The organism is Blautia sp. HCN-1074, assembly GCF_037890165.1.
GTDB lineage: Bacteria > Bacillota > Clostridia > Lachnospirales > Lachnospiraceae > Blautia_A.
Map to the genome: position 1 here is coordinate 1 of NZ_JBBKBP010000009.1, position 115343 is coordinate 115343.

105 protein-coding genes, 8 pseudogenes and 2 riboswitches (1 of these 115 running past the window's edge) are annotated in these 115343 nt (G+C 41.2%); of the genes and pseudogenes, 99 read left to right on the plus strand and 14 right to left on the minus strand.

Translation table 11 applies throughout. The annotated features are described in order from the left end of the window. The 5 genes from WKT11_RS09400 to WKT11_RS09420 form a co-directional block, all read right to left on the minus strand. Positions 1-478: DUF6040 family protein (locus WKT11_RS09400; protein ID WP_445291936.1), on the minus strand; the 478-nt coding region annotated here is incomplete at its 3' end. Further along, the gene (locus WKT11_RS09405) at positions 417-2138 is read right to left on the minus strand and encodes a MobA/MobL family protein (protein WP_118774965.1); all 1722 of its coding nucleotides are present in this window, start codon (positions 2136-2138) and stop codon (positions 417-419) included. The genes WKT11_RS09405 and WKT11_RS09400, both read right to left, overlap by 62 nt. After that, the gene (locus tag WKT11_RS09410) at positions 2095-2466 is read right to left on the minus strand and encodes a hypothetical protein (protein ID WP_044998624.1); all 372 of its coding nucleotides are present in this window, start codon (positions 2464-2466) and stop codon (positions 2095-2097) included. Before WKT11_RS09410 ends, WKT11_RS09405 begins: the two co-directional genes overlap by 44 nt. Beyond that, entirely contained in the window at positions 2466-2780 is a 315-nt protein-coding gene (locus WKT11_RS09415) for a relaxasome subunit MobC (protein ID WP_072522126.1), read from the minus strand. Before WKT11_RS09415 ends, WKT11_RS09410 begins: the two co-directional genes overlap by 1 nt. Positions 2781-2920: 140 nt before the next feature. Then, positions 2921-3151, minus strand: coding sequence for a helix-turn-helix domain-containing protein (locus tag WKT11_RS09420; RefSeq protein ID WP_004843519.1), 231 nt, complete (start codon positions 3149-3151; stop codon positions 2921-2923). Between the two features lie 171 nt (positions 3152-3322). Between WKT11_RS09420 and WKT11_RS09425 the strand changes: the two genes are divergently transcribed. From WKT11_RS09425 to WKT11_RS09445, 5 genes are all read left to right on the plus strand, one after another. Then, positions 3323-3952 carry a helix-turn-helix domain-containing protein gene (locus WKT11_RS09425; protein ID WP_008369918.1) on the plus strand — a complete coding sequence of 210 codons (630 nt, stop codon included), beginning with the start codon at positions 3323-3325 and terminating at the stop codon, positions 3950-3952. A gap of 86 nt (positions 3953-4038) precedes the next feature. Further along, on the plus strand, positions 4039-5334 hold the full coding sequence (locus WKT11_RS09430; protein ID WP_008369919.1) for a tyrosine-type recombinase/integrase: 1296 nt from the start codon (positions 4039-4041) through the stop codon (positions 5332-5334). 242 nt (positions 5335-5576) lie between these two features. Beyond that, positions 5577-6014, plus strand: a complete 438-nt coding sequence (locus WKT11_RS09435; protein WP_117676378.1) for a radical SAM mobile pair system MarR family transcriptional regulator — start codon at positions 5577-5579, stop codon at positions 6012-6014. Next, complete coding sequence (locus tag WKT11_RS09440) at positions 6011-6700, plus strand: radical SAM mobile pair protein A (RefSeq protein WP_117676379.1); 690 nt, start codon at positions 6011-6013, stop codon at positions 6698-6700. Before WKT11_RS09435 ends, WKT11_RS09440 begins: the two co-directional genes overlap by 4 nt. Continuing rightward, on the plus strand, positions 6688-7596 hold the full coding sequence (locus WKT11_RS09445; protein WP_117676380.1) for a radical SAM mobile pair protein B: 909 nt from the start codon (positions 6688-6690) through the stop codon (positions 7594-7596). The genes WKT11_RS09440 and WKT11_RS09445 overlap by 13 nt, the downstream gene beginning before the upstream one ends. A gap of 103 nt (positions 7597-7699) precedes the next feature. Here WKT11_RS09445 and WKT11_RS09450 read toward each other — a convergent pair whose 3' ends face one another. Continuing rightward, positions 7700-8053, minus strand: a complete 354-nt coding sequence (locus WKT11_RS09450) for a cupin domain-containing protein (RefSeq protein WP_004614173.1) — start codon at positions 8051-8053, stop codon at positions 7700-7702. 140 nt (positions 8054-8193) lie between these two features. On the opposite strand from WKT11_RS09450, the gene WKT11_RS09455 reads away from it, so the two are divergent. The 16 genes and pseudogenes from WKT11_RS09455 to WKT11_RS09530 all read left to right on the plus strand — a co-directional run. After that, entirely contained in the window at positions 8194-8526 is a 333-nt protein-coding gene (locus tag WKT11_RS09455; RefSeq protein WP_008373705.1) for a winged helix-turn-helix transcriptional regulator, read from the plus strand. A 376-nt stretch (positions 8527-8902) separates the two neighbouring features. Further along, complete coding sequence (locus tag WKT11_RS09460) at positions 8903-8980, plus strand: TnpV protein (RefSeq protein ID WP_242854876.1); 78 nt, start codon at positions 8903-8905, stop codon at positions 8978-8980. Positions 8981-9193: 213 nt separating this feature from the next. Further along, on the plus strand, positions 9194-9523 hold the full coding sequence (locus WKT11_RS09465; RefSeq protein WP_117676381.1) for a DUF6442 family protein: 330 nt from the start codon (positions 9194-9196) through the stop codon (positions 9521-9523). Continuing rightward, complete coding sequence (locus tag WKT11_RS09470; RefSeq protein ID WP_003865061.1) at positions 9520-9726, plus strand: helix-turn-helix transcriptional regulator; 207 nt, start codon at positions 9520-9522, stop codon at positions 9724-9726. Before WKT11_RS09465 ends, WKT11_RS09470 begins: the two co-directional genes overlap by 4 nt. 9 nt (positions 9727-9735) lie before the next feature. After that, positions 9736-10038 (plus strand): hypothetical protein, encoded by a 303-nt coding sequence (locus WKT11_RS09475; protein ID WP_008121271.1) that lies wholly within the window; start codon positions 9736-9738, stop codon positions 10036-10038. 19 nt (positions 10039-10057) lie between these two features. Further along, the gene (locus WKT11_RS09480; protein ID WP_119244629.1) at positions 10058-10855 is read left to right on the plus strand and encodes a YhfC family intramembrane metalloprotease; all 798 of its coding nucleotides are present in this window, start codon (positions 10058-10060) and stop codon (positions 10853-10855) included. A gap of 78 nt (positions 10856-10933) precedes the next feature. Further along, positions 10934-11125, plus strand: coding sequence for a YdbC family protein (locus tag WKT11_RS09485; RefSeq protein WP_055249572.1), 192 nt, complete (start codon positions 10934-10936; stop codon positions 11123-11125). A 293-nt stretch (positions 11126-11418) separates the two neighbouring features. After that, a complete protein-coding gene (locus WKT11_RS09490) occupies positions 11419-11844 on the plus strand; it encodes a GNAT family N-acetyltransferase (protein ID WP_117676383.1) in 426 nt (141 codons plus the stop codon). A 31-nt stretch (positions 11845-11875) separates the two neighbouring features. After that, positions 11876-12253, plus strand: coding sequence for an SdpI family protein (locus tag WKT11_RS09495; RefSeq protein ID WP_117676384.1), 378 nt, complete (start codon positions 11876-11878; stop codon positions 12251-12253). A gap of 25 nt (positions 12254-12278) precedes the next feature. After that, complete coding sequence (locus tag WKT11_RS09500; RefSeq protein ID WP_117676385.1) at positions 12279-12722, plus strand: GNAT family N-acetyltransferase; 444 nt, start codon at positions 12279-12281, stop codon at positions 12720-12722. 124 nt (positions 12723-12846) lie between these two features. After that, positions 12847-13116, plus strand: a pseudogene (locus WKT11_RS20000) (ATP-binding protein); the annotation flags it as partial. Positions 13117-13516: 400 nt separating this feature from the next. Beyond that, a complete protein-coding gene (locus WKT11_RS09510) occupies positions 13517-13738 on the plus strand; it encodes a hypothetical protein (RefSeq protein WP_118411646.1) in 222 nt (73 codons plus the stop codon). Positions 13739-13878: 140 nt separating this feature from the next. Continuing rightward, a riboswitch (cyclic di-GMP riboswitch) is annotated at positions 13879-13954 on the plus strand. Between the two features lie 239 nt (positions 13955-14193). After that, positions 14194-15453, plus strand: coding sequence for a transporter substrate-binding domain-containing protein (locus WKT11_RS09515; protein WP_340284007.1), 1260 nt, complete (start codon positions 14194-14196; stop codon positions 15451-15453). A 199-nt stretch (positions 15454-15652) separates the two neighbouring features. Beyond that, positions 15653-18481: a hybrid sensor histidine kinase/response regulator gene (locus tag WKT11_RS09520; protein WP_118609855.1), complete on the plus strand. Its 2829-nt coding sequence runs from the start codon at positions 15653-15655 to the stop codon at positions 18479-18481. Positions 18482-18532: 51 nt separating this feature from the next. After that, on the plus strand, positions 18533-18886 hold the full coding sequence (locus tag WKT11_RS09525) for an Hpt domain-containing protein (protein WP_117844453.1): 354 nt from the start codon (positions 18533-18535) through the stop codon (positions 18884-18886). Positions 18887-18999: 113 nt separating this feature from the next. Continuing rightward, positions 19000-19314, plus strand: a pseudogene (locus tag WKT11_RS09530) (restriction endonuclease subunit S); the annotation flags it as partial. Here the strand turns inward: WKT11_RS09530 and WKT11_RS09535 are convergent. Further along, entirely contained in the window at positions 19311-19598 is a 288-nt protein-coding gene (locus WKT11_RS09535) for a hypothetical protein (RefSeq protein WP_117844449.1), read from the minus strand. The pseudogene WKT11_RS09530 and the gene WKT11_RS09535 overlap by 4 nt on opposite strands. A 30-nt stretch (positions 19599-19628) precedes the next feature. Here WKT11_RS09535 and WKT11_RS09540 point away from each other — a divergent pair, with 30 nt between their 5' ends. The 7 genes and pseudogenes from WKT11_RS09540 to WKT11_RS09570 all read left to right on the plus strand — a co-directional run bounded on the left by WKT11_RS09540 (position 19629) and on the right by WKT11_RS09570 (position 26169). After that, the gene (locus WKT11_RS09540; protein WP_243098526.1) at positions 19629-19814 is read left to right on the plus strand and encodes a hypothetical protein; all 186 of its coding nucleotides are present in this window, start codon (positions 19629-19631) and stop codon (positions 19812-19814) included. 15 nt (positions 19815-19829) lie between these two features. Further along, complete coding sequence (locus WKT11_RS09545) at positions 19830-21515, plus strand: recombinase family protein (protein WP_340284013.1); 1686 nt, start codon at positions 19830-19832, stop codon at positions 21513-21515. 98 nt (positions 21516-21613) lie between these two features. Beyond that, a complete protein-coding gene (locus WKT11_RS09550; RefSeq protein ID WP_340284015.1) occupies positions 21614-22903 on the plus strand; it encodes an SANT/Myb-like DNA-binding domain-containing protein in 1290 nt (429 codons plus the stop codon). A gap of 278 nt (positions 22904-23181) precedes the next feature. Continuing rightward, positions 23182-24104: pseudogene (locus tag WKT11_RS09555) on the plus strand (ATP-binding protein). Positions 24105-24520: 416 nt separating this feature from the next. After that, positions 24521-24733, plus strand: coding sequence for a DUF6219 family protein (locus WKT11_RS09560; RefSeq protein WP_117676394.1), 213 nt, complete (start codon positions 24521-24523; stop codon positions 24731-24733). 60 nt (positions 24734-24793) lie between these two features. Further along, positions 24794-25066, plus strand: a pseudogene (locus tag WKT11_RS09565) (peroxiredoxin). A 47-nt stretch (positions 25067-25113) separates the two neighbouring features. Then, a complete protein-coding gene (locus WKT11_RS09570) occupies positions 25114-26169 on the plus strand; it encodes a GGDEF domain-containing protein (protein WP_117844443.1) in 1056 nt (351 codons plus the stop codon). 183 nt (positions 26170-26352) lie between these two features. Here WKT11_RS09570 and WKT11_RS09575 read toward each other — a convergent pair whose 3' ends face one another. Then, positions 26353-28005, minus strand: a complete 1653-nt coding sequence (locus WKT11_RS09575) for a diguanylate cyclase domain-containing protein (RefSeq protein WP_243104028.1) — start codon at positions 28003-28005, stop codon at positions 26353-26355. Between the two features lie 715 nt (positions 28006-28720). Between WKT11_RS09575 and WKT11_RS09580 the strand changes: the two are divergent. From WKT11_RS09580 to WKT11_RS09605, 6 genes and pseudogenes are all read left to right on the plus strand, one after another. Continuing rightward, positions 28721-29131 (plus strand): annotated as a pseudogene (locus WKT11_RS09580) (phosphate--AMP phosphotransferase); the annotation flags it as partial. Between the two features lie 180 nt (positions 29132-29311). Beyond that, positions 29312-29881, plus strand: coding sequence for a cytidylate kinase-like family protein (locus WKT11_RS09585; protein WP_117676397.1), 570 nt, complete (start codon positions 29312-29314; stop codon positions 29879-29881). 344 nt (positions 29882-30225) lie between these two features. Then, positions 30226-30621 carry a methylglyoxal synthase gene (locus WKT11_RS09590; protein WP_008702973.1) on the plus strand — a complete coding sequence of 132 codons (396 nt, stop codon included), beginning with the start codon at positions 30226-30228 and terminating at the stop codon, positions 30619-30621. Further along, a complete protein-coding gene (gene rsmD, locus WKT11_RS09595; protein WP_118136890.1) occupies positions 30618-31169 on the plus strand; it encodes a 16S rRNA (guanine(966)-N(2))-methyltransferase RsmD in 552 nt (183 codons plus the stop codon). The genes WKT11_RS09590 and rsmD overlap by 4 nt, the downstream gene beginning before the upstream one ends. An 80-nt stretch (positions 31170-31249) precedes the next feature. After that, positions 31250-31744, plus strand: a complete 495-nt coding sequence (gene coaD, locus WKT11_RS09600; protein ID WP_117676399.1) for a pantetheine-phosphate adenylyltransferase — start codon at positions 31250-31252, stop codon at positions 31742-31744. A gap of 62 nt (positions 31745-31806) precedes the next feature. Then, positions 31807-32436: an ATPase gene (locus WKT11_RS09605; RefSeq protein ID WP_117676400.1), complete on the plus strand. Its 630-nt coding sequence runs from the start codon at positions 31807-31809 to the stop codon at positions 32434-32436. A 175-nt stretch (positions 32437-32611) separates the two neighbouring features. Here WKT11_RS09605 and WKT11_RS09610 read toward each other — a convergent pair whose 3' ends face one another. Continuing rightward, positions 32612-33601, minus strand: coding sequence for a hypothetical protein (locus tag WKT11_RS09610; RefSeq protein WP_117676464.1), 990 nt, complete (start codon positions 33599-33601; stop codon positions 32612-32614). Positions 33602-33764: 163 nt separating this feature from the next. Here WKT11_RS09610 and WKT11_RS09615 point away from each other — a divergent pair, with 163 nt between their 5' ends. The 24 genes and pseudogenes from WKT11_RS09615 to WKT11_RS09730 all read left to right on the plus strand — a co-directional run bounded on the left by WKT11_RS09615 (position 33765) and on the right by WKT11_RS09730 (position 62123). Beyond that, positions 33765-35216 carry an aminoacyl-histidine dipeptidase gene (locus tag WKT11_RS09615; protein ID WP_340284027.1) on the plus strand — a complete coding sequence of 484 codons (1452 nt, stop codon included), beginning with the start codon at positions 33765-33767 and terminating at the stop codon, positions 35214-35216. Between the two features lie 199 nt (positions 35217-35415). Further along, the gene (locus WKT11_RS09620) at positions 35416-36258 is read left to right on the plus strand and encodes a M23 family metallopeptidase (protein ID WP_243009493.1); all 843 of its coding nucleotides are present in this window, start codon (positions 35416-35418) and stop codon (positions 36256-36258) included. 64 nt (positions 36259-36322) lie between these two features. Further along, entirely contained in the window at positions 36323-37132 is an 810-nt protein-coding gene (locus WKT11_RS09625) for a GTP pyrophosphokinase (RefSeq protein WP_117676402.1), read from the plus strand. A gap of 94 nt (positions 37133-37226) precedes the next feature. Beyond that, on the plus strand, positions 37227-39206 hold the full coding sequence (locus tag WKT11_RS09630; protein WP_117844435.1) for a YgiQ family radical SAM protein: 1980 nt from the start codon (positions 37227-37229) through the stop codon (positions 39204-39206). Beyond that, a complete protein-coding gene (locus WKT11_RS09635; protein WP_340284030.1) occupies positions 39203-39877 on the plus strand; it encodes a hypothetical protein in 675 nt (224 codons plus the stop codon). Before WKT11_RS09630 ends, WKT11_RS09635 begins: the two co-directional genes overlap by 4 nt. A gap of 33 nt (positions 39878-39910) precedes the next feature. Next, the gene (locus WKT11_RS09640) at positions 39911-40936 is read left to right on the plus strand and encodes an RluA family pseudouridine synthase (protein WP_340284032.1); all 1026 of its coding nucleotides are present in this window, start codon (positions 39911-39913) and stop codon (positions 40934-40936) included. Then, the gene (gene lepB, locus WKT11_RS09645; RefSeq protein ID WP_340284034.1) at positions 40860-41420 is read left to right on the plus strand and encodes a signal peptidase I; all 561 of its coding nucleotides are present in this window, start codon (positions 40860-40862) and stop codon (positions 41418-41420) included. The genes WKT11_RS09640 and lepB overlap by 77 nt, the downstream gene beginning before the upstream one ends. 23 nt (positions 41421-41443) lie before the next feature. Next, on the plus strand, positions 41444-41977 hold the full coding sequence (locus WKT11_RS09650; protein WP_118411637.1) for a Holliday junction resolvase RecU: 534 nt from the start codon (positions 41444-41446) through the stop codon (positions 41975-41977). A gap of 255 nt (positions 41978-42232) precedes the next feature. Further along, positions 42233-43351 (plus strand): ATP phosphoribosyltransferase regulatory subunit, encoded by a 1119-nt coding sequence (gene hisZ / locus WKT11_RS09655; protein WP_118516800.1) that lies wholly within the window; start codon positions 42233-42235, stop codon positions 43349-43351. Positions 43352-43354: 3 nt separating this feature from the next. Then, complete coding sequence (gene hisG / locus WKT11_RS09660; protein WP_008702990.1) at positions 43355-44002, plus strand: ATP phosphoribosyltransferase; 648 nt, start codon at positions 43355-43357, stop codon at positions 44000-44002. A 2-nt stretch (positions 44003-44004) separates the two neighbouring features. After that, positions 44005-45306, plus strand: coding sequence for a histidinol dehydrogenase (gene hisD / locus WKT11_RS09665; protein WP_340284038.1), 1302 nt, complete (start codon positions 44005-44007; stop codon positions 45304-45306). An 88-nt stretch (positions 45307-45394) separates the two neighbouring features. Next, a complete protein-coding gene (gene hisB, locus WKT11_RS09670) occupies positions 45395-45985 on the plus strand; it encodes an imidazoleglycerol-phosphate dehydratase HisB (RefSeq protein WP_117676410.1) in 591 nt (196 codons plus the stop codon). Positions 45986-46288: 303 nt separating this feature from the next. Continuing rightward, positions 46289-46612, plus strand: a pseudogene (hisI, locus tag WKT11_RS09675) (phosphoribosyl-AMP cyclohydrolase); the annotation flags it as partial. Positions 46613-46738: 126 nt separating this feature from the next. Beyond that, a riboswitch (cobalamin riboswitch) is annotated at positions 46739-46915 on the plus strand. Between the two features lie 199 nt (positions 46916-47114). Continuing rightward, positions 47115-48497 carry a sirohydrochlorin cobaltochelatase gene (locus tag WKT11_RS09680; protein ID WP_445291937.1) on the plus strand — a complete coding sequence of 461 codons (1383 nt, stop codon included), beginning with the start codon at positions 47115-47117 and terminating at the stop codon, positions 48495-48497. Between the two features lie 454 nt (positions 48498-48951). Then, the gene (locus WKT11_RS09685) at positions 48952-50049 is read left to right on the plus strand and encodes a hypothetical protein (protein ID WP_117676413.1); all 1098 of its coding nucleotides are present in this window, start codon (positions 48952-48954) and stop codon (positions 50047-50049) included. 98 nt (positions 50050-50147) lie between these two features. Next, positions 50148-51281: an ABC transporter substrate-binding protein gene (locus WKT11_RS09690; RefSeq protein WP_445291938.1), complete on the plus strand. Its 1134-nt coding sequence runs from the start codon at positions 50148-50150 to the stop codon at positions 51279-51281. A 303-nt stretch (positions 51282-51584) separates the two neighbouring features. Next, positions 51585-52604 carry a FecCD family ABC transporter permease gene (locus tag WKT11_RS09695; protein ID WP_118247591.1) on the plus strand — a complete coding sequence of 340 codons (1020 nt, stop codon included), beginning with the start codon at positions 51585-51587 and terminating at the stop codon, positions 52602-52604. A 49-nt stretch (positions 52605-52653) separates the two neighbouring features. Continuing rightward, positions 52654-53802 (plus strand): ABC transporter ATP-binding protein, encoded by a 1149-nt coding sequence (locus WKT11_RS09700; protein WP_117676416.1) that lies wholly within the window; start codon positions 52654-52656, stop codon positions 53800-53802. 305 nt (positions 53803-54107) lie between these two features. After that, positions 54108-54827, plus strand: a complete 720-nt coding sequence (locus WKT11_RS09705) for a glycosyltransferase family 2 protein (protein ID WP_117844425.1) — start codon at positions 54108-54110, stop codon at positions 54825-54827. A 366-nt stretch (positions 54828-55193) separates the two neighbouring features. After that, positions 55194-55484 (plus strand): hypothetical protein, encoded by a 291-nt coding sequence (locus WKT11_RS09710; RefSeq protein WP_117676418.1) that lies wholly within the window; start codon positions 55194-55196, stop codon positions 55482-55484. Positions 55485-55625: 141 nt separating this feature from the next. Further along, the gene (locus WKT11_RS09715; protein ID WP_118609863.1) at positions 55626-57203 is read left to right on the plus strand and encodes a fibronectin type III domain-containing protein; all 1578 of its coding nucleotides are present in this window, start codon (positions 55626-55628) and stop codon (positions 57201-57203) included. Positions 57204-57375: 172 nt separating this feature from the next. Next, positions 57376-59217 carry a glutamine--fructose-6-phosphate transaminase (isomerizing) gene (glmS, locus tag WKT11_RS09720; protein ID WP_117676420.1) on the plus strand — a complete coding sequence of 614 codons (1842 nt, stop codon included), beginning with the start codon at positions 57376-57378 and terminating at the stop codon, positions 59215-59217. 425 nt (positions 59218-59642) lie between these two features. After that, a complete protein-coding gene (locus WKT11_RS09725; RefSeq protein WP_340284046.1) occupies positions 59643-60374 on the plus strand; it encodes a class I SAM-dependent methyltransferase in 732 nt (243 codons plus the stop codon). A gap of 153 nt (positions 60375-60527) precedes the next feature. Further along, on the plus strand, positions 60528-62123 hold the full coding sequence (locus tag WKT11_RS09730; protein ID WP_340284048.1) for a GH25 family lysozyme: 1596 nt from the start codon (positions 60528-60530) through the stop codon (positions 62121-62123). A 1-nt stretch (position 62124) separates the two neighbouring features. Here WKT11_RS09730 and WKT11_RS09735 read toward each other — a convergent pair whose 3' ends face one another. After that, a complete protein-coding gene (locus WKT11_RS09735; protein ID WP_178761999.1) occupies positions 62125-62280 on the minus strand; it encodes a hypothetical protein in 156 nt (51 codons plus the stop codon). A gap of 346 nt (positions 62281-62626) precedes the next feature. On the opposite strand from WKT11_RS09735, the gene WKT11_RS09740 reads away from it, so the two are divergent. Both WKT11_RS09740 and WKT11_RS09745 read left to right on the plus strand, forming a co-directional pair. Beyond that, entirely contained in the window at positions 62627-63475 is an 849-nt protein-coding gene (locus WKT11_RS09740; protein WP_340284051.1) for a S8 family peptidase, read from the plus strand. A gap of 150 nt (positions 63476-63625) precedes the next feature. After that, positions 63626-64834 carry an NADP-dependent isocitrate dehydrogenase gene (locus WKT11_RS09745; RefSeq protein WP_117676424.1) on the plus strand — a complete coding sequence of 403 codons (1209 nt, stop codon included), beginning with the start codon at positions 63626-63628 and terminating at the stop codon, positions 64832-64834. A 75-nt stretch (positions 64835-64909) separates the two neighbouring features. Here the strand turns inward: WKT11_RS09745 and abc-f are convergent, their stop codons facing one another. Beyond that, positions 64910-66820, minus strand: a complete 1911-nt coding sequence (abc-f, locus tag WKT11_RS09750; protein WP_117676425.1) for a ribosomal protection-like ABC-F family protein — start codon at positions 66818-66820, stop codon at positions 64910-64912. Between the two features lie 313 nt (positions 66821-67133). On the opposite strand from abc-f, the gene WKT11_RS09755 reads away from it, so the two are divergent. The 30 genes from WKT11_RS09755 to WKT11_RS09900 all read left to right on the plus strand — a co-directional run bounded on the left by WKT11_RS09755 (position 67134) and on the right by WKT11_RS09900 (position 103008). Continuing rightward, a complete protein-coding gene (locus tag WKT11_RS09755; protein ID WP_117844415.1) occupies positions 67134-67781 on the plus strand; it encodes a redox-sensing transcriptional repressor Rex in 648 nt (215 codons plus the stop codon). A gap of 210 nt (positions 67782-67991) precedes the next feature. Beyond that, on the plus strand, positions 67992-69491 hold the full coding sequence (locus WKT11_RS09760) for an NAD(P)H-hydrate dehydratase (protein ID WP_117844413.1): 1500 nt from the start codon (positions 67992-67994) through the stop codon (positions 69489-69491). A 64-nt stretch (positions 69492-69555) separates the two neighbouring features. After that, on the plus strand, positions 69556-70731 hold the full coding sequence (gene alr, locus WKT11_RS09765) for an alanine racemase (RefSeq protein WP_340284055.1): 1176 nt from the start codon (positions 69556-69558) through the stop codon (positions 70729-70731). Positions 70732-70994: 263 nt separating this feature from the next. Then, the gene (locus WKT11_RS09770) at positions 70995-71342 is read left to right on the plus strand and encodes a type II toxin-antitoxin system PemK/MazF family toxin (RefSeq protein WP_117676429.1); all 348 of its coding nucleotides are present in this window, start codon (positions 70995-70997) and stop codon (positions 71340-71342) included. Between the two features lie 166 nt (positions 71343-71508). After that, positions 71509-72810, plus strand: a complete 1302-nt coding sequence (locus tag WKT11_RS09775; RefSeq protein WP_118247602.1) for a hemolysin family protein — start codon at positions 71509-71511, stop codon at positions 72808-72810. 62 nt (positions 72811-72872) lie between these two features. Further along, on the plus strand, positions 72873-73601 hold the full coding sequence (locus WKT11_RS09780) for a YebC/PmpR family DNA-binding transcriptional regulator (RefSeq protein ID WP_117676431.1): 729 nt from the start codon (positions 72873-72875) through the stop codon (positions 73599-73601). A 197-nt stretch (positions 73602-73798) separates the two neighbouring features. Next, the gene (locus WKT11_RS09785; RefSeq protein ID WP_117676467.1) at positions 73799-74593 is read left to right on the plus strand and encodes a ClpP family protease; all 795 of its coding nucleotides are present in this window, start codon (positions 73799-73801) and stop codon (positions 74591-74593) included. 222 nt (positions 74594-74815) lie between these two features. Next, positions 74816-75703, plus strand: coding sequence for a sulfide/dihydroorotate dehydrogenase-like FAD/NAD-binding protein (locus WKT11_RS09790; protein ID WP_117676432.1), 888 nt, complete (start codon positions 74816-74818; stop codon positions 75701-75703). Then, positions 75703-77097 (plus strand): NADPH-dependent glutamate synthase, encoded by a 1395-nt coding sequence (gene gltA / locus WKT11_RS09795; protein WP_117676433.1) that lies wholly within the window; start codon positions 75703-75705, stop codon positions 77095-77097. Before WKT11_RS09790 ends, gltA begins: the two co-directional genes overlap by 1 nt. Positions 77098-77416: 319 nt before the next feature. Beyond that, positions 77417-78295, plus strand: coding sequence for an undecaprenyl-diphosphate phosphatase (locus WKT11_RS09800; RefSeq protein ID WP_117676434.1), 879 nt, complete (start codon positions 77417-77419; stop codon positions 78293-78295). A 129-nt stretch (positions 78296-78424) separates the two neighbouring features. Further along, positions 78425-81160: an FtsK/SpoIIIE family DNA translocase gene (locus tag WKT11_RS09805; RefSeq protein WP_117676435.1), complete on the plus strand. Its 2736-nt coding sequence runs from the start codon at positions 78425-78427 to the stop codon at positions 81158-81160. Between the two features lie 13 nt (positions 81161-81173). Then, positions 81174-82274, plus strand: a complete 1101-nt coding sequence (locus WKT11_RS09810; protein ID WP_119243810.1) for a chitobiase/beta-hexosaminidase C-terminal domain-containing protein — start codon at positions 81174-81176, stop codon at positions 82272-82274. A gap of 92 nt (positions 82275-82366) precedes the next feature. Continuing rightward, the gene (gene rlmH, locus WKT11_RS09815) at positions 82367-82846 is read left to right on the plus strand and encodes a 23S rRNA (pseudouridine(1915)-N(3))-methyltransferase RlmH (RefSeq protein ID WP_117676437.1); all 480 of its coding nucleotides are present in this window, start codon (positions 82367-82369) and stop codon (positions 82844-82846) included. Between the two features lie 165 nt (positions 82847-83011). Then, positions 83012-83548: a DUF2284 domain-containing protein gene (locus tag WKT11_RS09820; RefSeq protein ID WP_117676439.1), complete on the plus strand. Its 537-nt coding sequence runs from the start codon at positions 83012-83014 to the stop codon at positions 83546-83548. 60 nt (positions 83549-83608) lie between these two features. After that, complete coding sequence (locus WKT11_RS09825) at positions 83609-83893, plus strand: YabP/YqfC family sporulation protein (RefSeq protein ID WP_117676440.1); 285 nt, start codon at positions 83609-83611, stop codon at positions 83891-83893. A gap of 16 nt (positions 83894-83909) precedes the next feature. Beyond that, positions 83910-85115 (plus strand): sporulation protein YqfD, encoded by a 1206-nt coding sequence (locus WKT11_RS09830; protein ID WP_117676441.1) that lies wholly within the window; start codon positions 83910-83912, stop codon positions 85113-85115. Between the two features lie 353 nt (positions 85116-85468). Further along, positions 85469-86479: a PhoH family protein gene (locus WKT11_RS09835; RefSeq protein ID WP_117676442.1), complete on the plus strand. Its 1011-nt coding sequence runs from the start codon at positions 85469-85471 to the stop codon at positions 86477-86479. Beyond that, positions 86476-86970 (plus strand): rRNA maturation RNase YbeY, encoded by a 495-nt coding sequence (ybeY, locus tag WKT11_RS09840; RefSeq protein WP_117676443.1) that lies wholly within the window; start codon positions 86476-86478, stop codon positions 86968-86970. Before WKT11_RS09835 ends, ybeY begins: the two co-directional genes overlap by 4 nt. Positions 86971-87013: 43 nt before the next feature. Beyond that, positions 87014-87871 (plus strand): glutamate 5-kinase, encoded by an 858-nt coding sequence (gene proB / locus WKT11_RS09845; protein ID WP_117676444.1) that lies wholly within the window; start codon positions 87014-87016, stop codon positions 87869-87871. 72 nt (positions 87872-87943) lie between these two features. Next, complete coding sequence (locus WKT11_RS09850) at positions 87944-88165, plus strand: DUF896 domain-containing protein (RefSeq protein ID WP_117676445.1); 222 nt, start codon at positions 87944-87946, stop codon at positions 88163-88165. Next, positions 88143-88700 (plus strand): 5-formyltetrahydrofolate cyclo-ligase, encoded by a 558-nt coding sequence (locus tag WKT11_RS09855; RefSeq protein WP_117676446.1) that lies wholly within the window; start codon positions 88143-88145, stop codon positions 88698-88700. The genes WKT11_RS09850 and WKT11_RS09855 overlap by 23 nt, the downstream gene beginning before the upstream one ends. Positions 88701-88723: 23 nt before the next feature. Beyond that, on the plus strand, positions 88724-89965 hold the full coding sequence (locus WKT11_RS09860) for a glutamate-5-semialdehyde dehydrogenase (protein ID WP_445291939.1): 1242 nt from the start codon (positions 88724-88726) through the stop codon (positions 89963-89965). 140 nt (positions 89966-90105) lie between these two features. Continuing rightward, on the plus strand, positions 90106-92184 hold the full coding sequence (locus WKT11_RS09865) for a hypothetical protein (RefSeq protein WP_117676448.1): 2079 nt from the start codon (positions 90106-90108) through the stop codon (positions 92182-92184). Between the two features lie 171 nt (positions 92185-92355). After that, positions 92356-93252: a M14 family zinc carboxypeptidase gene (locus WKT11_RS09870; protein WP_340284069.1), complete on the plus strand. Its 897-nt coding sequence runs from the start codon at positions 92356-92358 to the stop codon at positions 93250-93252. Between the two features lie 82 nt (positions 93253-93334). Beyond that, complete coding sequence (gene miaB, locus WKT11_RS09875) at positions 93335-94735, plus strand: tRNA (N6-isopentenyl adenosine(37)-C2)-methylthiotransferase MiaB (RefSeq protein WP_117676450.1); 1401 nt, start codon at positions 93335-93337, stop codon at positions 94733-94735. A 67-nt stretch (positions 94736-94802) separates the two neighbouring features. Continuing rightward, a complete protein-coding gene (locus tag WKT11_RS09880; RefSeq protein ID WP_117676468.1) occupies positions 94803-96122 on the plus strand; it encodes an MATE family efflux transporter in 1320 nt (439 codons plus the stop codon). A 345-nt stretch (positions 96123-96467) separates the two neighbouring features. Further along, positions 96468-96782 (plus strand): metal-sensing transcriptional repressor, encoded by a 315-nt coding sequence (locus WKT11_RS09885; RefSeq protein WP_117676451.1) that lies wholly within the window; start codon positions 96468-96470, stop codon positions 96780-96782. Positions 96783-96856: 74 nt separating this feature from the next. Continuing rightward, positions 96857-99508, plus strand: a complete 2652-nt coding sequence (locus tag WKT11_RS09890; RefSeq protein WP_117676452.1) for a heavy metal translocating P-type ATPase — start codon at positions 96857-96859, stop codon at positions 99506-99508. Positions 99509-99526: 18 nt separating this feature from the next. Continuing rightward, complete coding sequence (gene rsmH / locus WKT11_RS09895; RefSeq protein ID WP_117676453.1) at positions 99527-100582, plus strand: 16S rRNA (cytosine(1402)-N(4))-methyltransferase RsmH; 1056 nt, start codon at positions 99527-99529, stop codon at positions 100580-100582. Between the two features lie 446 nt (positions 100583-101028). Further along, a complete protein-coding gene (locus tag WKT11_RS09900; protein WP_117676454.1) occupies positions 101029-103008 on the plus strand; it encodes a diguanylate cyclase in 1980 nt (659 codons plus the stop codon). Positions 103009-103101: 93 nt separating this feature from the next. Here the strand turns inward: WKT11_RS09900 and WKT11_RS09905 are convergent, their stop codons facing one another. Beyond that, positions 103102-104019, minus strand: coding sequence for a prepilin-type N-terminal cleavage/methylation domain-containing protein (locus WKT11_RS09905; protein ID WP_117676455.1), 918 nt, complete (start codon positions 104017-104019; stop codon positions 103102-103104). Positions 104020-104043: 24 nt separating this feature from the next. Next, a pseudogene (locus tag WKT11_RS09910) lies at positions 104044-104154 on the minus strand (DUF6783 domain-containing protein); the annotation flags it as partial. Here WKT11_RS09910 and WKT11_RS09915 point away from each other — a divergent pair. Continuing rightward, positions 104131-104232 (plus strand): annotated as a pseudogene (locus tag WKT11_RS09915) (DUF6783 domain-containing protein); the annotation flags it as partial. The pseudogenes WKT11_RS09910 and WKT11_RS09915 sit on opposite strands and share 24 nt — an antisense overlap. 288 nt (positions 104233-104520) lie before the next feature. Here the strand turns inward: WKT11_RS09915 and WKT11_RS09920 are convergent. Continuing rightward, positions 104521-107235, minus strand: coding sequence for a response regulator (locus WKT11_RS09920; protein WP_117676456.1), 2715 nt, complete (start codon positions 107233-107235; stop codon positions 104521-104523). A 342-nt stretch (positions 107236-107577) separates the two neighbouring features. Here WKT11_RS09920 and WKT11_RS09925 point away from each other — a divergent pair, with 342 nt between their 5' ends. From WKT11_RS09925 to WKT11_RS09960, 8 genes are all read left to right on the plus strand, one after another. Then, positions 107578-109203, plus strand: a complete 1626-nt coding sequence (locus WKT11_RS09925) for an MBOAT family protein (RefSeq protein WP_181977701.1) — start codon at positions 107578-107580, stop codon at positions 109201-109203. Between the two features lie 96 nt (positions 109204-109299). After that, a complete protein-coding gene (locus WKT11_RS09930) occupies positions 109300-110379 on the plus strand; it encodes a hypothetical protein (RefSeq protein WP_117676458.1) in 1080 nt (359 codons plus the stop codon). Continuing rightward, entirely contained in the window at positions 110337-110951 is a 615-nt protein-coding gene (locus WKT11_RS09935) for an RNA polymerase sigma factor (RefSeq protein WP_117676459.1), read from the plus strand. Before WKT11_RS09930 ends, WKT11_RS09935 begins: the two co-directional genes overlap by 43 nt. Beyond that, positions 110938-111306: a DUF4179 domain-containing protein gene (locus WKT11_RS09940; RefSeq protein WP_117676460.1), complete on the plus strand. Its 369-nt coding sequence runs from the start codon at positions 110938-110940 to the stop codon at positions 111304-111306. The genes WKT11_RS09935 and WKT11_RS09940 overlap by 14 nt, the downstream gene beginning before the upstream one ends. Beyond that, a complete protein-coding gene (locus tag WKT11_RS09945; RefSeq protein ID WP_117676461.1) occupies positions 111290-111916 on the plus strand; it encodes a histidine kinase in 627 nt (208 codons plus the stop codon). The genes WKT11_RS09940 and WKT11_RS09945 overlap by 17 nt, the downstream gene beginning before the upstream one ends. Further along, entirely contained in the window at positions 111913-112536 is a 624-nt protein-coding gene (locus WKT11_RS09950) for a PrsW family glutamic-type intramembrane protease (protein ID WP_117676462.1), read from the plus strand. The genes WKT11_RS09945 and WKT11_RS09950 overlap by 4 nt, the downstream gene beginning before the upstream one ends. Positions 112537-112690: 154 nt before the next feature. Then, positions 112691-113011 carry a hypothetical protein gene (locus WKT11_RS09955; RefSeq protein ID WP_181977702.1) on the plus strand — a complete coding sequence of 107 codons (321 nt, stop codon included), beginning with the start codon at positions 112691-112693 and terminating at the stop codon, positions 113009-113011. 21 nt (positions 113012-113032) lie between these two features. After that, positions 113033-115343, plus strand: the 5' portion of a protein-coding gene (locus WKT11_RS09960) for a hypothetical protein (protein WP_118136878.1). The gene runs 1043 nt beyond the window's last position; the window shows 2311 of its 3354 coding nt (coding positions 1-2311); its start codon is at positions 113033-113035; its stop codon lies off the right edge, out of view.

The following is a 115343-nucleotide window of genomic DNA, read 5'->3' on the forward strand; positions in this document are numbered from 1 at the left end:
GAAATAACCAATATACCATTCCGGCTATAAAAGGATTTGGAATTTTTGTGCTAATCTGTGCCACAGATTGCCCGGCATCAATTGTCCAACCGATAAAAGTTTGTAGGAATGACGCTGCATCATGGAAGAATGATTTACAATCGGAAAGGAACACATTGGACTGTACTGCCTGAAAAAGAGTGGTTGTCAGCGAATACCATGCAAGAAGGAACAAGGTTGTTTGGAACATTACCGTTTTTGCTTTATACTGTCCGGCAAGTCGCTCTTTTTGTGTTCCGTATTTCGCTTTTGCATTCTGATAGGCTGTCCGGTCACAGGATTCACATTTTTCATAGAGTACCGGCTTTTCTACCGGTATCTCTACGATTTTCTGATGTGTCCGGGCATAATCCCGTTGTTGTGTTAAACAGCGTATTTTATTTTGATATTCCCCGATCATGACGTTTGCGCTTCGCAGCTTCTCTTTCTCGTTCCGCAATGCTCTGTCTGCCAGCTTCAAGTCGTTCTTTAATGCTTGAATATTCCCGGCTCTGTTCTCTTTGTTTAATTTCTCGTTCAAGATCAGAGATTCGTTGAGCTGCGTCTTCAGTTCCACGATAAGCTGGTCTTTCTGTTCCAGTTCTTCTTGTATCTCCTCGGTCAGGAGCAGAAGCTCTTCCAACTGTTCGGCGTTCTTTAATTCTCTGGATTCGTTCATCTATATCACGTCCTTTCTCTATCTGCTGTTCCAGTTCAGCAATTCGGTGTTCTGTTTCAGTAATAAACTGTTTTCGCTGTTCAGCTTCTGTGCCAATTTCTGCCATTGCTGATTTTCGTTTTCCAAAAGTTCTATCTTCGTTTTCTGTTCTTCCATCTTGGAAAGCAGTTCCTCGGTATTTGGCAAAATGTTGAGCAGCCCGGATAACTCGTTGTTTAATTTTTGCAATTTCTGATTCTGTTCCTGCATAAGAGAGAGTTGGGTGTCCCGGTTCTGCATTTCCAGAATCATTTCTGCCATTAAGGTCTGCTGTTCTTCGATTTGCCCAATCATGGATTCCATTAAGGGTATAATTTCCCGGCTTTCTTCTAATGTCATTTAATCGCTCCTTCCATAATGATAATGCACCCGATACTTTCCCAAAGGTGTCCAGTATCTTTTGCAATAACGTGTTTTGTTGTTTTATGATTTGATTTTCCGCTACTTTCCACGAACCTTTTATTTCCTGCCCGGCAAGAAACTTTTGTTCAATCTTTCTTGCGTCAGCGCCTTCATGGATGGTAGGAATCTGGAGTTTTCCCTGTTTTTCATAAGAACGGTGATCGACCTGATTCTGCAAAGGCAGATGTTCATTACATACCTTTGCCCATTCACTCCGCCATAGTTCACAGTTATTTGGATTGTTCCATCCAGTAGCATCGGTCAGCACCCGTTTCCATTGCAAGCGGTTTCTTGCACCAATCTTCTGGATTCCGTTTTCGTCTAATACAGGGATACGGATTCCATGACGGTCAGGGTTTTTCTTATCCTGCCACCAGTTCGGATGGGATTCATCAATCACGATATTTCCGTTTTTATCTCTGACAAATTCCCAATCCTTGACTTCTTTCTTTCCCCAAGAATGATCCGGGTTAAAAGGGCGCATAGTCAGAAGCAGATGGACATGAGGATTGCCATCCCCTTTGTCGTGGATACTCCAATCAGCGCACATTCCTTTATCCACAAATGTTTTTTGGATATAGTCGGCTGTATATTGAATCTGTTCTTGTCTGCTCCATTCTTTTGGAAGGGCAAATTCAAATGACCTGCCAAGTTGGGCATCCGCACTTTTTTCAATCTTCAATACCTCATTCCATAACCTCTGTTTTTGAAATGTGATTTTAAATTTTTTTATAGCAGCTTCTTTATCTTCTGACCTTTTGTATCGGACAGACTTTTGAAAGCGTTTTATATTTTCCTCTGGTACTATCTGCCATTCAGAAGGTGCGTTTTCGCACATCATCAGACTGGTGTAGACCACTTCTTTTTTAGAAGTGTAATAACTGATACTCCCGGTTTCTTCGTTTTTCATCACATCCCCATTGAGATATGCAGAAGCGGAGATAACAGATTTTCCTTTACTTCGTCCGACTATTTTGATTGTGTAATGAAAAATCGCCATGTCTGGATTCCTCCTTTCTGCACATCCGGCATAGATTTCCGGCAACATTGCTTTCAATTTTAGAAAAAGCAGCATTGCCGGAACGCCCTCTGCGTAAGAGTGCCCTGCGCATAGCAGTCTGCATGGAATGCGCCCCTCTGGCGAAGAGTGCCTCCTGCGGCATGAGCAGGTCTGGCTGAAAGCCCCGCCGACGGAACGAGCCCGGCAAGCGTGAGCGCAGACCGGTTGCCACTTGTGGCAAACTTATTGGGACGACCTCTGGTTGTCCATAAGTGCGCCCTTCATGAAAAAGCAATGAAGGGAATGAAAAACTCATCCCCTCCGCCATTACACTTCCTCCATATCGGTATTGGCTTCTTTCTGCATTGCCTTTGAGAAAAACTTCCCATTGGCTTCCTGCCTTTTCAGAAAACCAATCAGCTTTGGGATGTCTTCCTCCTCAATAGGTGCACCAAGAACGGATTCCACTGCACCGCCAATCTGACAGAGCCTATGGGTTCGTTTTTTACTTTCTTCGGCTTTCTTTCGTTTCAGAAGTTCTTTCTTCTGTGTTGCATATCTTTTCGCCTTTTCAAGGCTTTCCTGTTCCTTCTTTTCCATTTCAAGCATTCGTTCTTCATAACTTTTTGTTGATTTTGCCATGATTACATTCCCTTTTCTTTTGCAAACATAAGTTCTCGGTTGCGTATCAGAAGAAGCACATGGTATAATCTTCTTGCGTGTAGGTATATCATGGCTTCGGTCTGATAGAACCTTTGGCGGTTTCTTTGGAAGCCGCCTTTTTAATTTGCCGCAGTTCTTGTTACGGCTTTTACATTTCCTCTATCCCTCAAATCACGACCTTCATTCGCTTCCATAAACATTTCCAGAATATCGGTTTTAATCAGGACTTTGCGACCAACCTTTAATACTGGAAGTTTCTTCCATTCTACAAGCTGTCTTAAGGTATTTCTGCCGATTCCCGTATAATCAGCAGCTTCTTCGATGGATAATGCAATTTTTCTTTGCGTCATATAATCACCTCCTTATAAATTGCATTATGCAATTCTTGTGATGTAAGTATATCCTTTCCAAATCTTTTTGTCAAGCGTTACGAAATATTAAAAATAATTTTTATATTGCATATTGCAATTTCGGAAAAACAATGCTATAATTCATACATACCGAAAAAGGAGGCAGTCAGCATGAAAGATAAAGAACTACGCAAGCTGATAGGCAGCAGAATAAAACAGCGCCGTCTGGAATTGAATCTGACACAGCCTTATGTCGCAGAAAAGATGGGTGTTACCGCTTCTACAATCCTGCGTTATGAGAATGGTTCGATTGACAATACGAAAAAAATGGTGCTGGAAGGTCTTTCGGAAGCACTCCATGTATCCGTGGAATGGCTCAAAGGGGAAACAGATGAATATGAAACCGACATTACGGATAAGAGAGAATTACAGATTCGTGATGCGATGGGAGATATTCTGGAACAGTTACCGCTTGCCCTTACCAAAGAAGAAGATGCTTTTTCAAAAGATTTATTACTGCTGATGTTAAAACAATATGGTCTGTTTTTGGATTCCTTCCAGTTCGCCTGCAAAAACTTCAAGGGAAATGCTGGTCAGACGGATATTGCCAAAACAATAGGGTTTGAATCGAATGATGAATATAATGAGATTATGTTCTTAAGGGAAATCACTCCTACCATCAATGCTTTTAATGAGATGGCAGACATTGTAAGGCTCTATTCCAAGAAACAAAAAACAGCAGAACAAAGGCTTGCAAATCTTTTATCAGAAGTCTTATACGAAGATTCCGAATCGGTATAGTAAGACAACCGGAGTTATGATATACTTACACGCACGAAGCATTTCATCAGTTCCGATTGTCTAATATCGAAAGGAGACATACGATTATGGCAAAAGGATCTGTAAGAAAAAAAGGAAAGAAATGGTACTACCGCTTCTATGTAGAGGACGCAAGCGGCAATCTTGTTCAGAAAGAATGCGTTGGAACAGAAAGCAAAAGTGGAACTGAAAAGCTGCTCCGTCAGGCAATGGATGATTATGAGAAAAAGAAATTTGTTGCCAAAGCGGAAAATCTCACAGTCGGACAACTTCTGGATGTGTGGGCAGAGGAGGAATTAAAAACAGGTACGCTCAGCAATGGTACGGTGGAGAATTACCTCGGAACAATCCGAAATATTAAGAAACACCCATTGGCAGAACGGAAACTGAAAAATGTAACCTCTGAACATTTGCAATCCTTCTTCGATTTGCTTTCCTTCGGGGGAGTTCATCCCGATGGAAAAGAGAGAAAGGGGTATAGCAAAGATTACATCCATTCTTTTTCCGCAGTCATGCAGCAGTCCTTCCGTTTTGCAGTATTTCCAAAGCAGTATATTACGTTCAATCCCATGCAGTATATTAAACTGCGGTATCAGACGGACGAAGTTGATTTGTTTTCGGATGAGGACATGGACGGAAATATCCAACCAATTTCACGAGAAGATTATGAAAGACTGCTTGCGTATCTTCAAAAAAAGAACCCAGCCGCAATACTTCCAATCCAGATAGCCTATTATGCCGGACTCCGTATTGGAGAAGCCTGCGGTTTGGCATGGCAGGACGTAAATCTGGAAGAACAATGCCTTACCATAAGACGCAGCATCCGATATGATGGTTCAAAGCGCAAATATATCATCGGACCAACCAAGCGGAAAAAAGTGAGGATTGTTGATTTTGGAGATACGCTGGTAGAGATTTTCCGTAATACCCGGAAAGAGCAGTTAAAAAATCGAATGCAGTACGGAGAACTTTATCACACGAACTACTACAAAGAGGTCAAAGAGAAAAACAGAGTGTACTACGAATATTATTGCTTAGACAGAACAGAGGAAGTCCCGGCAGATTATAAAGAAATTTCTTTCGTCTGTTTAAGACCGGATGGTTGTCTGGAACTTCCAACTACTTTGGGAACTGTTTGCAGAAAGGTGGCAAAAACATTAGAGGGATTTGAAGGCTTTCATTTCCACCAGTTACGTCACACCTATACAAGCAACCTTTTAGCAAATGGAGCAGCCCCAAAAGATGTGCAGGAATTGTTAGGACACTCAGATGTCAGTACCACAATGAATGTCTATGCTCACTCCACAAGAGATGCTAAACGAAAATCGGTTAGGCTTCTTGATAAAGTGGTAGGCAATGATTAAAGAAATTCCCTTATTTCCCTTGTAATTATCTCATAAGGGCAAAAATAAGGGAAACTACATATCATTTCACTAATGGACAGGCGGGAAAGCCTATAAAATGGGGAAAGTTAGAGGAATAATTATATAAATTCCAGTTTTGAGAATTGAAAAAAACGGAATTTACTTATTAAGACATATAAACTGTTGACAATAAAGCTCCTATATAGTATGTTTTTAATAAACTACTATATAGGAGCTTTTGTATGGAAATGAATGGAGGATTTCTTGTTACCAAAATAAAACAGCTTGGAGACCGGATTTTCGAGAAGATTCTCAGTGAAAAGAATATTGATGCGTTTAATGGAGCCCAGGGGCGTATTCTTTATGTGCTGTGGCAGAAGGATGGTATTTCAATCAGGTCACTCTCGACTAAATGCGGATTAGCGATAACATCTCTTACTACGATGCTGGAAAGAATGGAAAAACAAGGGCTGATAAGCCGTGTTCAGTCTGAAACGGACAAAAGGAAAACACTCCTGTTTCTGACTGAGAAAGCACATGCCTTAAAGGGCGAGTACGATTCTGTATCTGATGAGATGGGCAGTATTTACTACAAAGGTTTTTCAGAGGAAGAAATTACCCGGTTTGAGGAATGCCTCGACCGCATCAGAAAGAATCTTGAGGAGTGGCAGAAGTCATGAGTATTTGTATCAAAGATCAGATTCAGAACATGAATATCGTCATTGGCTGCACAGTGGGGTGTGCATATTGCTATGCCCGCAACAACGTGAAACGCTGGCATATGATTGATGACTTCGCTGACCCTGAATTCTTTCCGGGTAAGCTCAAGATGATGGAAAAGAAACGTCCGCAGAACTTTCTTCTTACCGGCATGAGCGATCTCTCCGGATGGAAGCCGGAATGGATAGACGAGGTATTTGCAAAGATCCGTGAAAATCCACAGCATCAGTTCCTGTTCCTTACCAAGCGACCTGATTTGCTGGATTTTGATACCGATCTGGAAAACGCATGGTTTGGCGTTACGGTGACGAGGAAAGCAGAACTGTGGCGTATCGACGCCCTTCGGAAAAACGTCAGAGCAAAACATTACCATGTTTCCTTTGAGCCGTTATTCGATGATCCCGGCACAGTTGACCTTTCCGGAATCGATTGGATCGTTGTCGGCACCATGACCGGAGCTCAGAGCAGGAAGATTCATACGGAGCCGGAATGGACATGGTCTCTGGCGGACCAGGCACATAAGCTCGGCATTCCGGTGTTTATGAAGGAAGACCTTGTCCCTATCATAGGGGACGAAAATATGATTCAGGAAATGCCGGAAGAATTTAATAAAGTGTTAGAGGTACAGAAATCATGGAAGAAGTAATGAATGGAATCCTCATTCGTGAGGTGGAAACAAAGAACATCATGACTAAGTCTAGTCTGCCGGTAGGCGGTTACTCGGTCAATCCCTATGTGGGCTGTACACATGCCTGCAAGTATTGCTATGCTTCTTTTATGAAGCGCTTTACCGGGCACAAGGAGGAATGGGGCACTTTCCTTGATGTGAAGCATTGGCCAGAAATTAAAAATCCGAAGAAATATGCCGGACAGCGGGTGGTCATCGGTTCTGTGACAGATGGCTACAATCCACAGGAGGAGCAATTCGGGAATACCAGAAAACTTCTGGAGCAGCTGATCGGCAGTGACGCAGATATTCTGATCTGCACAAAGTCGGATCTTGTGGTACGGGATATTGATCTGTTGAAGAAGCTTGGACGTGTAACCGTTTCATGGTCGATCAACACACTAGATGAAAATTTCAAGAACGATATGGATTCTGCTTCGAGCATTGAGCACCGTATCGCTGCTATGAAGCAGGTATATGAGGCAGGTATCCGTACAGTCTGTTTCGCATCCCCGGTATTCCCCGGTATCACGGATTTTGAAGCAATCTTTGAGCGGGTAAAGAATCAGTGCAATCTGTTCTGGCTCGAAAATCTCAATCTTCGAGGCGGTTTCAAAAAGATAATTATGGATTATATCGCCGGAAAATATCCTGATCTTGTACCACTTTACGACGAGATCTATAACAAGCATAACCGCAGCTACTTTGAAGCACTTGAAGTAAAAGCTGAGAAAATGGCTAAGAAGTATAATTGTGCCTTTGTGGATAATGAAATGCCTTATGGCAGAGTCCCGCAGGGACATCCGGTGATCGTAGATTATTTCTATCATGAGGAAATCCGTGGGACAGAGAATACCGGAAAAAGAAATCGCTAACTTCTTGTTTGAAAAATTGAGAAAACGTAATATTGAACAAAAAAGAAATGCACAGTTCTTAGCATATCGGGAACTGTGCATTTCTGTATATAAATACTTTTAATTAGCCGATTACGGCATCCTCTGCTGTAAAATGTTCCAGAGAATTTTCTTTTACCTGAATGCAGATATAAGTAATTCCGGAAATATCGGATGCAAAAAACTGACGCTTTGCAGCAGGTGCGATTTTTAGCCAGTCTCCAGTTGAAAGGCTAATTTCTTCTCCATCAATTATGGCTTTGCCGTTACCTGAAAGAATTCCATAGATTTCTTCATTTTCTTTATGAGAATGAACAAATGGGACATTTGCTCCTGCAGGTAGTTCGTTTAAACTGATTTCTGCACCTGTTAAAGACAACTTTTCGTGCAGCTCAATTCGGTTTTCCTTTCCAATAGTTGTTTTTGTGTAATTTGCCATAATAACCTCCATAGTTAATTTGTAGTTTCTGGTTGCTTGGTGTTAGTATAGTGTGAGACACATACAAAAACAAGTACGCACCTTTTTGTAACTGTACACTCAAAATCGAATGTGTTACAATAGCCTCGGAGGTGAGAATTATGCGAGCAAAAGAAGAATTACCGGAATGCCCAGTTGCAACAGCAGTATCTCTCATCGGAGGAAAATGGAAACTGCTGATTTTGCGTAACTTGAAAGAGCGTCCATGGAGATTCAATGAGCTACAACGAAGTATAGATGGTATTTCACAAAAGGTTTTGACAGATAGTTTAAGACAAATGATGAGTGATGGACTGGCATATCGCCACGATTACCATGAGCAGCCACCAAGAGTTGAATACGGCTTAACGGAACTCGGAACAAAAATGCTTCCAATTGTTAATTCACTTGCTGACTTTGGTAACTACTATAAATCAATTATTGAACAGAATTAAGGACGTTAGTATTTGAAAAGCTTGAACAATTCCAGTTTATTGGGAAGTCGCAGAGAACGAAAAATCGGGATTGAGCGTCTTCGTCCATTCAAAGAGCATCCGTTTCAAGTGAAAGATCCATAAAGCGACAGAACGAATTATTGAAGAACAGAAAGAACAATCTGAGGATTCATAGAATGCGATTTAAGAGAAAAAAGCCTCATGACCATGCGGAAAAATGAAAGCAAAATACGTTAGCTAATAAAGTGTATAGGCTCAAAAGGGAAAGTGCCCTTTTGGGCCTTTTTTGTGCTTTGCTATAAGTAATACCACAATTAAAGGGCAAAAAATAGCGTTTAAGCAGGGTGTAACGGAAGAACTGAAAGCAACGGATATGATGAGATGGATAGGATTGATGAATAACATTCGAGCCTGTGCCGATGAGATTGTATTGAATGATATTGTGTATTCCTAACGGATACCAACCGAAGAAGAACTGCTGTCAAACCGATGGCAGTTTTTCTTTTTCGGCAAGTATTCAAGAAGTCATTAAGTCGTGAGTATAATCGAAGTGGTAGAAAAGTTATCTCTTATATCGGTTGTAACTTTTTTATGACTCTATTGACAAGAAAACTTGGTATGTGTATAATTAAAATATGCAAAGAAAACTTGGCATGGAGGTGTTTTTATGAAAAAGGACGAAATATTAAAGGCAAGCAGAAAAGAACATCGCAATAAGGACTTGGCTGAAATGGAAGTGGTATATCAAGCCGGAAGTCATGCAAGCAGAGTTGGTGCTTTAGTGTGTTGTTTGCTTTCGCTGTTATCTTCTGTGCTTGCTCATACTATGATTTACAGTCCGTGGGTTATATACTTCAGCATTATTGCAACACAATGGTTAGTTCGTTTTATCAAAATGAAGCGAAAGAGTGATTTGGTCTTGACTGTTCTGTTTTTTGTGCTTTCCATTTTGGCATTTGTTGGATTTGTTAGCCATCTTTTAGAGGTGAGAATATGAAAGAACAATTACAACTGAAAAATCACTTAAAGGAAGTTCGCACAGAAGCAAATCTTTCTCAAGCTCAGCTTGCAGAAATGGTAGGGGTATCAAGAAATACCATTAGTTCTATTGAAACAGGACAGTTTAATCCAACTGCAAAATTGGCTCTAATTCTTTGTATTGCATTGGACAAAAAATTTGAGGAACTATTCTATTTTTAGGAGGTTATTATGGAAAATATTATAATGTTGATTTTGGGAGTGTTCATATCTGTTGTGGGAATTGTAAATATCAAAGGCAATATCAGCACAATTCACTCTTATAATAGGCGAAAAGTAAAGGAAGAAGATATACCAAAGTATGGAAAAACAGTCGGCACAGGAACGCTGATTATAGGAATATCTCTTGTATTAGGTTTTATTGTTTCGTTTTGGAGTGAAATAATTATAGATTATATCATTCTTCCAGCAGTTATTGTCGGATTAGGCTTTATATTGTATGGACAGTTCAAATACAATAAAGGAATTTTTTGAGAATCAGGGAGGTATAAAGATGGAATTGAACACAATATCAGGTCTGGCGATAGCGGGAGTTATCTGCTCCGTTGTCCTCTCGATGGGGGTACCGATTGCTTTGTTCATTGCAGGAAGGGTGAAGCTTAAGGCAAGGATTTCCTCGTTCTTTATCGGAGCAGGAACCTATCTGCTGTTTGCCATGCTGTTGGAGCAGCTGCTGCATGTTCTTGTCATTCAGTTCTGCGGACTGAACGCACAGAGCAGGCCATGGTTTTACTATGTGTACGCGGCTTTGGCTGCAGCGGTTTTTGAAGAGACCGGAAGACTGATTGCCATGAAGTTCTGGATGAAGAAATGGCTGGATTTTCCAAATGCACTGATGTATGGAATCGGGCATGGCGGTGTGGAGGCCATTCTGCTCGGAGGACTCTCCGGAATCAGCAATCTTGTGTCCATGCTGATGATCAACAGCGGAGCCATGCAGAATACGCTGGCGGCACTTCCTGCTGAGTCTGCAAACCAGACCGTGTCACAGCTGTCGGCCCTATGGACAACACCGGCACCACTCTTTTTTGTAAGCGGAATCGAAAGAATCAGTGCCATCATTCTGCATATCGGGTTGTCACTGCTGATCTACCGGGCGGTAAAGGCAGGCAAATGCAGGACAGCGGCTTTTACAGCGGTTCTTGCATATGGGATTCATTTTATTGTGGACTTCTTTGCCGTGGCAGGTCCGGCGCTTCTTCCCATCTATGTGATTGAAATTGGTGTCTTTGTGATGGCAGCCGGAACTCTTGTTATGGCGCTGAAGATGGGAAGGATGGAAGAACTGTGAATTCCAGTTTTCTGCTATCATAAAACAGAATATATCTGACAGAACGCACCGTAGAAATACGGTGTTTTTTGTTACCCAATAGGAATACTTTCAGAAAGTGCCAAAGGTTGGAAAAAAGAATTGAATATGATTTCATGGAATGGAGCTGCAGAAAAATATGATATTCGTGACTGGGCACCAGAACATGAAAAAATGGGAAAAGGAATTACTTTATCTCAAGAAGAGGCAGAAGCTCTGTATGAGTTACTGGGTAAAACTCTAAAAAAATAGTTGTAATTAAATAAGCCAAAGACGTTTGATTGGGTGAACAGTTAAATGTCTTTGGCTTTCTTCGTAGAAATATAAATTTAATCCAACTCTGCCCCTAACTCATACCTCCAATATTCTGCCGCTTCATACTCTCTAGGTTCTGAGAGTATCCCTCTATATAACGAAACGCTCAGAGGCTGTTTTACAGTGGGGTAAAAGAAAAAATATCAAAAAATCGATGATTAATGGTAAGCTTGTGATAGAATGAAAAAAAGAGAAAAGCATAAAGGATGCAGTTGAGGAGAATATTTGTTATGATTAGAAAGTTGCTGAACGGAGATATCGATAGAGTCGCTGACATATGGTTAAAGACAAATCTGAAAGCACATTATTTTATTTCCAATCAATACTGGAAAAGTAATTATGAATTAGTGAAAGAAATGATGTTACAATCCGAAGTCTATGTGTTTGAAGTGGATAAAATGATACAAGGATTTGTAGGACTAAATGATGAATATATCGAAGGTATTTTTGTCTCTGATGAAATGCAGTCATGTGGCATAGGTAAATTTTTATTGGATTATATTAAGGATAAAAAAGTTAGCTTACGATTAAATGTATACCAGAAGAATGCCAGAGCAATTTCTTTTTACCAAAGAGAAGGGTTCATTATTCAATGTGAAGGCTTGGATGAAGCTACTGGTGAAAAAGAGTACACTATGCTATGGAAACGAAAATAGAAATCGGAAGTTGTAGTAAAGGAGGTTTACAATGGGGTTTTGGATTTTTATGTTGATTATGGATTTGCTTCTTCCATTTACGATGATTGGTTTTGGAAGATATTTTATGAAAAAGGCTCCAAAGGAAATAAATTCAGTATTTGGATATCGGACTTCGATGTCTATGAAGAACAAAGACACATGGGAATTTGCTCATAAATATTGTGGTAAAGTCTGGTATGTCTGTGGAATGGTTATGTTGCCGATAACAGTAATATTCATGCTTTTAGTGATTGGAAAAAATGAAGATTGTGTTGGGAGTATAGGAGGAATTATCTGTAGTGTTCAACTTATTCCTTTAATTGGGTCTATTCTCCCAACAGAAATAGCATTAAAAAAGAATTTTGATAAGAATGGAACAAGACGATAAATTCTAGTTTGACGGAGTAATAGATATGAAAATCCGAGAAGTGAATGAGAATAAAAAGCAATTTATAGCATTATTGTTATTAGCTGATGAGCAGGAAAATATGATTGATCACTATCTTGAAAAAGGTACTATGTATGTACTTGAAGATGGTAATGTAAAAGCTGAATGTGTCGTTACTGATGAAGATAATGGAATACTTGAAATTAAAAATATTGCAGTTGATCCTCAGAATAAAGGACAGGGCTATGGGAAAGCATTGATTGACTTCCTTGTAAGTAAATATGCAGATAAATATTCTATTTTGCAGGTTGGAACAGGTGACAGCCCGTTGACCGTACCGTTTTATGAAAAATGCGGATTTGTCCGATCTCACAATATTCCGAATTTCTTTACGGACAATTATGACCACCCAATTTATGAGTGTGGTGTACAGTTAATAGATATGGTATATTTGCAAAGATGTTTATAACTTCCGGTTTGCAAACTAATAAAATTCTGAGAAAGGAGGGTTGCCGATGTACGCACAAATCATCCCGGATATCACTTTACAGACGGTTGGTGGTAAAACTGTTATTGTGGTAGAGATTTTTGAGGGCAGACAGCAGTTGCGCTCCTGGGGCATTTTGATTGAGCGTGATGGAAAAGAGTATCCGTCTAATGCTTTTGCTATTTTGACTGGCAACAGAGGACTTCATGTTGCAACACAATGTGGTGTGTTCAAAGGTACAACGAAAGCAGTATTTGTTGACCGTAGAGAATATACCGGTCCGCTTTGGGAGCAGATAGATGAAGCATTTCAGTTTGTTTTGAGAAATATTCATTTGGGTGCTACCATTGTGGGAATTTATCGGCAGGATGTTTATTTTGAGAATTTCTATGACGGTATTTTACAGGTAGCAAATATGCAGAAATTCTTCAAAGAACATTCTGATGGATTCCATACTACAGAGGCCAAAGGCATCTGGAAGGAATATACGGAAAGTTACTATCGGATGGATACCTATTACAGGTTGTTCCATCTGAGTTTCCAAAAGAGCCTGGAGACTTCTACTTTATACCCACTGGTTTTCACAACTTTTATGTGACAAATACTATTGACTGTGATATTATGGAGATGATATAAGCGAAAATGACTTTTGCGGAAACGAAAGTATCTTCATTTTTTATTTACAAATATGTTTTTTGATGGAATTGTATGTTTGCCAAATTGATAATTAGTATTTTCCCCTAATACATATACAATGAAGATATGTAGTAGAGGAAATGAAGTATAGTCACTTGCAGATAGAGAAGCATATTGCGGATAAAATAACATCTTTATGTGAAAAGCGTGATATCAGTAAATACAGATTATCGCAGTTTTTTCAGGAAGGTAATTTAGAGAATCTGACAGAAAAACAGAAAGAAGTTCTAGGGATATGGAACGATCTGAATGCAAATGAGCAGGAAACAGTAATGTCAATGCTTCGTGGACTTCGGAAGTAGAAGAACAGTTCGAGTATATATATCGGCTGTTCTTTTTTTGTTTTCAGGCGTTAAAACGGTAATGTTTTCTTGTGTACAGTAGAGCGCTATAGTATAATAAAATCAGTTTTTTTGCATAAGTTTAAAAGCTATATCTATAATAAGGAAATCGGCAAACCAGATGAAAGTCTGGGACGCAAAGCTACAGGGCCTGTAAAATGGCAGCCAGTTGCATAAAATGAGGTGCACTGTTTGTCTGACAGTGCTTTTTTGTGGTGTTATTGTTACTGTTCACATGCCACTATTCCGCGAGGCGTTTTGGCATGTATATGCCAAAATCCCGAGACATACAGCGCGAATTTATGCGATTAGCATAAATTCTGTGCATCGCGAAGCGTGTTACTGGGCACGGAGTGAACAGTAACGTGTTATTTCATAGGCGTAACTATAATAATTTTACTGGGAGAGAGAAATATATGAAAATGAATAAATCAGTATTGCAAAGGGGTATCATTTTTATATTGTGTATTTGCATCCTTTTTTCAGTCTGTCCGGTCTATGCTTTTGCAGCAGAAAGTCAGAAAGAGAAAATTGTCAGGATTGGTGTACCGGATGATACATATGATAAGATAAATGAAAATGGAAAAAGAAGCGGATACGGCTATGAATATCTGCAGAAAATCGCAGGTTATACCGGGTGGAACTATGAATATGTAGATTGTACATGGGAAAATTGTTTTGACAAATTAAAAAATGATGAGCTGGATATTATAGAAGGAATCTCTTATACGGAGGAACGGGCAGAGAATATGCTTTTTTTCGGTATTCCAATGGGAGATGAAAGATATTGTATCTACGTAAAACCCGATCATACAGACATCTCATCCTCTGACACTGCATCTTTCAATGGGAAAAAGATTGGAGTGCTTATGGATTACCTGCCGGAAATGGTATTGAACGAGTGGGAAAAGAAATATAATCTGCATATACAGCATGTCAATGTTTCAAATAATGAAGATGCTTTAAAGAAAATTGCAGACGGAGAAATTGACGGTTTTGTATCGTTAGAGGATTCCCGTCTGGGTGGGTACGGAATGGCGGCCTTAACGAATATCGGAAGTTCAAAAATATATTTTGCAATCGGCCAGAGTTATTCTGATTTAAAGACAGAGCTGGATAATGCTATGAGAAGGATCACAGATGATGATCCTTATTATGCAGATGAACTGCATAAGCAGTTTCTATCAGTGGACAGGGTATATTTTCTGACGGGAGAAGAACAGAAATGGCTGTCAGAGCATGGAGCAATCAAAATCGGTTATTTGATAAACGATGGCGGGGTCAGTACTCTTGATACAGAAACCGGAAAAGTGAGCGGCCTGATCACGGATTACATCCAGCTTGCACAAAACTGCCTGGAAGGGCAGACTTTGAAATTTTATATCAAGTGGTATGATTCACAAGAGGATATGCAAAAAGCGTTGCATGATGGAGAAATTGATATGATTTTTCATGTGATGCAAAATACGAATGCTGCCGAAGACCTGGGCTATGATTTAACAGATACTGTCTGGAAGTACAATATGGCGGCTGTAACGGTTAAAAAGAGTTTTGATGAAAATGCTGAAAATACGGTTGCGATACCAAGAGAAGACAGTGATTTGAAGTTTTATGTTTCCTACAATTATCCACAGTGGCATACTTTACAATTGGTTTTAAAACAGAAAATGCTGTAAGACAATTCTTTGTGTTGTGTTTCTGGCGGCCCCGGTCAGGGCGGCAGATTCAGATGAAGATATTGATACGGCAGTGCAATTTTATTAAATTAGGAGGTTGACAATGAGATGTATAGAGAAATATATTTGACAGACAGACAGACAGACAGACAGACAGACAGACAGACAGACAGACAGACAGACAGACAGGAGATTTAATATGATCGCGAGAGCAAAGAAATATGTAGCAGTATTACTGGCTTTTGTATGCGTGTGTATGATATTTTCTCCCCAGACTGCATATGCAGCCGAGGACAGTTCGCAGCATGAAACTGTCAAAGTCGGTTTCTTTGCCATGGATGGTTATCATGTGATGGATGAAGAAGGCAACCGCAGTGGGTATGGCTATGATTTTCTTCGGCTGATGGCCCGTTATTGGGATGTAGATTACGAATATGTCGGATATGATAAGAGCTGGGATGATATGCAGCAGATGCTTGAAGATGGCGAGATTGACATGGTAACATCTGCCCGCAAAACACCGGACAGAGAAGAAAAGTTTGATTTTTCACGTCCGATCGGAACCAATTATGGGATGCTGACCGTCCGCAGTGACAACAGCACGATTGTGGACGGCAATTACAGCACTTACAACGGTATGCGTGTGGCGCTTTTGAACGGAAACACCCGGAATGAAGAGTTTGCGGATTTTGCAGACGACAAAGGATTTACATATGTTCCATCTTATTTTGATACGACCACAGAAATGGATGAAGCCCTTCAGAGCGAAAAAGTTGATGCGATTGTTACCAGTTCTCTGAGAAAAACAAACAATGAGCGAATCGTGGAGAAATTTGGCAGCAGCGATTTCTATGTCATTGTTAAAAAGGGCAATACAGAATTGCTGAATGAGATCAATTATGCAATCGACCAGATGAATGCAGTTGAGGGTGACTGGAAAACGACACTTTATAATAAAAATTATGAAAGCATAGAAACTAAGAATCTGGAATATACGGAGAAAGAAAAAAGTATTATTTCACAGTATTCCAAGGACAATCCGCTTCATGTTCTGTGTGATCCGACCCGTTATCCATATTCTTATAATGAAAATGGTGAGATGAAGGGTATTATCCCGGATTACTTCCGGAAAATTGCAGACTATGCCGGGATTTCCTATGAGTTTCTTACACCTGCCACCAGAGATGAGTATATTGCTTATCAGAAAAATAAGGAAACCACAGATATGAGCATCGATGCGCGCCTGGAAACAGATAACTATGCTGAGACGAAAAAATGGGGGATTACTGCACCTTTCATTACGATGCAGCTGGCAAGGGTGACACGGCGTGACTTTGATGGAAAAATTAATGTTGTTACTACTGTTGACCAGACAGCATCAAATTCAATTGAAGATGCAATGGCACCCGGTGCAGAAAAACTGATGTGCAGTACCCGACAGGAAATGATGGAAGCTGTCCGTGAGGGTAAAGCAGATGCTGCCTTCGTCTACTATTACATGGCACAGGCGTTTGTGAACAGTGACACTACGGGCACCATGACATATACTCTGCTGGAACAGCCTACATTCACCTACCGCATGGTAATTTCATCAACTGAGAATCATGCGCTGGCTGGTATTCTGACGAAAGCAATGTATGCCATGCCCCCAAATCTTGTTGAAGATCTTGCAGCACAGTATACCACATACAAAGCAACAGAGCTGACATTTGTTGACTGGATACGTCTGCATCCTGCTGTTACTGTTTGGGTTCTTCTTATTTTTGGATGGCTGCTGACTGCTATGGCTGTGATAATGGTGCGTCTCAGTGCAAGAAAAAAAGCTCAGAAGACGGCCCAGGAGAAAGCTGAGAAAATGGCGGAATTGGCAGAGCATGCACAGGCTGCAGACAAGGCAAAAACAGCATTTCTGTCACATATGTCCCATGATATGAGGACACCGATGAATGCAATCATAGGATTTACCGGTATTGCAATGAAAAACAATCCGTCAGACAAAGTGAAAAATTGTCTGGAAAAGATTGACGAAAGCTCAGAGCATTTACTGTCGCTGATCAATGATATATTAGATCTGACCCGCATCGAAAGTGGAAAAGTGAATTACAATCCGGTACCGGCGGATGTGAAAAACATTACAGATTCTGCATTGGATATTACAAAAGGTTTTCTTACGAACAGGGATATCAACTTTAAGATTCAGCGTGAAGAAGCAAAGATTCCAAATGTACTTGTGGATCCTGCACGCCTGCGTGATGTGCTGGTCAATATTCTGAGCAATGCCGTGAAATTCACTCCGGATGGAGGGACGATTACATTTGAAGCCCGGTGTCAGGAAAAGGGCGGGGATGGATATATAAATATGCGTTACCGCATTTCGGATACTGGTATTGGCATGAGTGAGGAATTTACAAAAGAAGTTTTTGAGGAATTTGCACAGGAAGATTCCGGTGTGAGAACGCAGTACCATGGAGTTGGACTGGGGATGGCTATCGTAAAGAAGTATGTAGATATGATGGGTGGAACCATTTCCGTGCAGAGTAAAAAGCATGAGGGAACCACATTTACTGTGGATATTCCTTTGGAAATTACAGATAAGAAATGTAATAAGTCAGACACAGGTATTTCTGAAAAGGTGAATCTTACAGGTGTGAATGTCCTTCTTGCAGAGGATAATGAACTAAATGCAGAGATTGCTGCCGTGCAGTTGGAAGAGTTCGGGATGAATGTAGAAAGAGCTGTGGATGGAAAGAATGCTGTTGAGATTTTCAGAAATCATCCGAAAGGTACATTTGATGTAATCCTGATGGATGTCATGATGCCTGAAATGAATGGTTATGAAGCGACAAAAGCAATCAGGGCAATGAATGACAGACCGGATGGAAAAAACATTCCTATTATAGCAATGACAGCTAATTCATTTGCAGAAGATGTTCAGGCATCACTGGATGCCGGAATGAACGCACATTTGTCAAAGCCGATTGTGATTGATGAAGTTATAAAAACGATTTTAAGGTATGTATATAATTGATTAGCAGAGGTTCATGAATTAGTGGAATACAATTGACAGGAGGACTAAAATATGACAATGCGAGAGTGCTATGAAGCTATTGGAGGAAACTATAAAGCTGTCCTGGGACGCCTTCACAGCGAAGCACTGATTCGGAGATTTACATTAAAGTTCCTTGAAGACCAGAGTTATCTACAGTTAAAACAGGCATTGGAAAATAAAAATTATGAAGATGCTTTCCGCGGTGCACACACACTGAAAGGGGTTTGCCAGAATCTTTCTTTTGACCATCTGTATGAGGTTAGTAACGAGTTAACAGAACTTTTGAGAGATAGGACCGGAGAGCAGCCGGGGATACCAGAGGCAGTGGAAAAAGTAACAGAAGTATATGAGATGACGATTGAAGAAATTAAGAAGGGACTGTAGCATTAAGTGATGCGACATGACTTTCTGCCTTGAATCAAGTGCTTGGAAGATCATAAAAAAAACGTATTGACATTAAGCAGTACGACTAATGAGAATAAAGTTTTTATCAGGATCAGCCATTTATCGGTTTTCCGCATTTGGTAGTTCTAACTCCCAAGAAAGAAATTATCTGTGAGTTCAATAAATTTATTGGACTATATTTTGTAGGGGCAATTCAAAAGGCGAAAAGAGGGAGATATAATTACAACTCGAAGCTTAATAATAAAGAGATTAAGAAATTGATGATATCTGTACCGGTTACAAATGGGAATGAAATTGATTGTAAATATATGGAAAATACCGTCAGAGAAATGATGAGTGAGAAGATAGCACAGCTGATTACAGAGATGAATCGGTTAACTGGTACTAATCAAGAAGGAGAGGATTAATAATCCTCTCCTTCTTCAATATTATATGATTTTTTCGAAAAATTTTTTACAGTGTTGTCGATCAATGCATCTCCCATACGACTTGGATCGAATGGAATGGCAATAATTGATGTAATCTGTTCACCCTCGCACCAGTTTCGGGCTTTTTCCTTGGCATGATGAGGATCTGGAGCTGTGATAAAAAGAATCTTCCTGTAGCAGGACAGATTTTGGTAGCTTATTGTTTCTACAATCAGTATCCATGTCTTCTTTTTAGCGCTGGATAATTCTATGCCAAATTGCACACTATAACATATAGAACAGGAGGAATGCTTATGACATTGGAACAGGTTGTATTGACAATGATTAATGACAAATTGCTTGATAATGGACAGATTTCCGAAAAACTGCATAGCAGTATCCAGAAAGACATTATAACCTTGAATACATTCAATACAGTAGTTGCGAAGAATGGAGAACAGATGGACAGTTCAGGTGAATATTGCCAGAGAATCAGTTGATTGGAAAGGAATAACATGGATATTTATGCAACCCGTGAGGAACTGAAATCCCGGCAAAAAAATATATTTGATTTGAAACTGAATGTGGCGTATTATGCCCGAGTCAGTACAGATAAGGATGAACAGAAAACCTCTATTGAGCATCAGTGGACTTTTTTTGAACAACTGATTTCAGATGTAAAGAATTGGACGCTTGTAGATGGTTATATAGATGAAGGAATTTCAGGTATTACAGTAACCCACAGAGAGGAATTCCAGAGAATGCTTCAGGATGCAAAAGCTGGAAAAATCGATCTTATCATCACTAAAGAGATTACCCGTTTTGCCCGAAACGTATTAGATAGTATACGATATACAAGAGAACTTCTGGACTGTGGAACTGCTGTCTGGTTCCGGAATGATAATATCAATACATTAGATGAGGATTCGGAACTCAGGCTGTCAATCATGTCTGGTATTGCACAGGAAGAAAGCAGAAAACTTTCAAGTCGTGTGCGTTTTGGTCATGCAAGATCCATACAGAATGGTGTGGTTCTTGGTAATTCACATATATATGGATGGGACAAGCGAAACGGAAAATTGTTTTTGAATCCTGAAGAGGCAAAAATGGTACAGCTTATTTTTGAAAAATATGCCTTGGGAAACTGGTCTACCCATTCACTGGAACAATTTTTATGGGAATGTGGATACAGAAATTATAAAGGGGGAAAGATAGATAGCCATGTGATTGCAAATATCATCCGAAACCCTAAATATAAGGGTTACTATGTGGGCGGAAAAGTAAAAATAGTTGATCTTTTTACTAAGAAACAAAAATTCTTGCCTGAAGATGAATGGGTGATGTATAAAGACGATGGTACCCATGTCCCTGCAATTGTGGATGAAAAACTGTGGGAAGATGCAAACAGGATTCTTGAAGAAAGAAGTAAAAATATCAAATCGAAAAAAACTTCTTATAAGCAGGACAACCTTTTTACCGGCCTTGTACATTGTGCGGAAGATGGAGCTGCATATTGGCTGAAAGTCAGAACTGTCCGCGGAAAAGATGCAAAGACCTGGGTATGCAGTCATCGCATAAAACAGGGTGCAGCTTCCTGCAGATCCAAACCGGTAAAAGAAGAAATCCTGCTTGAGATGATATCGGATGTTTATAACAATCTGGCTAAAAGCAATAAAAGTATATTGCACAAATATCTGGAACTTTATGAGAAAGAGCTTAACAAAACAGAAGGAACTGAAGAAAAAATTGACAACATACAGCATGAAATAACAGTACTGGAACAGAAGAGAGATAAGTTGTTGGATTACAATATGGGCGGATACATTTCTGATACGGAATTTTTAAGCAGAAACAAGACTTTTACACAGCAGATTACAGAGAAAAAAGCGGATCTGGAGCAATTGAAAAGCATGAAACCTCTTTCAAAAACAGAATTGTTAGATCAGATGGGTAGAATACTAGACTATGCAAAAGAGTACTCCTACGTAAAAACCAAAGATATCACCAGAGCTATGATAGAAAGTACAATCAGTAATATAGAAATAACTCCGGTTAATGAAAAGAAAGCAGAAGTGATGATCATATTTAAAAGTGGAAGTCTGCACAGTTCTGAGTCTGTTATTCCGGCACTGGGACAGGAAAAAACTTATACTACAGAGACAGGGTATGAGTATGTTGTGCATTCAGGGATTTCGATGTAGATATTGTACTTATATATGGAATTGTTCTGCGGAGGTTACGAAAAATAAAAAGTAGTGAATATTTCAGTTTGAAACAATATATAAAACAGGTGTAAGACATGGCAAATACAAAAAAAAGATGGACAGCCGACGAAATCGAAATATTAAAAAGATACTATCCCGCAGAAGGCGATCAGGTCTGTGAAAGATTATCTGGAAGAACTGCAAAAAGCTGCAGGATTCAGGCATCAAAAATGGAAATATCCAAAAATATTTCATCTTCAGCAATTGTACAGAATGATGGTAAATATATCAGGTTATGGACAGAGGCAGAAGATAAAATACTCAGAGAGTATTATGCTGCGGAGGGCAGTAATGTTCGTTTTCGTTTAAATCAGAGGTCTGCAGAATCCTGCAGAGGAAGAGCTTCTGCATTAGGACTCACTTATTCCGGGGCAAACAGAAAATGGAGCAGCAACGAAGATGAAATTCTGAGAAACTATTATTCAACAGAAGGTGCTGAAGTTCAGAAAAGACTGAAGGGAAGATCAAAAGAGGCATGTAATAAAAGAGCTTCCAAATTAGGTCTCTGCACACAGGGAAGAAAAGAATGGACTGCAGAAGAAGATGAAATTATAAGAACATATTACAAAGCGGAAGGCAGGAAAGTAGCAGAACGATTGGAAGGGAGAACGCTGACTGCCTGTCAGTCCAGAGCTAAGTACTTAAATGTCAGATCAGACAATAACAGACTTCCATGGACACAGGAAGAGGATGCGATCATTACCCGATATTATGAAGAAAAAGGTGCCGGGTATGTGAATACTCTCATTCCTGAAAGATCTCTTCAGGCATGCAAATATAGAGCGATGATTCTGGGATTAAGCAGGAAAAACAATGACCCATGGACAAAAGTCGAAGAGAAGATACTGAAGAAATACTACCCGGTTGAGGGCAGCAATGTTTATAAACGTCTGAATAACCGTACCAGAAATGCCTGTATCAGCAAGGCAGCCCAATTACACCTGCAATATGGACTGCCTATGTATAAAGGACCTGTGTTGGATGAATGGATCATACTGGCAGTGAAACAGGGAATCACAAAAGTAAAACAATCTATGACATACAGTGAGATAACCTTTAAACTCGGAAAACTCCCTGAACTGCATTTGAAACTGAAATGTGATGAAACCGGGAGATTCAGGGTTTCTGAGAATTCTGTTCTTTTGGATGAAAAAGAATATGACAGACAACAGGTTGAGAATCTTGTGGTTACAATGGGGCTTCAGATAGAAGAAAACAAAATTATTTTAAACAGCAGCGAAGAAGAGATAGAAGATGATATTTTCAGACTGATAGTAGGATGTTACCTGATTTATTTCATGCATTATTTTATGGAATTGCTATAGTTACGGAGTATTATGTACGGAATAAAGGAAGAATGTCAAAAAAAGTGAATTCGAATTCACTTTTTTCGATACTCTTCATTTTTTCGTATCAAATATAAGAGCAGGCATCATATGCTATGATGGAATGAATCTGTGCAAACAGGATAGGCTTGATGCCTGGGGCAATCTTTGGATAGTATCCGCTTTCAAAAAATAAAATATTTTGTGTTTTTGAAAGTGATATCTTGCATATACTATTAGCAGACAGTATTATAAGTACATCGAAGCAGTTTCAATAAATGAAAAATCTTAAACTTTTGAAAGCCAGTAACGATATGAAAATAATTACAAGAGCAAAATATCTCGATAGAATCATTGAATTGAATGGTACTTCTGACATCAAGATCATCACAGGCATTCGTCGATCCGGTAAGTCCAAGCTCATGTATTTCCTTTCAGCTTTCAGGAATATTGCCAATATTATGATGATGTTACTGATAAAGATAAGCTCTTTGATGATTACGCTATCCAGAGTGGTTTGGCAGGTTCTTACGCTTACAGAACCGAAAAAGACAGAACAAACTATATCAAAGAGGTCTACGAAACGATTGTTACAAGGGATTTGGTGCAGAAATATTCGCTCCCGGACACTTTGGTTTTACAACGTCTGAGCGAATTTCTTATGGATAATATCAGCAACCTGACTTCTCCTAATAAGGTCAGTCAGCTACTGACAGCAAATAAGACTCCGACCAATCATGTAACTGTCGGCAAGTACATTAAGTATTTGTGCAATGCTTTTGTATTTTATGATATTAAGAGATACGACATCCGAGGCAAGAAATACCTGGAAAGCTCTGAAAAGTTCTATCTTTGTGACAGTGGCATTCGATATGCAATACTGGGAAGCAGAAATATGGATTATGGCAGAGTATATGAAAACATCGTTTGCATCGAGCTTCTTCGCCGTGGATACGATGTCTATGTCGGCAAGCTCTATCAAAAGGAGATTGACTTTGTTGCTCAGAGAGGCAGCGAGAAGATCTATATTCAGGTCAGTGACAACATTTCCAATCAGGAAACATTTAAGAGAGAATGCTCTCCTCTGCTTCAGATTCGAGATGCTTATCCGAAAATGATTATTGCCAGAACCAAACATCCAAAATATAGTTATGAAGGAATCGAAATTCATGATATAGCCGATTGGTTGCTACAAGAATAAACAAGGCAAAATATCTCCGTCATTCTCTTTTGAAATGATGGAGATGTTTTTATCTGAGATATAGTAGATAGAGGCATCAGTCGATAAGGTGGCTGGTGCCTTTTGTAACAATTCTGTGAGATTTTTTTGGGGGGACAGTTGAGGAAAAAGTTTAGGACAATAAGCGGGAATCCTCGGCAATTCAATTACCGAGAGGACGGGGCTCCGCAGAGTGATAAAAAGCACTGATTTCCGTCTCGTATACCTGGCAGAATGATTTCTGATATACTGATAAATTATATTAAGAATGCAGTTTGTTGATTGGAAGAAATGCGAGATATAGGCTGTTTTGATTGTTTCATTATTAAATTGACATATGATTACTGTGGAGTATAATTATAATTAAAAACACCGAAGATAAAAGACGGAGGAATTATATGAAAGCACATAAATATTGGTCAGCAGGAGCATTAATCACAATGATTGGTAGTTTTTATACTGGATATAAAGGGTTAAAATCAAGCCACAAATACTTTGCGTTAAGTTCTATACTATGTATGACAATGGCGATGCATACAGGACATAAAATGATTTCTGGGAATAGGAAGAAAATGGCGAATAAAGAGAAAGTTACAGAGAGGGAGGAATAAATAATGTTGGAAGTAGGGGTCAAGGCACCTGATTTTGAGTTGCCAGATTAAAATGGGAAAATACACAGATTATCGGATTATACAGGAAAAAAGTAATATTATATTTCTATCCCAAGGATAATACAGCGGGATGTACGAAACAGGCATGTGGTTTTTCCGAGAGATACCCTCAGTTTACTGAAAAAAGGTGCAATTATTCTTGGAGTCAGTAAGGATTCTGTATCCTCTCATAAGAGATTCGAGGAAAAATATGGATTGGCATTTACATTTTCAGATTATGATATTTCATTTAAAGGTATTTGCCCCAAATGTAGGGAGAAAGTAAAGGAATAGCATAGTTATTGAAATGAATATTATTTAAGACTAGGATAAATTGTAAAATGCAGACAAACAAAAAAAGTAAAAACATAATAAATATTATACAGAGTTTCCTTATATTGATATTAGTAGTTCTTATTATTTTTATGATGATACAGATTAGTAGGCTGCAGGGGACAGCACGCGTAATAAATTATGCAGGTCTGGTACGTGGAGCTACACAGCGTGAAGTAAAATTAGAAATTACAGGAAACCAAAATGATGAATTAATTAAATATTTGGATGATATTCTTCTTGGATTAAGATATCAGGATGGACATTATGATCTGGTAAAACTCCATGATGAAGAATATCAGAAAAAATTGCAAATCCAGAGTGATTACTGGGATAAATTGAAAACAGAGATTGAATCGGTAAGAAACAAGGGATACGAAAATACAGACATTGTTAACATGAGTGAAATTTATTTTACGATGGCAGATGAAACTGTATCTGCCGCAGAAAGCTATTCAGAAAAGCTCGCTATAAAGATTCGCATCATAGAGCTTTTGTCGGCACTTGATATGTTGAGTCTGGTGATATTGGTTATTATGCAGACTCTAAGGGCAATGCAGATGGCAATGCAAAACAGACTACTAGAACAGAAAGCATTCATAGATGCCCATACTGGGCTGCCAAATAAAAGTGCCTGTAATGAGATTTTTGATAAAAAAGATATAATTACAGATCCTACAGCATGCATAATGTTTGACTTAAATAATCTAAAAATTGTTAATGATACAAGGGGACATTCCGCAGGAGATCAGTTAATAATGAATTTTGCAAAGCTTTTGCGCAGTGTGATTCCAGAAAAGGATTTTGTTGGAAGATATGGCGGAGATGAGTTTATAGCAGTCATTTATCATACAAGCGAGGCGGAAATTAAGGAAATATTAAAATCCTTGTACAGAGAAAAAGACAGATTAAATAGTTATGAAAATCAAATACCAATCGACTATGCGTGCGGATGGGCATTATCCTCCGGTGATATGGCGTGTACAATGCAGATGCTATTGGATAATGCAGATGCTTATATGTATAAAAATAAACAATTATGCAAGAAATATAATAAGCTTTAAGCTCAGCGTAGATGAATCTTCTTAAATGAGTAATCGATAGGACCCTGTTGGAAAAACCAACAGGGTTTTTACTATGTTATTGTGTGATAATATCACGGAAACCAGTTTCTCTTTAGTTTATGTTGATAACCATATGAGGCTGAATGTTAATGGACCATATTGGAGAGGGGCATCAGCAATTTATTATTCAGAAAATTTATCACTGTAACGAATATGCATATCTTCCCAATCCATGAACAATACATAAAATACTCTTCCGTATTGCTGGCTTTCTACGATTCTTCCATGGTCAAGTACAGAAAGGTAAGTTCCGTCAGCTTTTCGAAGATGAAAGTGAACATAGTCATTTTCATTGCCGCTGTCGATCTGTTTCCAGATGCTTGTTTCTATTTGTTGCTGCTCATCTTTGCGGATCAGATTGTGGAACCTTTTTTGAGTAAGTCTGAATAGTTCATCCATGCTTTTATAACCAGCCATATGAAGAAATTCGTGGTTTGCATAAAAGAGTTCATCGTCTTCTTTGTCTGCTCTATATATGATAAATGCACCTGGAAGGTGTTCGGAGATATCCTTAAGCGCAAATCCAAGCTGTTTGCGGGCTCCTGACTGGAGACCTTTTCGGTAAGCCATACATCCATTTTTTCCATGAAGCTTTATTTCATAAAGGGCAGCATCTGCACAGCGCATGAGCTGTGAATGGCTGGATGCAAATGTTGGATATTCTGCATATCCAAGAGAAATATAAAATGCATGTTCCTCATTATGATATGAGAATATTTTTGGGAGTTTGGTGAATTGCTGTAGCTGTACATCTGCCTCTTCAAAGGTACAATTTGGTAAAAGAATGCAGAATTCATCACCACCATTTCTTCCAAGTAATGCATCAGATGGAAAAAATGCTTTCATGCTGTCGGCAAGAATCTTTAATGCTCTGTCTCCGTAACTATGTCCATAGATATCATTGATAAACTTAAAGTCATCGATATCAAGGAGCGCAGCTACAAAATGTGCTTGTGGATTTTTAGAGATCATTTTTTCTGCTAATTCATCAAATCCATAACGATTATAAATATTCGTAAGAGAATCTGTGCGTGCCAGTATTTGATATTTATTCTTGTGTTCTTTTGCTACCAGCCATACCCTGGTAAGCACTGACAGAAGAAGGCTTATAGTGAGAAACATTCCGCTGATAATTATCAGTAGTGTGTTATTTCTCCATCCAACTTTCGGAGTAATCTCAAGTTTCCAGTTTTCATGTCCTATAGTAAAAGTGTAAGAAACCGGATGATTTATTTGATCATCTGACTGATAAACTACTTTATAATCATCACTCCATGGAGTAGCTGTTTTTAAAATTTTATATTCATATCCAAAATTCAAAAGTGCACTGATTGCATCTGAAAAAATATCCGGAACACGCAGGATGACAATGGTAAATCCCCAGAAATACTCTTGTCCGCGTTTATCTTTCAGGTAGACCGGATTGCGGACGGCAATTCCATAACCGCCCTGTTTTAATTCGAAAGACCCCTGTGTAATAATTGTATGATTATCTCTTGCGTAACAGGAAATCTCTTTACGTTCCTTATCATGGAGCAGATCAATCTTACCTGCCTTATTTCCTTCAGCCGGATAAATATCTGTTACAATACCATTGGGAGCGAGCTGCATGCTTTCAATGGAATCAGACATCAGATTTTTGGCAATTGTGTCAAACTGATGAAATTCACCATTTTCACTGATTATGACCTGCTCCAAAGTATCCGTAATTTCAATTCCATCTGTAATTTCATTCTTAATGCGTTCACCGTAGGTGGTTGCGTTTAATTGTGCCATTGTGTGTCTCTGTTTTTTTTCATGGGTGTCTGTTATGTATACAATTAAACTAACAAGGCATATGCCCAGTAAAAAAATGATAAGAGGCACAAGTGTTTTCTTTTTCACTTGGTTTACCTCATTTATTCATGGAAATTTTCATAATAAAGCATTATATCACGGAAGCCGAAAAACGGAATAAGTGTTCTGAAAAAAAGACAATATTTTTGCTTTAAAGAGTATTTTCGTTTGTAATTTGTTCTGTAAGAATTCGCTCCCTATTAAATGTTAACTAAATGACATTGAACGTCTCTTTTGGTCTCTTTTCGGTCTCTTTTTTAGAACCTTGTATTCTCAAGGTTTCTGTACTATAATGAAGCTCGTAAAGAGATTGTTATATTAAAAATAATGATTTGATTTTCTTCTGAATAATCAGATTATTTTCCATCAACGCAAAATTCAGGGAAAGTTGTTCTGATACTATTATGAAGAAAATGATCGAAGCCCAGGAAAGACAGATGTCCAGCGGATCCGGTTCTCAGGGTGGCCAGCAGTACTAAAAATGACGTTATAATATAACAGAACTTTATCGTCTGATTATGACGGAATAATTGCTTCGTAAATTATTATTACGTTCATAAAAACTATATACAAAAGAAAAAATGCCGCTTTATTTCTGTTCTATACTCTTATAGCAATGGAAATAAGGCGGCATTGTGTTGTTGTCACTTAAAAGTTGTTTCATAGAACCTGGTATGGAAGAGTTATGGTAGAACGTCTCGAGGGATTCTGCAGTGAGAATGACTGGATACGTGCTTACAATGAAATGAATGAATTTGAGAAAAAACTCAAGGACTGTGGCGCAGTTATTATTAAATTCTGGGTTCAGATTGATAAGGATACACAGCTGGAACGTTTCCGGGAAAGACAGAATAATCCGGAGAAACAGTGGAAGATCACAGATGAAGACTGGCGAAACAGAGAAAAATGGAACGCATATGAAGTTGCAGTAGATGAAATGCTTCAGAAAACGAATACTTCCTTTGCGCCATGGCATGTGCTGGAATCTGTTGACAAAAAATACGCCCGTATTAAGGCACTTAAAATCGTAATCAGTGAGATTGAGAAGGCGTTAAAAGATAAGTAGATAAAAAGCTAAATTTGTCTGACCAATTCGCCATAAGTACCAGAATATCAGGTTTTGCAAGGATAATTTATGGTAGATTTTAGCATATACATCCACTTCCTTTTTGAGTATAATGAAACTAAAATGATCTATTATGAATACTCAATGACATCATGGCAATGTAGGACAGGAGGAACCGAGATGATTATTACAATTGCAAGACAATGTGGAAGCGGCGGACATGAGATAGGCAGAGAACTGGCTTCCAGACTGGGAATGGAACTTTATGACAGAAAGAAACTGGAAGAAGAAGCCAGAAAGCTTGGCAAATATGATGAGAATAAAGAATTTTTCCAGGAGAAAGCGGTAAATAGTCTGCTGTACAGCATAGCGGTAAGCTATGGAGACAGCAACCCGATGGAGAGATCCTTTGAGCTTGTGCGTGAACTCACAAAAGGAAAATCAGCAGTGATCATTGGCCGTTGTTCGGGTGCGGTATATGAAAAAGATCCTGAAGCGACAACGATTTTTCTTCATGCAGACAGAGATTGCCGTATTGAGCGAATCATGAAGCGTGACAATATTTCCAAAAAAGAAGCTACGCACACGGTAAAGGAAGTGGATGAAAAAAGAGCATCATTCCATAAATTCTGCACCGGAAAAGCATGGGAAGATACCAGCCAGTATCAGTTGTCTATTGATACTGGAAAGATTGCTATTTCTGACGCAGTTGATATAATTATAAATTATATTCAGGCGAAATCAAAGTAAGTGTGGCTGTCAGAGTAACCGGTAAATGTTATAAAACATGAAATGAAACAATAAGTATATGTCGCTTTATTGATAATCATATTTTTTATGATGTCAGAAATAAAGCGACATTATTTTTATATCACAGGAAATAAGTTCAGCTGCTGTTTATGCATCGTTATCCAAGTGATTTGTAAGTCATCTGGGAAGGAAGAATTTCCAGGAAAATATTAATAAATTATGAATTGTGTATATTTTTCAAGTTTTAATTGCGTTTTATTTAGTGCTTTGTTATAATTACACTTAGAATTGCGAAGAATTGAAAGAATTCGCAAAATAAACGGGAGAATCGGAGAGGAGAAACTATGAACTTAGGTATAATCGCACATAACAGTAAAAAAGTACTAATAGAAGATTTCTGCATCGCTTATAAGAATATACTTGCCAAACATGAGGTCTACGCGACAGGTACAACGGGACGAAGAATTGAAGAAGCGACAAGCCTTCATGTGCATAAATTCCTTGCCGGCAGTATTGGTGGAGACAAGCAGTTTATGGAGATGGTAGAACGTCAGGATCTCGATATGGTCATCCTGTTCTACAACCCAGTTATGATCGATCCAAAAGAACCGGACATTACAAGTATTGTAAGAAGATGCGACCAGTACAATATTCCTGTAGCGACAAACATTGCCACTGCAGAACTTCTTATTTTAGGACTCGCAAGAGGAGACCTGGATTGGAGACTGAATCTTAAATGAGAGTAATCGCAGGAAAAGCCAGAAGGCTTAATTTAAAAACAGTTCCAGGTATGGATACAAGACCTACTACAGACAGGATTAAAGAGACTTTGTTTAACATACTTCAGCCGGAACTTCTGGATTGCCGTTTCCTTGATCTTTTTTCAGGAAGTGGTGGAATTGGTATCGAAGCACTGAGCAGAGGCGCTTCTTATGCAGTATTTGTAGAGAAGAATCCAAAGGCTGCAGCATGCATCAGAGAAAATCTTACATTTACAAAACTGGCAGAAGATGGTAAACTGCTGAACATGGACGTGCTGCAGGCATTGCGTTCCCTTGAAGGAAAAGGTGCTTTCGATATAATCTTCATGGATCCGCCATATAATAACGAACTGGAACGTCAGGTGCTCGAATATCTCAAGGACAGCACAGTTGCAGATGAGAATACGCTTATTATAGTAGAGGCAGACCTTCAGACTGATTTCAGTTATGTGGAATCTCTTGGTTACAGACAGCTGCGTTCAAAAGAGTATAAGACAAATAAGCACGTATTTTTAGAACGTGCATGATGGAGTTACTGTCAGCAATAAAGTGAGCAGTGACTGTTTTTCATGCATACGTGCCAGAGGAAAGAGAGAGTAAGAAACACATGAAAATAGCAGTGTACCCAGGCAGCTTTGATCCGGCAACTTATGGTCATCTTGATGTGATAAAGAGAGCAGCAGTATCTTTTGACAAGGTGATAGTAGGTGTTTTACACAATTCTTCAAAAAGTCCGTTGTTTTCTGTAGAAGAACGTGTTAATATATTAGAAAAGGCAACTTTAGATATTCCGAATGTTGAAGTGAAACCATTTGAGGGATTGTCCGTAAATTTTGCCAGAGAGAATCATGCTCAGGTGATCATACGTGGGCTTCGTGCGGTTACTGATTTTGAATATGAGCTTCAGATGGCTCAGACGAATCGTGTGCTTGCACCGGATGTAGATACTGTATTTCTGACTACAAGTCTGGAATATGCTTATTTAAGCTCTACGATATTGAAAGAAGTTGCTCATTTTGGCGGCGACCTGAGTAAATTTGCACCAAGAGAAATAACTGATGCAGTCATTGAGAAGCTTCATCGCACAGCAGATGACAAATAGGTTATTGTTCATATACGAAAGGACAGTAACACAAATAGAGAAGATTAAGGAGATATTATACTATGAGCAGCAGAATTGAACAGATTATCGGTGAAATCGAGGAATATGTAGACAGCTGTAAATTTCAGCCGCTGTCAACAACCAAGATTGTTGTAAATAAAGAAGAAATCGAAGAACTTCTGAGAGAACTCCGTCTGAAAACTCCGGATGAGATCAAACGTTATCAGAAGATCATTAACAATAAAGATGCTATCCTTGAGGATGCACAGTCCAAAGCTGATGCTCTGATCGCAGATGCACAGGCAAGAGCTCAGGAACTGGTAACTCAGCATGAGATTATGCAGAAAGCATATGCACAGGCAAACGATACAATCAATGCAGCTAACAAGCAGGCACAGGAGATTCTGGATTCTGCAACACAGGATGCAAACAGCATCCGTCTCAGTGCTATCACTTATACAGATGATATGATGGCAAATATTGGCAGCGTCCTTAACACAACATTAGAGGATGCCGGTGCCAAATATAAGACATTTATTGATTCTCTGCAGAGCTGTCTTGACGTTGTTAATCATAATCGTCAGGAACTTGCACCTCAGACAGCACAGGCAGCAGCAATCACAGGTTCTTACCATGATGACGACAGCAAAGATGACGATGACGATCTTTTAGATGATCTGGGAGAGAACTAAGATTAATTGAATAATATTAGGGCCAGGATATTTTCCTGGCCTTTTATATTTTACATTATAAATATTAGTGTTGTTTTTTTGAAATTGTCTTTGGCAATTTTTATGTGGAAGTTCTTCTAAAATGTCTTTTGGTATAGCAAACAACTTGTTATAGACACTAGTAATCAGAATGTATTTACAGAAAATAATATAACAGGCAGTAAAGGATAAAAGATGTCAGAACTGCACTGATACATTTGGAGACAATATATGGCATCAGACTAAGATCGCAATGAAAAATACTTCTTGTCTGAGCAAGAATACACAGACCTCCCGATGCCGTAGCCGAGACGGATACAAAAATACGGGCTGTGACAGACAGATTAGAAGATGAAATAATTGAGAGCCCTGTAGTAATTTCAGTAAATCCCAGAAGCAGATTTTGATAAAAAGCAGGGAATGGCTGATAATATCTGATGCATCCGGCCAGAATAGAAAAAAGAAGGATATATCCTCCGAGCCGTGTGATGGTTTCAAACCCGTTCATAATAGAAGTATTGACGATATTTCCGGCTGGGACTGTAGACATGACCTCTTTTTCATTACGTGTATCTGTGTATTGCGCACTTGTCAGAATCTGATTTTTGTAGACTGCGTAACGAAAAAATAACATACATATCAGATTAGCAGAAAAGAGACTTATGAGGATAAAATAAGCAGGGACGACATCCTTCAGGCATAATTTACCCAGGTATGTAATGACAAAAGCAGGACTTGGGTTATTACAGAAAGTAGAAAGGTACACAGCTTCTTTTTTGCTGATTTTATCTGATTCATACAGATCAGAAGCCAGTTTGGCACCCAGAGGGTATCCACACAACATACCAAGTAGAAACACGTAACCGCCCCAGCTGCTGACACCCAGCAGAACACGAAAATAAGACTCCAGAGGGGATAGAATTTTTTGGATGTTATCAATGCGTGTCAATATACCGGTAAGAATAATAAATGGCAGAAGTGTCGGAATTAATGTATTCAGCCATAAAGTCATTCCTGCTTTCGCACAGACCAGACTTTCAGCCGGATGCATCAGAAGAAATCCCAGAAGGAAAAAAACTCCACAGACGAGCAGAATATTTTTAAGATTTCGACGTACACTGGAAAGCAGGAAATGGTTTTTGTTCATAATAATATGTTCCATGGACACCATTTTATAGATTCTTTATAAAATTTATATGGCACTTAATGAAAATAAATGCTATAGTATTCAGGTAAAATAGATCTGGTTTAATTAGATTTTTTTATAGGATTCTTTTTATAAATCAGTGTGATTTTTGGAGGTAATAATTATGGCAGTTTTAGAGAATTGCGAACCGAAAAGGGTATTTCATTATTTTGAAGAGATTTGCAAGATCCCGCATGGATCAGGAAACACCAGGCAGATCAGTGACTATTTGGTACAGTTTGCAAAGAATCATGATCTGAAATATATTCAGGATGAGATGAATAATGTAGTTATTTATAAACCGGGAACAGCAGGATATGAGAATGCACCGACAGTAATTGTTCAGGGACATATGGATATGGTATGTGAGAAACGTCCGGACGTAGATCACGACTTTACAAAAGATGGATTAAATCTTTCTGTTGAAGGTGACTATGTATCTGCGAATGGAACAACTCTCGGTGGCGATGACGGAATCGCAGTAGCTTATGGTCTGGCACTTCTGGAAAGTGATACGATTGCACATCCTCCTCTTGAAGTATTTATTACTGTAGATGAGGAAATCGGTCTTCTTGGTGCTGTCGGATTTGACTGCAGCGTATTAAAAGGAAGAAGATTCATCAACCTTGATTCTGAAGCAGAGGGAAGTCTCTGGATCAGTTGCGCAGGAGGTCTTTCCGGAATCAGCCATATTCCGGTGACAAGACTGGAAGCGAAAGGTGAGAAACTGACAGTTAAGATCAGTGGTCTGATGGGTGGCCATTCTGGTGCTGAGATTGATAAGAACCGTGCAAATGCAAACTCTCTTCTGGGTAAATTCCTTCATGGCCTTGATGCGAAAGCAGGCTATGAGCTGATCAGTGTACAGGGCGGTCAGAAAGATAATGCGATCACAAGAGAATCCATAGCAGAACTTCTTACTGTTAAAGAGAACGTAGAAGCTGTTAAAGAGTATGCCGCTTCTATGCAGACTGCATGGAGAGAAGAGTATACAGGAACTGATGAAGGAATCACAGTAACTGTCACAGAGGAAGGTGAGCAGGATGCGATAGTTCTTCATCCGACAAGTAAAGAGAAAGTTGTATTCTTCCTTGTAAATGTACCGTATGGCGTTCAGAAGATGAGTGGAACTATCAAAGGACTGGTAGAGACTTCTACAAATATCGGTATTCTGAAGACATCTGAGAACGAAGTGCTGGGAAGCTCCAGCATCAGAAGTTCTGTGGAGACAGCCAGAGACGCACTTTCTGATAAGATTGAATATCTGACAGAATTTCTTGGTGGAGAATATGAGAGACAGGGTGTATATCCTGCATGGGAGTACCGCAAGGATTCACCGCTTCGTGATAAGATGGTGGAAGTTTATGAAGAAATGTATGGTCAGAAGCCAAATGTAGTGGCAATTCATGCAGGTCTTGAGTGTGGACTTTTCTATAAGAAGATGGAAGGTCTGGACTGTGTATCCCTCGGACCGGATATGAAGGATATTCATACATCTGAGGAGGTTCTTAGTATTTCTTCTACAGAGAGAGTGTGGAAGTATCTGGTGAAAGTTCTGGGAGCTCTTAAAGACTGACGGTGTTACACCCTGCTGTTTGTGGCAGGGTGTATTTTTGATTAAGGGACGCAGAGAGAGGACATTAGGTCATGACCTAATGTCCTCTCTCTGCTGGTTATTGGACGATTTTTAAAATCTTATTTGAAGCTAAATGCTTTATAGGTTCTATATTTTCATTTTAATGCATATACTGTAACAGAATGCGGAGGTATCTCATATGTTTGATCCGTATAATGCGCGGACTTCGTTGGTTCGATATATTTTGCCGTTGTTTGTGCTTGTGGTGATGGTGGTTATGTTGCAGATGATGCTGGATATGCGCAGCCGGGCTTCGGCTTTGAAGGCGGAGGCTTGTGAGGAGAGTGATTTTAGGCAGCAGCATGTGACGCCCGGGCTTTATCGCAGTATCTGGAAGGCTGCACTGGTCGAAGGGACGGGGGCTGATGGGTTTGCGAATATTTTGACGGCGACGATGCTGAATTCGGGATTTTATCCGAGGCAGGTCCGGGCGGACAGTGTGCCGTATCGGAAGTATAAACCAGAGGAATATGAGCGGCTTATGGAGGCTTATCAGTCTGTATGGTCGGATCTGAAATATTTTCCCATTCCATCTACAGAAGTTGATTTTGAAAATACCTATGGTGCGCTCAGGGATTATGGAGGCTTGCGTGTACATGAAGGCTGTGATTTGTTTGGACGTAAGAAGGAGTCTGGCTATTATCCGGTCTTAAGTGTCACAGATGGCGTGGTAGAGAATATCGGGTGGCTTCCGTTGGGTGGCTACAGGATTGGAATACGTGCCCCGAAAGGCGGGTATTTTTATTATGCCCATTTGGATACATATGAGAAAGATTTCCAGACGGGGGAAGAGGTATCGGCAGGAGATATCCTGGGATATATGGGAAATACCGGATATGGTACAGAAGGTACGCGTGGCATGTTTCCGGTTCATCTTCATCTGGGAATTTATATCAGGACACCGCATTATGAGGAATTGAGCGTAAACCCTTACTGGGTGTTGAAGGCCATTTCTAAAAAAATCAGAAACTATTCATATTAGCGAGATATTTTTTTAAATCTATGCTATAATAACAAAATGTATGAAATGCAAGGAGCGAGTGAAGATGGAAATACAGTTATGGAGAAGCATTTTGTGCCCGTATGAACTGGCTGTAAGAGAGCTGGAAGTGAAATTTAATCACATTATCGATGAGTGTAAAGAGAACGATATTTACTGTCCGATCGAGCAGGTAGAGGGCAGAGTTAAGAGTGTAAGCAGTATCCTTGAGAAAATGCAGCGCAAGCATATTCCTATGGAGAAGATGGAAGAGGAACTGGAGGATATCGCAGGTGTTCGTATTATCTGCCAGTTTGAAGAGGATATAGAGACGGTTGCTTCTATGATTCAGAAAAGAAGCGATATGACTATAAAGAGCGAGAAGAATTATCTGAAACATATTAAGCAGAGTGGATACAGAAGTTATCATCTGATCATTTATTATACAGTGGATACCATTAATGGACCTAAGAAGCTACAGGCAGAGATTCAGATCCGTACAATGGCGATGAATTTCTGGGCAACGATCGAGCATTCCCTGCAATATAAATATAAAGGTGATATGCCGGAGCATGTTGCAGAGCGTCTGAGCAAGGCAGCAGATGCTATCAATGCTTTGGATCATGAGATGTCTTCTGTACGAAATGAGATCATGGATGCACAGAACTCTTCCCAGATGCAGTCTAACCTGGTGAAAGATATCCTCATTAATATCGAAAACCTGTACAAGATCGCAAATAAACGTGAGATTATGAAGATTCAGGATGAATTCCTGAGAGTATTCCGCACAAAGGATCTCCAGCAGCTGAAGCGATTCCACAGACAGCTTGATATTATTTCAGAAGGATATCGTGCGCAGGCGGTATATCATCATTAATATGGAGTATTATGATATCAGGATTATGGGAGTTGTTTTGCAACGGAGCAATCCGCAGATATCAATATCATCAAGTACATACGAGGAAATATAAATGCAGGATTTTTTACCGGTAACTAAGAAAGAAATGAAACAGAGAGGATGGAATCAGGTAGACTTCGCCTACATCACAGGCGATGCCTATGTGGACCATCCTTCCTTTGGCACGGCAATCATCAGCAGGCTGTTGGAGAGCCGTGGATATAAAGTGGGAATCATCAGTCAGCCGGACTGGAAGAAGAAAGAGAGTATCCAGGTATTTGGTGAGCCGCGACTGGGATTTCTGGTATCAGCGGGAAACATGGATTCCATGGTGAACCACTATACAGTGTCCAAGAAGCACAGACAGAAGGATTCCTATTCACCAGGCGGTCAGATGGGACTTCGCCCTGACCGTGCGGTGATCGTATACAGCAATCTGATTCGTCAGACTTATAAAAAGACACCCATTATTCTGGGTGGAATTGAAGCCAGCCTGAGACGACTGGCCCATTATGACTATTGGGACAACAAAGTAAAACACAGCGTACTTCTTGATTCCGGAGCAGACATAATCTCTTATGGAATGGGCGAACATTCAATCGTAGAGATTGCGGATGCACTTTCAAGCGGAATTCCTGTAGAAGAGCTTACTTATATTGCTGGAACCGTATTTAAATGTAAAGATCTCTCCAGAATTTATGAGCCAATTATTCTTCCGTCCTATGAAGAGGTAAAAGAAGATAAAAAAACATACGCAGACAGCTTTGCCATTCAGTATCAGAATACAGACCCGTTTACCGCCAGACCAATGGCAGAGTCTTACGGAACAAAGGGATATATCGTACAGAATCCTCCGGCGCTGCCTCTGACACAACAGGAGATGGATGATGTCTATGCGCTTCCCTATACGGAGAAAGTACATCCCATGTATGACGAGCTGGGTGGAATCCCGGCACTAGAGGAAATTAAGTTCAGCCTGACGAGCAACAGAGGATGTTTTGGCGGCTGTAATTTTTGCGCTCTGACATTCCATCAGGGAAGAATTCTTCAGACCAGAAGTCATGAATCCTTGATTGAAGAGGCCACCAGAATGACAAAAGATCCCGATTTTAAGGGCTATATTCATGATGTTGGTGGCCCTACCGCAGACTTCAGACAGCCATCCTGCCAGAAACAGCTCACCAAGGGTGTATGTAAGAACAAGCAGTGCCTGTTCCCGACACCATGTAAGAACCTGACGGTAGATCATTCGGATTATGTTGCCCTTCTTCGCAAACTGCGCAGGATTCCGGGAGTTAAGAAAGTATTTATCCGCTCCGGTGTACGTTTTGACTATGTGGTAGCAGACCGGAATAAGACGTTTTTGAATGAACTGGTAGAACATCATGTAAGCGGACAGCTGAGAGTTGCTCCTGAACATGTATCAGATCAGGTACTCAAATACATGGGGAAACCAAGTCACAGCATTTATCAGCAGTTCCTTAAAGAATATGATGCAGCCAATAAAAAAACAGGAAAGCAGCAGTATGCAGTACCATATTTCATGTCTTCCCATCCGGGCTGCACCATGAAAGAAGCTGTAAAACTGGCGGAATATGTCCGCGACCTTGGCTTTACCCCAGAACAGGTACAGGATTTTTATCCGACGCCATCTACTCTTTCTACCTGTATGTACTATACAGGAATTCATCCTCTCACAGGTGAGAAAGTATACGTGCCGAAGAATCCTCACGAGAAAGCCATCCAGCGAGCCTTGATGCAGTACAAGAACCCTGCAAACAGAGAACTGGTACTCGAAGGTCTTAAAATGACCGGCAGAATGGACCTGGTAGGATACGGTACGAAATGCCTGATCCGCCCGATACGCGAAGGTCATGGAGAGCATCAGGGAAATGATGGCGGCAAAAAGAATAATGGCCGTAGTGACAGCAGAAATACAAGAAGAGGTTTAACAGACTTCAGAGGAAACAAGAGAAACGCCACTATATCTGCGAAGAAAAATACAATAAGAAACACACATAAGAAAAGCAACTCCAAAGGAGGACGAAAGTGACAGCAGAGAAGAAGCCAAACAACACAAAATCTTCAGCTAAGTCTAAAACATCAAACAATAAAAAATCAAAGAAAATTTCCAAAGGAAATTTCGGATACTTCAAAAGCGAAAAGAAACGCCGCCTGATCATCACAGCGATTCTTTTCGCAGTACCGTTATTTATCTTCTTTACATCCTGGATTTACTTTAAAACAAGAATGACTGTCTGGACAGTAGTGGCAGTAGTCGGATGTCTTCCGGCATGCAAATCCATGGTAAGCCTGATCATGATCCTGAAATGCAGACCAATGGATGCAGGACTGTATCAGAAAATCCAGGAACATCAGGGCAGCCTTGATATGGCATATGAATTATACATGACCTTCTATGAAAAGAGTGCCTATATCGACGCAGTAGCGGTATGCGGAAACACCGTAGCAGCCTACAGCAGCGACCCGAAGATCGATGCCTCTTTCATGGAAACCAATTCCCAAAAAATCATCCGCAAAAACGGCTACAAAGCTACAGTAAAGATCTTCACAGACCTTCGCCCATTTCTGGAACGCCTTGATTCCATGAATGACCACAAAGAAAGTCTGGAAGAAGGTATTAAATTTACCCCGGATGAGAAATACCCGGATCTTTCCAGAAACGAACTCATCCGACAGACGATCTTGGCTATTTGTCTGTAGCCATGAAATATTGAGAAAGATATATCAGAAATAATGAAAAAATTTATAATAGAAGAAAACGAAGCCGGACAGCGCTTTGACAAGTACCTTGCCAAGCTTCTTAAAGAAGCCCCTAAAAGCTTCTTCTACAAAATGCTCCGCAAGAAAAACATCACCCTGAATGGAAAAAAAGCCACCGGAAACGAAAAACTCCTCAAAGGCGACACCATCAAACTATTCCTGAGTGATGAAACCTTCGACAAATTTGCCGGAAGCACCCAGATAGCAAGAGACTACTGTGAATTAGACATCATTTATGAAGATGCCGATATCATTATTATCAACAAACCAGCAGGAATGCTCTCTCAGCCAGCAGACGACGGCGAATCATCACTGGTAGAATACCTGATCGGTTATCTCCTGAAAAAAGGCGAACTCACAGAAGAACAGCTAAAAACTTTCAAACCATCCGTGTGCAATCGTCTCGACCGAAACACCAGCGGCATGGTCTGTGCTGGCAAAAGTCTCGCCGGATTGCAGTTCCTATCCGGAATCTTTCATGACAGAACGCTCCATAAATACTATCTCTGTCTGGTAAAAGGCAAACTGGACAAACCTGCCCATATCAAAGGCTACCTGCACAAAGACAAAAAAACCAACAAAGTAACCGTAAGCAAACAAGAATTTCCTGATTCCCTGCCAATCGAAACCGCATACCGCCCGCTTGGCAGTAATGGAAAAATGACACTCCTGGAAGTAGAACTGATCACAGGCCGAACACATCAGATCCGAGCCCACCTGGCCGGAACTGGTCATCCGCTCCTGGGAGACACCAAATACGGTGACAATGAATTCAACAAACAATACACCCGTCATGGAGTAAAACACCAGCTTCTCCATGCATACAGATTAGTAATTCCGGAGACAGACCAAGCCTTCGTGGCACCGGTGCCGGAGCTTTTTTTCAAAATCATCAATGAAGAACACCTGCAGGAGGCATATCATGAGAATCTGGAAAGAAGTATGGGATTACGCAAAAATGATCATCATAGTGGTGCTGATCGTAACACTCATAAATAACGTAGTACTTATCAACGCCAAAATTCCTTCTGAATCAATGGAAAAAACAGTTATGACCGGAGATCGTCTCTTCGGCTTCCGACTGGCATATGGTATCAATATAGATCTCTTCGGGCATGAAATATCAAAAAAAATAAAAGACCCTGAGCGATTTGACATCATCATCTTCAAATATCCGGACGATGAAAAAAAACTCTTCATCAAGCGCCTCATCGGACTCCCCGGAGAAAAAGTCCAGATCACAGACGGAAAAGTTTACATCAACGACTCCGAAATCCCACTGGACGACAGCTTCATCCCTGAGAAAGCAAGAGGAAACTTCGGTCCATACGAAGTTCCTGAAAACAGCTATTTCATGCTCGGAGACAACCGCAACCACTCTAAAGATTCCCGCTGCTGGAAAACCACCAACTTTGTAACCTTTGACGAAATCGTAGGAAAAGCTGTCATCCGGTATTATCCGTCGGTGAAATTACTTAAATAAGAAAAATCTTAAAGGAGAACAATTTGGCAACATGGAATAGCAGAGGCTTACGAGGCTCCACACTGGAAGACCTCGTAAACCGCACCAACGAACAATACAGAGAAAAAGAACTTGCACTCATTCAGAAAATCCCAACACCCATCACCCCCGTCCGAATGGACAAAGAAAACCGTCATATCACCCTGGCATACTTCGAACAGCGAAGCACCGTAGACTACATTGGAGCAGTACAGGGAATCCCCATATGCTTTGACGCCAAAGAATGCGCCACAGACACCTTCCCCCTCGCAAACATCCATCCCCACCAGGTAGAATTCATGCAGGCATTTGAAAAACAAGGCGGCATAGCATTCTTTCTCATATTCTACAGCCACGAGAACCAATTCTACTACCTCCCCTTGCGCCACCTCCTCATCTTCTGGACTCGAATGCAAGAAGGCGGCCGCAAAAGCTTCCGCAGAGAAGAACTCAGTCCGCAATACTATCTCAACAAAAAAAGTGGATTCTTAGTTCCATATCTTGATGGGATTCAGATGGACCTAAATGAAAGAGAGTAGGGGATGTTACTCATAAAGGGACGCGCAGAAACATATTTGCTTTCAGGTGCGGTTTCGGCATCTGGGATATCATATCTTTCTGAGCGTCCCTTATAAAAATAAAGAAAAACAACTTCCACAGGGATTGACAATTTTCCCAAAACCCTATATAATCTATCTAGTTTTCGTATTAGCTTAGTATCACGTTACTAAACTAAAGCAGTAAGAGGTAAAGTATAATAAGAAACAAAAAACATAACCACAGGAGGACCAACCATGCAACGTATTTTTCACACCCCGGAAGGTGTAAGAGACATCTACAACGGCGAATGCAGCCAAAAAAGAAAGGTACAGGAGAAAATCCATCGCGTCTTCCACCAGTACGGCTATGAAGACATAGAAACTCCGACATTTGAATACTTCGAAGTATTCAGCCGCGAAGTAGGAACCATCCCATCCAAAGAACTCTACAAATTCTTCGACCGCGAAGGCAACACTCTGGTACTCAGACCAGATTTCACCCCGTCCGTATCCAGAGCCTGCGCCACCTACTTCTCCCCGGACAAAGAACCAGTAAGCTTATGCTACACCGGCAACACATTCATCAACAACTCCAGCTATCGAGGCCATCTCAAAGAAACCACACAGATGGGCGTAGAACGAATCGGAGATGAATCCGCAGACGCAGATGCAGAACTTCTCGCCATGACAGTCGAATGTCTCCTGGCAGCAGGACTGACAGAATTCCAGGTCAGCGTCGGACAGGTAGATTACTTCAAATCCCTCTTAAAAGAAGCAGAACTCGGCCCCGAAGCAGAAGAACGCCTCCGCACCCTGATCTCACAGAAAAACTCATTTGGAGTAGAAGAATTCGTAGCAGAGCAGAAAATTAAAGACAGCATGGTAAAAGCCTTCATCGAAATCCCACAGATGTTCGGTTCCGAAGAAGTCTTAAAGAAAGCCAGAAGCCTGACAAACAATGCATGCGCACTCGAAGCGGTTTCCAGACTCGAAGAAATCTATGAGATCATGAAGAACTACGGCTACGAGAAATACATCTCTTTTGACTTCGGAATGCTCAGCAAATATCAGTACTACACAGGAATCATTTTCCAGGCATACACCTATGGAACCGGCGAGCCAATGATCAAGGGCGGTCGTTACAATGGCCTGATGAAACACTTCGGTAAACCGGCGGCATCTATCGGATTTGCGATTGAAGTAGACAACCTTCTTCTTGCACTTTCCAGCCAGAAACTGCTCTCTGAGAAAGAAGAGAAGCCGGAAGTGATCGAATATGAGCCACAGGATCGTGCACAGGCAATCAAAGAAGCACAGAAACTTCGCGCAGAAGGCAAATGTGTGGCATTACGTTTGAAAAAGGAGGTCAGATAAGCCATGAGATACCTGACAGTTGCCCTTACCAAAGGCAGACTTGCCAACAAAACAATGGAAATGTTTGAGAAAGCAGGAATCACCTGCGAAGAAATGAAAGATAAAGATTCCCGCAAACTGATCTTTACAAATGAAGAATTAAAAATGAAATTCTTCCTTGCAAAAGGTCCGGATGTTCCTACCTATGTAGAATACGGCGCGGCAGACATCGGAATCGTCGGAAAAGATACGATCCTTGAAGAAGGCCGTAAGTTATATGAGGTTATGGACCTCGGATTTGGAAAATGTAAAATGTGCGTCTGCGGACCGGAGAGTGCCAGAGAGGTTCTGGAGAACAACCAGCTCATCCGTGTAGCAACCAAATATCCGAATATTGCAAAGGACTACTTCTTTAACAGAAAGCATCAGACCGTAGATCTGATCAAATTAAATGGTTCTATCGAGCTGGCACCGATCGTTGGTCTGTCAGAGGTTATCGTAGATATCGTAGAGACAGGAAGCACATTGAAAGAAAATGGTCTGAAAGTATTAGAAGAGGTTTGCCCGCTGTCTGCCAGAATGGTTGTCAACCAGGTAAGCATGAAGATGGAGAACGAAAGAATTCGCAAACTCATTGAAGATTTAAGAAGAGTTCTGCAGGAGGAAATGTAAAGATGCGTACAGTAAAATTAACAAAAGAATCCACAAAAGATATTCTTGAGAATCTGCTGAAAAGAAGCCCGAACAACTATGGGAAATTTGAATTCACAGTAGCTCAGATTCTTGATAAAGTAAAAAATGAAGGAGATGCAGCGCTCTTTGCCTACACAAAGGAATTTGACAAAGCAGATGTAACAAAAGAGACAATCCGTGTCACGGATGCAGAGATTGAAGAAGCATATGCGCAGATAGATCCTGCACTTCTTGGCGTTATCCGCAAAGCACTTGTCAACATCCGCAAATATCATGAAAAACAGATTCAGAACAGCTGGTTTACAAGTGAGACAAACGGAACTATGCTCGGCCAGAAAGTGACTCCGTTAAACAGAGTAGGTGTTTATGTACCTGGCGGAAAAGCAGTTTACCCATCATCCGTACTTATGAATATCGTACCTGCAAAAGTAGCAGGAGTACCGCACATTGTTATGACAACACCTCCTGGAAAAGACGGCAAAGTATGTGCATCTACACTGGTAGCTGCCAAAGAAGCAGGGGCAGATGAAATCTACAAAGTAGGAGGCGCTCAGGCAATCGGCGCACTGGCATTTGGAACAGAGAGCATCCCGAAAGTAGATAAGATCGTAGGTCCTGGAAATATTTTCGTAGCCCTTGCAAAGAAAGCAGTATACGGATATGTAAGCATTGACTCTATTGCAGGTCCAAGTGAGATTCTTGTTCTGGCAGATGAGACAGCAAATCCACACTTCGTAGCAGCAGACCTTCTTTCCCAGGCAGAACATGATGAACTTGCCTGTGCGATCCTGATCACTACAAGCGAAGAATTTGCAGCCAAAGTAGATGAAGAAGTAAAGGGCTTCGTAGAAGTCCTTTCCAGAAAAGAGATTATCCAGAAGTCTCTTGATAACTTTGGCTATATCCTTATTGCGGAAGATATGGACGAGGCAATCGAAGCAGCCAATGAAATTGCTCCGGAACATATGGAAATCGTGACAGCCAACCCGTTTGAAGATATGATGAAAGTAAAGAATGCAGGTGCGATCTTTATCGGAGAATACAGTTCAGAACCTCTGGGAGATTACTTCGCAGGTCCGAACCATGTACTCCCAACAAACGGAACAGCCAAATTCTTCTCTGCACTTTCTGTAGATGATTTCATTAAGAAGTCAAGCATTGTATATTATTCTAAAGCAGCGTTGCGTGACATTCACAAGGATATCATCCAGTTTGCAACCTCCGAACAGCTTACTGCACATGCAAACTCTATTGCAGTTCGTTTTGAGGATGAGGATAAATAATAGCGTCAGATCTTTTTAAGAAATAAATAGAAGAGAAGCTATCCAATCCATTACATATTACAGAGAGAAAAACAGCGAGGACGTAATTATGGCAAGAGAAGCCTCAGTAGAGAGAAATACAAAAGAAACCGAGATTAAATTAAAGATTAATCTGGACGGAACCGGATATTCCGATATCGAAACAGGAGTGGGATTTTTTGACCATATGCTGGATGGATTTACCCGTCATGGACTTTTTGACTTAAGTGTCAGAGTTCATGGTGACCTTCAGGTAGATGATCATCATACGATCGAGGACACAGGAATTGTTCTCGGAACCGCATTAAAAGAAGCAATCGGCGACAAAAAAGGAATCAAGCGTTACGGCAGCTGCATCCTTCCGATGGATGAATCCCTCGTGCTCTGTGCGATTGACCTGTCCGGAAGACCGTATTTTGCATGGGATGCAGAATTCACTACAGATAAGATTGGCGATATGTCTACAGAAATGGTAAAAGAATTTTTCTACGCTATTTCTTATTCCTGTGGCATGAACCTCCATATCAAGGTTCTGACTGGTGGAAACAACCATCATATGGCAGAAGCCATGTTCAAGAGCTTTGCCAAAGCACTGGATGTAGCAACATCTTATGACCCGAGAATCACAGATGTATTGTCTACCAAAGGAAGCCTTGCGTAATGTAGATAATTGGTAAGTATTCAGCAGTCTACTATCCCGCGAGGTGTTTTGGCATGAACATGCCAAAATCCCGAGACATACAAGTCAAAATCCCATCGCCGAAGGCGATTTTTAATCGTAACTGTGAAGGTACTGAACAGTTACGATAATTGCAGAATAATGAAAGATGTTCCCGGAATAGCAGGAAAATAGTATTTTCTGCGGGTTCTGTGGAACATCTTTTGAGATAAAGATAAAATAAACCACTATATAAAAGTTAATCAGGAGAGAGTAATAAAGATGGAAAATACAGCAAATTTAAAGAGCAGCATCGCCTGGTCGGATTTCAAGTTAAACAGCGACGGAATGGTACCTGTAATCGCACAGGACTATCAGACAAACGAAGTCCTGATGCTTGCATACATGAATGAAGAAGCATTCAATACCACACTTCAGACCGGCAAAATGACCTACTGGAGCAGAAGCCGCAATGAACTCTGGACCAAAGGCCTCACTTCCGGACATCTTCAGTTTGTAAAGTCTCTTACATTAGATTGCGATAACGACACCATCCTTGCAAAAGTAGAGCAGATCGGTGCAGCCTGCCATACAGGAAACAGAACCTGCTTCTTCAAAACATTGACAGAGGCAGTAAAGTAAGAGAATCAACGTTGTTTCTCATATAGTGTAAAAACATTAATAGGAAATATATATAAATTGTATTGACATTTTTTATTAAATGTGATAAAAAAAGAATATCCGAATTGAATATGTGCAATGTTATAGCGCAAAGGTTACATCATATATGATGTGCAAAAGAGAATCCGGTGAGAATCCGGAGCGATACCGTCACTGTGTATGGGAGCTGCCTTTCAGAGACCACTGGGTTGCCGGGAAGGGAAAAGCGGCGATGATCGAAGTCAGGAGAACTGCCTTGGCGTGGAATTTAAGGTCTGCGGTATACAGAACCTCTATTCTCATAACTATACATAGCTCTTTTATATGATAAATGAATCAGATATATCTGATTCATAAAAAACCGTGTATTTATGGGGAAGTGGCAGTCGCAGAATATGTGGCTGCTTTTTTGCATACGTCTGTCCGGAAATTCAAGAAATAAAAGAGGAAAAACAAAATGAAAAGAAAATCTATGTTAGCTTTATTACTTGCAGTATCTATGACCTGCTCCATGACAGCAGCAACAGGTGCAGTAGCATTCGCATCTGACGACACAGCAACAGAAGAATCAGCAGATGATGCAACAGCAGATGACGCTGACGCAGCTGATACAGAAGAAGCTTCCGATGACACAACAGAAGCATCTGATGATGATCAGAAAGCAGCAGATGAAGTAGCTGCCCTGATCGATAAGATCTATGTTCAGGAAAGAACAGATACAACTGATGAAGACTGCAAAGCAGCAAAAGAAGCATGGGACAAACTGACAGATGCTCAGAAAGAGCTGGTAGAAGGTGAAGAAGCAAGCCCTGAATACTTTGGCCGTGACACAGGTGACGCTTCCAAAGATGATCCGCGTAACCAGGATGAAATCGGTGAGAACGAACTCCTTGTAGTAAGCTTTGGTACATCTTTCAACGACAGCCGTGCAGAGGATATCAAAGGAATCGAAGATGCTCTTGCAGAAGCATATCCGGACTGGTCAGTAAGACGTGCATTCACAGCACAGATTATTATCAACCATGTAGAAGCAAGAGATAATGAAGTAATCGATAACATGCAGCAGGCACTTGACCGTGCAGTAGACAACGGTGTTAAGAATCTTGTTGTACAGCCTACACATCTGATGCATGGTGCTGAATATGATGAAATGGTAGAAGCTATCGACGGATATAAAGATAAATTCGAATCCGTAGCAATCGCAGAGCCAATGCTTGGTGAAGTTGGTGATGACGCTACAGTAATCAACGACGATAAGAAAGCAGTTGCACAGGCAATCACAGATGAAGCATGCAAAGAAGCTGGATTTGATGATATGCAGGCAGCAGCAGATGCTGGTACAGCATTCGTATTCATGGGACATGGAACATCCCATACAGCTAACGTAACATATGATCAGATGCAGACACAGATGAATGACCTTGGATTCACAAATGCATTCATCGGTACTGTAGAAGGTGAGCCAGAAGACACAGCTTGCGAAGCAGTTATCGAGAAAGTAAAAGAAGCTGGATTTAAGAATGTAATTCTTCGTCCTCTGATGGTTGTTGCCGGTGATCACGCTAATAACGATATGGCTGGTGATGATGAAGATTCTTGGAAATCTCAGTTCGAAGCATCTGGTGATTTCGACAGTGTAGACTGCCAGATCGCAGGTCTTGGAAGAATTGAAGCTGTAGAAGATCTCTATGTAGAGCATACAAAAGCAGCAATTGATTCTCTTGGAACATCTGATGAAGCTGCAACAGACGATGCTGATGCAGAAGCTACAGATGATACTACAGATGAAGCAGCAGCTGACGATGCACAGACAGAAGAAACAACAGATGATACTGCAGAGGCTGACGCTGAATAATAGAATAAAAAGTTATTTCTTTAAATAACATTGTCCAAACAAATAAACTGCCCGGAGAACTTGCAGAAGTTCCCGGGCAGATATATTATATGATAAGAGAGAATGATATTTTTTACCATATAATATATCTGGCATGTATTTTTATGGTTACTGTTCACTGGTAATATCCCGCGAGGTGTTTTTTGTGAGCGAAGGTCACAGAAAACCCGAGACATACCGCGCGAATTTATGCGATTAGCATAAATTCTGTGCATCGCGAAGCGTGTTGCTGGGAACGGAGTGAACAGTAACTTTTTATGTTTTGGATAATATGATATCAGGGTCAAAAGGTCAGAAAGTCGCTCGTGTTTGCACGATAAGACTTTTGAACTTGGGACCTGCCAAACATGAGAGAGTAGCGATTTACGTAGTAAATCTGCGGATTATGAATATATAAAACAAGGAGAGAAAAATCATGAAAAAACATTCATTTACATTATTAATGTCAGCACTTACTATTTCCGCAACACTTCTTGGAACAAGCCCGATTCTGGCAGAGACAGACACCGACACAGCGACAGAAGAGAGCGCCGATAAGGAAGAAAGCACAGATAAAGCTGATTCGGAAGAATCTGATGCAAAGAATACAGATGCAAAAGCAGAAGACGGCAAGGATGCAGACGCAGCAAAAGGCGACACATTAGAAGATGGTACATACACAGCAGAATTTGACACAGACAACGGAATGTTCCATGTAAACGAAGCAAACGATGGAAAGGGAGTCCTTACCGTAAAAGATGGCAAAATGACAATCCACGTAAGCCTTGCATCTAAAAAAATCGTAAATCTTTTTGCGGGCAAAGCAGAAGATGCCCAGAAAGATGGAGCAGAACTCCTCGAGCCGACAACCGATACTGTTACATACAGCGATGGAATGAGCGAAGAAGTATACGGATTTGATATTCCGGTACCGGCACTTGACGAGGAATTTGATGTAGCCTTAGTCGGAACAAAAGGAAAATGGTATGACCACAAAGTAAGTGTTAAAAATCCGGTAAAAGATGATTCCGCTTCCACAGATGCAAACGCAGAAGATAAAGATGCAGATTCCAAATCTGAAGATGCACAGACAGAAGATACAAAAACAGAGGATGCTAAAGCAGAGGATACAGATAAAGATACTAAGGATGAGGAAAGTAAAGGCAAAACATTGGCGGATCTGAACCTTGAGGATGGCGACTATACTATGGAAGTAACTCTCACAGGTGGTTCAGGCAGAGCAACTATTGATTCTCCGGCAGCAATCAAGGTTGAAGGCGATAAAGCTACAGCAACAATCGTATGGAGCAGCCCGAATTATGACTATATGCTGGTAGACGGCGAGAAATACGAACCAGTCAACAAAGATGGAAATTCCACATTTGAGATTCCAGTCAGTGTATTTGATGCAGAGATGGATGTGACAGCTGATACTGTAGCAATGAGCGAGCCTCATGAAATCGACTATACCTTAAACTTCGATTCCACAACTGTCAAAGAAGCAAAGACAGCAGATGACAAAGAGGCTAAATAATAAAAAGCAAAACAGGAAAAGAAAAAGATAAGATTATGAGAAAAGTAAATTCAACTGAAAAACAGCAGAGGATATGGCACCATGGCTTTCTACTGACTATGTTGCTACTTGTTTGCACCTGCATTTTTTGCACTGTACATACAGCACAGGCGGCAGACGAGGCCAAAACTCCGACGGAGCTTCCTGGACTGACATACGATCACAGTATGGAACTTTCCTATGCAGAAGAGTTCAGCGTAGATTACTATAATGATGGATATGCCCTCATCACGATTGCTGAGGAAGGGCAGTTTCTTGTAGTGCCGGAAGGAAAAGAAGCACCGAAAGGTCTGAGCGAGGATATCACAGTTATTAAGCAGCCACTGAATAATATTTATCTGGTGGCAACCTCAGCTATGGATCTCTTCCGTGCCATCGACGGCATTGATAATATTCGCCTCTCCGGAACAAAAGAGAGCGGTTGGTATATTCAGGAAGCAAAAGATGCCATGGAATCCGGAAAGATGATTTATGCAGGCAAGTACAATGCACCGGATTATGAACTGATCCTGAATGAAGGCTGTGGACTTGCCATTGAGTCAACTATGATTCATCATAATCCTGAAGTACAGGAGAAACTGGAGCAGTTTGGTATCCCTGTAATGGTAGAGCGTTCAAGCTACGAAAGTCATCCTCTTGGACGAACAGAGTGGATGAAATTATATGCAGTTCTTCTGGGAAAAGAGGATGTGGCGGAGAAAGCGTTCAAAGAACAGACAGACAAGCTTGATAAAGTTCTTGCATCCGATGACAAAGATACAGGAAAGACTGTGGCATTCTTTTATATCAATTCTACAGGTGCTGTCAATGTACGAAAGAGTAACGATTATGTATCTAATATGATCGAGCTTGCAGGCGGCAAATATGTTCCGGAAGATACAGGCGAGAGTGATAACGCCCTTTCTACTATGAATATGCAGATGGAAGAATTCTACGCTAAAGCGAAGGATGCGGATTATATTATTTACAACAGCACCATTGACGGAGAGCTGTCAACCATTGATGAACTTCTTGCCAAGAGCAATCTTCTGGCCGATTTCAAAGCAGTAAAGGATGGAAATGTATGGTGCACAGGTAAGAACCTCTTCCAGGAAACCACAGAACTGGGAACTATGATCGAAGATATTCATACGATTCTTACGACGGATGATGACTCTTTGGATGAACTTTCTTATATGCATAAATTAAAATAGAACAAGCACAGTATTTTTGGATAAGTGAAAATGATTTAAACGGGGACAAAAAATATCTTTTGTCCCCTGAATTGTATAGAAGCTAAATTGTTCCATAATGTTCCTATGATATTAAAAGTCTTCCGGGCAGAATCGCACTGTGGCGGAGAGCAATTATGTCGCTAAAGAGACCTGCCACAGGCGGAGAACCCTGCTTGCAGGATTCTTTCTTGTAGATTTTGACTCGTAACTGTGAAGTTACTGAACAGTTACAGATAATCAAGAGTTACATATATAAAATAAAACAGATAGAAGGAAAAGAACATGGATGATAAAAAACGTGCAGCCAGATACTGGCTGGCATTTCTTATACTGGCAGTACTGCTGGTGATTTTATTCGTCTGGAATGTAAATGCCGGAAGTATCCATCTTTCGGTAGGTGAGATCATGAATATCATTTTCAGACATGAAGGCAATGCCACTGCCTACAATATTATATGGGAAATCCGCCTGCCAAGAATTCTGGCGGTAATTATTCTGGGCGGAGCGCTTTCCGTATCAGGATTTCTCCTTCAGACATTTTTTAATAACCCTATTGCAGGACCTTTCGTACTTGGAATCTCTTCAGGAGCCAAGCTTGTAGTTGCGCTTCTGATGATCTTCTTTCTCAGCAGATCAATCTCTATGGGGTCTGCGGCTATGATTATCGCAGCTTTCATAGGATCTATGATTTCCATGGGATTTGTCCTTCTTGTTGCAAAGAAAGTCCACAATATGTCCATGTTGGTCATCAGTGGTGTCATGATCGGATATATCTGTTCCGCAATCACAGATTTTGTAGTCACCTTCGCAGACGATTCCAACATTGTTAATCTTCATAACTGGTCACTGGGAAGTTTTTCTGGAATGTCATGGGGAAATGTACAGGTAATGGCAGTCGTGGTTCTGATTACGATGGTGATTGTATTTTTTATGTCAAAGCCGATCGGCGCCTATCAGCTGGGTGAGGTTTATGCCCAGAATATGGGAGTAAATATCAAATTGTTCCGTATAGGTCTGATTTTATTGTCAAGTATTCTGTCAGCCTGTGTAACGGCTTTTGCGGGACCGATTTCTTTCGTAGGAATCGCAGTACCTCATATTGTAAAAAGCCTGCTTAAGACAGCCAGACCACTTCTTGTGATTCCGGCATGTTTTTTAGGTGGTGCGGTATTCTGTCTTTTCTGCGATCTGATTGCCAGAACGGTATTTGCGCCGACAGAACTTAGCATCAGCTCCGTAACTGCTGTATTTGGTGCACCGGTGGTAATTTATATCATGATCCGCAGGCAGCAAAGAGTATAAATGTTTCGGAAAATATAAGAATAATAAATTGCAGGATGGGCAGGAAAATATGGAAGAGAAGATAACAAAAACAGAAAATAAAAATACACACCAGAAGGAACGGTATTTCTTCTATACAGACCAGTTGACGGTAGGCTACGATGGAAAACCTCTGATCAAAGAAATCAATATTCAACTAAAAAAAGGTGAGATTCTGACACTCATCGGTCCGAATGGAGCAGGAAAGTCAACAATTCTTAAGAGCATCACCAGACAGCTTGCCACAATAAGCGGTACCGTCTATCTGGATAAACAGACGATGTCTAAGATGTCTAATAAAGAAGTATCTCAGAAACTGGCAGTTGTTTTGACAGAGAGAATGCGTCCGGAGCTTATGACCTGTGAAGATATCGTAGCAACGGGGAGATATCCATACACAGGAACTCTTGGGATTCTTTCGGCAGAAGACAAGGCAAAAGTAAGAAAAGCAATGGAAACCGTTCACGCCTGGGATTTAAAAGACAGAGATTTTACAGCTATCAGTGATGGACAGAGACAGAGAATTCTTCTCGCACGTGCTATCTGCCAGGAGCCGGAGATCATTGTACTGGACGAGCCGACTTCTTTTCTGGATATTCGTCACAAATTGGAACTGCTTACGATCTTGAAGCAAATGGTTCTGGATCATCAGCTTACGGTGATCATGTCTCTTCATGAACTGGATCTTGCGCAGAAGGTGTCTGACAAAGTAATCTGCGTCCATGGAGAATACATAGAGAAATATGGTGCCCCGGAAGAAATTTTTACTTCCGAATATATCAGGAATCTGTATGGAATTACCAGAGGAAGCTACAATGCAGCATTTGGCTGCGTAGAAATGGAAGCGCCTAAAGGAACTCCACAGGTATTCGTAATCGGTGGAAACGGAAGCGGGATACCGGTTTACCGGAAATTGCAGCGCCAGGGAATTCCTTTTGCAGCAGGCGTTCTTCATACCAATGATGTAGACTATCAGGTGGCCGGCGCATTGGCAGATAAAGTTATTTCGGAACAGCCATTTGAATGCATTTCCCAGAATGCCTGTGACCAGGCAGCAGAGATTATGAGACAATGCAAAGAAGTCATTTGCCCATTAAAAGATTTTGGAACTATGAATGCAAGAAACAGAGAACTCCTTCAACTCGCAGAAGAACTTGGACTCTTAAAAAATAAAGCATAATTTTATGTTACTGTTCACTGGTAATATTCCGCGAGGTGTTTTTTGTGAGCGAAGGTCACAGAAAACCCGAGACATATCGCGCGAATTTATGCGATTAGCATAAATTAAGTTTGCGAAGCAAACGATACTCCTTGGGCTTTGCACAAGGAGGTTCATATTTCCTGCATCGCGAAGCGTGTTGCTGTGAACGGAGTGAACAGTAACAATTTTATCTCAGAGAGATTCTTGGGTTTTAATCAAATCAATACCATTTACTGACAATGTGTGATATAATAGGTCTCATCAATCATCCAAAGGAGAGGCTTATGGATAAATTATATATCGTTATTCCGGCGTACAACGAACAGGATAACATCGAACAGGTCATTAATGACTGGTATCCGGTTATTGAAAAGCATAACGGAGATGGTCAGTCCCGTCTGGTTATCATTGATGACGGAAGTAAAGATTCTACATATGAAAAATTAAAACAATATGCGAAGACACGTCCGTTACTGACTCCTCTGACTAAGCCAAATGGCGGCCATGGGGCAACAGTACTCTACGGATACAAATATGCGTTAAAGAACGATGCGGATTATATTTTTCAGACAGATTCTGACGGACAGACACTTCCTGAGGAATTTGAACCATTCTGGGATCACCGTGAGAAATATGATATGGTGATTGGCTGGAGAAAAGAAAGACAGGACGGTGCTTCCCGGGTATTTGTGACGAAGACATTAAAACTTGTGATCCGTATCTGCTTTGGAGTGACTCTCACAGATGCGAACACACCTTACCGTTTGATGAAAGCGGAGACTATGCGTAAATACATTCGCCTGATACCAAAGAATTTTAACCTGTCTAATGTCCTTCTGGCAGTTATTTACAAGAAAAAGGGCTGTACGATTAAATATCTTCCTATCACATTCAGACCGCGTCAGGGCGGGGTAAATTCTATTAATATGAAGAAAATCTGCAAGATCGGCAAACAGGCAGTGATAGACTTCATGAAATTAAATAAAATCATTCGTAATACATAATAGAAAAAATACATTTTTGCTGTTCACCTGTGGTAGCTATAGGGTGGACAGCATTTTTATATTTATCTTTTATATCATAGGTAGTTACTTTATAATATTTCTATGATAATGATAAAATGCACTCGTGCAAGACTCTTTCTTGCCTCGAAATATTCAGATAAATGTCGAATTATATAATGAAATGTCGGACGAATTTCGTTGACTTTTTTGAAAAATGAAATTACAATGATGGACGTAACAGGACAAAACACAACACTATATGACACAAAATGATACAAAATAAAACGAGAATCAAAAAAGCAGGTCTTCTGATAAGACTTACCTGATTCGGTCAATCATGAAAGATAGTAGGGAGAAAAGTATAAGATGAACAAAACGAATGAATTATGTGAAATGGAATTAACAGCTGATACCGAGGAAAGACTGTCTGTTTTAAAAAAGAAACTGGGCGCAACAGACAGGTATATTCAGCAGGACAACAGAGATCTTGCAGAACTGGAAAGCAGATATGAGAAACTGGATATATCATATCCTGTAAGAAGATTTCTGGATGATTACATTGCATGTATGCAGACGAAATACGAGCGTCTTGCAGATCTGTGTTATCTGGCAGGGGTAAAAGAGGCCATGGATACTGCTGTTGCAGAGAATGAATAAAGTGTATTAAAAAAGTGTATTAAAAAAGAAATCTCTTGTTTTATTTGTCGAAATAGGATATTGTAAATATAAAAAGAAAATTCTTTTAAATATAATCTTATAAATGTGGGATTTTCAGGGCAGATAAGGAGAGATGAGAAGATGCATAAGAGGAATAAATTTATAAGCCTGGGACTTAGCTTTATACTGGCGGCGATGCCCGTATCATCTGTGGCGGCAGCTGAATTTTCAGACGGTACAGCTTACACATCTGATACAGAATTTGAGGATGGAACAGAAGGTGATGTGGAAGATGATACAGAGATTACGGCAGAAGAACCGTCGGATGAGGGGGCCTCTTTCAAGGAGAGCATGATTCCTGACGCGGATGACACGACAGATAATGAGAAACTCCTTGAAGAGTATCTGAATCGTATCCTCTATGAACAGGATCTGTCTACACAGCCTGGAACTTCTGTGGCAGAGAGTGTGCTAAGTGGTGTGCAGCAGGCATTGTATGAAGAACTTAAGAGTAAGATTACGACAGTAGCATCGAAGGGTGGCTCTACGAAATTTAGTATCAGTGCAGATCTTGGACTGACCTGGCAGACTACAGCAAGGGGAAAAGCACTTGACAAAGAAGTATCTTCGCATTTTGATGCACTAAACACTTCAAAAATCATTGACTGTCTGTTAGTAGACTGTCCATATGAACTATACTGGTATGAAAAGACGGCATCCACCACATGGGAATATGGATACACGACGACTACAACAGGAAACAAAACAACTGTAAGGATCAAAAATATTTCTGTAAACATGCCGGTGTGCAACAGTTATGCTTCAGGAAGATATAAAGTAAACGCAAAAATCGTACAGCTTGCAAAGCAGGCAGCAGCCAACGCCAGGATGATCGTGCAGAAATTTAGCAGCTATACAGAAACTGAAAAATTAATAGGATATAAAGAAATAATCTGTTATCTTACCTCATACAATGATGAAGCTGTAGAATGGGAAGAATATGGAGATCCATGGCAGCTGATTTATGTGTTTGACGGAGATGACAGTACAAACGTAGTCTGCGAAGGTTATTCCAAAGCATTTCAGTACTTATGTGACCTCAGTGATATTACCTGCTATACAGTGACTGGTACGATGGATGGTGGCACAGGCGCAGGACCTCATATGTGGAATATCGTGGAAAATGACGATAAATACTACATGGCAGATATTACAAACTGCGATGAAGGCACAGTTGGGGAAAATGGCGGTCTGTTTCTGGATACCCCGATCTCCGGAAGCGTTTCCAAAGGATATACATATGCAATAGAGAGTACAGACATGCACTATGCATATGACACAGAAACCAAGACACTATATGGGACAGGAAAGAATTCGGTTCTTCTGATGACACAGGATGCCTATTCTGTAGATGGATTAACTGCGAAACCTGCGAAAACATCGATTACAGGCATATCAAATGCGACAGCCGGTAAACTTGTGCTTACCTGGAAGAAGTCAAAAGGGGCAAAAGGATATGAAATCTACCGTAGGACAGGAACGACAGGTTCTTATGTAAGAGCAGCAGAGATCAAATCCGGCTCAACAGTAAAATACACAAACAAAAAATTGAAAAAAGGACGCACATATTATTACAGAATAAGATCATATACATATGATAAGAATGGGAAAAAAGTATACAGTGGCTGGTCTGCTGTGAAAAGTAAGAAAGTAAAATAAACGCAATCAGTAAATTCTCAGTACCATCACGAAAAATAATATTGAAAGTACTTTCATAAAAACAGAGTATAGAGTTTTAAGGGATTTTCTTGCCATGTATGGAACATCATGATACAATGAGACACGATATGACAAAGAAAATCCCTTAAATTATAGGAGGAATATTTATAATATGTGTGGAATCGTAGGATTTACAGGTGATCATCAGGCAGCACCAATATTATTATATGGTCTGTCCAGATTGGAATATAGAGGATATGATTCGGCAGGACTTGCAGTCCGCGATGGTGAAGGCAATACAGCAATCATTAAAGCGAAAGGACGTTTGAAAGTTCTTGCAGACAAGACCAGCGACGGAGAGAGCGTGCCTGGAACATGTGGAATCGGACATACCAGATGGGCAACTCATGGAGAACCGTCTGAGACGAATGCCCATCCGCATATGAGTGATGATGGAAATGTGGTAGCTGTTCATAATGGAATTATCGAGAATTATCAGGAATTGAAAGATAAACTCATCCGCAATGGTTATGAATTCTATTCATCCACAGACACAGAAGTGGCTGTTAAACTGGTGGATTATTATTATAAGAAATATCTCGGAACACCTGTTGATGCCATCAATCATGCAATGGTACGTATCCGCGGCTCTTATGCAATGGCTATCATGTTCAGAGAATATCCGGGAGAAATTTATGTGGCAAGAAAAGACAGCCCGATGATCCTTGGAGTGGAGAATGGCGAATCTTATATTGCATCTGATGTTCCGGCAATTCTGAAATACACCAGAAATGTTTATTATATCGGCAACCTGGAAATGGCACGTGTCAGAAAGGGCGAGATTACTTTCTATAACCTGGATGGTGATGAGATTCAGAAAGAGCCAAAAACAATAGAATGGGACGCAGAGGCAGCAGAGAAAGCGGGCTTTGAGCATTTCATGATGAAAGAAATTCACGAACAGCCAAAGGCAGTGCGCGATACATTAAATTCTGTGCTCAAAGATGATCAGATTGACCTTACAGAAGTAGGTCTTACTGAAGAAGACATTCGCACAATCAGCCAGATTTATATCGTAGCATGCGGTTCCGCTTATCATGTAGGAATGGCGGCTCAGTATGTGATTGAAGACCTTGCCAGAATTCCGGTTCGCGTAGAACTTGCATCTGAGTTCCGTTACAGAAATCCAATTCTGGATCCGAACGGACTTGTGGTTATTGTCAGTCAGTCAGGTGAGACAGCAGATAGCCTGGCAGCGCTTAGAGAAGCAAAACAGAGAGGCATCCGTACTCTTGGAATCGTTAATGTGGTAGGATCTTCCATTGCCAGAGAGGCGGATAATGTATTTTATACATTGGCTGGACCGGAGATTTCCGTGGCAACAACAAAAGCATACAGTACCCAGCTTATCGCATCTTACGCGTTGGCAGTACAGTTTGCCAAGGTCAGAGAGCAGATTACAGAGGAGAAATACCAGGAACTTATCGCAGAATTGCAGACACTTCCGGATAAAATTTCCAAGATCATCGAAGATGATAAGGAACGTATCCAGTGGTTTGCCGCTAAACAGGCGAATGCAAAAGACGCCTTCTTCATTGGTCGTGGAATTGACTATGCAATCAGCATGGAAGGAAGCCTGAAGATGAAAGAAGTCAGCTATGTACACACAGAAGCCTACGCAGCCGGCGAACTGAAACATGGAACGATTTCTCTCATTGAAGATGGAACTCTGGTGATCGGTGTTCTCACCCAGAATCATCTCTATGAAAAAACAGTCTCCAATATGGTAGAGTGCAAGAGTCGTGGTGCATACCTGATGGGACTTACCACATACGGCCACTACAATATAGAAGACACTGCAGACTTCACAGTCTACATCCCGAAAACAGATCCGCACTTTGCAACATCACTTGCGGTTATTCCGTTACAGCTGTTAGGATATTATGTCAGTGTAGCTAAGGGCCTGGATGTGGATAAACCGAGGAACTTGGCTAAGAGTGTAACTGTAGAATAGTAAATATAAGTATATAATGGTTACTGTTCACTCCGTGCCCAGTAACACGCTTCGCGATGCAGGAAATATGAACCTCCTTGTGCAAAGCCCAAGGAGTATCGTTTGCTTCGCAAACTTAATTTATGCTAATCGCATAAATTCGCGCTGTATGTCTCGGGATTTTGGCATATTCATGCCAAAACGCCTCGCGGAATAGTGGCGTGTGAACAACATATAATGTTACTTTACACTAAAATGGTTTCATGTTATCATTATCTAAATTGAAAGATTTGATAGTATGAAGCCATTTTTATAATGTTGTTAGATAATACAGGAAGCGAAAAGATATTTGATAAACGAAAAGCAACTCTTTAGAGATGGTGGGTTGAATTTCAAAGTAATGTATTTTACAAAAATAAAGCATAAAGAAAATGGAGTGACTAAGTTTGAATGATAAAATAGTTGTCTGTTTAGGTAAGGGTGGACAGAGAGAAATGGCAGAGTCTTTTGCCAGGAAAAATAATGTGCCGATCGTGGAGAAACCGGGAGAGCATCTGACGGTAATGTTTGATGCCAAAGGTGTATCTCTGACAGGATATGGTCTGACTTATCAGGGAGATTTTGAGAACATGCTGCACAGAGTTACAAATGGAAGACTTTCTCATGAAATGCTGGTGCGTGCGGCTAAGTCTGACGGAGAAAATCTGAAGGCAATTGATGCTACCGCCGGTATGGGAGAGGATGGTTTTCTTTTGGCAGCGTATGGATATGAGGTGACATTGTATGAACAGAATCCGGTGATTGCCGCTCTTTTGAAGGATGCACTCCGCCGGGCAAAGAAGCACCCGGTATTAAAAGATATTGCAGCCAGAATGAAACTGGTAGAAGGTGACAGTGTAGAATGTCTGGCGAAACTTATGGATCCGATGGACGTGATTTACCTGGATCCTATGTTTCCTGAAAGACAGAAGTCCGGTCTGATCAACAAAAAGCTTCAGTTAATCCAGAAACTGGAACCTCCGTGTTCGGAAGAAAAAGATCTCTTTGATGCGGCTGTCAAGGCCAGCCCATCCAAGATTATTGTAAAGCGTCCGCTGAAAAGTGTATATCTTGATGGTCGGGAACCGTCATACATACTAAAGGGGAAAGCAATCCGCTATGACTGCTATGTAATATAAAAAGTATTGCTATTCACACATGTGAACAGTAATAGAACAGAAATGATAACATTTTATGACAAAATCTTTACGAAAAAATGGTTTCATGTTATTATTATCTCATATGAGTTAAGAATAATGGCATGAAGCCATTTTTAATTGAGAGGTAATCAGATGAAGAAAAAGTTATTCAATAAGCGGGGATGCAGGGGTAAAAAGCTGGCAATTGGTTTTATGGCAATATTTCTGTGCGGAATGCAGTCGGCACAGTCAGTTATGGCAACGATGCACTATGACAGAAGACAGACAGTTGCTTCAGAGCAATTTGAATCTTCTGTAGAAACATTCAGTGCAGCTTCTGCGGCAAGAGCAACGGTAAATAAGAATGCATGGAAGAAAATCAATGGTGTCTGCTACAACGGAAGCGGAAAGCCTATTCCGGGGGCGATTACCAGAGGAATTGATGTATCAGAGTGGCAGGGAACAATCAACTGGGAAAAAGTTAAGAGTTCTGATGTTGATTATGCGTTTGTACGCATTTCCTATGGGCTGAATTATATGGATAAAAAATATGATTATAACATGAAGCAGGCGGAGCTTGCCGGTGTGCCTGTAGGAACTTATGTATATAGTACGGCGAAGAATACAGCAGGGGCGTTAAAAGAGGCACAGCTGGCTATCAATAAGATGAAGGGGTATAAAGTTTCCTATCCTGTAGCTTATGATCTGGAAGATTCGAAAATTCAGAAACTGTCAAAAAAGACTGTATCCGAAATGGCTCTGGCTTTTTGCAATGAAGTCCGTCGCGCCGGTTATTATCCGATTATCTACTGTAATACATACTGGTATGATAATTTTATAGACTGGAGTATGCTTTCTGGCCTTGACGTGTGGATCGCCAGATATGGCGATACGATTCAGGCACCAGACAGAGCGAGGTATTCCTATACGATCTGGCAGTCTACCGATGGAAATACAGAAAATGGTTTGAATCCTACGAAAGGGCTGATTGCGGGAATACCGTCCTGGAATGATTCTGATATTGATTTTGGATATGTGGATTATACGAAGAAAATAACACCAAGATGGGAGCCTGTGGCTTCATATGTTCCGGCAGATAGAGCGAATACCGGATCTTATGAAAATCAGGCAAAAAATGGCTGGGTAGAAGAGGATGGAAGTACTTTTTACTATGTAAATGGCCAGAAAGCAGCCGGATGGAAAGAAATAGACAATAAGAAATACTATTTTGATCCGGATACAGGAAGCCTCTATAAGGATAAGCTTTTTAAGGATGACGGGCAGGTCTATTATGTAGACAGTGACGGAGTCATGTATGCCAATAAATGGCTGACAGATTATAAAGGGAAAACGTATTACTTTAAATCTGATGGTGCCGCTTATAAGGGAATGAAACGCGTAGATGGAAAATATTACTGGTTCCATACCACACAGGGATATATATACAAAAACAGAAAAGTGGTCCGAAGTACCGGAGATATTTATTATTTTGGAAGTGATGGCGTACGCTGTGAAGATGGAATGAAACGCGTAACGGAAAATGGCACTTCTCGCACTTATTATTTCCACACAGATGGAAAAGCACATAAAGGCTGGCTGACATATAAAGGTAAAAAATATTATTTTTATAAAGGAAACAGTAAAATATTATCAGGAACCAGAGCAGAGAATATTACTCTGACCAGCTCAAATAATATTGTTTCTGTCTTTGATAAAAACGGAGTATGCACAAAACAGTACAAAAAATAAATTAGCTGGTATGTGTCTTTTTCCATTCATTTATAAATTCTATCTGTTCCTGATCGGAGATTTCCTGTGATGCTGCGTCGTTTCCGGCGGCTACACAGCATAGGAGAATGAAAGTCTGACAGAGAAGAAAGACCAGAATAAATAATAACGTAATCATAAGCTGCCTCCTGTTATATGCGAGAGATACTGACTTTTGGTATAGACTTTATGAATATACCAAAAGTCTTTGCATATTTTGAGAGTTTTATACATTTTATTCAAAAAAAGCAGAAAAATACCAGATGCTAATGAGAAATGTAAAGGGATTGTCAGGAATACTTGTAAATAATAATTGTTGGAAACACGAAGACAAGTTTTCGGGAATAATTTAAAGTAAGACTGGGCTTATAATATTTCAATGAAATGACGTTAGGGTCAAAAGTCTTATCGTGCAGGCGCGAATGACTTTCTGACTTTTTGCTCCTGATATCATAAAATGTTATAAGTGGATTGAGGAGTTGTTTATGATAAATTCAGATGATTCCGGCTATTCAGGAAAGGGCATTGGTGTCTGTGTGCTGGATACCGGGATTTATTCTCATATAGATTTTACAGGGCGGATACGGGCATTTCATGACTTCATCGGACACCGTATCCAGCCGTATGATGATAATTCTCATGGAACCCATGTATGTGGTATCATAGGCGGTGACGGAAGAGCTTCACAGGGGCGTATCAGGGGAGTTGCACCTGGCTGTGAACTGATTATGCTGAAAGTTCTGGACCGTATGGGAAACGGAAGAAAAGAGGATGTGCTGAGGGCTTTTCAGTGGATTTTGGAGAACCGGCGGTATTATGGAATCCGTGTGGTCAATATTTCTGTCGGAACGACTTGTCGAACATTTGAGGATCATAAGGTTTTGATTGATGGAGTAGAGCGGTTATGGGATGAAGGACTGGTTGTAGTGGCCGCAGCAGGAAATCAGGGACCTGGTCCGGGAAGCGTGACGGCGCCCGGAAGCAGCCGTAAGATCATTACCGTAGGCTCCAGTGATCTTCTCACGGGGCGGACTGCCATATCAGGAAGAGGACCGACTTTTGAATGTATCTGCAAGCCTGATCTGGTTGCTCCGGGAAATCATATACTTTCCTGTGCTTCGGGACCGGATAACGGATATGGAGTTAAGAGTGGCACATCCATGTCCACACCTCTGGTTTCCGGCGCGGCAGCACTGATGTTAGAAAAAAATCCGGAGCTGACAAATGTTCAGATTAAGATGAAATTAAAAGAATGTGCCAGAGATCTGGGACTGCCTAAAAATCAGCAGGGTTGGGGAGAATTGGATTTGGGACATCTTATGCGATCAGTATGAATTAATTGTACAATTGCAGAAATACCACTTTACCATACAAAAGCATTGACGAATGGTCAGATTTCGGCTATTATGATAGTTAATTGATTATCAAAGGTGCTGTACACACAGTGAACAGTAAAATTATCAAAGCCAAAGAGGAGGACTAACATGAAAAAAATTCAGATGCAGACACCACTTGTGGAAATGGATGGAGATGAGATGACCAGAATTCTCTGGAAGATTATTAAAGATGAACTTATTCTCCCATATATTGATTTGAATACTGAGTATTATGATCTTGGCCTGGAATACAGAAATGAAACTGATGACCAGGTAACTGTTGACGCAGCAGAAGCTACCAAGAAGTACGGCGTTGCAGTTAAATGTGCAACGATTACTCCGAATAAGGCGAGAATGGAAGAGTACACCTTAAAGAAAATGTACAAAAGCCCGAATGGAACGATTCGTGCGATTCTTGATGGAACCGTATTTCGTGCTCCGATTGTTGTAAAGGGTATCGAGCCATGTGTTAAGAACTGGAAGAAACCGATCACGATCGCACGTCATGCATACGGTGATGTGTATAAGAATACAGAGATGTACATTGATGGACCAGGAGATGCTTATCTGGTATTTGAAGGTGCTGACGGACAACAGAGAAAAGAATTGATTCATCACTATGAAGGCCCGGGGGTTCTTCAGGGTATGCACAATCTGGATAATTCTATCACAAGTTTTGCAAGATGTTGCTTTAATTATGCGCTTGATACGAAACAGAATCTGTGGCTTGGCGGCAAGGATACGATTTCCAAGATTTATGACGGACGTTTCAAAGAAATTTTTGCAACGATCTATGAGAATGAATTCAAGGATAAATTCGAGGCAGCAGGCATTGAATACTTCTACAGTCTGATCGATGATATTGTAGCCCGCGTTATGAAAGCGGAAGGTGGATTTATCTGGGCGTGCAAGAACTATGATGGTGATGTTATGAGTGATATGGTTTCTTCTGCGTTTGGTTCTCTGGCTATGATGACATCCGTTCTGGTATCCCCTCAGGGTTATTATGAATATGAGGCTGCTCACGGAACTGTACAGAGACACTATTATCGTCATCTGAAGGGCGAAGAGACCTCCACAAACTCTGTGGCAACAATTTTTGCATGGACTGGTGCACTGAGAAAAAGAGGCGAATTAGATGGCAATAAAGATCTGATGGAATTCGCAGACAAGCTTGAGAAAGCTACTCTGGAGACGATCGAGAGCGGTAAGATGACAAAAGACCTTGCATTGATTACTTCTCTTGAGAATGTAACCGCGCTGAATAGTAAGGAATTTATTCTTGCAATCAGAGAAAAGCTGGATGAGATTTTATAATTTGTAAATGATTATGTCTCAAAACTGATAGATCGTATTTTATAAGATATATAATAAAAATGGGAGGAACCTGCATTATGCAAGTTCTTCCCATTTTTCATATAATCCCTCAAGTTCTTCGGTAATTGCGGACTTCTCTTTGCTGAGTTTTGCACATTCTGCTACGTTGGTGCAGATATCCGGGAGAACCATGGTTTCGTCGATTTCTTTGTCTCTTGTTTCAAGTTCTTCAATACGGGCTTCAACTTTTTTCAATTCATTTTCGCGTTTTCTTTGGCGTGCCTGTTCTTCTTTCTGTTGTTGCCAGGAGAGTTTATTGTCAGATGCCTGTTTGGCTTCTGCGATTGCCTGGGCGGCAGCGGGTGCATATTTTTCAGTCAGTTCTTCTTTCTTTTCCAGATAATAATCATAGTCTCCGATATAATTTACGACTGCCTGGTTAGTCAGATCCAGAATTCTGGTAGCTGTCTGATTGATGAAATATCGATCGTGGGAGACATAGAACACGGTTCCGGTATAGCTGTTTAATGCCTCTTCCAGGATTTCCTTGGATGCGATATCAAGATGGTTGGTAGGCTCATCGAGAATCAGAAAGTTTGCCTCTGAAAGCATCAGCTTGGCGAGAGATACACGGCCTCTTTCTCCACCGGAGAGGGCAGAGATGAGCTTAAATACATCGTCTCCTGTGAACAGGAAAGCAGCGAGCATATTTCGAATCTCTGTTTCTGTAAGAGTAGGATAAGCATCAGAAATTTCTTCAAAGATAGTTTTCTCCATATGCAGTACGTGATGTTCCTGATCGTAATAGCCAATCTGAACTTTAGAACCAAGACTGAATCTGCCGCCGTCTGCATCAATCAGTCCATTGATGATCTTTAACATGGTAGTCTTACCGGTTCCGTTATTACCAATCAGAGCTACACGTTCTCCACGCTTGATCTCAAAAGAGATATCGCTGAAAAGTGTCTGCCCCGGGAAAGATTTGGAAAGGTTCTCTACAGTGAGAACGTCGTTTCCGCTGATAAATCTTGGTTCCAGTGAGATTCGCATCTGGTTCTGGATTTCCTGTGGCTTATCGATACGCTGAATCTTATCCAGCATTTTTTCACGGCTCTCCGCGCGCTTAATTGACTTCTCACGGTTAAAGGATTTCAGTTTGGCAATAACAGCCTCCTGATGTTTGATATCACGCTGCTGGTTAAGATAAGCTTTATACTGCGCGTCACGAAGCTGTGCTTTTTTGAGTGCATAGGCGGAGTAATTTCCACTGTACATACGCATAGTGCCGGCTTCAATTTCTACTACCTTAGTGACTACCTTGTCAAGAAAATAACGGTCATGGGATACAATAAATACAGCTCCCGGATAGTTGAGCAGATAAGTTTCCAGCCAGGAAATACTCTCCATATCAAGGTGGTTGGTAGGCTCATCCAGCAGAAGGATATCCGGGCTGGAGAGAAGCAGTTTACCGAGAGCAACACGTGTTTTCTGACCTCCGGAGAGAGTTTCAATCTGGCGTTCGAAATCATCTTCGGTAAAGCCAAGACCTTTTAATACGCCCATGATCTCGCTTTTGTATGCGTATCCGTTTTCCAATTCAAACTGGTGGCTCAGTCTCGTATAAGTATTCATCAGACTGTCCAGAGCATCACCTGTGGTTGTTTTCATCTCCTGTTCCAGAGAACGCAGGCGATTCTCCATATCAATGATGTGCTGCTTGGTAGAAATCAGCTCCTCATAAATCGTGTGGTGTCCATGGATATCCTGGTACTGGGCGAGATATCCGATATTTTTATCTTTGGCAAGGACTACGTTTCCCGAATCAGGTGAGAGCTCGTGCATGATGATACGCAGCAGGGTAGTTTTACCGGCACCATTATTGCCAATCAGAGCTGCTTTTTCACGGTCTTCTATATGGAAACTGGCGTCTTGAAGGATGACTTTTTCGCCAAAAGATTTACAGATATTCTGACATGATAAAATCATAAGAATTCCTCCATTTATAATTTGTCCGCGTACTATTATAATCGAAAAAAGTTGTTTTTGAAAGTATTTTAAATGAATTTATCTATTTCTACAAAGATATTCGTTGCTTAGTAGTGCAATCCCAATTTGTTCCAGACTGCCGGAAATGATAGAAAGTTATAGATAAAAAATAGAAAATACCGTTTTATAAGATAGTTTCTGAGGTAAATTGATAAAAAATGCAGAATTATTTGGTGAAAAAGTACAGAATTAGTTTGACAATAAAATAACATCTGGGTATAATTGACATAGACAAGTTAAGGAGGGAAAATTTGTGGAAGCTAAGGAAATTTCAAAAGCGGTGATTAAACGTCTGCCACGTTATTATCGCTACCTCGGTGAGTTGATGGAGGAGAATGTTGAGCGTATATCTTCCAATGATCTCAGCAAAAAGATGCATGTGACAGCTTCCCAGATTCGTCAGGACTTAAATAATTTCGGCGGTTTTGGTCAGCAGGGTTATGGCTATAATGTACGTTATTTATACACAGAGATCGGCAAGATCCTTGGACTGGATACAGTACATCCGATGATTATTCTTGGTGCCGGTAATCTGGGACAGGCGCTGGCCAATTATGTGGACTTCGAAAAACGTGGTTTTAAACTGGTTGGTATTTTTGATGTAAATCCTGTACTTGAGGGAATTGCGGTGCGCGGAATCGAGATACAGATGTTAAGTGATCTTCCATTTTTTCTGAAGGAGAATGAGGTAGAGATTGCTATTTTGACTCTTCCGAAGAATAAAGCCAAAGAGATGGCGAAGATTTTAATTGATAATGGAATTAAGGCAATCTGGAACTTTGCACACATTGATCTGGATGCTCCGGAGGATGTAATGGTTGAGAATGTACATCTTTCAGAGAGCCTTATGACTCTGTCCTATAACCTGAGTGAATACAGGAAAGAGCACGAAGGCGAGTAGAACATGATGTGGAACACAAGGCTGTGGTCATCTGATCACAGCTTTTCTGAATTTAGCAGGATGATTTGGCTTATTCACAACTATAAAATGAAAGTGGATTTAAAATATCCGTCTGGCCAGAATGGCTGAGAAATTTATTCTGTATAAAATTACGTGGTGGAACAAATTAAATATTTGATGAAATACGGGAACATACGGGGAGGTGAACAGATGAGAGGAGTTGTGACTGCGGCAGAAATGAAGGCGCTGGATGCAAATACGATTGAGAAAGCCGGAATTCCTTCGCTGGTATTAATGGAGCGTGCTGCATTACAGACTGTTACAGAAATCATAAAGCGGGTGAATACGAAGGATAAAGAGAAAATCCTGGTGGTCTGCGGAACCGGGAATAACGGAGGAGACGGACTGGCAATTGCCAGATTACTCCATTTACACGGATTTAAAACGTGGTATTATATTGTTGGAAATGAAGAAAAAATGACAAAAGAAACTTCCAGTCAGCTTCGCACAGCAGAGTATTATCATACTCCACGGGTGCATAACCTGATTCTGGATGAATATACTACTATAGTAGATGCCATTTTTGGAGTTGGACTCAGCAGACCGATAGAGGGAAAATACGGAGAACTTATCAGCGAATTAAATCAGGCATCTGCGTTTAAAGTTGCGGTGGATATTCCTTCAGGGATTGATGCAGATACAGGATTCGAGAAAGGAATCGCTTTCCGGGCCAATCTTACGGTTACATTTGCTTTTCGAAAGAGAGGCCTGTGTTTCTATCCGGGGCGTATGTATGGTGGGGAGATCATTGTGGCGGATATTGGGATTTATTCAATGCCTGATAAGAAAATCCGAATGAATTACCTGGAAAGAGAAGATTTGAAAATGCTTCCGGACAGACTTCCCTATGGGAATAAGGGGACTTTCGGTAAGGTACTTTTGGTTGCAGGTTCTGAAGGAATGTGCGGTGCAGCATATTTAAGTGCCGCAGCTGCACTAAAGTGTTCGGCGGGCATGGTGAAGATCCAGACCGTGGAGGCAAATCGTGTTCCATTACAGACACTTCTGCCGGAGGCAATGATCACCTGTGATTTTGATGAGAGTAAAAATGAGAGAATGCTGGAATGGTGTGATGTGCTGGTGATCGGACCGGGGCTGGGAGCAAGTGCACAGAGCAGAGAGCGTGCTCAGTGGTTTCTGTCAAGAGCTGCTATGTGTGGAAAATCAGTTGTTCTGGATGCAGATGGATTGAATCTTCTGGCACTTCATGAGGACTGGAAGAGGTTTATCGGAGAGAATGTGATCGTCACGCCGCATATTGGCGAGATGAGCCGCCTGTGTGGAAAAAGTATTGGTGATATTCAGGATTGTCTGGTTCAGACAGCATTTGACTATGCAAAGGAAACAAAAGCAGTCTGTGTTTTGAAAGATGCATGTACTGTAGTGTCAGGTGCGTCAGAAGAGAGGTATCTGAATATTTCCGGAAACGCAGGAATGGCAACAGCTGGCAGTGGTGATGTACTAAGCGGCGTGATCGCAGGTGTGCTTTGTATGTATCTGAAAGCAGAAAGGAAGCCATCCATGGCGATGATGGCAGCCCTTGGTGTATATGTTCATGGGCTTGCCGGTGATCTGGCGGCTGAAACAGTAGGTCAGCGGGGTATGACAGCAGGAGACATTATCCGGTTTTTGCCGGAAATATTAAAATAAAGAATAACTGGTCGTAACAACGTGTGAATCGTTTATGAGCAGTTATGGCAGAGGACGAATTATTATGGAGAAAAATAACAGAGTGAAAGCAGTGATTTCTCTGGATGCCGTAGAACAGAATTTCAGGGAAATGAGAAAGAATATTGCAGAGGATACGAAGATGATCGCAGTGGTTAAGGCGGATGCTTATGGCCATGGTGCGGTACCAATCGCACATCTGATAGAGAATCATGATTATATCTGGGGATTTGCGGCTGCAACGGCAGAAGAGGCTGTTCATCTGCGTCAGGCCGGTATTACAAAACCAATTCTGATTCTTGGAATTGTATTTGATGAATACTTTCCTGAACTTGTTCAGTATGACATTCGTCCTGCTGTATGCGAGTATGATGAGGCGAAGAAACTCTCTGATGAAGCTGTTTTACAGAATAAGACGGTACATATTCATATTGCGCTGGATACAGGTATGACCAGAATTGGTTATGCGGATATACCAGAGAGTGTGGAGGAAATCAAAAAGATCGCTGAGCTTCCGAAGCTTGAGATAGAGGGGATGTTTACTCACTTTGCGAGAGCGGATGAGTATGACAGAAGCCCGGCGATGGTTCAGCTTGAACGATATCAGGATTTTTCGAAACGTGTAGAGGAAGCCGGAGTGGATATTCCGCTGCATCACTGCTCTAACAGTGCCGGGATTATTCGTGTACCGGAGGCAAATTTAAGTATCGTTCGCGCCGGAATTACTATTTATGGAATTTATCCTTCTTCAGAGGTGGAGAGAGACATCGTGAAGCTTGCACCTGTAATGGAACTGAAAAGTCATATTACATATGTAAAAGATGTTCCGGCAGGTGCTGCGATCAGCTATGGCGGCACCTATGTGGCAGATAAGAAGAGACGTGTAGCTACGATTCCGGTAGGCTATGCAGATGGATACCCAAGACAGCTTTCTAATAAAGGATGGGTTCTGATACATGGAAAAAAAGCCCCGATCCTTGGAAGAGTCTGTATGGATCAGTTTATGGCAGATGTGACAGAAATCGACAATGTAAAGAAGGGTGATGAAGTAACTCTTCTTGGCAGAGACGGGGATGAATTTATCAGTATAGAGGAGATGGGAGATCTTTGCGGCAGGTTTTCTTATGAATTTGCCTGTGATATCAGCCCACGTGTGCCAAGAGTTTATATAAAAGACGGCAAAGAAGCTGAAGTATGGTATCAGGGACAAAAGGTTTTCTGAACCTGAGTTGATGCCATGGATTACTTTTGTGCGCAGATAATGCGGCAGAACTATAAATGACAGAGTAAACTGCAATTTTGTAACTGTTCATCAGCAGGTTATCCATTACTATAACAATAATCAGAAGATTTATTGATACATAAGGGAACTGAATAGTTACGGTTATTTTATATACCACGCATGTATACACAAGAAAAAGATGGAAATACTTAATTCTAAAACAAGGTTTTTATGAAACCAGAAAGAATCGGAGTGTGAATTGTGTGGTAATTAAAAGAGGGGATATATTTTATGCGGATCTTCGTCCGGTAGTGGGGAGCGAGCAGGGAGGGATTCGTCCGGTTCTGATTATTCAGAATAATGTTGGCAACAGACACAGCCCTACGGTGATCTGTGCTGCTATTACATCCAAAATGAATAAGGCGAAACTTCCGACACATATTGAAATAGATGCAGGGACTTATGGAATTGAAAAGGATTCTGTAATTTTACTGGAACAACTTCGAACTATAGATAAAAGAAGGCTGAAAGATAAGGTATGCCATCTGGATGAGGCAATGCTTGATAAAGTCAATCACGCACTTGAAATCAGCCTTGAACTTACTTTTTAGAGTCTGTCTGAAAAATATTTCCTGCATCGCGTAGCGTGTTACTGGGCACGGAGTGAACAGTAACTGATTTTTTAAACACGTTCTGATATCTTGACGATTAATTGAGAAAGTGATATATTTTACCAGTAACTACGCGTATTCAATACAGAGGAGACTGATCAATACAATGGAAGATGGCAGTAGTATGCCCCTCTGGGGCTTGTTTGTCTTACTATCGTTGCTGTGGCTGAATGGTATCTTTTATGGATTTGCTGCGGCACTGAGAAATATAAGTGAGAATGATACACAGAAGAGAGCAGATGAGGGCGATAAGAAAGCGCAGATGCTTATGGCATTGATCGATAAGCCAACGCAGTTCATCAATGCGATTCCTTTGATCGTAATGGCGTGTGGTATTTGCTTTGGTACGTTCCTTGTTCCATGGGCAGTAGAGGCATTTCACCCGTACATAAAGCATGTACCGGCATTGATCCTGGTGATGGCATTGAGTGTGATTCTGCTTGCGGGAATTGGGATTCTGACTTTTCGCCGGGTTGGTACGTATCATCCGGATACTTATGCGTACAGATATCTGAACCTGGTACATTTCTGGGTGAATCTGCTGAAACCTTTTACGGTATTTATTACCTGGATAGCGAGACTGGCAGCAGTGCCGTTTGGCGTGGAAATAGACCGTAAGGAATCTGCTGTGACAGAGGAAGAGATCATTTCTATCGTAGATGAGGCCCATGAACAGGGTGTCATTGAAGAGAACGAGGCAGAGATGATTCAGAATATCATGTCTTTTAATGAGACAGAAGCGCATGATATTATGACTCACAGAAAGAATGTTGTAGCTTTTGATGAAGAGATTCTGCTTAAAAACATGATCGATACGATGCTGGAGGAGGGAAATTCCCGTTATCCGGTATATGAGGAAAATATTGACAATATTAAGGGAATCGTTCATTATAAAGATGCACTCAAATTCATGACACAGAATCCATGGGCGAAATTTAAACCGCTGAAAGAGCTGCCGGGAATTATCAGGCAGGCTTCGCTCATTCCTGAGACAAGAGGAATCGGAGATCTTTTTCATACCATGCAGGCCAAGAAGATTCATATGGCTGTTGTTGTGGATGAATATGGACAGACAGCAGGTATTGTCACTATGGAGGATATTCTGGAAGAAATCGTCGGGGATATTCTGGATGAATATGATGAGGATGAGATCACGATTCGTGCGCAGAAAGACAACAGTCTGATCGTTGACGGGCTTGCATATCTGGAAGATGTGGAAGAGGAATTGGAGGCTGATTTCGGAGACACAGAGTTTGAAACATTAAATGGTTATCTTACGAATATTCTGGGACATATTCCTACAGACAAGGATATTGATACGACCATAAAAGCGATTGGATACTGTTTTACTATCTTGTCAATCGGCAATAAGACGATCGGCAAGGTCAGGGTAGAACGGGATAAATAAATGCTATTGTCCACAGCGTGGGCAGTAATAAACAAATTATTTTAACAAAAGGAGAAAGAAAGATGTCAGGACATTCAAAATTTGCAAACATTAAACATAAGAAAGAGAAAAACGATGCAAAGAAAGGTAAGATCTTTACAGTAATCGGACGTGAGCTGGTTATGGCTGTTAAAGCAGGTGGTCCGGATCCGAACAACAACAGCAAGCTTCGTGATGTAATCGCAAAGGCAAAAGCTAATAACATGCCAAACGATACAATCGAACGTGGTATCAAGAAAGCAGCAGGTGCTGATTCTGCAGATAGCTATGAGAAAGCTGTATATGAAGGATATGGTCCGAACGGTGTTGCTATCATCGTTGAGACTCTGACAGATAACAAAAACCGTACAGCAGGTAATGTTCGTAACGCATTTACAAAAGGTAACGGAAGCATCGGAACTCAGGGATGTGTATCTTACATGTTCGATCAGAAAGGCCAGATCATCATCGATAAAGAAGAGTGTGAGATGGATGCTGATGAACTGATGATGCTCGCTCTGGATGCAGGTGCAGAGGACTTTAATGAGGAAGAAGACAGCTACGAAGTTCTTACAGCACCGGATGATTTCAGTGCAGTACGTGAAGCTATCGAGAATGCAGGAGCACCAATCGCAGAAGCACAGGTTGCTATGATTCCTCAGACATATGTAGATCTGACAGACGAGCAGGCTCTTAAAGATCTTCAGAGAACACTGGATCTCTTAGATGAAGATGACGATGTAACAGACGTTTGGACAAACTGGAACGAATGATTTAACCAGATTAGGTAAGCAGCGAAAGCGGATTGTGAATATCCGCCTGACAGAAAATAGAATAATATTTTGCAAATGATACATAATACCTCCAGGAGAATAATCTTGGAGGTATTTTTATGCGTGATATTATGATGAATAAAAGAAACCCGGAAATGCAGGATGGAGAAATGGACGTTCTGGAACAGTATGCAGAAATGTGCAGATATCAGAATAAACAGAGAGGGAAATCAGAAGAGGATTCACTTGTGAATGAAGAGGAAAACGAAAACGGTGAAAATAAATCAAAAACAGAGAATGCGGAAAAAGAGAAGAATTTAGAAAAAGAAGACACACAGAACGAACAGATCAAAGAGATGGGACAGGTGGTTCTGGATAGCAATTCCAGAAAACATAAAGTGGAACTTCTGACGATCATCGGAGAAGTGGAGGGACATGAATCTGCACCATCCCATTCAAAGACAACCAAATATGAGCATGTACTGCCGAAGCTTGCGATTATCGAGGATGATGAAGAGATAGAAGGATTGTTAATTCTGTTAAATACGGTAGGAGGAGATGTGGAGGCAGGGCTTGCCATTGCAGAAATGATTGCATCGCTGAGCATTCCTACGGTATCTCTGGTTCTTGGCGGAGGCCATTCGATTGGTGTTCCGATGGCTGTTTCGGCGGATTATTCTTTTGTAGTGCCAAGTGCGACCATGGTGATTCACCCGGTGCGTTCCAGCGGGATGTTTATCGGAGTGGCACAAACTTATCGGAATATGGAAAAAATCCAGGACCGAATCACCACATTTATTTCTGAACATTCCAGGGCATCCCAGGAACGTCTGGAAGAACTGATGCTGGATACAACTCAGCTTGTAAAGGATGTAGGAACAATGTTAGAGGGAAAGGAGGCAGTACAGGAAGGGCTGATCGATGAGGTTGGCGGGATTAAGGAAGCATTGGCAAAACTGTATGAAATGATAGAAAAAAAGAATAGACAATAGAAGATGTTCAAAAAGATGTAATAAGATTTGATATTAAAAGATAGACTTATATAGTCTGAAAATATTGCTTAATACAGAGAAACAAGCCAGTTGTTGAGACAATACAGAGAATTTATTTTGAAAAGATAAAAATTTCTTATGCATGTTTTAAATCAACTCTTGCCATATGTCAGATTTTGGCGTATTATTATTAGAGGTTTATTATTTGCGAGGAGGAAAACCATGTATAAGATTTTAAAAGCTGAGACACTGGCAGCTAAGATTCATCTTATGGTTGTACACGCACCGCGTGTTGCAAGCCATTGTCAGCCAGGACAATTTATTATTGTAAAGATGGACGAGAAGGGCGAGAGAATCCCGCTTACTATCTGTGATTATGATCGTGAGGAAGGAACAATTACAATTGTGTTCCAGGAGGTCGGCGCATCTACTATTAAGATGTCTGAATTAAAAGCAGGAGATTCTTTCCGTGACTTCGTAGGACCTCTTGGATGTCCATCCGAGTTCGTTAACGAAGATATCGAAGAATTAAAGAAAAAGAAACTGGTATTCGTTGCCGGTGGTGTTGGTACAGCACCTGTATATCCACAGGTTAAATGGCTGCACGAGCATGGAATCACAGCAGATGTTATCCTTGGTTCCAAGACAAAGGATATGGTAATCCTTGAGAAAGAACTTTCTTCCGTATCTAATCTGTATGTTACAACAGATGATGGCTCTTATGGTCGTTCCGGTATGGTTACCAAGACTCTTGAGGATCTGGTAACAAATGAAGGCAAACAGTATGATGTCTGTGTTGCTATCGGACCAATGATCATGATGAAATTTGTCTGTCTTCTTACTAAGAAACTTGGCATTCATACAATTGTCAGCATGAATCCGATCATGGTTGACGGAACTGGTATGTGTGGAGCATGCCGCCTTCAGGTTGGCGATGAGATCAAATTTGCCTGCGTAGACGGACCGGAATTCGACGGACATCTCGTTGATTTCGATCAGGCTATGAAGAGAAGCCAGATGTACAAGACCGAAGAAGGCCGTGCATTACTGAAGCTTCAGGAAGGCGATACCCACCACGGTGGATGCGGACAGTGCGGAGGTGACAAGTAATGGCAGATGCAAAGATGTTAAAGAAAGTTCCTGTAAGAGAGCAGGATCCGAAGGTACGTGCAACAAACTTTGAAGAAGTTTGTCTTGGATACAATCAGGAAGAAGCAATGGAAGAAGCACAGAGATGCTTAGGCTGCAAGAAACCGAAATGTGTAGAAGGCTGCCCTGTATCCATCAACATTCCTGGATTTATTGAACAGATCAAAGAAGGCAAGATTGAGGAAGCGTATAAAGTAATCGGATTATCTTCCGCACTTCCGGCTATCTGCGGACGTGTATGTCCTCAGGAATCACAGTGTGAAGGCAAATGTATCCGTGGCGTTAAAGGTGAAGCCGTTTCTATCGGTAAACTGGAGAGATTTGTCGCTGACTATGCCCTGGAACATGACATCAAACCGGCAGGAGCAGAAGTTAAGAACGGACATAAAGTTGCAGTTATCGGCTCTGGTCCTTCCGGACTTACCTGTGCAGGTGACCTTGCGAAAGCAGGATATGATGTAACTGTATTCGAAGCTCTTCATGAACTTGGCGGCGTTCTTGTTTACGGTATTCCGGAATTCCGTCTTCCGAAACAGAAAGTTGTTAAGAAAGAGATTGAGAAAGTTAAAGAATTAGGTGTTAAATTTGAGACTAACGTAGTAATCGGTAAATCCACAACAATCGATCAGCTGATCGAGGATGAAGGATTTGAAGCTGTATTTATCGGATCAGGTGCAGGTCTTCCAATGTTTATGGGCATCCCGGGAGAGAATGCAAGTGGTGTATTCTCTGCTAACGAGTACCTTACAAGAAGCAACCTGATGAAAGCTTTCGATGAGTCTTATGATACACCGATCGCAGCCGGCAAGAAAGTTGCAGTTGTAGGTGGCGGTAACGTTGCTATGGATGCTGCAAGAACAGCTTTAAGACTTGGCGCTGAAGTACATATCGTATACAGAAGAAGTGAAGCAGAGCTTCCTGCACGAGCAGAAGAAGTTCATCACGCTAAAGAAGAAGGGATCATCTTTGATCTTCTTACTAACCCGAAGGAAATCCTTGTTGATGAAAATGGTCATGTAAAAGGTATGAAGGTTGTTAAGATGGAACTTGGTGAGCCGGATGCTTCAGGAAGAAGACGCCCGGTTGAGATTCCAGGATCTGAATATGACATGGATGTAGATACAGTTATCATGTCCCTTGGTACTTCACCAAACCCACTGATCTCTTCCACAACAAAAGGTCTTGAGATCAACAAGAGAAGATGTATCGTTGCCGAAGAAGAAACAGGTAAGACATCCAAAGACGGCGTATATGCCGGTGGTGATGCTGTTACAGGTGCAGCTACAGTTATCCTTGCTATGGGCGCAGGTAAAGCTGGTGCCAGAGGTATCGACGAATATCTTAAAAATAAATAATTGAGAATTTATTAAGAAATTCTCTTGAATGTCCAAACGCAGGGCTCTCTGGCTGGTTTTTCAGTCAGGGGGCTTTTTGGTTGTAAACTATCTTTAAATGTGCTATAATAATTATAATTGTCGGGAAAGAGTTACTGTTTATTTATGCATGTAGTAGCAAAAGACATACAGTATAAATCATTTGCTGAGAACGGGATAAGCAGCAATGAACAAACTAATCGATGAATAATTAGTGTATCTTCGTATTTGGTGTAAGGAACAGTGTATCTGCGAAATGATGTACTAAGGAACATCGGGAAATGGAAAAAAGGATCAGTTTATGATAGTTGTATATTTAATTTTGCTGGCTGTTATTCAGGCAGTGGTGGAATTTCTTCCTGTCAGCAGTATGGGGCATCTGTGCGCACTGGAACAGCTTATGGGAATAAATCATGGAACAGGCTTGCTGCTGGAAGCGATACTCCATCTGGGGACTGCTGCTGCAATTATATTTTTGTTTCGGAAAGATTTAAAGAAGATAGCTCTGGAACTTTTGGGAATGTTTATGGATCTTATCGGGAATCTGAATATTTATATCTATAACAAAAAAACCGGTAAGAATCTGAATTATGCAAGAATCGTGACGGGAACATATCGGAAATTAGGGGCACTTCTTGTTATTTCAATGATTCCGACAGCACTTCTGGGATTCACAGGAAGGAGACTGGCGCTTTTGGCGGCTGATTCGCCAATCGTTCCGGGAATTGGATTTTTACTTACGGGAGTACTGCTTCTGGTAACTGATTTGAATAAGTCCGGTGGAAAAAAAGGTCCGAAAGAGGCTTCTTATGACAGCGCCATGTGGATTGGTATCTGTCAGGGACTTGCGGTTTTTCCGGGCATTTCAAGAATGGGACTTACATTATGCGCTGCACTTTTATGTGGATATAATCGTAAATTTGCGGTGCGTTTTTCAGTATTTATGAGCCTTCCTGCAATCGTAGGCGCTTTTTTTACTGAGATAGGAAATTTCGGTGCTTCTGAGATGACAGTTGGACTTGGTTTTGCGTATGTATTTGCAATGGTTATTGCAGGATTTGTGGGCTGTCTTGTGATACGAAGTACGGTTGCGATGGTTCAGAATATGAAACTGCGTTATTTTGCATATTATTCATTTGCGGTCGGTATTATTACACTGGCATTGAATTTTGTTCTATAAGGGCCAGTATACTAATAAGGTGATTTCTAGGATATGAGGCCGGGAGTATCAGAGGTTTCAGGTATGTACGGCAAACGAAGGAATTATTCGTGAGAGATATAAAAGAGAATTAAGGAGGGAAGCCTTATAATGGCAGCATCAAAGAGTAAGAATACCGGACGTTCGGGGAAAGGTACGAAAAATACAAGGAATGCGAAAAAGCCGACGGCTATGGAGCAGGAAGTAGGTAAATTTCAGACAGAGATTATAATATTTGTGATCCTGGCAGCCTGCGTGATTCTGATGGCAAGCAATTTTGGCGTGGGAGGTTTTGTAGGAGATGCGATCAGTAACTTCTGTTTTGGACTGATGGGCCTGATGGCATATTTATTTCCAATCGTGTTCTTTTTAGAAGCGGCTTTTATTCTGATCAACAGGACGAATCGTCTGGCATATAAGAAACTTGCGGCAGCATTTGTAATGTTTTTATTTATGTGCGGAGCTGCACAGCTTCTTACGGATGGCTATATGAAAAGCACGACTTTGCTGGATTACTTTTCATTAAGCGCGGATTATAAAACTGGAGGCGGACTGATTGGTGGAGCAATCTGTATTTCAATCACATCTGCATTTGGTACGATTGGTGGTTATGTTATCATTATTCTGGCGTTTGTTGTCTGCATGATCATTATTACACAGCGTTCGCTGTTGGATTTTATAACTATGATCGTTATAAAGATATGTGATTTTGTAAAAGAGGGACATACACGATATGTTCAGGGACAGCCTGAGCGTGCGATGCGCAGGGAGGAGCGTGCCCGTGAACGCCAGCTTATGCGTGAAGAAAGACGTGAAGAACGAATCCGCAGACTGGAAGAGGAGATCGGAGATGATGAGATTTCAGATGATGATTTCCTTCTTGATCCGGCTGAAGCGAAAAAAATGAAAAAAGGTGGATTTCTTGAAGGTACCAAACTGACAGGATATCCGGAGGAGAAACCGAAGAAAAAGAAAAAAAGAATCAGTGAAGAAGAAAAGACGGTATCAAGAGCATCGGAAATGTCAGCAGAAGATGCAGGTACTGATACAGCTCATGAGAATATAAATCAGGAGCAGGATGAAACTGCGACAAAATATATGAGTTCCCCGATGAATTTTGAGATTCACAGAGCTGATACTACATCAGATATATACGAAAATGAGAATATTCCTCAGGAAGAAGATTTCTTTGCTGAGAAAGAAGAGGCTTACGCAGACACTGTTTCCAGGTCTTCTGAACAAGCGAAAGTGCCGGAGGATGTGCCCCCTTTTCAGGAGGAGAAGGCACCGCGGCAGCCTTCGAGGAACCCTAAATCTTCTCAGAAAGAGATCCAGAGCGGAATTGTAAATATTCAGCATGAGATTACCCAGCAGGAAGAAGCCGTAAAAAAAGAATACAAATTTCCTACATTAAATCTTCTTAAAAAAGGAAGCAATAAATCACAGGGAGATTCTGATGCATATCTGCGTAAAACAGCACAGAAGCTTCAGGAAGTATTACATAACTTCGGAGTAAATGTGACAGTGATGAATGTAAGCTGCGGCCCTACGGTTACCCGTTATGAGCTCCAGCCGGAGATGGGAGTGAAGGTCAGCAAGATCGTTGGTCTTGCAGATGACATCAAGCTTAACCTTGCAACTCCTGATATCCGTATTGAGGCACCGATTCCGGGAAAGGCAGCAGTAGGAATTGAGGTTCCGAATAAAGAGAACAGTACGGTTATGCTCAGGGATCTGCTTCAGTCAGAAGAGTTCCAGAAAGCGAAATCCAAGCTATCTTTTGCTGTAGGTAAGGATATTGCAGGAAAGACAGTTGTAACGGATATTGCGAAGATGCCGCATCTTCTGATCGCCGGTGCAACAGGTTCCGGTAAATCCGTATGTATCAATACTTTGATCATCAGTATTTTATATAAAGCGAAACCTGAAGAAGTAAAGCTTATTATGATTGACCCTAAAGTAGTAGAACTTAGTGTTTATAATGGAATTCCGCACCTGTTTATTCCGGTCGTAACAGATCCGAAAAAAGCGGCAGGAGCTTTAAACTGGGCGGTACAGGAGATGACAAATCGTTACAATACTTTCGCAGAGTATGGTGTGCGTAATCTGGATGAATATAACAGAAAAGCAGAACAGATCAAGGAGGCAGGAGCGGAAGAAGAACCGGTAAAGATGCCTCAGATCGTAATCATTGTGGACGAGCTTGCAGACCTTATGATGGTTGCACCGGGTGAGGTGGAAGATGCGATCTGCCGTCTGGCTCAGCTTGCACGTGCTGCCGGTATTCATCTGATCATTGCGACACAGAGACCATCTGTAAACGTTATTACCGGTCTGATCAAGGCGAACATGCCTTCTCGAATTGCTTTTTCTGTATCCTCTGGTGTCGATTCCAGAACAATCCTGGATATGAATGGAGCAGAGAAACTTCTTGGAAAAGGTGATATGCTCTTTTATCCGCAGGGATATCAGAAACCGGCGAGACTTCAGGGAGCGTTTGTTTCTGATGATGAAGTCAGTGCGGTGGTTGAGTTTCTTGCAGATAAGAATCCGGGAGTACAATATAACCAGCAGATTGAGCAGCAGGTGAACTCTCCTGTAACAGCAGCAGGAATGTCTGGTGATGACAGGGATGTACATTTCGAGGAAGCTGGTAAGTTTATCATTGAAAAAGAGAAAGCTTCCATTGGCATGCTTCAGAGAATGTTTAAAATTGGCTTTAATCGTGCTGCCAGAATTATGGATCAGCTTTGCGATGCAGGTGTAGTTGGTCCGGAAGAGGGGACTAAACCGAGAAAAGTTCTTATGTCTATGGAAGAATTTCAGAATTATCTTGAGAACCAGTAAGTGAGGACTGCCTATGAAATGTCCGAAATGTCACAAAGAAGTGGAGAAGGGGTCTTTGTATTGCCCGTATTGTCTCGCAGAGATACCTTGGGTAAAAGAGTTTGATTCTGTAGAAACACTTATGAAGAAAGAGCAGCAGAATCGTCCGCCACAGAAGAAATCCAAGTTTAAATATTTTAATAAATTAAAAAAATGGAAGAGAAAAAAGCGATATATCAGACATATCAGTAAAAAACAGCTGATATGTCTTGTGGCATTTGCGGCAATATTGCTGGGGGCACTGTGTTATCGGCAGTTACATTCTTTTTCGGCTTTGTATTCCGGCGCAAAGAGGCAGTATGAACAGCAGAATTATGAAAGGGCATTAAAGATTGCGGAAGATGCCCTTGATTTGAAACCGGAAAGTGAGGCTGCAAATCTCTTGTTGGCGAAGAGTATGGAGAAGCTGGGAGACAGGAAATCAGCAATTCTTGTTTTGAAACCTTTTATACGTAATAAAACTGCCGGAGTGTCATTATACAGGGAATATGTGGAGTTTCTTGTACAGAACGGAAATACTGAGGAAGTAAGAAATGTACTGAAACATGCAAGTAAGGAAGTTCAGGATAAATGCAGTGATTATATCTGCGAAACTCCTGTGTTAAATCCTGCGTCGGGTACTTATGCATCGGTACAGACTCTGGAATTGAGGGCAGATCATGCCCGGATTTATTATACTCTGGATGGAAGTGTACCTACAAAAGACAGTGCGTTGTATACAGAGCCGATTACTTTGAGAGAGGGAACGACAGAAGTTAAAGCGATTGGTGTGAATGATAAAGGCATTGAGAGTGATATGATCTACAGAAAATATGTGATTGTTCTGAAGACACCAGATGCACCAGAGGTAACACCAAAGTCCGGCGATTATGATAAGAAAACCAAAATAAAAGTGACTGTGCCGGATGGATGTAAGGCATATTACGCGTTTGATTCTCAGCCGGATATTAACAGTACACTTTATGAACAGCCAATATCCATGCCTGTTGGATATCATAAATTAAATGTGATTCTTGTAGCTGCCAATGGTAAGGTCAGTAAAGTGACTACGATGGAGTATTATCTGCAATATTAGTGGCTTTTGCTTTGAATTAGAATTTGTCGGGTTACTGTTTACGAAGTGGACAGTAACTTTGTTGACACATTAGAAGTAAGGAAGATTAAATAATGGAAATCCGTATTATTACAGTTGGAAAGATTAAAGAGAAATATTTATCTGATGGAATTGCAGAATATGCGAAACGACTCAGCAGATACTGTAAACTGACTTTTTGTCAGGTAGCCGATGAGAAAACACCTGATAAGGCATCGGAAGCATTAAATATACAGATCAAAGATACAGAGGGAGAGCGTCTGATGAAGCATATCCGGGAACAGGATTATGTGATCGCGCTGGCGATTGATGGAAAAATGCTGGATTCGGTAGAGCTTTCTGAAAAGATTGAAAAACTGGGGGTTTCTGGTATCAGCTCCATTGCTTTTGTAATCGGCGGATCACTGGGATTAAGCGACAGGGTGTTAAAACGTGCGGATTATAAGCTGAGTTTTTCAAAGATGACATTTCCTCATCAGTTGATGCAGATGATTCTTCTGGAACAGATATACAGAAGTTACCGCATCATGAACCATGAGCCATATCACAAATAAATGCGGGATTTCTGCGGATGGTGAATATCTGATAGGATATTATAATGATGTTAAGTTCAAAAGTCTTATCGTGCAAGCACGAACGACTTTCTGATCTTTTGATCCTGACATCTTATAATATGAGTGCTGCACAATACGAATATAAAATGAAAGAAGACAAAAGACATGAACACAGAAAAATTTGAAGAGTTTATTTCGCAATATCCCATTTTTGAATATCGTTTGCTTGATACAAAGGATATCGGAGTAGAAGAGCGCGTGCGTACGATCTGCAGAGAAGAATGTGAGCGTTATGATTCTACCTGGGCCTGTCCGCCGGCAGTGGGTACTTTAGAGGAATGTGAAAAGAAAATAAGAAGTTTTCCACAGGCTGTTTTCTTTTCCAGTGTGGCGGAAGTTTCGGATATTATGAATATGGAAGAAATGTTATCTACCAGACATGCGCACGAAGATCTGACCACAGAGGTGGGAAAATACCTGAACAGGGAAGGATATGAGACATATATCCTTTCGACAGAATCCTGCGATATCTGTGAAAAATGCGCATACAAGGAAGGAAAACCCTGCAGGCATCCAGAGCGGATGCATCCATGTCTGGAGAGCCATGGCGTGGTAGTAAATGAGATCGTAGAGCGCGAATCTATGGAATATAATCTTGGAGGAAATACCATTCTGTGGTTTTCTATGGTTCTGTTTCGTTAAACTGGAATTTGTATAATCTCTCCGGCATAGACTGATACTAAAAGCCGGAGGGATTTTTTTATGGGAAAATTGGGACGGTGGAAGGAACAGATGGTATCAGCGTTAGAGATTCCTCCTGATCTGGCATATAGTGAAACGATTATTACTATGACTGGTTCAATGGAAATTCTCATTGAGAATTATAAGTCTATTTCCAGATATACACCTACAGAAATTGTAGTCCGGTCTCTTCGGGGAAAGGTAAGCATCTGTGGAAAAAATCTGGAGATTCTCTGGTATACTTCCAGCGCAATGAAGGTGACCGGGAATATCTCAGGTATTTATCCAAAGAAGCAGATGACATAAAAATCAGGTGGTGGGAATGGAAAAAATCCTGAAATTAATATATGGTTACATAATCATTCTTGTGAGAGGAGAATATCCGGAACGCTTTTTAAATCTCTGCAGAAGCAGAAAGATTTATATGGAGAAAATACAGTACAAAAATAATGATCAGGTTACTGCTCAAATGCGGGCAGGAGATTTCTGGCGCTTAAGACCGGTTCGGAGTAAAACAGGTGTACATATTCAGATTATACAAAAACGGGGAATGCCCTTCTTTTTTTTCGCAAATAAAAAAAGAAAAGCTTTTTTTGCAGGAATGCTTCTTGGATGTGTTCTGATATTTTTTATGACGGGGAGAATCTGGAATATTCATATAGAGGGAAATGTCCGAAACGGTACAGGAGAGATACTGGATTTCCTTGATGAACAGGGTATCGTTCACGGAATGGCGAAAAAGAAAGTGAATTGTTCTGAGCTTGCGGCAGCAGTACGAAGAAAATTCACAGAAACTACATGGGTATCTGCAAGGATAGAAGGAACCCGTCTGATTCTCGAACTTCAGGAGGGAATTACTGAAAAAGAAGATTCTGCGGATACAAGTCCTTGTGACTTGATCGCAGATAAAGAAGGGATAATTACGGATATGATCGTTCGTTGTGGAGTACCTGTGAAGAACCCCGGGGATGTATGTAAAAAGGGGGAACTTCTGGTATCCGGAGAACTTCATATTATGAATGACAACCAGGAAATCGTGAGAAATGAATATGTTCATGCAGATGCAGACATTTTTATTTCCAGACAGATTTCATATTATCAGGAATTTTCAATGAAGCATCCGGTGGAAAAACCAGCTGGAAAAATAAAACGTGGATTATACTTTCGCATAGGACAATGGTATCTTGGATTATACGGACCGGTGGTTCAAAGTCAGCGATGTGTTACGGAGGAAGAACCTTTGCATATTACAGAGAATTTTCTGCTGCCTGTATGGATCGGACGGGCAAAAGTTGTAAATTATGAATCAAAAGAAGAAACTTATACGCCGGAAGCGGCCAATGGGGAGGCTGCACAGCAATTACAAAAATACGAGAAAAAACTTCTGGAAGATAATGTGAAGATTTTAAAAACTAATATAACAACCAGAATTACCGGACAGTCTTGCATTACGAGGGGAACCATACAAGTCATAGAACAGATTGGTAAAGAACAGGTGATAAAGGAGAAAGATACAAAAATCCGGTGAGGGAGTTTGACCTGTAAACAGGATTACTGTTCACTTCGTTCTCAGTAACACGCTTCGCGATGCACAGAATTTATGCTGATCGCATAAATTCGCGCCGTATGTCTCGGGATTTTGGCATTTTCATGCCAAAACACCTCGCGGGATAGTGTCGTGTGAACAGTAACTAAACAGGTTCTATGCTATATTGACGATAAATGCCGACACAGAAACTTCACAAAATAATAGGTAAATGAGGGAAGTTTTTATTTAAAAACTTGCAAGGAGGTGTTACAATAGACACATCTGGTTCTTTCGCGGGCAACAGCCCAGGCGAATGGTAATCCAGAATTATGTACATGAAAGGACATCACAGGATGGCTGGTAACATTATTGAATTACACACAGAAGTGCCTGCTGATCTGGAATCAAATGTATTTGGCCAGTTTGACGAGCATCTTAAACTGATTGAGAGAACACTGAACGTAACGGTGATTTCCAGAGACGGAATTATTAAGATACTTGGCAATGAACAGAGCGCATCTTCTGCGAAGAAATTAATAGAAGAGCTTGTGGTGCTTGCAAAGAGAGGCAACACGATCACAAGACAGAACATAAATTATGCTCTTTCTCTGGCAATGGAGCAGAGAAATGAGGTTCTTACTGAGATAGATAAAGATTTTATATGCAATACGATTCAGGGAAGACCTATTAAACCGAAGACACTTGGACAGAAGGATTATGTAGAACAGATTCGTAAGAAGATGATTGTCTTTGGCGTAGGTCCTGCCGGTACAGGTAAAACTTATCTGGCAATGGCGATGGCGGTAACTGCTTTCAGAAACGAGGAGGTCAGCAGAATTATTCTGACACGTCCGGCAATCGAAGCAGGAGAGAAGCTGGGCTTTCTCCCGGGAGATCTTCAGAGCAAGGTCGATCCATACCTGAGACCGCTTTATGATGCATTGTATCAGATCATGGGAGCTGACAGCTTTGCCAGGAATATGGAACGTGGTCTGATTGAAGTAGCACCTCTTGCCTATATGCGAGGACGTACACTTGATAATGCATTTATCATCCTTGATGAGGCGCAGAATACGACTCCTGCACAGATGAAAATGTTCCTGACGCGTATAGGATTCGGTTCTAAAGTAATCATTACAGGAGATGCTTCCCAGAAGGACCTTCCAAGAGATGCTACGTCAGGACTTGATGTAGCAATGAAAGTACTGAAGAAAATAGATGATATTGGTTTTTGTCAGCTTACCAGCAAAGACGTTGTCCGTCATCCGCTGGTACAGCAGATCGTTCAGGCGTATGATGATTATGAAAAGAAACAAAAGCCTGAAAGACCGGCAAGACGCAGAAACGGGGGAAATGAACGATGAATATGCAGATCGATTATGAGACAGACCGGGAACTGGGAATCGATTATGAGACTCTGGCAGTAAAAGTAGCCGATAAGGTTCTTGAAATGGAAGAATGTCCCTATGAGGCGCAGGTGAACCTGGTGCTTACAGATAATGAGGAGATTAAGAGAGTTAACACAGAGTTTCGTGATATTGAGAGGGCGACAGATGTACTTTCTTTTCCCATGATTCCTTTTGAGACACCGGCAGGATATGAAATCGTAGAAGAAGATGAATCTTATTTTGACCTTGACACCGATGAACTCCTTTTGGGAGACATTATGATTTCAGTGGATAAGGTGTTTGCACAGGCAGAGGAATACGGACACAGTGTAACCAGAGAGTTCTGTTTCCTGGTGGCGCACAGTATGCTTCACCTTCTTGGATATGATCATATGACATCTGAAGAAGCGACTGTTATGGAAGCGAAACAGGCAAAAGCGCTGGATGAACTTGGAATTACTCGTTAGAGAGCGTCAAAAATTAAAGTTATATAAATGGAGTAACAAAAGAATGAATTACCGGGAAAGACTTAAGAATAAAAAACGTATTGTAATCAAAATTGGTTCTTCTTCCCTGACACATCCGGAGACAGGCAGACTGAACCTCCGCAAGCTGGAAGTTCTTGCAAGAGAACTCAGTGATCTGCGTAATCAGGGAAAAGATGTAATTCTTGTTTCTTCAGGTGCTATTGCAACAGGAGTTGCCGCACTTGGAATGAAAGAAAAGCCGACGGAACTTAAAGGAAAGCAGGCCTGTGCGGCAGTAGGACAGGCCAGACTGATGATGATCTATCAGAAACTTTTTTCAGAGTATAATCAGCCATCTGCACAGATTCTGATGACCAAAAATACGATGGTAAATAATATCAACAGAAAGAATGCGCAGAATACCTTTAATGAATTGCTGAGTCTGGGAGTTATCCCTATTGTAAATGAGAACGACTCTATTTCTACCTATGAGCTTCAGAACCTGGAGAAATTCGGTGATAATGATACACTGTCGGCAGTGGTTGCAGCTCTTGTTCAGGCTGATCTGCTGATTTTGTTATCTGATATCGATGGACTTTTTACAGATGATCCGAACACAAACCCGAATGCGAAATTTATTGATGTGGTAGAGAACCTGGATGATAAACTGCTCAACATGGGAAAAGGAACTTCAGGAAGTAAGGTAGGAACCGGAGGAATGGCTACAAAGCTGACTGCTGCACAGATTGCATCAGCAGCAGGCGTGGATATGGTAATTGCAAATGGAGCAGATTTCCATATCATCCATAAGATTACAGAAGGACGTAATTACGGCACACTGTTTGTAAGCCAGTCCAAAGAGGAAGTTTACCTGATCGATATTATTGACAGACTGTTGTAAGAGGTCTGCAAACAGGATGTTTTCTTGTGAAATAAAGAAATTAAATATATAGCTAAGAAATGGAGAAATACTATGGAAGTCGAAAAGATTGACCGTATTAATGCACTTGCACATAAAGCGAAGAGCGTAGGACTTACAGAAGAAGAGAAAAAAGAGAGAGATCTGCTCCGTAAGGAGTATCTGGCATCTGTCCGCATGAATCTGCGTTCTCAGCTTGATAATATTGATGTAAAACAGGAAGATGGAAGTATCGTTAATCTGGGTGAGAGATATGGAATCAAAAAAAGACATTAGAAAGAAAATTTTTGCAGAAAGAAAGCTGCGCAGTGATGAGCAGATAAGAACTATGAGTCTTATAATCACCGAAAGAGTGACAGCGCTTCCTGCATTCAAAAACGCCAGTCAGATTCTGGTATATGCAGATTACAATCATGAAGTTGTAACGGAGTATCTTATAAAAGAGGCATGGAAGGCCGGAAAGGAAGTTGCAGTTCCAAAGGTTGTGGAAAAGGATATGGTATTTTATAAACTGACCGATTTTTCACAGCTTGAACCTGGATACTTTGGGATTCCCGAACCGGCATCGGGGGAGATTGTTGAATGGCCAGAGGCTCTTATGATCATGCCAGGCGTGGCTTTTGACAGAGAGAATCACAGGGTTGGATATGGCGGAGGATTTTATGACCGCTATCTTGAGAAGCATCCGCAGCTTGAGCGGGTTGCTGTCGCATTTTCTTTTCAGATGTTGCCGGAGGTTCCGACAGAACCTACAGATATCTGCCCGCAGATCGTGGTAACAGAAGAGGAGACATGCTATCTTACTGACTGAAAGGAGACCGGGACATGAATGAGATGCTGAATCGCCTTGGCATGAATGCAAAGGCAGCCGAAACAGAAATGAGAAATCTTTCCACAAACAAGAAGAATGAAGTGCTTCTTGCAGTGGCAGACAGACTGGTAAAAGATGCGCAGACATTGATCAGTGCCAATGCACTGGATGTAGAAGAAGGAAAACGTAATCATATGCCAGAGGGACTTATTGACAGACTTCTCCTTACAGAGAGCAGAATTGAAGGAATGGCAGAGGGGCTGCGACAGGTTTCTGCTCTGGAAGATCCGATCGGAGAAGTGCTGGGAATGAAGAAACGTCCGAATGGGTTACTTATCGGACAGAAAAGAGTACCGCTTGGCGTAATTGGAATTATCTACGAGGCAAGACCAAATGTGACAGCGGATGCATTTGCGTTATGCTTTAAGACAGGTAATGTAGTGATTTTAAAAGGCGGAAGCGATGCAATCCATTCAAATGAAGCAATCGTAAACTGCATCAGAGAAACTCTGAAAGAGCAGGGAGTGACAGAGAATGCAATTCAGCTTATTTCTGACACTTCAAGAGAGACAGCGGCTGAATTTATGAAGATGAATCAATATGTGGATGTGCTTATCCCACGTGGAGGACGAGGCCTGATCAAAGCGGTAGTAGAACAGAGTACCATTCCTGTTATTGAGACAGGTACAGGTAACTGTCATACGTATGTAGATGAGACAGCAGATCTGCAGATGGCGGCAAACATTATTATTAATGCAAAAACTCAGAGAGTTGGTGTATGCAATGCCTGCGAGTCCGTTCTTGTACATAAAGATATCAAAGATGCATTTCTTCCTGTCCTTGCGAAACGCCTTCAGGAGAAACATGTGGAAATCCGTGCAGATGAAGCGGCATATGATCTGATTCCGGGAGCGGTACATGCTACAGAAGAGGATTGGGGAAAGGAATATCTGGATTATATTCTTTCAATCAAAGTGGTTTCTTCTGTGGAAGAGGCAATTGCTCATATTAATAAGTATAATACCAAGCATTCAGAGGCTATTATCACAAATAATTATGAGCATGCACAGAAGTTCCTGGACGAAGTGGATGCGGCAGCGGTTTATGTGAATGCTTCTACACGATTTACGGATGGCTTTGAGTTTGGCTTTGGAGCAGAGATTGGTATCAGTACGCAGAAGCTTCATGCGAGAGGACCGATGGGACTGCAGGCTCTGACCACAACGAAATATATTATTTATGGAAATGGACAGGTCCGTCCATAGCCAACAGCAACATTGATTTTTTCTGAAAGATGTGATATACTTCATCTCAGATTTGGGGTTACCACCTGCTTCCCGGGAGGAAAGAAGGATAGCAGGCAGTAACAGATTTGATTATAAACTCATTCACGGGAGGACATAAAATGAGAAAAAAACAACTTTTTGCTTTATTAATGGCAAGTGCATTGTCCGTGGGAATGGCACCGACAGCCGCATTTGCAGCAGCAGATACAGCAGTGGAAGCAGCAAGTGAGGAAGTTTCCGGAGAACTTGATGCAGCAGATACAGAAGCACCGGCAGAAGATCCAGCAGAGACACCAGACGATGAGGCACCAGCCGATGAAACACCGGCGGAAGATCCGGCAGCAGATCCGACAGAGACACCAGCTGAGGAAACACCGGCAGAGGAAGAAGAAACCCCTGCACAGGATGAAACAGATGCTCAGGCTGCAGAAGCTGATGCTGCGGCAGCAATCGTAGTTGGTGATCAGTCTTATACAACTCTTGCAGATGCGTTTGCAGCAGTACCGGATACAACAGATCTGACAGGCACACCTACTTATGTTAAAGTAAAAGGTGAGATTGAACTGAATGCTACTGTAGATGTTCCGGCTACTAAGAATATTATGCTGGTTGCAGCGGAAGATACTACAATCAAACGTGCAGCAGGATTCACAGGCAGCATGTTTACTGTAAATGGTGGTAATTTGCAGATGGCAGGTGGTTCTGTAACAGATTCCAATGGAACTGCTATCGGATCCGGCAGTCTGACGGTTGATGGATCTGGTGATGGTGTTACTGGTTCTATTGTAGAGGTTGTAAGCGGTAACTATGGATTAACTGATGATGCAGTTCTGACAGGAAATAAAACAACTGGAAATGCCGGTGCGATCAGTAATACAGCCGATGGTAACGTCTATCTTTTAGGTGGTACGATTACAGGAAACTCTGCTACAACAGGCGGAGCAATTTACAGTGAGGGTGCAGTAAGTATACGCGGAACAGTAAGCGTTACAGGAAATACAGTCATTAATTCTACACCGGAAACTGCAAGTAATGTGGTACTTGATAAAAATGGCATTATTAATGTAAATGGTGCAGTTACAGGTTCTACAATTGGATTAGCTGTTCAAGAAGCTGCGGCAGGAAGAACTGTGGTAAAACTTGCAGACGGCGTTACAGATGTAACACTGTCAGATGTTATCTCTCAGATTACATATGAGGGTGATTCTGCTTACAAACTTGCTGATGATGGTACACTTGTAAGCGCGGCAGAACCGACTCCGACACCGGGTGTGGATATGGTTGTAAAAGGAATTGACATGAAATGGACCGGACATAACAGCGTAGAGGTTACTTTCCAGTCCAATGTAAAAGGTACTTACTATATCGAAACAGTAAAACGTGGTGAAAAAGCACCTACAATCGATACATCCAAAAAAGGCAGTGATATCGATGCTGATACGAATGTAACAAAAAAAGTTACCAAACTTCCGGAGCATGAAGTAGATATTTATGTATGTGTTGTAAGTGAAGATAAAAAGCAGCATGCAGCGGCAGTGTTCAAACCAATTGAAGCAGAACGTCCGTCAGCACCTGCAACTCCTACTCCAACTCCGCCTCATACCGCAGTTGTACCGAATGTAAATGAGAGCGTTGTACAGGGATTTGAGAATGCTCTTGTATTCTATCCAAATACATTTTATGATTTCAAGGTAATTGGAGCAGGTACTCAGAACAACAATCCTGGAGAGGGAGATGTAAGATGGGTTCCGGCAGGATGGAGCATGTCTCAGAATCCGTCAACATGGAATACATCATGGAAGATTGGCGCTAAGAATGGTATCTATACAGATGCAGAGAAAGCGTACACAATCTATATTAAATATAATAAACAGGTGTATAGCGGAACTAACTGGGAAGACACAGATGCTTCAGAGATTCTGTCCTATCAGTTTAAGGCAGCTCCTCTGGCTCAGGCAAGTGTGACACCGGGTGCAGACGGCACAAATGGTAATGGAACAACTTCCGGTGATGGAACAACAGACGGAGGAACTACAGATGTAACACCTACCACATATGCTAATGGCACAAACGGTACATCCAAATCCGCAGTATCCACAGGTGATGAATCACCGATCGGAACTATGTTTGCTCTGGCAGCTGCATCTGTTCTTGCTGGTGGATATGTGCTTGTAAGAAGACGTAAGAAAGAAATGTAATATCCAGAGAATTGGTAAGGCATTTCATGGATTCAGATAGTCTGAATAGGAAATACGAAATATATAAATATCCGACAGGAAAAATTTTTAAGAGATAGGTCTTAGGATCTGTCTCTTTTCATATATATAGTATAGAGCGCAATCTTTGCGAATGAAAGGAGGATGGCCGGTATGGCAGCAGAACAGTCGGGTACATATGAGAAACTTTATTATACAATATGGGAAATCGGACAGAGATATGGAGAGTTTGCACAATTCAGGGTAATCGGAAGAAGTCACGATGACAGGATGATTCCCATGCTGGAAATAGGAAAAGGTGACAGATGTATTTTCTGCCTGAGTGGAATAGAAAGTGGAGATGGCAATCTTCCGGAATACTTGTTATCGAATATAAAAGAGTATTGCGTGGCCTATGAAAGCAACTGGATTATGGGTGAGAGTTATGAAGTTCAAAGACTTCTGGATAAAGTAAGGATCTGTGCTATTCCGATCCTGAATCCTGACAGTTATGAAATCTCAGAGAAAGGATATGGTGCGATCCGAAATCCGATCTACAGACAAATGTTGAAAATGCAGGATAAACCGGTGGATGATTATGAAAGCAATGCCAGGGGGATTGATCTGCGGAGAAATTTCCCTACAAATTATTATCAGCGCAAAAAAATCAATCAGGAACCTGCCAGTGAAAATGAGACCAGGGCGCTGATCAATATTTTTCAGGAATATTCAAGTGAAGGACTTCTTACCTTCAGTTATTCAAGAGGAAAGATCATTTACTGCAGACAGGAGAAAGGATTTGCCTATAATCAAAGAAATTATCGGCTTGCAAGGCATTTGCAGAAATGTTCAGGATACCGTCTGGAAAAAGGAATCGCCGGAGGTGCAATGACGAGAAAAACAGGGACAAAACCAGATATGGGATCACCGGAACAATTTTATGCGGAAGTGATCCGGCAGCCTTCTATGGCGATTGAAATCCCAGATTACCGTAAGGGAGAAATAGAGGAATTAAGAATGATTCCGTTGGAATATATTTATTCGTTAAACAGTGGTGCGTTTGTAAAATAGCGTTTGACATAAGAGGACAAATTTTGTATGATAAAAAGGACGCCCTGAAGATTACTTTTTATAGAAAGATGAGGAATCAAGAGTGAACAATAATACACAGGAAAGTAAAGTACAATTAGAATATATCAATAAATGCACAGAGATCGTTAAAGAAAAATATGAGAAAGAGCCAGCTTTCTTTATTCAGAATGCTGGATGTCAGATGAATTCCCTGCAGACAGAGACAGTAGCCGGAATCGTAAAACGAATGGGCTATAAAGAAGTATTTAAGGAAGAAGAAGCAGATGTTGTTATCTATAATACCTGCACAGTCCGTGAGAATGCGAACCTGAAGATTTATGGACATCTTGGACATTTAAAGAGCATTAAGAAAAAGAAACCGGAGATGAAGATCGTATTATTTGGATGCATGATGCAGGAACCGGAAGTTATCGAGAAGATTCACAAGGATTATTCTTTTGTAGATCTGGTTTTCGGTACTCACAATTTCCATAAATTTCCGGAACTTTTTTACAGAAGCTTAAACACAGAAGGACAGATCATTGATGTCTGGAAAGAGTCTGATGAGATCGTAGAGGGAATGCCTGCTGATCGTAAATATTCCTTTAAAACAGGTGTAAATATTATGTTTGGCTGCAATAATTTCTGCAGCTATTGCATCGTGCCGTATGTAAGAGGAAGAGAGAAGAGCCGCGAGCCGGAGGCAATCGTGGAAGAAATCAAAGCACTGGTTGCAGATGGTGTGACAGAAGTAATGCTTCTGGGACAGAATGTTAACTCTTATGGTAAGACGCTGGAGCATCCGGTTACTTTTGCGCAGCTTCTGAAGCAGGTAGAGGCGATTGAGGGATTAAAGAGAATCCGTTTCATGACTTCTCATCCGAAGGATCTTTCTGATGAATTGATCCAGACAATGGCTGAGAGCAAGAAAGTGTGCCACCACCTTCACCTGCCGATGCAGTCTGGAAGCAGCCGTATCTTAAAGATTATGAACCGCCGTTATGACAAAGAGAAATATCTGGAACTTGTAAACAAAATCCGCAAAGCAGTGCCGGACATTTCCCTGACTACAGATATCATCGTAGGATTCCCGGGAGAAACAGAGGAAGATTTCCAGGATACGTTGGATGTGGTTGAGAAATGCGATTTCGATTCTGCATTCACATTCATCTACTCTAAGAGAAGCGGAACACCTGCAGCAAAAATGGAGAACCAGGTACCTGAAGATGTAGTAAAAGATCGTTTTGACCGTCTCCTTGCACTGGTGCAGGAGAAAGGCCGTAAGGCTTCTTCTCGTTTCGAGGGAACCGTGCAGGAGATTCTTGTAGAAGAAGAGAGCAAAGAAAAAGGGATCTTTACAGGAAGAACAGAATACAATCTTCTCGTTCATTTCCCGGGATGTCAGGATCTGATCGGTAAATATGTGAAAGTAAAACTGGACACCTGCAAGGGATTCTACTATTTCGGAACACTTGTAGACTGATTCCGGCAGAAAAACAGGACTATAGAGGGTGGAAGATAAAGTGAAACAAAATAAATACGAAATAGATATGTGCAACGGAACCATCATGGACAAGCTGATTTCGTTTTCATTGCCTTTAATGCTGTCGGGAATTTTACAGCTGATGTTCAATGCTGTAGATATCGTGGTGGTTGGACGATTCAGTGGAAGTCAGGCACTTGCAGCGGTAGGTTCTACCACTGCACTGATTAATGTGTTTACTAACCTGTTTATCGGAATCTCGCTTGGTGCGAATGTACTTGCTGCCCGTTTTTTTGCAGCCGGTAAAAGCAAAGAGATGTCGGATACGGTTCATACTTCGGTAACTCTGGCGTTGATCAGTGGTGTGGTTATGGCATTTGTTGGACTGATTTTTTCCCGGGGTGCGTTGGAATTAATGGGGACACCTGCGGATGTAATCGGACAGTCAGCTCTGTACATGAAAATTTATTTTCTTGGTATGCCGTTTTTTATGTTATATAATTATGGAGCAGCAATTTTAAGAGCGGTAGGCGATACGAAAAGGCCATTGATTTTCTTAGTTGTTTCAGGAGTTGTGAATGCCATATTAAACATGATACTTGTGATTATATTTCATCTGGATGTGGCAGGAGTTGCCATTGCTACAGTAATTTCCCAGATGATTTCCTGTATTCTGGTAATCAGATGTTTATGTAATTCGCAGACCAGTTACCAGCTGTATTTTTCGAAACTCAGGATTAATAAGGATTATCTGAAACAGATTTTCCATGTGGGAATTCCAGCGGGAATCCAGAGCACAGTCATTAATTTTTCCAATGCATTGTTGCAGTCTTCTGTAAATTCTTTTGGATCGATTGCCATGGCGGGATATACAGCAGCCAATAATATTTTTGGATTTCTGTATGTAGCTGTGAACTCTGTTACACAGGCATGTATGAGTTTTACCAGTCAGAATTATGGTGTGCGTAAGTTTAAGCGTATGGATAAAGTTCTGATTGACTGCATCATTATTTCCATGGTTACGGCACTTACACTTGGATGCAGTGCCTGTTTCTTCGGACCGGAACTTCTTAAGATTTACACCAAGGACACAGATGTAATCCGATGTGGAATGGAAATTCTTTCTTATACCACAGTACCGTATTTCCTTTGCGGAATCATGGATCTGTTTCCGGGAGCTTTACGTGGAATGGGACATTCCGCTGTTCCAATGATCTTGTCTGTAATCGGAACTGTTGGAACCAGAATTGTGTGGATTTTTGGAATCTTTCCACATCACAGATCACTGGCAATTCTGTTTATTTCCTATCCGGTATCCTGGATATTGACGATCATTATGCAGGTGATTTGCTTCTATTTTGTAAGAAAAAAAGTACATAGAGGATAGTAATAAGAGCTTTTGCAGAAAATACTGTTGTCAACATAGGCTGGACAGCGTTTCTGTGAAGGCTCTTTTTATAGTTATAAAAGAATCAGAGTTTTATCTGCGGAATATTGCGGTTTGCGCCATTTTCAGCAATATGTTTCGAGATGTATGGGATTTATAAAAATATAGTATTGACAAATACCCCGTTGGGGTATATAGTAATCATTGTAGTGATACCCTGATAGGGTATTTGAAAAGGACAGAGAATAGAATGGAAAAATATATTAGCTAATCCGATATGAATGAGTTGCGAAATATCTATTTACTTTGAAATATTATTTGGTTTATCGATAGGAGGTATACTATATGACAGATACACAAAAGAAGGCCTGTCCCTGCTGTGAGAAGCACACAGACCGTTCCGAAGAGGAACGCAGAAAGCTGATCAATCGTCTCAAACGCGTAGAAGGACAGATTCGTGGAATTATCGGTATGCTGGAGAATGATGCATATTGCAATGATATTCTGATTCAGTCTGCTGCGGTAAATGCGGCAGTAAATGCATTTAACAAAGAACTGCTTGCGAATCATATCCGTACCTGCGTTGCCAGAGATATCCGGGAAGGTAAGGATGAGACAATTGATGAGTTGGTTGCTACTTTGCAGAGGCTTATGAAATAGAGTGACTATTCAGCAGTTTACTAACAGTGAAAATACTGAACAGTTACGAAATAGAAATACGAGGAGGAATGAAAATGGAACAATACAACGTAACCGGGATGAGTTGTGCAGCCTGCAGCAGCAGAGTTGAGAAGGCTGTATCCAAGGTTCCGGGTGTGACATCCTGTTCTGTCAGCCTGCTGACAAACTCCATGGGAGTGGAAGGAACTGCCAGCTCAGGCGAGATCATCAAGGCAGTACAGGATGCAGGATACGGCGCTTCACTAAAAGGAGCTTCCGGAGCACAGATGTCTGCATCAGCAGCGGAAGAAGCACTGGAAGATCATGAAACCCCAATATTAAAGAGAAGATTGATCGCATCAGCAGGTTTCCTGCTTGTGCTGATGTATTTTTCAATGGGACATATGATGTGGGGCTGGCCGCTTCCGGCATGGTTTAATGATAATCATGTCGTAATGGGACTGGTACAGCTCTTACTTGCAGGAATCGTAATGGTTATCAACCAGAAATTCTTTATCAGTGGATTTAAGAGCCTTTGGCATCGCGCTCCAAATATGGATACACTGGTAGCACTCGGTTCAATGGCTTCTTTTGTGTGGAGTGTTTATGCACTCTTTGCCATGACAAGGGCACAGGTAGACGGAGATTCTGCGGCAGTTATGAACTATATGATGGAGTTTTATTTTGAGTCTGCTGCCATGATTCTTACTCTGATCACAGTTGGAAAAATGTTGGAGGCCCGTTCGAAAGGCAAGACAACAGATGCACTCAAGGGTCTTATGAAACTGGCGTCTAAGACAGCAGTAGTTGTGCGTGACGGCCAGGAATCTACAGTACCGATTGAGCAGGTGCGCAAAGGTGATATCTTTGTAGTCCGCCCGGGAGAGAATATTCCGGTGGATGGTGTGATCCTGGAAGGAAACAGTGCAGTAAACGAGTCGGCACTTACCGGCGAGAGCATTCCGGTAGATAAGAATCCGGGAGATGCGGTTTCTGCCGCAACGGTAAATCAGTCAGGATTTATCAGATGTGAGGCAACCCGTGTAGGAGAAGACACTACACTTTCACAGATTATTAAGATGGTCAGTGATGCGGCAGCCACCAAAGCACCAATCGCAAAGATTGCTGACCGCGTTTCAGGAGTTTTTGTTCCGGCAGTTATCAGTATTGCCATTATCACAACGATTATCTGGCTACTTGTGGGCAGACCATTTGGTTTCGCTCTGGCAAGAGGCATTTCTGTTCTTGTTATCAGTTGTCCATGTGCACTTGGACTTGCCACACCGGTTGCTATCATGGTTGGAAACGGAATGGGTGCAAAGAACGGAATTCTGTTTAAAACAGCAGTTTCTCTGGAAGAAGCAGGAAAGATACAGATTGTTGCATTAGATAAGACAGGAACGATCACAAAAGGTGAACCTCAGGTGACAGATCTGGTTCCGGCAGACGGAATTTCGGAAGAAGAACTTCTTACCTATGCGTATGCACTGGAGAAGAAGAGTGAGCATCCTCTTGCCAAAGCGATTCTTGCAAAGGCAGAGGAAAGACAGATCACAGCCAGAGAAGTTTCTGATTTTCAGGCACTTCCGGGAAATGGACTTCGTGCGGTATTAGATAATGAAGTTCTGACGGGCGGCAGCATGAAATATATCAGCAATCAGATATCCATTGCACCGGAACTGATATTACAGGCTGAAAAGCTGGCAGGAGAAGGAAAAACCCCACTGCTTTTCACAAAAAACAATAAGCTGATCGGTATGATCGCAGTAGCTGATGTTATGAAAGAGGATAGTCCTCAGGCAGTAAAAGAGTTACAGAATATGGGAATCCGTGTTGTCATGCTTACGGGTGACAATGAGCGTACTGCAAAGGCAATCGGAGCACAGGCAGGTGTTGATGAAGTAATTGCAGGTGTACTTCCGGATGGCAAAGAGAGTGTAATCCGTTCTCTGAAAGAACAGGGACGTGTTGCTATGGTAGGAGATGGTATCAATGACGCCCCGGCACTTACCAGAGCAGATATCGGAATTGCGATCGGAGCAGGTACAGATGTTGCAATTGACGCAGCAGATGTGGTACTGATGAAGAGCCGGCTCAGTGATGTTCCGGCAGCGATTCGTTTAAGTCGTGCAACACTTAAGAATATCCATGAAAATCTTTTCTGGGCATTTTTCTACAATGTGATAGGTATTCCACTTGCGGCAGGTGTGTGGATTCCGATTTTCGGATGGACACTTAATCCTATGTTTGGTGCGGCGGCAATGAGTCTTTCCAGTTTCTGTGTAGTTACAAATGCTCTCAGATTAAATCTGTTTAAAGTACATGACTCATCGAAAGATAAGAAGATTAAGCAGAATGAATTACGAGCTTCTCATATTGCAGACAGTACAGGAAATCATACAACACGCAATGCAGCTTCTGATATGGCTGACAATAATATAAACAATAATGAAATTCATGATCATAAAGATCAAGAAAATAAAAAAGAAAACAAGGAGAATAAAGGTATGACAACAATCACAGTAAATGTAACAGGAATGATGTGTGGACACTGCGAAGCACACGTAAACAAAGCAGTGAAAGAAGCGTTCGGTGTAGAAGATGTAGTTTCTTCCCACGAAAAAGGAACAACAGTGATCCATGCACCGGAGAAACTGAATGAGGATAAAATCCGCGAAGTGATCAAAGAAGCTGGTTATGAAGTAACCGGTATTACACAGGAATAAATGTGTAAAGGAGAGGCTATGGAAAATCAGATCCAGACACCACACAAAAGACGGGTGCGCTATAAAGGAAAATATCCAAAGAAATTTGAAGAAAAATACAAGGAATTACAGCCGGAGAAATATAAGGATACTATTGAGCATGTGATTCAGAAGGGAAATACTCCTGCCGGGATGCATATTTCCATTATGGTTAAGGAAATCATAGACTTTCTGAATATTCAGCCCGGAGAGATCGGATTTGATGCTACATTAGGTTATGGCGGTCATACCAAAGAGATGCTTAAATGTCTGAATGGCAAGGGACATATTTATGCTACAGATGTAGACCCGGAGGAATCTGATAAAACAAAGAAACGTCTTGCGGATCAGGGATTCGGAGAAGATCTTCTCACGGTGAAGCTTCAGAATTTCTGTACGATCGATGAAATTGCAAAGGAAGTGGGAGGATTTGATTTCATTCTTGCAGACCTTGGCGTTTCATCCATGCAGATTGATAATCCGAAAAGAGGATTTTCATTTAAAGTCGATGGACCATTGGACCTTCGTTTGAATCAGGATGCTGGTATCAGTGCAGCAGAACGCCTGGATACCATTACCAGAGATGAGCTGGCAGGAATGCTCTATGAGAATTCTGACGAGCCATACTGTGAAGAGCTTGCCAAAGCGATAACTGATGAAATCCGTAAAGGAAACTGTATTGATACAACCACAAAACTGCGTCAGGTAATTGAAAAAACTCTGGATTTTCTTCCGGAAAAAGAGAAGAAAGATACGATTAAGAAAACTTGTCAGAGAACCTTCCAGGCGCTCCGTATCGATGTGAACCGCGAGTTTGAAGTATTGTATGAATTTATGGAGAAACTGCCGGATGCACTGCGCCCAGGCGGACGTGTAGCTATTCTTACATTCCATTCCGGAGAGGATAAACTTGTAAAGAAAGCTCTCAAAGAAGGATACAAAGCAGGAATTTACTCTGATTATGCAAAAGATGTGATCCGTCCATCTGCTCAGGAATGTGCACAGAATGGAAGAGCCCGCTCTACTAAAATGCGCTGGGCTGTGAAAAACAAATAGCAGATTTTGTATGGCCTGAAAAGTAAATAAGGAATGATACAGAACTGGTTCTGTATATTACAGAGATAATAAAATATAAAAGAAACGGATACCCTGGTGGAAACATCAGGGTATTCTTGTTTCCGGGAATAGGATATCATTGTGACAAGCCTCTTTTGTATTATGGAAAGAAACCAGTAAGGCGTTACTGTTCACTCCGTTCACAGTAACGTAGCCAAAATTCATTCCAGATTGCCTGCGGCAATGGAATTTTGGCTTGTATGTCTCGGGATTTTGGCATATTCATGCCAAAACACCTCGTGGGATAGTGGCGTGTGAACAGTAACAGTAAGGCAACTTAGAAGATAAAGAAAAAATATTATTGTTGTACTGTATGATGAGTAAGTGGTATAATAATACAAGTTTATATTGCAGAAAAAAATGTTGTTCGTGAGAGGCTGAAAATAATGATCGAGTGGAAACAAATGACGATGCAGGAAGCAGAGAATAAAATGGAGGTGCTTCGGGAGATTTTTGATGTAGTCCGTCTCCTGAAAGGGAGTGATCTGCAGACTTCCGGAATGGAAAATAAGCTTGAAGGAGAAAAAAATCTTTGTCAGTGTTATGCTTTCTGGAATAAAGATAAAAGATGTGAAAATTGCATTTCCGTTAAAGCGCTGAATGAAAAGAAACAGACATCCAAAATTGAATTTCTTGATTCTGATATGTATCAGGTATTTGCAAGGTATCTGGAGATTGACAGTGAGCCTTATGTAATGGAAATGCTGAAAAAGCTGGACGAAAACACACTGACTGATGAGGAAGGATATGAAAAACTGACGGAAAAGCTGACTGTATATAGCGAAAAGCTGTATAAAGATGTGCTGACAGGGGCGTATAACCGCAGATATTTTGAGGAAAAAGTCAAAAATATGTCTTTGAATGCCGGAGTTGCAGTTATCGATCTGGATGATTTTAAATTGTTCAATGACACTTATGGCCATGATGGAGGAGATCTGGTACTGACAACCGTAGTGAATGTAATTCGGCATTATATCCGTCGTACGGATATTCTGGTGCGCTATGGAGGAGATGAATTTCTGTTGATCCTGCCTGGAATTGAGAAAGAAATCTTTTCACAGAAGCTTCGTATGATCCAGGAGAAGATCCATGCGACACATATTCCGGGTTTTAATCGTCTGAAGCTTTCAGTGAGCATTGGTGGAGCTATGTTTACCCACGGCAGATTGGAGGAAGCGATCACCAAAGCAGACAGACTTATGTATATGGCCAAGGGACATAAAAATATAGTAGTGACCCGGTGGGATCAGAAGCAAAATACAGACAGGGTGGAAAAAAGAAACCTGCCCCAGCTTCTGGTCGTTGATGATTCTGAAATGAACCGTGAGATACTTAAGGAAATTCTGGGAAAGGAATACCGGATCCTGGAGGCCTGTGACGGGGAAGAGGCTCTGAAGATGCTGGAGCAGCATGGAACTGAAATCTCCCTGGTCCTGTTGGATATTATTATGCCCAAAATGGATGGATTTGAAGTACTCGCCTATATGAACAGAGATAAATGGATCGAGGATATACCGGTGATCATGATTTCCAGTGAAGGATCAGAGAGTTATATCCGCCGTGCCTACGAACTGGGAGCTTCGGATTATATAAGCAGACCATTTGATACCAAGGTGGTATATCAGCGGGTTATCAATATGATCAAGCTTTATGCCAAGCAAAGGCGCCTGATTCATCTGGTAACAGATCAGATTTATGAAAAAGAGAAAAACAACCGTATGATGACCGGAATTCTCAGTCAGATTGTAGAGTTCCGAAATGGTGAAAGCGGGCTTCATGTGCTGCATATTAATATTCTGACTCAGCTTTTGCTGGAGAGACTGATGCGAAAATCAGAGAATTACAATTTTTCCTGGTCTCAGCAGCATATGATTGCCACAGCTTCCGCACTTCATGATATCGGTAAGATTGGAATTGATGAAAAAATTCTGAACAAACCCGGAAAGCTTACAAAGGAAGAATTTGAAGCTATGAAACAGCATACGATCATAGGTGCCCGGATGCTTGACAGTCTGGAAATGTATCATGATGAAGAGATGATGAAATATGCCTATGAAATATGCCGCTGGCATCATGAACGTTATGATGGAAAAGGATATCCGGATGGCCTGAAGGGAGAAGAAATCCCTATATCTGCCCAGGTGGTCTCACTGGCAGATGCGTATGATGCCCTGGTAAGCGACCGGGTATATAAGAAAGCATATTCTCATGAAAAGGCAATGGAGATGATCCTGAATGGAGAATGCGGAATGTTTAATCCTCTTCTTTTGGAATGTCTGGTGGAAATTCAGGATAAAGTACGCAAGGAACTTGGTATTAAAGGTGTAAATGAATGTCTGGAATATCTGGAAGAGAGAAACTGTTAAAAAATTCCCTGAAGTCCCCTGTCCTGACAATAAAATACACCGGTTTATGGAGACGTTTTTCTTTCATAAATCGGTGTATTTGTTTTATGGGATTTAATTTTTCGGTAATGTATCTTTGAAATTTGAATAATCTTCTGTAATTTTCTTTACGTATGCATCATAAGCATCTTGTAAAGTATTATAGTTCGTGCCTCCTGCGTCAGCAATATCCTGATAACTCTTAGGAGCGAGATGATCTGCAATTGCCATATACGGTTTTTTTTCATTTCGTTGGGCAGTTGTTGACTTGGAAACATAGTATTTTCCATCTGCTCGGCAGATAATAACAGGAATTGTTGTCCCTTCCGGATAGTTGCTAACGTTTACAGAAGTCCAGAAAAGATAACGTCTCTTCTCGTTATTTCCACTGCCCAGATATGCCCAGGTACCTTTTTTTAGCAGACTATCCTCTTTTATTAATTTTAAAATCGCTGGAACCATTGTTGAGTTTGTAGCGTTAGAATCAAGTTCAAAATTATTGTTGGTACTCAATGTGTTTTCCAATAATTTTGAATCTTTAAGTGGTCCCATCAAATTTTCATTCATAGCAAATGGATATTTCTTTCCGCCACTCTCGTTTCCACCTGACCATTTAAATTTTACACTGTTATCATCATTAAGGGAAATCTCACATGTTCCATTGGCAACGGGAATTCCTTTCCAGTTGTCAGTATCATCCTCACCTACAGTGTGGGAAATCCCGGCGATGGTAATAGTTTTTGCGGACTGCCAGTCATCTATTTTCTGTTTTAGTTGAACTGTTCTCTTAGCCTCTTCGGGATCTTTGCCATCCAGATTTATATCTGCCATCATTTCACCATATGCAGTGCGGACGTTTGCAAGATCTGTTGATTCGCGGCTTCGTTCCACATATTTTGTGTAAGAAGGTGCCAGAAGTCCGACAAGAATTGCCAGGATTGCGACCACGACTACAAGTTCAACCAGGGTAAAGCCTTTATCTCTTTTTTGCATGTATTTTACCTGTAAATAAAAATGTTAAATAATAGTTATGCTAGAGCGTGTTTGAAAAATCATTCCCGCAATCTGCACGCCCCACTTTGCGGTATATTTTGCCCGAATTCAGTTGCCGTAGCCCGCTACGGCGCCTTCATCCGGACAAAATCTACCACAAATTGTGACGCACATCTTGCAGAAAGCTTTTTTCAAACACGCTCTAGGGAGTAAAATATATACTTTACCCCTTAAGCTTTTTAGAATGATAGCACAGAATCTGTTACTGTGCAATATTTGCAGAAAAAATATTGTTACTGTTCACTGGTAATATTCCGCGAGGTGTTTTTTGTGAGCGAAGGTCACAGAAAACCCGAGACATACCGCGCGAATTTATGCGATTAGCATAAATTAAGTTTGCGAAGCAAACGATACTCCTTGGGCTTTGCACAAGGAGGTTCATATTTCCTGCATCGCGAAGCGTGTTGCTGTGAACGGAGTGAACAGTAACAAAATATTTCTTTACAGATACAGGGCAATCGTATGGATCATTTTTTCCACATCCAGTGGTTTGGCCAGATGTGCGTTCATACCACAGTCCAGTGCATGGCGTACATCCTCTGCAAAAGCATTAGCGGTCAGTGCGATGATGGGAATGGAAGAAGCATCCGTCCTGTCAAGCTTCCGGATCTGGCGTGTGGCCTCGTATCCGTCCATCAGAGGCATCATAATGTCCATAAGTATCACATCAAATGTCCCCTCAGGGTGACGGGAGAAAAGTTTTACAGCTTCCCTGCCATTGGATACTGCAGTTACCACAGCACCTTCCTCTTCAAGGAGTACCTGTGCCACTTCTCTGTTTATTTCATTATCCTCCGCCAGCAGGATCTTTATGCCCTGAATGGAGTTTCGCTCAGCTTCTGGCTCAGAAGAGATATCCGTTTCTTCTGCCTTTTCAAATGGCAGAGTGATCACAAAAGTACTTCCGATACCCGGAGTACTGGAAATCTCAATGGTACCACCCATCTGTTCAAATAGCGCTTTGGCAATACTCATACCCAGTCCGGTGCCATGATATACACTTCGGGCATCCATATTCTCCTGAGTAAAGGGTTCAAAGATCTTCTCCAGATATTCTTTGCTGATGCCGATTCCCGTATCAGAGATCGTCCATCTGCAGACCAGCTTATGATCATGGGAAGGGAGAGCATGGATCTCCGTATGGATAGCCCCATTTTCTCTGTTGTATTTGATACAGTTACTGTAAATATTCATCATGGCACGACGGAGGTGCAGAGGGCTGCCGTATACAAAGGGATGTTCGTATATCTCCGGTGCGATATGAACGGTGAAATCAATGCCGTTTTTCTGTGCTTGCATATCAATCAGCATCTGTGTCTCTTTTTCATATTTGATCAGATCAAAAGGTTCATGGTTGAGTACAAGTCCGCCCTCCTCAATCTTGGACATATCCAGTACATCATTGATAAGAGAGAGCAGATGACTGGCTGAAATGAATGCTTTTTCACGATTACTTTTCAGGAATCCGATATCATTTTCGTGCTTTTTATCAATTTCCAGCAGACCAATGATTCCATTCAGCGGCGTACGCATATCGTGGGACATACGGGAAAGGAAATTGGATTTCTCTGCATTGGCACGTTCGGCAGTATCAAGAGCTTCTTTGAGAAGCTTCTGGTGTCTGATTTCTGATTCCACCACATCGTCCACATTCAAAAATCCCAGAACAATGATACCGGAGTCTTCGTTTTTGATAAAGCGGAACTGATAGTAATGGATACCATCCCTGTCATTTATCCGGTAATTTCCCTTGTATTCGGACTGACCGGACAAAACACTCATTACATTACCCAGTTCCAGTGATTCTTCCAGCATTGTACGGTCATCCGGATATACACGCTGTTGGATATAGTCTGAGAGGAAAAGATCATAGGGGTATGTATTGCTGTGTTTTTTGTCCGGATCAGGGACATCGTGGTCTTCCTGCTTGATCACAGAGAGAGTTTTTTCTCTGGGGTTGATCAGGTATACGTTCAGGTAGTTGCTGCTCAGTGTCTGGACAATACTTACCTGTGTCTCATAGGCTTCCTGTGTTCTGGTGACATCCTCACCGTAAAGGATTGCTTCCAGATGATTATTGGAAGGATTGAGCAGCAGTCTTGCCACATATTTGGAAAGCCTGATTATATCGTCATCGTAGAGACAGCGGGAAACCCTGGTGACTTCCACCTGACCGTCCTCGTAGCTTTTCATCAGGGAACAGCGGCAAAATGCGTTGATAAAATCGTTTCTGTCCTTTAATACCGGTATAAAAACAGCAGTCTCTGCAATAAAATGGTCAATGGAAGCGTCAGCATCCATCTTATAGGCCAGGGCAGAGGTGCCTCCGATCTTCAGAATCTTATCATCTGTAAGGTCGAGATGAAAGTAGCCGGCAGCATGGGTAATGGATGCCAGAAGAGAGTGGAGCTGATTTTCATAAATTTTGCGTGCTGTCACATCATTGTCTTCACAGGCTACTGCAATTACGAAATCCCGATAGTCATCGGCGTTTCCGTTTCTGGCAATGAGCAGATAATAGTAATGGACAGTATCTGTGACAACCCTGAAATGGAATTTGAAAGAGGCTTCCTGAGAAAGTCTTTCCAGCAGGGTTTCATAATTCAGGTGTCTGGACACATAGGAACGCTCATCCGGATGAATATATTTCTGGATGAGAAAATTAAATGACAGCTTATAGTCTGAATTATCTTTAATATCGAGATCCGCAAAAGCATCAGTAAATCTGGAACGATATACGGATATTTTCCCGGTTTCCCGGTTTACGCCATAAACAGACATGTAGTCAGAAGCAAGCAGGTTGATGGCACCCAGCAGACGGAGAGAGTTCTCACCTGTGGGAATAGACTTTGACAGGCTTTCTCCTTCGGCTACTGTGCTGAATACAAGTGCATGTCCTCTGCTGCCGTCGGGCTGTACCGTCTCTACTGCATCAACTGTCTCATAAATATGGCGGATCGGATCTAGGTAAGTCTTTGGTCCCTGTATTCCCAGTGCTACAGGGCAGGGCGGGCATGGGGAATCAAGCCCCATAAGTGCCTTATAGCATTTCACTCCCGGCTGGAGATTGGGGTACAGTTGTTTGGCAGTGTCGTTATAGCTTAGGATATTATAGTCTTTGTCTATGCTGTAATATCCGGATGAGTGTGTGTTCATAATTTGTACTCCTGGTGTTTAGTGCTTTACAGTATACTCTTTTTACCAAAGAATAGCAATGATAATGGACGAATTTGTAAAGGTTGTACAATGTTTGTAACTGTTCACACATCACTACTGTGAACGGAGTAAACAGTAACAATGTTTCTGATGTCTGCGCACGATTCCCAGGTTAAAATCCTGTCTGCCGTTTGCTACACTGATATCATATATCCGAGAAAGCTCTGACGGTCGCCTGATCGATTCTAATGCCCTGTATGAGGGTATATGTCAATTATATGATTGACGTATTTCCTAAACAAAAGTATACTGATGTTTATCAGAAGGACAGGGGTAGCAAGTATGGGATATACGACAATTACATTTATGATATTTATGCTGCTGGTAACAGCAGCATATTATATGTTTCCTGTAAAAAAATATCAATGGACCGTATTACTGGTTGCCAGTTATATTTTTTATTTATGGGCAAGCTGGAAATATGCTGCTTTTCTTTTATTTACTACATTTACAGTTTATTTTGCAGCACTTATTATGTATAAAAACAGCAAAACAGCGAAAGAAACGATAGTTCTTCATAGCGGAGAATGGGATCGGGAACAGAAAAAGCAGTACAAAGAGGAAATGAAAAGGAAGAGAAGAAAAGTTCTGATCATGGTACTTGTGCTGAATTTTGGGATACTTATATTCTTAAAATATTTTAATTTGTTTGCCGGAGGAATGAACAGTTTTCTTGAAAAATCAGGAATGACTGGTCCGATTCCAATATTGCATCTGGCATTGCCGTTAGGGATTTCTTTTTATACCTTTCAGTCTATCGGATATTTGATTGATGTTTACAGAGAAAAATTTGAACCAGAAAGAAATCCGGCAAAATATGCATTGTTTGTATCATTTTTTCCACAGCTCATTCAAGGCCCGATCAGCTTTTATGATCAGCTGGCGCATCAGCTTTATGCAGAACGAAATTTTTCTTATAAAAATCTAAAACATGGTACACTTTTGATGCTTTGGGGATATTTCAAAAAAATGGTGATCGCAGACAGGGCAGTCAGCCTGATCCAAATGGTTGCACCAGATTATATGCAGTATAATGGAACTGTTATTTTTATAACAGTTCTGGTCTATGCATTACAATTATATGCGGATTTTTCAGGTGGAATCGATATATCCAGAGGATTTGCAGAAATCCTGGGGATTGAAATGGCTGAGAACTTCTGCAGACCATATTTTGCAGTAAGCATTAACGATTATTGGAGACGTTGGCATATTACATTAGGCGCATGGATGAAGAATTATGTGTTTTATTCTCTTGCAATGTCAAAACGTTTTTTTAAAATGGGTAAAAACCTGAAACAAAAATATGGTGATCATGCGGTTGGAGCGCATATTGCAAAAGTGCTTCCGGCAGGAATTGCTTCTTTTATCACTTTCTTACTTGTGGGAATCTGGCATGGGGCAAATATGAAATATGTTGCCTTTGGTGTTTGGAATGGCAGCGTGATCCTGTTATCTGTTTTGATGCAGCCATTATTTAATAAAGCAATTGCCGGTCTGCATATTCAGACTCAAAAAACGTCATGGCGTATTTTTCAAATATTACGGACATTTTTGATCGTACTGATAGGATATATGTTTGACATAGGCAATAATTTTTCTGCTGCAATAGATATGCTGGGACGTTGTGTTAGGGATTTCAGTTTTGATATAACTCAGATCATAGAGCAGATTACGTCGTGCGGTATGACATTGTATGATTATATGCTGCTTATATTTATGACTGTTTTGATCTTTTATGTCAGTCTGATACAGGAACGTCATTCTGACACAACAATACGGAAGCTTTTGGAGGAGAAATATCCAAAATTTCAGTGGATCGTATTATTTGCAGGGCTTCTCAGCATTGCCATATTTGGAATGTACGGACCTGGATGCAGTGCAGCAGAATTTGTGTATATGCAGTTCTAGTACAGCGTGTTTGAAAAATGCCTTTAGGTAATAAGACAGATAGGACATATGATGAAAAAAAGAATTTTAAAACTAAGTTGCTTTGGTTTGATATTTATGTTATTCCTAAGTGGAGCAGCCGGATTTCTTAAGGTGAACAGTTTACCGGACAGTGTGCGTATCAAGGGATTTTATCTGGAACCCAAAGATAGTCTGAATATGGTAACGATTGGAGCAAGTGAGACTTATACGGCAATAGCACCAGGCTTGCTCTGGAAAGAGTTCGGATTTACCAGTTATAATTATTCGGTGGCCGGAAGTCCGATCTCAATAGTAAAATCACAGGTTAAGGAGATTCTGGCTAACCAGGATCCAAAAGTAATTGTGATAGAGATTAACGGGACATTACAGGATGATGAATATCAGATAAATGAAAAACGATTGAGAAAGTACATAGATAATATTCCATGGTCAGTAAATAAGATAAACACAATTAAGGAGATAGTACCCGAAGATCAGCAGACAGAGTATTTCATACCTTTTTTAAAGTATCATTCAAACTGGCAGAGTCTGGATTTGTGCATAGCTAATTTTTACCTTCAGTCACGTATGATGCTGGAAGGCAGCAGCCGACTGAAGGGATTTCAGACAATATCCGGAGCAGAAGAAACAAAAAGTAAAGTAATAGATGTGAAGGGCGATACCTCAGTACTTCCTTTGTCTGAAAAGGCAGAATATTATCTGCGAGATCTTCTTCAGTATTTAAAAGATGAAGGAATTGACAATGTTCTGTTCATGCGCACACCGCACAGAATTACAAAAAAGAGTTATCCATTTTATCAAAGAGCAAATGAAGCGGAAAAGATTATCAAAGAATATGGATTTCCCTATGTGAACTTTGAAACACAAAAGGATGAAATCGGACTGAGCATGATGGATGATTTTTATAATAATCATCATCTGAATCTGTATGGACAGAAAAAGTTTACGAATTATTTTGGAAACTATATGGTAGAACATTATGATCTGAAGGATAGTGTGCATTTAGAAAAGGTTATAAAAGAATGGGATAAAACCGCAGAGGATACAGAGGATTGTCTGGAATATGTAGAAACCATGATAGAAGATAAAAACAGAAGTATTATTAATGAAGGATGGAAAGAAGCCAGGAGATTACACCTGACAACAGAGGAATAATATGGGGAAAGGAATTGAACGGTATGGCTACTGATGAAGAGCTTTATGGGCAATATCTGAGCGGTGACGAAACAGGACTTGAACTATTGATAAAAAAATACGGCAATCCGCTGACCTTATACATCGATGGTTATCTGCATGACGTCCATGAAGCGGAGGACTTAATGATGGAAACCTTTTCCTGGCTGTTTACGAAAAAGCCCCGCATCCGGGATGGATGTTTTAAGGCTTATCTCTATAAAGCGGCGCGGCACATGGCTTTACGCCACAAAAGCAGACGGCGGATTATCTTCAGTCTTGACGACCTGACCAGAGAACCGGAGGCGCAGACACTGGTGGAGGAGGTCATCCGCACAAAGGAACGAAATCAGATCCTGTATCTCTGCATGGACGAGTTAAATTCAGATTATCGGGAAGCTCTTTATCTGACCTATTTTGAGGGTATGAGCTACCAACAGGCTGCTAAGGTCATGGGAAAAAGTGTGAAGCAGATCACAAATATGGTGTACCGGGGAAAAGAGCGTTTACGTGGATTATTGCAACGGGAGGGTATTACAGATGTTGAAAAATGAGGAACGGATTGCTGAGGTAAAACGGCGTATTGGGGAAAAAGAACGACAGCAGAGACTGCGGCACAGACGGATTGTCTCCGGATTCTGCATAGCGGCATGCCTTGCAGTAATCGTTGGGGTTTCCTTTGTCATGCCAGGTATTGTCGGACAGATTACGCCCGGTACTTCTTCCGGCTTTGAAACGGCAGCAACAATTTTAGGCGGCGGTACTGCGTTGGGATATATGGTGATCGGACTGCTGGCTTTTATTCTCGGCGTTTGCGTGACTATTCTGTGCTTCCGCATCCGCCAGCTGAACAAAGAGGAGCAGACGGAGGAACAAAAGGAGGACAATGAGGATGGAGCTGTTCAGTAACCTTTTTCAATTCGCTGTCACCCTGCTGGGCTTTTGTCTGAGTGGTATCTGGTATCTGAAAGATCGAAAACAGACATATTTCCTGCTGACCTGCTTTTACGGATGCTTTGCCCTCGGCTCTCTTTACTGGACGCTGTATCTGCTCCTGTTTTCTGAAACACCGCAGGTCTTTTATGTGTCAGAGTTCGGCTGGGTAGCCAGTGTGATTTTCCTTTATCTTCTGCAATACACCCTTTCTTCTGCCGGGGAAAGAAGATTTTTGACACGAAAAGCCCTGATTGCCCCTTTGATTGGCATTCCGCTTTGTGTGTTTTACTGCACCTTTGGGGATGTTCTCTCCAATCTGCTCTGGTGTGGCATGATGATCGTTGTTTCTTATCATTCCATTCGGGGTCTTGCTTATGCACAGATACAGACGGGAACAGCGTGTAAGATGCGGTATTTCCACATTGGGGTACTGTGCTATGTGGCGGTGGAGTATGTTCTTTGGATCTCTGGCTGCCTGTGGCCGGGCTATTCCATTTCCGCTCCCTATTGCTGGTTTGATCTTCTGCTTACAGGCAGCCTGTTTGCGCTGCTCCCGGCCACAGGAAAGGCAGTGCAGGCATGACATATATTGAAAATGTATTTCTTTGCATGGCTTCGCCCCTGCTGATTGCCGCGCTGTGTATGGGAAAGCGGCAGAGAAAATTCTTTCTGTTTTGCTTTGCCGGGATGGGTGCATGTCTGCTTTCCGCATACATCAACACCTTTTTCGCTGCACTTTACAGAGCGGACACCTTTGCAGCTACCACAGAGATCGCCCCGGTGGTGGAGGAAGTGATGAAACTTCTGCCATTGCTCTTTTATCTGCTGATATTTGAGCCAAAAGCGGAGCGAATCAAAAATGCCGCTGTGATCACAGCTCTTTCCTTTGCCACATTTGAGAATGTCTGCTATCTAATCCAAAACGGAGCCGGTCATTTTTCTTTTATTTTTTTCCGGGGTATTGGAACAGGAGCCATGCATGTGATCTGTGGAGCCATTGTCGGCGGCGGCCTTGCATATGTGTGGCAGAGAACATGGCTGAAGATTGCCGGAACCTGCGGCCTGCTGGGAGCGGCAATCACCTTTCATGCAATTTATAATCTCCTGATCGCCTACGGCGGTGCAGCACAGTATATTGCTTATCTGCTGCCTGTACTTATCCTGACAGCGGGAAAACTGATTTTCCGCAGTTTGATACAATAATATAACCTGATTTTCCGCTTTTGGGAGCTGTTTCGGCAGCTCTCAAATTTTTTTTGAAAAAATTTAATTTTCAGGTGAGAGTTTTTCGGTTTTTTTGTACCTATATAAGTGAAAGACTTTTTTAGACTGTTTTTTGGGAAGGAGGTTGAAAGGCATGTATGATACCAAAACCCGTATCGCATTGGTAAAAAAACGAATGCATGAATATCACCGCCGCCAGGAGCGGCGCACAGTCTGCCGGCTGTCTGTTCTGTGTACCCTGTTATTCCTGTCTCTCGTGGGAGCAATGGGGATAATGCAAAACAAGCCAATAAACGTTACGGGAATGTACGGTACAATCCTGCTGCATGAGGACGTGGGCGGTTATGTGTTGGTGGCTGTCATTTCCTTTACTGTGGCAGTCGTGATTACCGCATTATGTATCAAATTCAGAAAAAAAGGACAAAAGAGTCAAGACGCAGAAGATCATGTATAAAGAAAGGAAAAGGTGAAAAGTATGAGGAAAAAATTATTGGCCGGGATGCTGGCACTTGCACTGTGTTCTACAAATATGCCCCCCCAGACCATATTTGCGGAAGAATTTACTTCCGGAAATCAGGATGTAGTGTCTGAGGAAGAAACTCCGGAGATTTTTACCAATGAAGAGCAGGAAGCGGAAGGAGAGACAGATGAGGAACTGTCTGTATTCAGTTCAGAAGAGGTTCCTGAATTTAATGATGCCCCCGATGAGGCAATGGCTGCTGCGGAAAATGAACAAGCTGGAGAAATTGATTTAGCTGATAACGATAAGGTTATAAACGGAGTTTATACTATAAGGTCGGCAGGAGATCACAAATTCACATGTAGCCGGGAAACAGGAAATAGAATTGTGGTTGATGGAGGGAATACTTCAGAGCAAGACAACATCAACATTTATCTTAATAAAGTAAATATCAATACATCTACTGGTCCGGCACTGCGAATAAATGTTAATGTTAAAGCTACAGTCACTATCTATTTAACAGGCACAAATAATCTTATAGCAAAGAATACATGGTATGCCGGTTTACAGAAAGCTAACACAGCTTCGCTTATAATAACAACCAAGGTTTTAGACCCTACTGCAGGAATCTTAAATGCTCATGGTAGTAGCGATGGGGATGGCGCCGGAATTGGTGGCAGTAATATTACTATTAATAGTTGTTCTGTAATTGCTAGTTCTAAGTATGGTGCTGGAATTGGTGGCAACAAGCAAGGCGCTGGCAGTAATATTACCATTAATAGTGCTTCTGTAACTGCTAGTTCTACGGATGGTGCCGGAATTGGTGGCGGCCTTTACGGCGATGGCAGTGATATTATCATTAATAGTAGTTCTGTAACTGCTAGTTCTACGAATGGTGCCGGAATTGGTGGCGGCGAAGGAAATTCTTGCAGTGATATTACCATTAATAATAGTTCTGTAACTGCTAGTTCTACGAATGGTGCCGGAATTGGTGGCGGCAAGGGAGGCGCTGGCAGTAATAATATTACCATTAATGGCGGCTCGGTAAAAGCCTCTTCTGTATCCGGTTCCCCAACAAACGAAGGGAAAGAGGTTTATTGTTGTACTATTGAAAATCCCGAAAATGCGAACGTAACAATCAAAACTGGAACAGGTTCTAGGGTATGGGATTGGAAGCCTGTAAACCATTCCTCTCTCGACCCTGATGACACTAATCTGTATGTTTGGCTGCCCAAGCTCGAAGACAATTCTACAAAAAGCAATTATATGATTACACTTAACCCAGAAAATGGTTCAGAATCTCGAACACGGAATTATTCATTCGACACCGTTACCAACACATTTAAAGCTGCTCAAGCTGTTAATGATTTTATATTTAAGTCCCCTGTAAATCTTACTTACAATGGTCAGCCTAAAGAAGCCTCATTAGAGTTTAAATTTAAACCTACACACGAAAATGACAGAACAATCTTATTGAAATATTATAAAGGTAAATACGAAAATATCAAAGATAACATTGATACAATCGAACCGCTCCAAGGTGCTCCTGTAAATGCAGGCACATATACCGTAAAGGCTGAGATAGGGGAAAGTAAATCCTATTTTGAACATAAAGGATTAGTAAGTTCAGAATGGACATTTACTATAAAAAAAGCTTCTGTAGCACCAGGAGCAGATTTTAATAAAACTTCTATATCCGTTCTATGGTCCTGTAAAAAGATCAGAGACATTACCAATCCTTTTTCGGCTGACTGGAAATGGGATAACGATGTTAATCCTGATCAGGAATTACAAGTTGGAAAACCCATTACAGCTACCGCAATTTACAATGGCGACGATAAGGGGAATTACGAAAAAGAATCTATTACTTACACAATCACCAGAAGTCAATGCACGCACGAACACACCGCCGGACGTTATTACTCCTCTCCATCCTGTACTTCCAGCGGATATAGCGGAGATACCTACTGCACAGACTGTAATGAAACACTTTCCTATGGTTATACCATTTCCGCATACGGTCATGACTATGACAACGGCGTTATCACTACAGAACCAACTACAGAAACTGACGGAATCATAACTTACACCTGTAAACGATGCAAACATCAGGATACAAAAAACCTCGGTAAACTTGGTGACGGGGAACCTTACATTGAGGGAAGTTTTCAGAAGAAAGGCTGGGATGCTGTCAATGATCTGATTAAGGCTTCCAAAGAAAAGGATACCATCTCCATTATCATGAATGGTGCCAGGACACTTCCTGCTTCTGTTTTATCCGGGATAAAAGGCAAAGATATTTCCCTGAACCTTGATATGGAGAATG

Coding starts and splice junctions, on each gene's coding strand:
- WKT11_RS09560 (WP_117676394.1), top strand. CDS start 24,521: ATGAAAGCACATAAATATTGGTCAGCAGGAGCATTAATCACAATGATT.
- hisG (WP_008702990.1), top strand. CDS start 43,355: ATGAGATACCTGACAGTTGCCCTTACCAAAGGCAGACTTGCCAACAAA.
- WKT11_RS09470 (WP_003865061.1), top strand. CDS start 9,520: ATGAAAGAACAATTACAACTGAAAAATCACTTAAAGGAAGTTCGCACA.
- WKT11_RS09820 (WP_117676439.1), top strand. CDS start 83,012: ATGAACACAGAAAAATTTGAAGAGTTTATTTCGCAATATCCCATTTTT.
- rsmD (WP_118136890.1), top strand. CDS start 30,618: ATGAGAGTAATCGCAGGAAAAGCCAGAAGGCTTAATTTAAAAACAGTT.
- WKT11_RS09740 (WP_340284051.1), top strand. CDS start 62,627: ATGATAAATTCAGATGATTCCGGCTATTCAGGAAAGGGCATTGGTGTC.
- coaD (WP_117676399.1), top strand. CDS start 31,250: ATGAAAATAGCAGTGTACCCAGGCAGCTTTGATCCGGCAACTTATGGT.
- WKT11_RS09440 (WP_117676379.1), top strand. CDS start 6,011: ATGAGTATTTGTATCAAAGATCAGATTCAGAACATGAATATCGTCATT.
- WKT11_RS09640 (WP_340284032.1), top strand. CDS start 39,911: ATGAAAAAATTTATAATAGAAGAAAACGAAGCCGGACAGCGCTTTGAC.
- WKT11_RS09405 (WP_118774965.1), bottom strand. CDS start 2,138: ATGGCGATTTTTCATTACACAATCAAAATAGTCGGACGAAGTAAAGGA.
- WKT11_RS09435 (WP_117676378.1), top strand. CDS start 5,577: ATGGAAATGAATGGAGGATTTCTTGTTACCAAAATAAAACAGCTTGGA.
- WKT11_RS09575 (WP_243104028.1), bottom strand. CDS start 28,005: ATGGCACAATTAAACGCAACCACCTACGGTGAACGCATTAAGAATGAA.
- WKT11_RS09525 (WP_117844453.1), top strand. CDS start 18,533: ATGACAATGCGAGAGTGCTATGAAGCTATTGGAGGAAACTATAAAGCT.
- WKT11_RS09415 (WP_072522126.1), bottom strand. CDS start 2,780: ATGGCAAAATCAACAAAAAGTTATGAAGAACGAATGCTTGAAATGGAA.
- WKT11_RS09515 (WP_340284007.1), top strand. CDS start 14,194: ATGAAAATGAATAAATCAGTATTGCAAAGGGGTATCATTTTTATATTG.
- WKT11_RS09850 (WP_117676445.1), top strand. CDS start 87,944: ATGGAAGTCGAAAAGATTGACCGTATTAATGCACTTGCACATAAAGCG.
- WKT11_RS09620 (WP_243009493.1), top strand. CDS start 35,416: ATGTTTGATCCGTATAATGCGCGGACTTCGTTGGTTCGATATATTTTG.
- WKT11_RS09570 (WP_117844443.1), top strand. CDS start 25,114: ATGCAGACAAACAAAAAAAGTAAAAACATAATAAATATTATACAGAGT.
- WKT11_RS09480 (WP_119244629.1), top strand. CDS start 10,058: ATGGAATTGAACACAATATCAGGTCTGGCGATAGCGGGAGTTATCTGC.
- WKT11_RS09455 (WP_008373705.1), top strand. CDS start 8,194: ATGCGAGCAAAAGAAGAATTACCGGAATGCCCAGTTGCAACAGCAGTA.
- hisD (WP_340284038.1), top strand. CDS start 44,005: ATGCGTACAGTAAAATTAACAAAAGAATCCACAAAAGATATTCTTGAG.
- WKT11_RS09490 (WP_117676383.1), top strand. CDS start 11,419: ATGATTAGAAAGTTGCTGAACGGAGATATCGATAGAGTCGCTGACATA.
- WKT11_RS09880 (WP_117676468.1), top strand. CDS start 94,803: ATGTGCAACGGAACCATCATGGACAAGCTGATTTCGTTTTCATTGCCT.
- WKT11_RS09450 (WP_004614173.1), bottom strand. CDS start 8,053: ATGGCAAATTACACAAAAACAACTATTGGAAAGGAAAACCGAATTGAG.
- WKT11_RS09410 (WP_044998624.1), bottom strand. CDS start 2,466: ATGGCGGAGGGGATGAGTTTTTCATTCCCTTCATTGCTTTTTCATGAA.
- WKT11_RS09855 (WP_117676446.1), top strand. CDS start 88,143: ATGGAATCAAAAAAAGACATTAGAAAGAAAATTTTTGCAGAAAGAAAG.
- WKT11_RS09685 (WP_117676413.1), top strand. CDS start 48,952: ATGAAAAAACATTCATTTACATTATTAATGTCAGCACTTACTATTTCC.
- WKT11_RS09605 (WP_117676400.1), top strand. CDS start 31,807: ATGAGCAGCAGAATTGAACAGATTATCGGTGAAATCGAGGAATATGTA.
- WKT11_RS09730 (WP_340284048.1), top strand. CDS start 60,528: ATGAAGAAAAAGTTATTCAATAAGCGGGGATGCAGGGGTAAAAAGCTG.
- WKT11_RS09445 (WP_117676380.1), top strand. CDS start 6,688: ATGGAAGAAGTAATGAATGGAATCCTCATTCGTGAGGTGGAAACAAAG.
- rsmH (WP_117676453.1), top strand. CDS start 99,527: ATGGAAAATCAGATCCAGACACCACACAAAAGACGGGTGCGCTATAAA.
- WKT11_RS09955 (WP_181977702.1), top strand. CDS start 112,691: ATGTATGATACCAAAACCCGTATCGCATTGGTAAAAAAACGAATGCAT.
- WKT11_RS09425 (WP_008369918.1), top strand. CDS start 3,323: ATGAAAGATAAAGAACTACGCAAGCTGATAGGCAGCAGAATAAAACAG.
- WKT11_RS09700 (WP_117676416.1), top strand. CDS start 52,654: ATGGAAGAGAAGATAACAAAAACAGAAAATAAAAATACACACCAGAAG.
- hisZ (WP_118516800.1), top strand. CDS start 42,233: ATGCAACGTATTTTTCACACCCCGGAAGGTGTAAGAGACATCTACAAC.
- WKT11_RS09830 (WP_117676441.1), top strand. CDS start 83,910: ATGGAAAAAATCCTGAAATTAATATATGGTTACATAATCATTCTTGTG.
- WKT11_RS09945 (WP_117676461.1), top strand. CDS start 111,290: ATGGAGCTGTTCAGTAACCTTTTTCAATTCGCTGTCACCCTGCTGGGC.
- WKT11_RS09885 (WP_117676451.1), top strand. CDS start 96,468: ATGACAGATACACAAAAGAAGGCCTGTCCCTGCTGTGAGAAGCACACA.
- WKT11_RS09715 (WP_118609863.1), top strand. CDS start 55,626: ATGCATAAGAGGAATAAATTTATAAGCCTGGGACTTAGCTTTATACTG.
- WKT11_RS09805 (WP_117676435.1), top strand. CDS start 78,425: ATGGCAGCATCAAAGAGTAAGAATACCGGACGTTCGGGGAAAGGTACG.
- WKT11_RS09810 (WP_119243810.1), top strand. CDS start 81,174: ATGAAATGTCCGAAATGTCACAAAGAAGTGGAGAAGGGGTCTTTGTAT.
- WKT11_RS09695 (WP_118247591.1), top strand. CDS start 51,585: ATGGATGATAAAAAACGTGCAGCCAGATACTGGCTGGCATTTCTTATA.
- WKT11_RS09900 (WP_117676454.1), top strand. CDS start 101,029: ATGATCGAGTGGAAACAAATGACGATGCAGGAAGCAGAGAATAAAATG.
- lepB (WP_340284034.1), top strand. CDS start 40,860: ATGAGAATCTGGAAAGAAGTATGGGATTACGCAAAAATGATCATCATA.
- glmS (WP_117676420.1), top strand. CDS start 57,376: ATGTGTGGAATCGTAGGATTTACAGGTGATCATCAGGCAGCACCAATA.
- WKT11_RS09835 (WP_117676442.1), top strand. CDS start 85,469: ATGGCTGGTAACATTATTGAATTACACACAGAAGTGCCTGCTGATCTG.
- WKT11_RS09615 (WP_340284027.1), top strand. CDS start 33,765: ATGGCAGTTTTAGAGAATTGCGAACCGAAAAGGGTATTTCATTATTTT.
- WKT11_RS09690 (WP_445291938.1), top strand. CDS start 50,148: ATGTTGCTACTTGTTTGCACCTGCATTTTTTGCACTGTACATACAGCA.
- rlmH (WP_117676437.1), top strand. CDS start 82,367: ATGGAAATCCGTATTATTACAGTTGGAAAGATTAAAGAGAAATATTTA.
- WKT11_RS09590 (WP_008702973.1), top strand. CDS start 30,226: ATGAACTTAGGTATAATCGCACATAACAGTAAAAAAGTACTAATAGAA.
- gltA (WP_117676433.1), top strand. CDS start 75,703: ATGGCAGATGCAAAGATGTTAAAGAAAGTTCCTGTAAGAGAGCAGGAT.
- WKT11_RS09760 (WP_117844413.1), top strand. CDS start 67,992: ATGAGAGGAGTTGTGACTGCGGCAGAAATGAAGGCGCTGGATGCAAAT.
- WKT11_RS09545 (WP_340284013.1), top strand. CDS start 19,830: ATGGATATTTATGCAACCCGTGAGGAACTGAAATCCCGGCAAAAAAAT.
- WKT11_RS09745 (WP_117676424.1), top strand. CDS start 63,626: ATGAAAAAAATTCAGATGCAGACACCACTTGTGGAAATGGATGGAGAT.
- WKT11_RS09475 (WP_008121271.1), top strand. CDS start 9,736: ATGGAAAATATTATAATGTTGATTTTGGGAGTGTTCATATCTGTTGTG.
- WKT11_RS09710 (WP_117676418.1), top strand. CDS start 55,194: ATGAACAAAACGAATGAATTATGTGAAATGGAATTAACAGCTGATACC.
- WKT11_RS09865 (WP_117676448.1), top strand. CDS start 90,106: ATGAGAAAAAAACAACTTTTTGCTTTATTAATGGCAAGTGCATTGTCC.
- WKT11_RS09520 (WP_118609855.1), top strand. CDS start 15,653: ATGATCGCGAGAGCAAAGAAATATGTAGCAGTATTACTGGCTTTTGTA.
- WKT11_RS09540 (WP_243098526.1), top strand. CDS start 19,629: ATGACATTGGAACAGGTTGTATTGACAATGATTAATGACAAATTGCTT.
- WKT11_RS09610 (WP_117676464.1), bottom strand. CDS start 33,601: ATGAACAAAAACCATTTCCTGCTTTCCAGTGTACGTCGAAATCTTAAA.
- WKT11_RS09790 (WP_117676432.1), top strand. CDS start 74,816: ATGTATAAGATTTTAAAAGCTGAGACACTGGCAGCTAAGATTCATCTT.
- alr (WP_340284055.1), top strand. CDS start 69,556: ATGGAGAAAAATAACAGAGTGAAAGCAGTGATTTCTCTGGATGCCGTA.
- hisB (WP_117676410.1), top strand. CDS start 45,395: ATGGCAAGAGAAGCCTCAGTAGAGAGAAATACAAAAGAAACCGAGATT.
- WKT11_RS09625 (WP_117676402.1), top strand. CDS start 36,323: ATGGAAATACAGTTATGGAGAAGCATTTTGTGCCCGTATGAACTGGCT.
- WKT11_RS09500 (WP_117676385.1), top strand. CDS start 12,279: ATGAAAATCCGAGAAGTGAATGAGAATAAAAAGCAATTTATAGCATTA.
- WKT11_RS09705 (WP_117844425.1), top strand. CDS start 54,108: ATGGATAAATTATATATCGTTATTCCGGCGTACAACGAACAGGATAAC.
- WKT11_RS09630 (WP_117844435.1), top strand. CDS start 37,227: ATGCAGGATTTTTTACCGGTAACTAAGAAAGAAATGAAACAGAGAGGA.
- WKT11_RS09800 (WP_117676434.1), top strand. CDS start 77,417: ATGATAGTTGTATATTTAATTTTGCTGGCTGTTATTCAGGCAGTGGTG.
- WKT11_RS09905 (WP_117676455.1), bottom strand. CDS start 104,019: ATGCAAAAAAGAGATAAAGGCTTTACCCTGGTTGAACTTGTAGTCGTG.
- WKT11_RS09460 (WP_242854876.1), top strand. CDS start 8,903: ATGAGATGGATAGGATTGATGAATAACATTCGAGCCTGTGCCGATGAG.
- WKT11_RS09950 (WP_117676462.1), top strand. CDS start 111,913: ATGACATATATTGAAAATGTATTTCTTTGCATGGCTTCGCCCCTGCTG.
- WKT11_RS09920 (WP_117676456.1), bottom strand. CDS start 107,235: ATGAACACACACTCATCCGGATATTACAGCATAGACAAAGACTATAAT.
- WKT11_RS09680 (WP_445291937.1), top strand. CDS start 47,115: ATGTTAGCTTTATTACTTGCAGTATCTATGACCTGCTCCATGACAGCA.
- WKT11_RS09925 (WP_181977701.1), top strand. CDS start 107,578: ATGGGATATACGACAATTACATTTATGATATTTATGCTGCTGGTAACA.
- WKT11_RS09510 (WP_118411646.1), top strand. CDS start 13,517: ATGAAGTATAGTCACTTGCAGATAGAGAAGCATATTGCGGATAAAATA.
- WKT11_RS09495 (WP_117676384.1), top strand. CDS start 11,876: ATGGGGTTTTGGATTTTTATGTTGATTATGGATTTGCTTCTTCCATTT.
- abc-f (WP_117676425.1), bottom strand. CDS start 66,820: ATGATTTTATCATGTCAGAATATCTGTAAATCTTTTGGCGAAAAAGTC.
- WKT11_RS09780 (WP_117676431.1), top strand. CDS start 72,873: ATGTCAGGACATTCAAAATTTGCAAACATTAAACATAAGAAAGAGAAA.
- WKT11_RS09735 (WP_178761999.1), bottom strand. CDS start 62,280: ATGATTACGTTATTATTTATTCTGGTCTTTCTTCTCTGTCAGACTTTC.
- ybeY (WP_117676443.1), top strand. CDS start 86,476: ATGAATATGCAGATCGATTATGAGACAGACCGGGAACTGGGAATCGAT.
- WKT11_RS09465 (WP_117676381.1), top strand. CDS start 9,194: ATGAAAAAGGACGAAATATTAAAGGCAAGCAGAAAAGAACATCGCAAT.
- WKT11_RS09775 (WP_118247602.1), top strand. CDS start 71,509: ATGGAAGATGGCAGTAGTATGCCCCTCTGGGGCTTGTTTGTCTTACTA.
- WKT11_RS09890 (WP_117676452.1), top strand. CDS start 96,857: ATGGAACAATACAACGTAACCGGGATGAGTTGTGCAGCCTGCAGCAGC.
- WKT11_RS09825 (WP_117676440.1), top strand. CDS start 83,609: ATGGGAAAATTGGGACGGTGGAAGGAACAGATGGTATCAGCGTTAGAG.
- WKT11_RS09930 (WP_117676458.1), top strand. CDS start 109,300: ATGTTATTCCTAAGTGGAGCAGCCGGATTTCTTAAGGTGAACAGTTTA.
- WKT11_RS09585 (WP_117676397.1), top strand. CDS start 29,312: ATGATTATTACAATTGCAAGACAATGTGGAAGCGGCGGACATGAGATA.
- WKT11_RS09870 (WP_340284069.1), top strand. CDS start 92,356: ATGGCAGCAGAACAGTCGGGTACATATGAGAAACTTTATTATACAATA.
- WKT11_RS09860 (WP_445291939.1), top strand. CDS start 88,724: ATGCTGAATCGCCTTGGCATGAATGCAAAGGCAGCCGAAACAGAAATG.
- proB (WP_117676444.1), top strand. CDS start 87,014: ATGAATTACCGGGAAAGACTTAAGAATAAAAAACGTATTGTAATCAAA.
- WKT11_RS09785 (WP_117676467.1), top strand. CDS start 73,799: ATGTGCAGATATCAGAATAAACAGAGAGGGAAATCAGAAGAGGATTCA.
- WKT11_RS09550 (WP_340284015.1), top strand. CDS start 21,614: ATGGCAAATACAAAAAAAAGATGGACAGCCGACGAAATCGAAATATTA.
- WKT11_RS09420 (WP_004843519.1), bottom strand. CDS start 3,151: ATGACGCAAAGAAAAATTGCATTATCCATCGAAGAAGCTGCTGATTAT.
- WKT11_RS09940 (WP_117676460.1), top strand. CDS start 110,938: ATGTTGAAAAATGAGGAACGGATTGCTGAGGTAAAACGGCGTATTGGG.
- WKT11_RS09935 (WP_117676459.1), top strand. CDS start 110,337: ATGGAAAGAAGCCAGGAGATTACACCTGACAACAGAGGAATAATATGG.
- WKT11_RS09430 (WP_008369919.1), top strand. CDS start 4,039: ATGGCAAAAGGATCTGTAAGAAAAAAAGGAAAGAAATGGTACTACCGC.